This window comes from Bradyrhizobium sp. I1.14.4 (assembly GCF_050435825.1).
Lineage (GTDB): Bacteria > Pseudomonadota > Alphaproteobacteria > Rhizobiales > Xanthobacteraceae > Bradyrhizobium.
Map to the genome: position 1 here is coordinate 1 of NZ_JBNDLA010000024.1, position 106,135 is coordinate 106,135.

At 64.0% G+C, this 106,135-nt stretch carries 82 protein-coding genes, 1 tRNA gene and 2 pseudogenes; 46 read left to right on the plus strand and 39 right to left on the minus strand.

Features of this window, described 5'->3' with window-relative positions:
* Positions 1-192: 192 nt before the first annotated feature.
* Positions 193-1,431 carry an ATP-binding protein gene (locus ABIB78_RS31165; protein WP_429031589.1) on the minus strand — a complete coding sequence of 413 codons (1,239 nt, stop codon included), beginning with the start codon at positions 1,429-1,431 and terminating at the stop codon, positions 193-195.
* Between the two features lie 191 nt (positions 1,432-1,622).
* The gene (locus ABIB78_RS31170) at positions 1,623-2,894 is read right to left on the minus strand and encodes an allantoate amidohydrolase (RefSeq protein WP_429031590.1); all 1,272 of its coding nucleotides are present in this window, start codon (positions 2,892-2,894) and stop codon (positions 1,623-1,625) included.
* Between the two features lie 372 nt (positions 2,895-3,266).
* On the opposite strand from ABIB78_RS31170, the gene ABIB78_RS31175 reads away from it, so the two are divergent.
* From ABIB78_RS31175 to ABIB78_RS31195, 5 genes are read left to right on the plus strand one after another with little or no spacing between them, the layout of a single operon-like run.
* Positions 3,267-4,376 carry a BMP family ABC transporter substrate-binding protein gene (locus ABIB78_RS31175; protein WP_429031592.1) on the plus strand — a complete coding sequence of 370 codons (1,110 nt, stop codon included), beginning with the start codon at positions 3,267-3,269 and terminating at the stop codon, positions 4,374-4,376.
* Entirely contained in the window at positions 4,373-5,482 is a 1,110-nt protein-coding gene (locus ABIB78_RS31180) for an ABC transporter permease (RefSeq protein WP_429031595.1), read from the plus strand. The genes ABIB78_RS31175 and ABIB78_RS31180 overlap by 4 nt, the downstream gene beginning before the upstream one ends.
* A 1-nt stretch (position 5,483) precedes the next feature.
* Complete coding sequence (locus ABIB78_RS31185; protein ID WP_429031598.1) at positions 5,484-6,410, plus strand: ABC transporter permease; 927 nt, start codon at positions 5,484-5,486, stop codon at positions 6,408-6,410.
* A gap of 16 nt (positions 6,411-6,426) precedes the next feature.
* Positions 6,427-7,110, plus strand: coding sequence for a biuret amidohydrolase (gene biuH / locus ABIB78_RS31190; RefSeq protein WP_429031601.1), 684 nt, complete (start codon positions 6,427-6,429; stop codon positions 7,108-7,110).
* A complete protein-coding gene (locus ABIB78_RS31195) occupies positions 7,107-8,639 on the plus strand; it encodes an ABC transporter ATP-binding protein (RefSeq protein ID WP_429031604.1) in 1,533 nt (510 codons plus the stop codon). The genes biuH and ABIB78_RS31195 overlap by 4 nt, the downstream gene beginning before the upstream one ends.
* Positions 8,640-8,850: 211 nt before the next feature.
* Here ABIB78_RS31195 and puuE read toward each other — a convergent pair whose 3' ends face one another.
* Both puuE and ABIB78_RS31205 read right to left on the minus strand, forming a co-directional pair.
* The gene (gene puuE, locus ABIB78_RS31200; protein ID WP_429031607.1) at positions 8,851-9,789 is read right to left on the minus strand and encodes an allantoinase PuuE; all 939 of its coding nucleotides are present in this window, start codon (positions 9,787-9,789) and stop codon (positions 8,851-8,853) included.
* A 1-nt stretch (position 9,790) separates the two neighbouring features.
* Positions 9,791-10,204 carry a DUF3830 family protein gene (locus ABIB78_RS31205; protein ID WP_429031610.1) on the minus strand — a complete coding sequence of 138 codons (414 nt, stop codon included), beginning with the start codon at positions 10,202-10,204 and terminating at the stop codon, positions 9,791-9,793.
* Positions 10,205-10,403: 199 nt separating this feature from the next.
* On the opposite strand from ABIB78_RS31205, the gene ABIB78_RS31210 reads away from it, so the two are divergent.
* Positions 10,404-11,138 (plus strand): SDR family NAD(P)-dependent oxidoreductase, encoded by a 735-nt coding sequence (locus ABIB78_RS31210; protein ID WP_429031613.1) that lies wholly within the window; start codon positions 10,404-10,406, stop codon positions 11,136-11,138.
* A gap of 573 nt (positions 11,139-11,711) precedes the next feature.
* Here ABIB78_RS31210 and ABIB78_RS31215 read toward each other — a convergent pair.
* Positions 11,712-12,623, minus strand: a complete 912-nt coding sequence (locus ABIB78_RS31215; RefSeq protein WP_429031616.1) for a complex I NDUFA9 subunit family protein — start codon at positions 12,621-12,623, stop codon at positions 11,712-11,714.
* A gap of 123 nt (positions 12,624-12,746) precedes the next feature.
* Positions 12,747-13,115, minus strand: a complete 369-nt coding sequence (locus ABIB78_RS31220) for a VOC family protein (protein ID WP_429031619.1) — start codon at positions 13,113-13,115, stop codon at positions 12,747-12,749.
* Between the two features lie 261 nt (positions 13,116-13,376).
* Between ABIB78_RS31220 and bfr the strand changes: the two genes are divergently transcribed.
* From bfr to ABIB78_RS31245, 5 genes are all read left to right on the plus strand, one after another.
* Positions 13,377-13,859, plus strand: coding sequence for a bacterioferritin (bfr, locus tag ABIB78_RS31225; RefSeq protein ID WP_429031622.1), 483 nt, complete (start codon positions 13,377-13,379; stop codon positions 13,857-13,859).
* 77 nt (positions 13,860-13,936) lie between these two features.
* Positions 13,937-14,545 carry a cupin domain-containing protein gene (locus ABIB78_RS31230; RefSeq protein ID WP_429031624.1) on the plus strand — a complete coding sequence of 203 codons (609 nt, stop codon included), beginning with the start codon at positions 13,937-13,939 and terminating at the stop codon, positions 14,543-14,545.
* A 569-nt stretch (positions 14,546-15,114) separates the two neighbouring features.
* Positions 15,115-16,170: a cell division protein FtsZ gene (ftsZ, locus tag ABIB78_RS31235; RefSeq protein ID WP_429031626.1), complete on the plus strand. Its 1,056-nt coding sequence runs from the start codon at positions 15,115-15,117 to the stop codon at positions 16,168-16,170.
* A gap of 235 nt (positions 16,171-16,405) precedes the next feature.
* Positions 16,406-17,407, plus strand: coding sequence for a tryptophan--tRNA ligase (gene trpS / locus ABIB78_RS31240; RefSeq protein ID WP_429031629.1), 1,002 nt, complete (start codon positions 16,406-16,408; stop codon positions 17,405-17,407).
* Positions 17,408-17,487: 80 nt separating this feature from the next.
* Positions 17,488-17,688, plus strand: a complete 201-nt coding sequence (locus tag ABIB78_RS31245; RefSeq protein ID WP_429031631.1) for a hypothetical protein — start codon at positions 17,488-17,490, stop codon at positions 17,686-17,688.
* A 15-nt stretch (positions 17,689-17,703) separates the two neighbouring features.
* Here ABIB78_RS31245 and ABIB78_RS31250 read toward each other — a convergent pair whose 3' ends face one another.
* The 3 genes from ABIB78_RS31250 to ABIB78_RS31260 all read right to left on the minus strand — a co-directional run bounded on the left by ABIB78_RS31250 (position 17,704) and on the right by ABIB78_RS31260 (position 19,951).
* A complete protein-coding gene (locus ABIB78_RS31250) occupies positions 17,704-18,573 on the minus strand; it encodes an aldose 1-epimerase family protein (protein ID WP_429031633.1) in 870 nt (289 codons plus the stop codon).
* Positions 18,574-18,671: 98 nt separating this feature from the next.
* The gene (locus ABIB78_RS31255) at positions 18,672-19,439 is read right to left on the minus strand and encodes an enoyl-CoA hydratase-related protein (protein WP_429031636.1); all 768 of its coding nucleotides are present in this window, start codon (positions 19,437-19,439) and stop codon (positions 18,672-18,674) included.
* A 77-nt stretch (positions 19,440-19,516) separates the two neighbouring features.
* Positions 19,517-19,951, minus strand: a complete 435-nt coding sequence (locus ABIB78_RS31260) for a MarR family winged helix-turn-helix transcriptional regulator (protein WP_429031638.1) — start codon at positions 19,949-19,951, stop codon at positions 19,517-19,519.
* Positions 19,952-20,215: 264 nt separating this feature from the next.
* Between ABIB78_RS31260 and ABIB78_RS31265 the strand changes: the two genes are divergently transcribed.
* From ABIB78_RS31265 to ABIB78_RS31300, 8 genes are all read left to right on the plus strand, one after another.
* On the plus strand, positions 20,216-21,118 hold the full coding sequence (locus ABIB78_RS31265) for a CHAD domain-containing protein (RefSeq protein WP_429031641.1): 903 nt from the start codon (positions 20,216-20,218) through the stop codon (positions 21,116-21,118).
* A 153-nt stretch (positions 21,119-21,271) separates the two neighbouring features.
* Positions 21,272-21,544 carry a helix-turn-helix domain-containing protein gene (locus tag ABIB78_RS31270; protein ID WP_429031644.1) on the plus strand — a complete coding sequence of 91 codons (273 nt, stop codon included), beginning with the start codon at positions 21,272-21,274 and terminating at the stop codon, positions 21,542-21,544.
* On the plus strand, positions 21,541-23,556 hold the full coding sequence (gene hyfB, locus ABIB78_RS31275; protein ID WP_429031646.1) for a hydrogenase 4 subunit B: 2,016 nt from the start codon (positions 21,541-21,543) through the stop codon (positions 23,554-23,556). Before ABIB78_RS31270 ends, hyfB begins: the two co-directional genes overlap by 4 nt.
* The gene (locus tag ABIB78_RS31280; protein ID WP_429031648.1) at positions 23,547-24,503 is read left to right on the plus strand and encodes a respiratory chain complex I subunit 1 family protein; all 957 of its coding nucleotides are present in this window, start codon (positions 23,547-23,549) and stop codon (positions 24,501-24,503) included. The genes hyfB and ABIB78_RS31280 overlap by 10 nt, the downstream gene beginning before the upstream one ends.
* Complete coding sequence (locus ABIB78_RS31285; protein WP_429031650.1) at positions 24,503-25,165, plus strand: hydrogenase-4 component E; 663 nt, start codon at positions 24,503-24,505, stop codon at positions 25,163-25,165. Before ABIB78_RS31280 ends, ABIB78_RS31285 begins: the two co-directional genes overlap by 1 nt.
* The gene (locus ABIB78_RS31290) at positions 25,162-26,610 is read left to right on the plus strand and encodes a hydrogenase 4 subunit F (RefSeq protein ID WP_429031653.1); all 1,449 of its coding nucleotides are present in this window, start codon (positions 25,162-25,164) and stop codon (positions 26,608-26,610) included. The genes ABIB78_RS31285 and ABIB78_RS31290 overlap by 4 nt, the downstream gene beginning before the upstream one ends.
* Before the next feature lie 18 nt (positions 26,611-26,628).
* Complete coding sequence (locus ABIB78_RS31295; protein WP_429031656.1) at positions 26,629-28,140, plus strand: NADH-quinone oxidoreductase subunit C; 1,512 nt, start codon at positions 26,629-26,631, stop codon at positions 28,138-28,140.
* Positions 28,141-28,152: 12 nt separating this feature from the next.
* Positions 28,153-28,686 (plus strand): NADH-quinone oxidoreductase subunit B family protein, encoded by a 534-nt coding sequence (locus tag ABIB78_RS31300; RefSeq protein WP_429031658.1) that lies wholly within the window; start codon positions 28,153-28,155, stop codon positions 28,684-28,686.
* Between the two features lie 134 nt (positions 28,687-28,820).
* On the opposite strand, the gene ABIB78_RS31305 is transcribed toward ABIB78_RS31300, so the two are convergent.
* The gene (locus tag ABIB78_RS31305) at positions 28,821-29,819 is read right to left on the minus strand and encodes a LacI family DNA-binding transcriptional regulator (protein ID WP_429031660.1); all 999 of its coding nucleotides are present in this window, start codon (positions 29,817-29,819) and stop codon (positions 28,821-28,823) included.
* Positions 29,820-29,928: 109 nt separating this feature from the next.
* On the opposite strand from ABIB78_RS31305, the gene ABIB78_RS31310 reads away from it, so the two are divergent.
* The 4 genes from ABIB78_RS31310 to ABIB78_RS31325 all read left to right on the plus strand — a co-directional run bounded on the left by ABIB78_RS31310 (position 29,929) and on the right by ABIB78_RS31325 (position 34,657).
* Positions 29,929-30,801 (plus strand): phytanoyl-CoA dioxygenase family protein, encoded by an 873-nt coding sequence (locus tag ABIB78_RS31310; RefSeq protein ID WP_429031662.1) that lies wholly within the window; start codon positions 29,929-29,931, stop codon positions 30,799-30,801.
* Between the two features lie 78 nt (positions 30,802-30,879).
* On the plus strand, positions 30,880-32,226 hold the full coding sequence (locus tag ABIB78_RS31315; RefSeq protein WP_429031664.1) for an MFS transporter: 1,347 nt from the start codon (positions 30,880-30,882) through the stop codon (positions 32,224-32,226).
* Positions 32,227-32,229: 3 nt separating this feature from the next.
* Complete coding sequence (locus ABIB78_RS31320; RefSeq protein ID WP_429031667.1) at positions 32,230-33,090, plus strand: sugar phosphate isomerase/epimerase family protein; 861 nt, start codon at positions 32,230-32,232, stop codon at positions 33,088-33,090.
* A gap of 112 nt (positions 33,091-33,202) precedes the next feature.
* Positions 33,203-34,657 (plus strand): hypothetical protein, encoded by a 1,455-nt coding sequence (locus tag ABIB78_RS31325; RefSeq protein WP_429031669.1) that lies wholly within the window; start codon positions 33,203-33,205, stop codon positions 34,655-34,657.
* Between the two features lie 15 nt (positions 34,658-34,672).
* Here ABIB78_RS31325 and ABIB78_RS31330 read toward each other — a convergent pair whose 3' ends face one another.
* Positions 34,673-35,524, minus strand: coding sequence for a division plane positioning ATPase MipZ (locus ABIB78_RS31330; protein ID WP_429031671.1), 852 nt, complete (start codon positions 35,522-35,524; stop codon positions 34,673-34,675).
* 223 nt (positions 35,525-35,747) lie between these two features.
* Positions 35,748-36,536 (minus strand): crotonase/enoyl-CoA hydratase family protein, encoded by a 789-nt coding sequence (locus ABIB78_RS31335; protein WP_429031674.1) that lies wholly within the window; start codon positions 36,534-36,536, stop codon positions 35,748-35,750.
* A gap of 104 nt (positions 36,537-36,640) precedes the next feature.
* On the opposite strand from ABIB78_RS31335, the gene ABIB78_RS31340 reads away from it, so the two are divergent.
* The 4 genes from ABIB78_RS31340 (at position 36,641) to ABIB78_RS31355 (ending at position 40,301) form a co-directional block, all read left to right on the plus strand.
* Positions 36,641-37,210, plus strand: coding sequence for a TetR/AcrR family transcriptional regulator (locus ABIB78_RS31340; protein ID WP_429031677.1), 570 nt, complete (start codon positions 36,641-36,643; stop codon positions 37,208-37,210).
* Between the two features lie 37 nt (positions 37,211-37,247).
* Positions 37,248-38,006 (plus strand): SDR family NAD(P)-dependent oxidoreductase, encoded by a 759-nt coding sequence (locus ABIB78_RS31345; RefSeq protein WP_429031679.1) that lies wholly within the window; start codon positions 37,248-37,250, stop codon positions 38,004-38,006.
* A 112-nt stretch (positions 38,007-38,118) separates the two neighbouring features.
* Positions 38,119-39,042: a glutathione S-transferase family protein gene (locus ABIB78_RS31350; protein ID WP_429031682.1), complete on the plus strand. Its 924-nt coding sequence runs from the start codon at positions 38,119-38,121 to the stop codon at positions 39,040-39,042.
* 224 nt (positions 39,043-39,266) lie between these two features.
* Positions 39,267-40,301, plus strand: a complete 1,035-nt coding sequence (locus tag ABIB78_RS31355; RefSeq protein ID WP_429031684.1) for an LLM class flavin-dependent oxidoreductase — start codon at positions 39,267-39,269, stop codon at positions 40,299-40,301.
* A 76-nt stretch (positions 40,302-40,377) separates the two neighbouring features.
* On the opposite strand, the gene ABIB78_RS31360 is transcribed toward ABIB78_RS31355, so the two are convergent.
* Complete coding sequence (locus ABIB78_RS31360; protein ID WP_429031784.1) at positions 40,378-43,482, minus strand: DEAD/DEAH box helicase; 3,105 nt, start codon at positions 43,480-43,482, stop codon at positions 40,378-40,380.
* Positions 43,483-44,152: 670 nt separating this feature from the next.
* On the opposite strand from ABIB78_RS31360, the gene ABIB78_RS31365 reads away from it, so the two are divergent.
* A complete protein-coding gene (locus ABIB78_RS31365) occupies positions 44,153-46,126 on the plus strand; it encodes a substrate-binding domain-containing protein (RefSeq protein WP_429031686.1) in 1,974 nt (657 codons plus the stop codon).
* Positions 46,127-46,227: 101 nt separating this feature from the next.
* Here the strand turns inward: ABIB78_RS31365 and ABIB78_RS31370 are convergent, their stop codons facing one another.
* From ABIB78_RS31370 to ABIB78_RS31380, 3 genes are all read right to left on the minus strand, one after another.
* Positions 46,228-47,130 (minus strand): FkbM family methyltransferase, encoded by a 903-nt coding sequence (locus ABIB78_RS31370; protein WP_429031689.1) that lies wholly within the window; start codon positions 47,128-47,130, stop codon positions 46,228-46,230.
* A 186-nt stretch (positions 47,131-47,316) separates the two neighbouring features.
* Positions 47,317-60,696, minus strand: coding sequence for a filamentous haemagglutinin family protein (locus tag ABIB78_RS31375; protein WP_429031692.1), 13,380 nt, complete (start codon positions 60,694-60,696; stop codon positions 47,317-47,319).
* A gap of 292 nt (positions 60,697-60,988) precedes the next feature.
* Positions 60,989-61,471, minus strand: coding sequence for a hypothetical protein (locus tag ABIB78_RS31380; RefSeq protein WP_429031694.1), 483 nt, complete (start codon positions 61,469-61,471; stop codon positions 60,989-60,991).
* A gap of 362 nt (positions 61,472-61,833) precedes the next feature.
* On the opposite strand from ABIB78_RS31380, the gene ABIB78_RS31385 reads away from it, so the two are divergent.
* The 3 genes from ABIB78_RS31385 to ABIB78_RS31395 are packed head-to-tail and all read left to right on the plus strand — an operon-like array spanning position 61,834 to position 67,143.
* On the plus strand, positions 61,834-63,981 hold the full coding sequence (locus tag ABIB78_RS31385; protein ID WP_429031696.1) for a hypothetical protein: 2,148 nt from the start codon (positions 61,834-61,836) through the stop codon (positions 63,979-63,981).
* Between the two features lie 55 nt (positions 63,982-64,036).
* Positions 64,037-66,388, plus strand: a complete 2,352-nt coding sequence (gene gspD, locus ABIB78_RS31390) for a type II secretion system secretin GspD (protein ID WP_429031698.1) — start codon at positions 64,037-64,039, stop codon at positions 66,386-66,388.
* 20 nt (positions 66,389-66,408) lie between these two features.
* Positions 66,409-67,143, plus strand: a complete 735-nt coding sequence (locus tag ABIB78_RS31395; protein WP_429031701.1) for a hypothetical protein — start codon at positions 66,409-66,411, stop codon at positions 67,141-67,143.
* A gap of 20 nt (positions 67,144-67,163) precedes the next feature.
* On the opposite strand, the gene gspG is transcribed toward ABIB78_RS31395, so the two are convergent.
* The gene (gene gspG, locus ABIB78_RS31400) at positions 67,164-67,655 is read right to left on the minus strand and encodes a type II secretion system major pseudopilin GspG (RefSeq protein ID WP_429031704.1); all 492 of its coding nucleotides are present in this window, start codon (positions 67,653-67,655) and stop codon (positions 67,164-67,166) included.
* A gap of 159 nt (positions 67,656-67,814) precedes the next feature.
* A complete protein-coding gene (locus ABIB78_RS31405) occupies positions 67,815-69,704 on the minus strand; it encodes a substrate-binding domain-containing protein (RefSeq protein WP_429031706.1) in 1,890 nt (629 codons plus the stop codon).
* Positions 69,705-70,060: 356 nt separating this feature from the next.
* Here ABIB78_RS31405 and ABIB78_RS31410 point away from each other — a divergent pair, with 356 nt between their 5' ends.
* The 3 genes from ABIB78_RS31410 to ABIB78_RS31420 all read left to right on the plus strand — a co-directional run bounded on the left by ABIB78_RS31410 (position 70,061) and on the right by ABIB78_RS31420 (position 75,717).
* Positions 70,061-72,256 carry a tetratricopeptide repeat protein gene (locus ABIB78_RS31410; protein ID WP_429031708.1) on the plus strand — a complete coding sequence of 732 codons (2,196 nt, stop codon included), beginning with the start codon at positions 70,061-70,063 and terminating at the stop codon, positions 72,254-72,256.
* An 84-nt stretch (positions 72,257-72,340) separates the two neighbouring features.
* Complete coding sequence (locus ABIB78_RS31415; protein WP_429031711.1) at positions 72,341-74,812, plus strand: tetratricopeptide repeat protein; 2,472 nt, start codon at positions 72,341-72,343, stop codon at positions 74,810-74,812.
* 272 nt (positions 74,813-75,084) lie between these two features.
* On the plus strand, positions 75,085-75,717 hold the full coding sequence (locus ABIB78_RS31420; protein WP_429031713.1) for an RNA polymerase sigma factor: 633 nt from the start codon (positions 75,085-75,087) through the stop codon (positions 75,715-75,717).
* A gap of 108 nt (positions 75,718-75,825) precedes the next feature.
* On the opposite strand, the gene ABIB78_RS31425 is transcribed toward ABIB78_RS31420, so the two are convergent.
* Entirely contained in the window at positions 75,826-76,419 is a 594-nt protein-coding gene (locus ABIB78_RS31425) for a prepilin peptidase (RefSeq protein ID WP_429031714.1), read from the minus strand.
* 68 nt (positions 76,420-76,487) lie between these two features.
* On the opposite strand from ABIB78_RS31425, the gene ABIB78_RS31430 reads away from it, so the two are divergent.
* The 8 genes from ABIB78_RS31430 (at position 76,488) to gspM (ending at position 83,599) form a co-directional block, all read left to right on the plus strand.
* The gene (locus ABIB78_RS31430) at positions 76,488-78,197 is read left to right on the plus strand and encodes a GspE/PulE family protein (protein WP_429031717.1); all 1,710 of its coding nucleotides are present in this window, start codon (positions 76,488-76,490) and stop codon (positions 78,195-78,197) included.
* 7 nt (positions 78,198-78,204) lie between these two features.
* Positions 78,205-79,410, plus strand: coding sequence for a type II secretion system F family protein (locus ABIB78_RS31435; protein ID WP_429031719.1), 1,206 nt, complete (start codon positions 78,205-78,207; stop codon positions 79,408-79,410).
* 72 nt (positions 79,411-79,482) lie between these two features.
* Positions 79,483-79,869 carry a hypothetical protein gene (locus tag ABIB78_RS31440; protein WP_429031722.1) on the plus strand — a complete coding sequence of 129 codons (387 nt, stop codon included), beginning with the start codon at positions 79,483-79,485 and terminating at the stop codon, positions 79,867-79,869.
* Positions 79,841-80,308 (plus strand): prepilin-type N-terminal cleavage/methylation domain-containing protein, encoded by a 468-nt coding sequence (locus tag ABIB78_RS31445; protein ID WP_429031724.1) that lies wholly within the window; start codon positions 79,841-79,843, stop codon positions 80,306-80,308. Before ABIB78_RS31440 ends, ABIB78_RS31445 begins: the two co-directional genes overlap by 29 nt.
* Entirely contained in the window at positions 80,305-81,042 is a 738-nt protein-coding gene (locus ABIB78_RS31450; RefSeq protein ID WP_429031726.1) for a PulJ/GspJ family protein, read from the plus strand. The genes ABIB78_RS31445 and ABIB78_RS31450 overlap by 4 nt, the downstream gene beginning before the upstream one ends.
* Entirely contained in the window at positions 81,039-81,971 is a 933-nt protein-coding gene (locus tag ABIB78_RS31455) for a general secretion pathway protein GspK (RefSeq protein ID WP_429031728.1), read from the plus strand. The genes ABIB78_RS31450 and ABIB78_RS31455 overlap by 4 nt, the downstream gene beginning before the upstream one ends.
* Positions 81,971-83,023 (plus strand): PilN domain-containing protein, encoded by a 1,053-nt coding sequence (locus ABIB78_RS31460; RefSeq protein ID WP_429031730.1) that lies wholly within the window; start codon positions 81,971-81,973, stop codon positions 83,021-83,023. The genes ABIB78_RS31455 and ABIB78_RS31460 overlap by 1 nt, the downstream gene beginning before the upstream one ends.
* A gap of 3 nt (positions 83,024-83,026) precedes the next feature.
* Positions 83,027-83,599 carry a type II secretion system protein GspM gene (gene gspM, locus ABIB78_RS31465; protein WP_429031733.1) on the plus strand — a complete coding sequence of 191 codons (573 nt, stop codon included), beginning with the start codon at positions 83,027-83,029 and terminating at the stop codon, positions 83,597-83,599.
* A 32-nt stretch (positions 83,600-83,631) separates the two neighbouring features.
* On the opposite strand, the gene ABIB78_RS31470 is transcribed toward gspM, so the two are convergent.
* Both ABIB78_RS31470 and ABIB78_RS31475 read right to left on the minus strand, forming a co-directional pair.
* Positions 83,632-84,579 (minus strand): UDP-glucuronic acid decarboxylase family protein, encoded by a 948-nt coding sequence (locus ABIB78_RS31470; RefSeq protein WP_429031735.1) that lies wholly within the window; start codon positions 84,577-84,579, stop codon positions 83,632-83,634.
* A 1-nt stretch (position 84,580) separates the two neighbouring features.
* Positions 84,581-84,973, minus strand: coding sequence for a hypothetical protein (locus ABIB78_RS31475; protein WP_429031738.1), 393 nt, complete (start codon positions 84,971-84,973; stop codon positions 84,581-84,583).
* 166 nt (positions 84,974-85,139) lie between these two features.
* Between ABIB78_RS31475 and ABIB78_RS31480 the strand changes: the two genes are divergently transcribed.
* Positions 85,140-85,502, plus strand: coding sequence for a hypothetical protein (locus tag ABIB78_RS31480; protein ID WP_429031740.1), 363 nt, complete (start codon positions 85,140-85,142; stop codon positions 85,500-85,502).
* 138 nt (positions 85,503-85,640) lie between these two features.
* Here ABIB78_RS31480 and ABIB78_RS31485 read toward each other — a convergent pair whose 3' ends face one another.
* The 14 genes from ABIB78_RS31485 to ABIB78_RS31550 all read right to left on the minus strand — a co-directional run bounded on the left by ABIB78_RS31485 (position 85,641) and on the right by ABIB78_RS31550 (position 99,077).
* Positions 85,641-87,002 (minus strand): alpha-amylase family protein, encoded by a 1,362-nt coding sequence (locus ABIB78_RS31485; protein ID WP_429031743.1) that lies wholly within the window; start codon positions 87,000-87,002, stop codon positions 85,641-85,643.
* 237 nt (positions 87,003-87,239) lie between these two features.
* On the minus strand, positions 87,240-88,223 hold the full coding sequence (dhaK, locus tag ABIB78_RS31490; protein ID WP_429031746.1) for a dihydroxyacetone kinase subunit DhaK: 984 nt from the start codon (positions 88,221-88,223) through the stop codon (positions 87,240-87,242).
* Between the two features lie 35 nt (positions 88,224-88,258).
* Positions 88,259-88,687, minus strand: coding sequence for a hypothetical protein (locus ABIB78_RS31495; protein WP_429031748.1), 429 nt, complete (start codon positions 88,685-88,687; stop codon positions 88,259-88,261).
* Positions 88,674-90,293 carry a phosphoenolpyruvate--protein phosphotransferase gene (gene ptsP, locus ABIB78_RS31500; RefSeq protein ID WP_429031750.1) on the minus strand — a complete coding sequence of 540 codons (1,620 nt, stop codon included), beginning with the start codon at positions 90,291-90,293 and terminating at the stop codon, positions 88,674-88,676. Before ptsP ends, ABIB78_RS31495 begins: the two co-directional genes overlap by 14 nt.
* Before the next feature lies 1 nt (position 90,294).
* The gene (locus tag ABIB78_RS31505) at positions 90,295-90,597 is read right to left on the minus strand and encodes an HPr family phosphocarrier protein (RefSeq protein WP_371821719.1); all 303 of its coding nucleotides are present in this window, start codon (positions 90,595-90,597) and stop codon (positions 90,295-90,297) included.
* Positions 90,598-90,629: 32 nt separating this feature from the next.
* Positions 90,630-91,022, minus strand: coding sequence for a dihydroxyacetone kinase phosphoryl donor subunit DhaM (gene dhaM, locus ABIB78_RS31510; RefSeq protein ID WP_429031753.1), 393 nt, complete (start codon positions 91,020-91,022; stop codon positions 90,630-90,632).
* Entirely contained in the window at positions 91,019-91,642 is a 624-nt protein-coding gene (gene dhaL / locus ABIB78_RS31515; RefSeq protein ID WP_429031755.1) for a dihydroxyacetone kinase subunit DhaL, read from the minus strand. Before dhaL ends, dhaM begins: the two co-directional genes overlap by 4 nt.
* Before the next feature lie 21 nt (positions 91,643-91,663).
* Positions 91,664-92,689 carry an ABC transporter ATP-binding protein gene (locus ABIB78_RS31520; protein ID WP_429031758.1) on the minus strand — a complete coding sequence of 342 codons (1,026 nt, stop codon included), beginning with the start codon at positions 92,687-92,689 and terminating at the stop codon, positions 91,664-91,666.
* Positions 92,682-93,779 carry an ABC transporter ATP-binding protein gene (locus ABIB78_RS31525; RefSeq protein ID WP_429031761.1) on the minus strand — a complete coding sequence of 366 codons (1,098 nt, stop codon included), beginning with the start codon at positions 93,777-93,779 and terminating at the stop codon, positions 92,682-92,684. The genes ABIB78_RS31520 and ABIB78_RS31525 overlap by 8 nt, the downstream gene beginning before the upstream one ends.
* 4 nt (positions 93,780-93,783) lie before the next feature.
* On the minus strand, positions 93,784-93,912 hold the full coding sequence (locus tag ABIB78_RS31530; protein WP_429031764.1) for a hypothetical protein: 129 nt from the start codon (positions 93,910-93,912) through the stop codon (positions 93,784-93,786).
* A gap of 68 nt (positions 93,913-93,980) precedes the next feature.
* Positions 93,981-94,958, minus strand: coding sequence for a carbohydrate ABC transporter permease (locus tag ABIB78_RS31535; protein ID WP_429031767.1), 978 nt, complete (start codon positions 94,956-94,958; stop codon positions 93,981-93,983).
* Positions 94,955-95,929, minus strand: a complete 975-nt coding sequence (locus ABIB78_RS31540; protein ID WP_429031769.1) for a carbohydrate ABC transporter permease — start codon at positions 95,927-95,929, stop codon at positions 94,955-94,957. Before ABIB78_RS31540 ends, ABIB78_RS31535 begins: the two co-directional genes overlap by 4 nt.
* A 65-nt stretch (positions 95,930-95,994) precedes the next feature.
* Positions 95,995-97,353, minus strand: a complete 1,359-nt coding sequence (locus tag ABIB78_RS31545; RefSeq protein WP_429031772.1) for an ABC transporter substrate-binding protein — start codon at positions 97,351-97,353, stop codon at positions 95,995-95,997.
* A gap of 530 nt (positions 97,354-97,883) precedes the next feature.
* Complete coding sequence (locus ABIB78_RS31550) at positions 97,884-99,077, minus strand: peptidase M15 (protein WP_429031786.1); 1,194 nt, start codon at positions 99,075-99,077, stop codon at positions 97,884-97,886.
* Positions 99,078-99,216: 139 nt separating this feature from the next.
* Between ABIB78_RS31550 and ABIB78_RS31555 the strand changes: the two genes are divergently transcribed.
* On the plus strand, positions 99,217-99,351 hold the full coding sequence (locus ABIB78_RS31555; protein WP_429031774.1) for a hypothetical protein: 135 nt from the start codon (positions 99,217-99,219) through the stop codon (positions 99,349-99,351).
* A 707-nt stretch (positions 99,352-100,058) separates the two neighbouring features.
* On the opposite strand, the gene ABIB78_RS31560 is transcribed toward ABIB78_RS31555, so the two are convergent.
* A tRNA-Gln gene (locus ABIB78_RS31560) sits at positions 100,059-100,152 on the minus strand.
* A gap of 152 nt (positions 100,153-100,304) precedes the next feature.
* Here ABIB78_RS31560 and ABIB78_RS31565 point away from each other — a divergent pair.
* Positions 100,305-100,607 (plus strand): annotated as a pseudogene (locus ABIB78_RS31565) (IS5 family transposase); the annotation flags it as partial.
* Positions 100,608-100,907: 300 nt separating this feature from the next.
* Here the strand turns inward: ABIB78_RS31565 and ABIB78_RS31570 are convergent.
* The 3 genes from ABIB78_RS31570 to ABIB78_RS31580 form a co-directional block, all read right to left on the minus strand.
* Positions 100,908-101,801, minus strand: a complete 894-nt coding sequence (locus ABIB78_RS31570; protein WP_429031777.1) for a hypothetical protein — start codon at positions 101,799-101,801, stop codon at positions 100,908-100,910.
* A 12-nt stretch (positions 101,802-101,813) separates the two neighbouring features.
* Complete coding sequence (locus ABIB78_RS31575) at positions 101,814-102,914, minus strand: hypothetical protein (RefSeq protein WP_429031779.1); 1,101 nt, start codon at positions 102,912-102,914, stop codon at positions 101,814-101,816.
* A gap of 196 nt (positions 102,915-103,110) precedes the next feature.
* On the minus strand, positions 103,111-105,036 hold the full coding sequence (locus ABIB78_RS31580) for an esterase/lipase family protein (RefSeq protein WP_429031781.1): 1,926 nt from the start codon (positions 105,034-105,036) through the stop codon (positions 103,111-103,113).
* Positions 105,037-105,621: 585 nt separating this feature from the next.
* Here ABIB78_RS31580 and ABIB78_RS31585 point away from each other — a divergent pair.
* Positions 105,622-106,135: pseudogene (locus tag ABIB78_RS31585) on the plus strand (transposase); the annotation flags it as partial.

Genomic DNA, 106,135 nt, shown 5'->3' on the forward strand with positions numbered 1-106,135 from the left:
CTCTCTCACGGACGGCTCCCTTGTCTGAGATTTGCAACAACCTCATTCTGGCACAACTGATGCCGTAGGGGGCCGTCCACCCCATCAACCACGAATGCCAGTTCTAGCGTGACGCCGGAACGACGAATTCCGTTCACGATTTCCGCCGCAGAGTATGGGTCCCTGCTTTCGCAGGGACGACAATCTTTGCAATCAACCATCGGTCCCGCGTTGCGGCGCCAGCCGCGGCAGCGTGATCCGCACGCTGGTCCCGATGCCCGGGGCGCTGTCGAGATGGAGTTCGCCGCCCAGCCGGTTCGTGACGATGTTGTGAACGATGTGGAGGCCGAGCCCGATGCGGCCAAGGTCGCGGCGCGTGGTGAAGAATGGATCGAACGCCTGCCGCAACACCTCGCGGCTCATCCCGCAGCCATCGTCGGCGAACAGGATTTCCACCTGGTCCGCACCTGACGCACGCAACCGGATCGTGATGGTACCGCCCTTGCCATCCGGAAATGCGTGCGCGACCGAGTTGACGAACAAATTGGTCAGCGCCTGGCCGTAGGGGCCGGGATAGCTGTTCATCGCAAGACCGGACGGACAATCGACCTCAAGCGCCAGATTGTTCTTCGGCAAGGCCGGACGCAGGTTCGAAAGCACCTGCTCGGTCACTTCGCCGAGATCGAACTGGCTCCGGTCGAAATAGCTTCGATCGACGGCCACCTGCTTGAACGACTGCACCAGATCCGCCGCGCGCGTGAGGTTGCCGACAAGCAGCGACGATGCGCTTTCGACGACCTCGATGAAATCGCTCAGGCTGGACCGCTTCAGCTTGCCGCGCGCAGCCTCGGCAGCGAAGTCGGCGCATTTCTGCTCCAGCACTGACGCGACGGTGAGGCTGGTGCCGACCGGACTGTTGATCTCGTGCGCGACGCCGGCCACCAGCCGGCCCAGCGCCGCAAGCTTTTCCGCCTCGATCAAGGAGGCCTGGGTCTCCTGCAGATGGTGCAAGGCCTTCTCGGCTGCGTCGCGGGCGGCGCGGATCTCGCGTTCGTTGCGCTTGCGATCGGTGATCTCTTCGGCCGCAACGTTGACGCCGACGATGCTCCCGTTCGGTTCGCGCTGCGGGTGCCAATGCGTGATCCAGCATCGCTCGTCATTGTGGCCCGGGCGCTGTCCGTAAACCTCCACGCCGGTCACGGGTTCTCCGGTCTCCATGATCGAGCGAACGATGCCTTCGACCGCCGTCGCCAGTGCAGGCACGCAATCGTGCACCGTGCGTCCGAGATGACCCTCGACCGAAATGCCGCAAATCTCGGTGAGCCGCTGGTTGATCTGAAGGTAACGGCAATCGGGAGAGAGATAGGCGAGACCGATCGGTGCAGTGTCATAGATCAGCTGCAGCGCCGGTTGTCTTGGGAACTGAACGTCCTGGACGACGGACGACCTCATGTTCACTACCCCCCGTTGCGCCAAGTCTAGCGCCTCACGGCCGGACCGCAAATAGGCCCAGCTGAGCCGGAAACGATGATCTGATCTGTCCGGATTCGGCACGGGTCGGCAGCGGACCCTGGATTGGGCGCCTGCGGCATGCTGACGCAACGTGGACAGCAAGCGCCAGTCAGCGAAGGCCTGCGGCAGCTTCAGATATTCACTGCACCGTGCGGTCGGAAATTCTCGACGAAGCGCAGCAGCACCCGCGCGCCGGTGTCGGCATCGGCGAGTTCGACATGCTCGGCCGGATTGTGGCTGATCCCGCCGCGGCAGCGGACAAAGATCATGCCGATATCGGCGACGTCGACCATCGCCATGCCGTCATGCCCTGCCCCGCTCGGCAGCTCGAACACGGCATGGCCCTCGCCAGCGACGGCCTCGGCGATCTGGGACTTCAGCCACGGCGCGCAGGGCACGCTGCGGTTCTCGTGGGTGACGTCGATCTGCAAGGCGAGCTCGCGGCGTTTGGCGATCGCCTCGATCTGCCGCACGATGTCGGCGACGGCGCGCTTGCGATGCATGTCGCTCTGCGAGCGGATGTCCATCGTGAAGGACACCTTGCCTGGGATCACGTTGGTGGCGCCGGGCATCGCGCTGATATAGCCGACGGTGCCCACGAGGCCAGCTTCGTCGCTCCGGCAAAACGCCTCGATCGCAACGATGCATTCGGCAGCGCCCGCCAGGGCGTCGCGCCGCAGCGGCATCGGCACGGTGCCGGCATGGCCGGCGACGCCGGTGAGATTGGCGGCAAGCCGGGTCGCGCCTGAAATCGCGGTGACGACGCCGACCGGCAGCGCCTTCTGTTCCAGCACGGGGCCCTGCTCGATGTGCAGCTCGACATAGCCGAGCAGCTCGCGGCGGGCGCGCGCTGCCTTGCCGATATGATCGGGGTCGAGCCCGAAGGCGACCAGCGCATCGCGCATCGACGTTCCGGCGCGATCCCGGGTGTTGAGCACGCTCTCGTCGAACGTGCCGGCCACCGCGCGACTGCCGAGCAAGGTCGAGGCAAAGCGCACGCCCTCCTCGTCCGCGAAGCCGACGATCTCGATCGCGAACGGCAGCCGCCTGCCGCGCCGATTCAGATCGACGACGCAGGCGATCGCGGTGATGACGCCGAGCGGGCCGTCCCAGCTGCCGGCGTCGCGCACGGTGTCGTAGTGCGAGCCAAGCATCAACGCTGGCAGGCCCGGCCGCTCACCCTCGTAGCGGCCGCACACATTGCCGATCGCATCGAGATGCGCGCTCATGCCGGCTTCGCGCATCCAGGACAGGATCAGATCGGCCGCCTTGCGATGCTCGTCGGTGAGGAAGACACGCGCCAGATGCTCCGGCGTCTCGGAGATTGCCGCGAGTTGATCGATCCGCGCCACGATGCCGTCGCCAAGGGAGGACGATTTCGCGGATGGTTTCTTCTCGCTCATGCTGTTTCCCATCGGTCCAACCCGGCACCCGAGCCCGCTTCACTCGTAGCAGGCCCGATCTGATTCACCAGCCAGCAAATCGCGCCTTGTACGCCGCCCACGGCCGGGCTCGCGCCAGCCGTCCGGCGGTTAGCGACTGCTTAACGGCATTGCATACAACACCGATCGATAGCTCATAAAATAGGCGAACGAGTCCCTGCCGGCTTCCGATCCTTTCCGCTCCAGTAATCATTCTCTTTAATATTCAGTAACTTGCGGAACGATGATCGCCAAATGTGCTCTGGCACGAAGCTTGCGACACTCCGTCCAAGCTCCGCCGTCAGGCGGCTGCGACGAGGACAGGCGGGCCGGACCCGCCGGAGGGAGCAGGCGATGGATTTTGGCAGGATTTCAAGAAGGCATTTATTGCAGGGAAGCGCGGCGCTGGCGCTCGGCAGCACGCTCGGCATTCGCGGTGCGGCCGCAGCGGAAACCACGGTCGGCTTCATCTATGTCGGGTCGCGCGACGACTACGGCTACAATCAGGCCCACGCCCAGGGCGCGGCGGCGCTGAAGAAGCTTCCCGGCATCAAGGTGGTCGAGGAAGAGAAGGTGCCGGAGACCGATGCGGTCGAGAAGACCATCGAGTCCATGATCAATCTCGACGGCGCCACGCTGCTGTTTCCGACCTCGTTCGGTTACTACAGTCCGCACGTTCTCAAGATGGCGGCCAAGTTTCCAAAATTGCACTTCGAGCATTGCGGCGGCCTGTGGTCCGACAAGGACCCGAAGAACGCCGGCAGCTATTTCGGCTATATCGACGAGGCGCAGTACATCTCCGGCATCGTCGCCGGTTATTCGACCAAGAGCGGCAAGCTCGGCTTCGTCGCCGCCAAGCCGATCCCACAGGTGCTACGCAACATCAACGCGTTCACGCTCGGCGCCCGCCTCGCCAATCCCAAGGCGACCACGCAGGTGATCTTCACCGGCGACTGGTCGATGCCGGTCAAGGAAGCCGAGGCGACCAACAGCCTGATCGACCAGGGCGTCGACGTGCTGACCTGCCATGTCGACGGACCGAAGACGATGGTCGAGAACGCCGCGCGTCGCGGCGCCATGGTGTGCGGCTATCACGTCAACCAGTCGCCGCTGGCGCCGAAGGCCTATCTCACCGGCGCCGAGTGGAACTGGGAGGCGCTCTATCCGAAATTCATCAAGATGATCACGGCGGGCGAGGCGATCCCGAACTTCTATCGCGGCGGCCTGAAGGAAGAGATCGTCAAGGTCTCGCCCTATGGCGAGCTGGTCTCGGCGGAGGCGCGCAAGCATGCCGACGACGTCAAGGCCAAGTTCATCGCCGGCGAGTTCGCTATCTTCAAGGGCCCAATTACAGACAACAAGGGCAAGACGGTGATTGCCGGCGGCACCGACCGCGGCCAGCAGGATCCCGAGCTCGAGAAGATGGACTATCTCGTCGAGGGCGTGATCGGAGCCACCGCGTGACGACGGAAACGGCGGAATCGGTGGAGGCGGCCGGGGTTGCTCCGGCCGCCGATCCCGGATTCCTCCAGCGCTACGGCGCGAGCATCGAATATATCCTGATCCCGGGCGCGGCGCTGGTCGGCGCGCTCGCGGTGTTCGGAGGCTTCATCGCGCTCTACGGCAAGAATCCGCTCGATCTCTATTTCTACATGTATTACGGCGCGTTCGGCACCTGGTTCTCCTGGCAGAACACGCTGACCCGCGCCGCACCGCTGATCCTGACCGCGCTGTGCACGGCGCTGCCGGCGCAACTCGGCATGGTGATCATCGGCGGCGAAGGCGCGCTCCTGATCGGCGCGTTGGCGGCGACGTCAGCTGCGCTGGCACTGCAGGGCGCGGCACCGATCGTCGTGCAGATCGCGATGGTGATTGGGGGCATGATCGGCGGTGGCCTCTGGATCACGCTGTCAGGCGGCTTGCGGCAATATCGCGGGGTCAACGAGACGATCTCGAGCCTGCTGCTGGTCTATATCGCGCTTGCCATCCTCAATCACCTGGTCGAGGGGCCGATGCGCGATCCGGCAAGCCTCAACAAGCCGTCGACGCGCGAGATCGGCGCCGCCAACATGATCGGCAGCATTCCCGGCACCGATGTGCATTGGGGCCTGGTGTTTGGGCTGGTCGCGGCCGTTGCCGCCTACATCCTGATCTATCACACCACCTTCGGCTTTGCCGCGCGCGTCGCTGGCGGCAACATCCGCGCCGCAAAGATCGTGGGGCTTGGCGTCAGCAAGCTGATCCTGACGGTCTGCTTCCTTGCCGGCAGCAGCGCCGGGCTTGCCGGCATGATCGAGGTTGCGGCCGTGCAGGGCCGCACCAATGCCAACCTCGCCGCGGGCTACGGCTTCACCGGCATCCTCGTCGCGTTCCTGGCGCGGCAGAATCCGCTCGCGATCGTTCCGGTGGCGATCCTGCTCGGCGGCATCTCCGCCTCCGGCGGTCTGTTGCAGCGGCGGCTCGGACTGCCCGACGCCTCGGTACTCGTGCTGCAAGGCATCATCTTCGTGTTCGTGCTGGCCAGCGACGCGCTCTACGGGCGGATCGGCTTCCTCAAGGGAAAGTCCTGACATGGCGGATGCATCGATCGGGTTGTGGACCGTTCCGCTCGCCGTGTTCGGCGGCGCCATCCGTGTCTCGACGCCGTTCCTGTTCGTCAGCCTCGGCGAGTGCATCACCGAGCGGTCCGGCCGCATCAATCTCGGCCTCGAGGGCACGCTGGTGATGGGCGCGATGAGCGCGTACGGCATCTCCTATCTCTCCGGCTCGCCATGGCTTGGCGTGCTCGCGGCCGGGATCACCGGCGCGTTGTTCGGCGCGCTGCATGCCGGCATCTGCTCGCTGCCGCGCGTCAACGACATCGCGGTCGGCATCGCGCTGATGCTGCTCGGCACCGGGCTTGCGTTCTTCCTCGGCAAGCCGCTGATCGAGCCGACCGCGGCAAGGCTGCCGGCGATCGATTTCGGCTGGTGGAGCGACGTGCCGCAGGTACGCGCGGCGCTGCGCATCAACGTGCTGTTCCTGATCGGCGTCGCGATCGCACCGCTGCTCTATTGGGCGTTCAGGACCACGCGCTGGGGCCTGTTGATCCGCACCGCCGGCGAGAGCGCGGACGCCGCGCGCGCGATGGGTCATTCCGTACTGCTGATCCGATTGCGCGCCACCATGGTCGGCGGCTTCCTCGCCGGCATCGGCGGCTCGTTCCTGTCGCTGTTCTATCCCGGCAGCTGGAACGAGGGCCTCTCCTCCGGACAGGGCATCACCGCGGTCGCGCTGGTGATCTTCGCTCGCTGGGACCCGATGCTCTGCCTGTGGGCCTCGCTTGCGTTCGGCGGCGCCGCCGCGCTCGGGCCCGCGCTGCAATCGGTCGGCATCACCTCCGGCTACCACCTGTTCAACGCCGCGCCCTACATCCTGACCTTGGCGATCATGATCATCACCTGCTCGCCGAAGCGCACACTGACCGGCGCGCCCGCCGAATTGTCCATCACCCGATGACGAGCGAGATCATTCCATGACTGAGCGCTTCATCAAGTCCGAGCCCTACGCCTGGCCCTATAATGGCGACCTGCGGCCGCAGAACACCGCGCTCATCATCATCGACATGCAGACCGATTTCTGCGGGGTCGGCGGCTATGTTGACAAGATGGGCTACGATCTTTCGCTGACCCGCGCGCCGATCGAGCCGATCAAGACGCTGCTTGCGGTGATGCGCGCGCAGGGTTTTCACGTCATCCACACCCGCGAAGGCCACCGGCCTGACCTGGCCGACCTGCCCGCCAACAAGCGCTGGCGTTCACGCCAGATCGGCGCCGGCATCGGCGATCCCGGCCCCTGCGGCCGCATCCTGGTGCGCGGCGAGCCCGGCTGGGAGATCATTGCCGATCTCGCGCCGCTGCCAGGCGAACCCATCATCGACAAGCCCGGCAAGGGCTCGTTCTGCGCCACCGATCTCGAGCTGATGCTGCGGCTGCGTGGCATCGAGAACATCGTGCTGACCGGCATTACCACCGATGTCTGCGTTCATACCACGATGCGCGAGGCCAACGACCGCGGCTTCGAATGCCTGCTGGTCGAGGATTGCTGCGGCGCGACCGACAGGAGCAACCACGACCATGCGCTGAAGATGATCAAGATGCAGGGCGGCGTGTTCGGCGCAGTGGCCAAATCCGCCGAGCTGATCGGGGCGCTGTCATGATCATCGGCGAACCGCCTGCACCTTCAGGTGCGTTCGGCGTCGACGCCATCGCCATGACGATGCGGTTCGGCGATTTCACAGCGCTCGACAATGTCGAGCTCAAGGTGAGGCCCGGCTCGTTCCATGCTTTGCTTGGCGAGAACGGCGCGGGCAAGAGCACTCTCGTGAAATGCATCATGGGCTACTACCACGCCACCGAAGGCGACATCCTCGTCGGCGGCCGCCAGCAGGCCATCGCCAACCCCAAGAACGCGCATGCGCTCGGACTCGGCATGGTCTACCAGCATTTCACGCTGGTGCCGGCGATGACGGTTGCCGAGAACCTGGTGCTGGCGCGCGACGACGTGCCGGCTGTCGTCGACTGGCGCAAGGAGAAGAGGGAGCTCGAAGCCTTCCTGGCGCGGATGCCGTTCAAGGTGCCGCTCGACGCAAGAGTTTCCGACATCTCCGCCGGGGAACGGCAGAAGTGCGAGATCCTCAAGCAGCTCTATTTGAAGCGCCGCTTCCTGATCCTGGATGAGCCGACCTCGGTGCTGACGCCGGGCGAAGCCGACGAGGTGCTCGGCATGCTGCGCGCGATGGTGGTCGCGGGCGAACTGACCATCCTGATGATCACCCACAAATTCCGCGAGGTGATGGCCTTCGCCGACGAGGTGACGATCCTGCGCCGCGGCAAGCTTGCCGGCACAGGCCGGGTCGCCGACCTGACGCCCGACGAGATGGCCCGTACCATGATCGGCGCCGAGCAGTTGACCGTGCAGCCGCCGCGCACCGGAGAGACCGGCGCGCCCCGGCTCGAGCTCGACACGCTCACCGCGCTCGACGATGTCGGCGCGATCGCCGTGCACGGCGTGTCGCTGACCGTGAAGAGCGGCGAGATCGTCGGCATAGCCGGCGTCTCCGGCAACGGCCAGCGCCAGCTGGTCGAGGTGCTGGCCGGCCAGCGCGAGGCCGAGGGCGGCGTGATCCGCGTCCAGGGCGAACCCTATGCGGCGAGCCGCGAGGAGATGCGCCGCCACAGGATGTCGCTGCTGCCGGAAGAGCCGCTGAAGAACGCCTGCGTCGGCGGCATGAGCGTCGCCGACAACATCGCGTTCCGTGAATTCGACCGCGCGCCATTCGCGCGCGGCGGCTGGTGGCTGAACCGCTCGGCCTTCCGCGACGACGCCGAGCGCAAGATCAACCGCTACAAGATCAAGACCCGAACGCCGGAGACGCCGATCGCGGCGCTGTCGGGCGGCAACGTGCAGCGCGCGGTGCTGGCGCGCGAGCTCTCGGGCGACGTCGAGGTGCTGATCGCCGCCAATCCGTGCTTCGGGCTCGACTTCGCGGCGGTGGCCCAAATCCACGCCGAGATCATGGCCGCGCGCAACCGCGGCGCCGCCGTGCTGCTGGTCAGCGAGGACCTCGACGAGCTGCTGGAGCTGTCGGATCGGCTGGTCGTGATGTTCCACGGCGCGTTCGTCCACGAGGCCCGCGCCAGCGAGGCCGACCTCACGGAAATCGGCCGGCACATGGCCGGGCATTAGGATCTGAAGAGAACAACAACCTCGACGGAACTGCGCTCCCTCGCCCCGTTCTTACGGGGAGAGGGTTGTGGTGAGGGGCCGCCTCCGCGTACACGGTGATAGCTGCACTCGCGGAGACTCCCCCTCACCCGGAACGCATCTAGCGATGCGTTCCGACCTCTCCCCGCACGCGGGGCGAGGTATAGGAAGCGCCCTCACGCTCCAATGCTCGCTAGCCGATCTCAAACGCCTGCTCGGCGAGATACTTCAGGTTGGCGTGCCAATGCTCGGCGATCGCGAGCCGGGTCGGCACCCAGACGTGCTCGTGCTTCTGGATGTAGTCGAGGAAGCGCATCAGCGCGGCGGCGCGGCCAGGACGGCCGACGACGCGGCAATGCAGGCCGATCGACATCATCTTGGGTCGCGTCGCGCCCTCGGCGTAGAGCACGTCAAAGCTGTCCTTTAGATAGGTGTAGAATTCGTCGCCGCCGCCAAAGCCCTGCGCGTTGATGAAGCGCATGTCGTTGGCATCGAGCGTGTAGGGGATCACGAGATGCGGCTCGGTGCCGGCAGCCTTGATCCAGTACGGCAGGTCGTCGGCATAGGAGTCGCAGAGATAGCGCAGGCCGCCCGCCTCCATCAGAAGCCGCAGCGTGTTGATCGAGGAGCGGCCGGTGTACCAGCCGAGCGGCCGCGCGCCGGTCGCCTCGGTATGCACGGCAATGGTACGCGCGATCTCCTCGCGCTCCTCGTCCTCCGACATGTCCTTGTGCTCGACCCAGCGCAGGCTGTGGCTCGCGATGTCCCAGCCCGCTTCCTGCATCGCGGCCACGACATCCGGATTGCGCTTCAGCGCCATCGCGACGCCGAACACCGTGGCCGGCAGCTTCCGCTCGGTGAAGATCCGCCATAGCCGCCAGAAACCGGCGCGCGAGCCATATTCGAACATCGTTTCAATATTGGCGTGACGCTGGCCGACCCAGGGCTGCGCGCCCAGCACGTCGGACAGAAACGCTTCCGAGGCGCGATCACCGTGCAGGATGTTGTTCTCGCCGCCCTCCTCGAAATTGACCACGAACTGCACGGCGACGCGCGCGGCTTCCGGCCAGTTCGGATCGGGCGGATTGCGGCCGTAGCCGCGGAGATCGCGCGGATAGCGGGCCTCGGTCACATCAGATTTCCTCGAAGCGGATCTTCTGCGCGCCCTTCCACAACACGGTCTTGCCGAAGGTGGTGAGGTTCTCGAACCCCGAGGTCAGCGTGATGAAATGATTGCCGGCGAGCTGGCCCATCTTGCTCGCAAAGTGCACGCCGCCATAGGCGAGCAGAATCTCGGTCTCGCTGATGCCGCCGGGATAGAGGATGATCTGGCCCGGCGCCGGATAGCTTGTGTGGTTCTCGTAGGAGACGCCGAAATCGAGATCGCCGAGCGGCATCCAGACGCCCTCGCCGCTCCAGCGCACGTGGATCGCCTGGCTCTCGAACGGCATCGCCTTGCGGAACGCGGCAACCGTCTTCGGCGCGAGCTGCTCCTCGAAACGGGCGTCAAAGGTGAACTCGCCGGCGCTGACAATCAGTTTGCTCATCGATCTCTCGTGGGTGGGCTGTGGGGAGTGACACCCCAACCATTGCCGCCGGCCCGCGCCGGACGCAAGGCCGATTCCGGCGTGAGATGACGGTTTTTGCCGCAATGGCGTCCACCGCAACGCAGATTTGAGCAGGGTTGCGTTGCGCCCCGGCTCCCCGTTTGCGAACCTGCAAGGGCACGTCGAACAGGGTGACCAGATGACAACAAACACTTTACACGGGCATGTGGCGCTGGTGACCGGCGGATCGCGCGGCATCGGCGCGGCTATCGTCAAGGTGCTGGCGGAGGCCGGCGCCGCCGTCGCAATCAATTATCGTGAGCGGTCGGCTGAAGCGGCAACGCTGGCGAAGGGCATCATTGCCGCCGGCGGCCGGGCCGTCGCGATCGCCGCCGACGTCTCGGAATCCGCCGCCGTCGCCGGGCTGGTCGAGCGCGCAAAATCCGAGCTCGGTCCGGTCGACATCCTCATCAACAACGCCGGGATCGCGATCGTCAAGGGTGTCGACGATCTCACTGAAGAGGATTTCGACCGCACCATTACGGTCAATCTCAAATCGGCGTTTCTCTGCACGCAGGCGGTGCTGCCGATGATGCGCACCCGGAAATGGGGCCGCATCGTCAACATTTCGTCCGGCGCGGCGCGCGGCGCCGGCTCGATCGGGCCGCACTACAACGCATCCAAGGCGGCCATGGAGGGCATGACCCGCGGCTATGCCGCACGCCTCGTCAAGGAAGGCATTACGGTCAACGCCGTCGCACCGTCGCTGATCGAGACCGACATGATGAAGGGACAGAGCGAGTTGGTCAGCCGGATCCCGATCGGCCGCTTCGGCACCGCCGAGGAGGTGGCGCAGGCCGTGATGCTGCTGGTCAACAATCCCTACATGACCGGACAGACCATCGCGATGAGCGGGGGCATGGCGTTCAACTAGGGCGCGGACTCACTAGCGCGCAGCCATAGCTTGATCGATGCGAGTTGAACGAAGGCAAGGTAGTTGGCGGCGACGCCGCGCGGCTTATTCGGCAGCATCGGCTTGATGGCAGACACTCATTGTCGGTGAGTTCGTAGCGCACGATTCGGCCCCTGGACTTGGGGCAGCGCAATCGCATTTGGAATGAACCGATTCTTCCGCGCCGTCATGGCCGGGCTCGTCCCGGCCATCCACGTCTTTTCTTCGCGTGGAAACGAAGACGTGGATGCCCGGGACAAGCCCGGGCATGACGAGTTTGTGGGAACTCCGATCGCCTCAAACTGCCATATGCGATTGCCCCTGGATTTAGGGGGCCAAGAAGCGCTTTGGTCGCGATGCGCCCGAAAGCGGACGCGTTATGCTCACTTTGAGTTTTGTCGTTCGTGACCCCAAGGTCAGTTGACCCCGAACTACCTGCAGCTGCCGACGGCGCACAATCATATTGCCGCCGTCGAGCGGCGGATAAGCCATCGCGTCCTGTAATGGTAGCGCGCGAACCAGCCATCTGAAGCGGATTTAACCGATGAGTCCCCGTCATCCGCACTTTGACAGCATCTTTTGGAGTATTGCCTCAACCGGCTGCGGCGAAATCCCAAGTTCGACAAGGCCGGGCGACGACACGGTATCGATCTGCATCAGCTCCACCTGATTGCGCGTGAGAATCGGGTCCGGGAGTATTTCGGAAGCCCATGCCAGGGCGTGCCAAACGGCGAGCGGGATCGGGACCAGGATGGGCGCAAGGCCAGCCTGATGCGCGACGATTCCGACCAATTCTTCGTAGGAATAAACGCGAGGGCCGCCGCACTCGAAGATCGTCGGTTGCGTCTCGGCTCGCTGGATGATCCGAACAGTCGCCTCCGCCACATCTTCCACACAGACCGGCTGCAGTTTCATCGAGCCGCGGCCGAACATCGGATAGATCGGCAGCCGGCGGAGAAGGTTGAGGATGGTCGTAAGAAACGCATCGTCCGGTCCGAACATGACGGCGGGTCGGATGATATGCGCGCCGGCAAACGTAGCCTTGACCACCAGTTCACCTTCGCCGCGCGCTCGGATGTACCGCGATTGAGACGCGGCATCGGCGCCGATGCCTGACAAGTGAACGAGTCTCTTGACTCCGGCCCGGTGCGCTTGGGCCGCTACCCGCTGGGCGGACTCGACATGAACGGAATGAAACGTCTCACGCCCGTGCTCGACGTAAAGGCTGACGGTGTTGACAGCGGCGTAAGCGCCGGCAAGCGCATTTGCGACAGACCGTTCGTCGTGAATATCGGCCTGGACGAACAGAAGTTGGGAATCACGCGGTCCAAACCGACTGCGCCCGCGATCTGGATGCCTTGACGCGATCCGGACGGGAAACTCGTGATCGCGCAGATGCTGAACGATGCGGCGGCCGAGAAAACCGGTTCCGCCGAATACAGTGACGGTGCGACTGTTCGCTGCCATCCTTTGATCTCTGCTCGAGAGACCGCGCCATAGCCCAAGCCGAAGCTGACGTCAGGGCGATGGCCGTCCGTCGGAACAATACCCTCTCGCAGCGACGGTTGGAATGCACGCCGCTTCGAGCCGCTATCGGCCGGAAGCCGGAAGCAAAGGTCGAGCGAAACTGAGTTCGTGGCCGTCGGGGTCAGCTAGGTGGAAGAAACGCTCACCCCATTCGGCATCGCGGGGCACAGTCGCCGGCTGGTAACCCGCCGCGAGCGCGCGTTCGTAAAGTGCGTCAACATCGGTGACGTAGAAGATGACCCGACCCCACCAGGACCAGCGTCGTTCGGCAGGTTGGTCGATGAGGTTGAGGTAGCTCAGACCTGCTCGAAAGCTAGTGAACGACGACCATTCGCCGCCATGCAGGACCTCAAATCCCAGGGCTCGGTAGAATCGGACAGCTCGTGGCATGTCATGGGTGCCCAGCGTGAGCGCGCTTATGCCCTCGATCATGGCCAAAACTCCCTGTTCTACCTCCCTACGCTTCTTGAAGTCGCGGCGCAGAGATTGACCTCTCATGTGCGTCGAACGGTGAGCAAGTCAACGGCGAGCACCCCTTTTCTTGCTCGCCGCTCACGGCGAGCGGTAGATACCCCAAACTGCTCGAACCGAAAGCGCTGACGCTCTAAACTCTCCATCGCGGCGGCCAAACGTCAAGTCCAAGCGCCGACACAACCAATCGATCCCAGTGGCACCCGCGAAAAGGAGCGGAGCATGAAGGGCGATAAAGACGTTATCGAACACCTCAACAAAGCGCTGCGCCACGAGCTCACCGCGGTGAACCAGTACTGGCTGCACTACCGCCTGCTCGACAATTGGGGCTACAAGATACTGGCCAAGGCGTGGCGCAAGGAATCGATTGAAGAGATGCAACATGCAGACAAGCTCATCGAACGCATCATCTTCCTCGATGGATCTCCCAATATGCAGACGCTGGAATCCCTCCATATCGGGAAGACCGTGAAGGCCGTGCTCGATAGCGACTTGCAAGCCGAATTGTCGGCGTACTCCCTCTACGCTGAAGCCGCGGCCCATTGCCATCAGGTCAAGGACTACGTGACACGGGATCTGTTTGAGCAACTCATGCACGATGAGGAAGAGCATATCGATTTTCTGGAAACCCAGATCGAACTCGTCGCGAGGATCGGCCTCGAGCTATATGCCCAGCGTCATATCGGAGAGCTCGACAAGGACTAAGGTGCGAACGACTGCTTTCGGCCAAATCGGACACCGCGGCGGCGCGGAATTATGTCGGCTTTTGACCCAAACCGGATATGCGGCAGCGCACCAAGCTTGTCGTGAGCTTCTTCCTCTTCGATGGAAGCCGCGATCGATGCGGATGGCCATTGAGCCGTGAGACTGAAGCGTTCGCGCTTGCTACGCAGGAAACACGCCTTACTATCGTCATTGCCAATCCGGGCGCTGGTGACCCGGACGCAAGCGGGGAGGACATCATGCTGACACGTCGAGGTTTTGCTGGTGTTGTGTCGTGTGCGATTTGTGGACTTGCGGGATTTCTGGCGGAGGACGCTTCCGCGCAGGGTACTCAACCGGCCGCATCAGGTGGGGTTACGCGCAAGATCTTGTCGCAGATTGACGGCCCGGTCCCGGGCTACACGACCATAGTAATGGACGTTACCATAGAGCCGGGTGTGGCGGTCGCACGCCACACCCATCCGGGGATCGAGTCGAGTTACGTTATGGAAGGTGGTGGTTTTGAACTTCCGGTGGAGGGTCAGCCGGCGCGGATGATCAAAGCCGGCGACGCATTCCAGATCCCGCCCGAGACGCCGCACGCGGGCGGCAAACCCATGGAGACAAAAACCAGGCTGTTGATCAATTACATCGTGGAGAAAGGCAAACCGCTCGTGAAGCCAGTCTGATGAGGCTGATCGTGCGCGACTAGGATGCGCATGGCTGGCCTCACCAGCCATCACACGGAGTAGCTTCCGAGTTTTCGGGAGTAATGTCTGCTCTTGGCCCAAAGCTGACGTCACCACCAAGGCCCACCATGTCCGCGTTTGACCCGGAGCGGACTTCCTTTGCCGATCGATTGGCGCCGAGTTGACCATACAGATTGGCTCGGCAAGCCCATGAGGCCGCGCACTTTCGCTATGAGGTCAGGTGGTGGGATGCAATCCCCGCCGTTTACGCTCAAGTGGCAGACCGCCGCTCGCCCGTTAGGAATTCGTTAACCATCGCGGCCTAGCCTAACCTCATAGCCTGGTCATCATCAGCCGATTGCCGCTCGGTTCGTTCCAGGAGAACAGCCGGTGTCCGCCAGGACGCTGACACATGCCGCGCCAGGTGCGTGCCTGAAAATCTTGCCAGTGGCCGCTCGTCGCTTGCTAGGCGACTGCGCTTGCCGCGCTCACTTTCGGAGCAAAATCCTGGTGTATAGCTATCCGTGTCGTCTCATTCGCCAGCTCGGTGGAGCAATTGTGAGGCAAAAATGACCGATATTTGCGAGATGAAGGCGCGCATTACCGTGTTTGGGGTCGGCGGTGCCGGTGGCAATGCAGTCAACAACATGATCGCGGCCGGGCTGCAAGGCGTCGACTTCATCGTCGCCAATACCGATGCACAGGCGCTTGCCATGTCGAAGGCCGAGCGTCTCATCCAGATGGGCACGCGGGTGACGGAAGGTCTCGGCGCCGGCTCGCATCCTGAAGTGGGGCGCGCCGCAGCCGAAGAGACGATCGAAGCGATCCGCGATTCTTTGACCGGCGCACACATGGTGTTCGTTACTGCCGGCATGGGCGGCGGTACCGGCACCGGCGCAGCGCCCATTATCGCCAAGACCGCGCGCGAGCTTGGCATTCTCACCATCGGTGTAGTCACCAAGCCATTCCACTTCGAGGGCCAGCGCCGCATGCGCCTTGCCGAGGCCGGCATCGCGGAACTACTGAAGGTGGTAGATACTCTGCTGATCATCCCAAACCAGAATCTATTCCGGGTGGCCAACGAGAAGACCACGTTCTCCAACGCTTTCGTGTTGGCCGATCAGGTGCTTTATTCGGGTGTGGCCTGCATCAGCGACCTCATAGTCAAGGAAGGTCTGATCAACCTCGATTTTGCCGACGTTCTCGCCGTAATGCGGGAGAAGGGCAAGGCCATGATGGGCAGAGGCGAGGCTTCTGGCGCAAACCGCGTGCTCACCGCCGCGGTGGCCGCGATTTCAAATCCATTGATCGAGGACCCCTCGATCAAGCGTGCCAGCGGGCTCATAATTTCCATCACTGGCGGCAAGGACCTGATGTTATTCGAGGTCGACGAAGCTGCTACCCGCATTCGCGACGAGGCCGACCAGGACGCCAACATCATCATTGGCGCATCGTTTGATGAAAGCCTGGAGGGTATCGTCCGCGTCTCGGTAGTGGCGACCGGCATCGATAATCTCGACCCGGCACCCCACGCGCAACCAGCGGAAAGCTCACTTACAGAGCTCGCCGGCAGGCTGCGCAACGACAGCCGTCAGATCGCCGGATCGAGCGCAGTACACCGCTGACCGACGTGCACCGCATCGGCGCGTGGTCTAGCTATGCCGTCTTGACCGGATCACTTGATTGCCTTACGCCTCACGCCATGAACCGCTCGATCCTTATCGCCCATTTCTGGTGGCTCGCCGACTGACAGGCGGGCCGAACGCGTTCATGCATTTTCGGGGCCGCCGCATTGGGCGGCCTTTTTCATGTGATCCAGCCCGCATGCGGTGTCCCCCATTCAACCGAATGGAGATCCCCATGACCAAACCGATCATTCTCACCGGCGACCGCACCACCGGGCCGCTGCATCTCGGCCATTACACCGGTTCGCTCCGGAGCCGTCTGAAATTTCAGGACAGCCATGAGCAGTATCTGCTGCTCGCTGACATGCAGGCACTGACCGACAACACGCATGACATCGGCAAGGTCCGCAGCAATGTCATCGAGGTCGCGCTGGATTATCTCGCGGTCGGGATCGATCCAGGACGAACCTCGATCTGCCTGCAATCGCAGCTTCCCGCGCTCGCTGAACTGTCGATGCTCTATCTCAACCTCGTCACCGTCGCGCGGCTGGAGCGCAATCCCACCATCAAGGACGAGATCCGGGCGCGCGGTTTCGGACGCGACATCCCGGCGGGCTTCCTGTGCTATCCGGTGGCGCAGGCCGCCGATATCACCGCGTTTCGGGCCACGGTCGTGCCGGTCGGCGAGGACCAGGCGCCCCTGATCGAGCAGACCAACGAGATTGTCAGGCGCGTCAACGCGCTCGCCGGCCGCACACTGCTGCCGGAGGCCGTGGCAATCATTCCACGCGCGGGACGGCTGCCCGGGGTCGATGGGCACGCGAAGATGAGCAAGTCCGCGGGCAACGCGATTGCTCTTTCGGCCTCGCCCGATGACATCTCGTCCGCGGTGCGCGCGATGTTCACCGATCCCGATCACCTGCGTGTCGCCGACCCCGGCAAGGTCGAGGGCAATGTCGTCTTCACCTATCTCGATGCGTTCGACGACGATCACCTTGCTGTCGAGGAACTGAAGACACGCTATCGACGCGGCGGTCTCGGCGACGCGACCGTCAAGCGGCGGCTGGAAGATATTCTGCAGGCGTTGATCGCACCGATCCGGACAAGGCGTGCTGAGCTGGCGAACGATCTCGATCACGTCGTTGACGCAATCAGGCGTGGAACCCTGAAGGCACGGGAAATCACCGAGCGCACCAAGCGCAATGTCATGGAGGGACTGGGCTTGTTCCAGCTCTGAACGCCGTCATCAAACCATGGCAGGAACTGTGCTTGCCTGTACACGTTGTCCGCTTGGCGAAACCGGATTTGGAGCTTGTCGTGATCGATCCGAAAACGCTTCTCGAACGCGCCGCGCAGCTCGCCGATCAGGCCAAGGGCGAGGAAGATGCCAGCATCCGCGAGCGGCTGCTGCGCATGGCCGAGCATTATCGCGATCTGGCCGCGCATGAGGCTTGGGCGCACGAAAATCCGCCATCGGTGGGCGCGATCACCAGCGCGCTCGGCCCCCGCGCACATTGATCTGAAAGCAGGTCGTCAGCTCACGCGAATGCGATAGCTGACCGACCGACGTGCGCCTGGGGCGATGCGCATCAGGCCGGGCTTGTCGGCGAACTCGCCGTCGAATTCCGCAGGGCTCGCAAACCCGTGCCACGGCTCGACGCAAAGGAACGGCGCCCCGCCCGGCTTCGACCAGATGCCAAGTTCACGGAAGCCGCGCCACGACACCTCGATCGCGGGCCCTTGCGCGGCAGCAAAGTGAACCGACGCGCTCACGACCTGATCGAGAATGATGGCGTCGTCGTCGAACAATTGCTCCGACAACGCGAGCGCCCTGCCCTTGACGGGACTCGGCTCCGGCTGCGGTCGCATCAGCCCGTCCTTCAGCCGCCGGATCGGCGCCGGCTCATCCTTCTCGAAGGTCAGCGTGTAGGCCCGTTTCGGCAATCCCCGAAGCAGCGGCCAGTTGAGGGCGGGATGGCCGCCGAGCGAGGCCGGCAGCATCTCGTCGCCGGTGTTGATGACGTCGAAGGCAACATCGAGATCGGCGCCGTCAACCGTGTAGCTGACCTCGAGCCTGAACGCGAAGGGGTAGCGTGCCCGGGTTTCCGCGTCGTCGACGAGCGCGAGCTTGCATGATCGCGGCCCCTGATCGACCGAGACAAAGCGGCGGTCCCGTGCAAAACCGTGCTGCGTCATCGGATAGGTCTTGCCATTGTGGCGGAGTGTGTCGTTCTTCAACCGGCCGACGATCGGGAACAGCACCGGCGCATGGCGCGGCCATTGCGGGCCGGCCTGCCACAGCAATTCGGTCCCTTCGGCATTCCTGAGCGACGACAATTCGGCGCCCTGGGTCAGGATGGTCGCGGCGATGCCATCGCCGCGCAACGTGTGACTGTCGCTCATGCCTCGCCTCGCCGGGTTGCGCTGGGCCCTGACACGAGATGTTCGATGAGGGCGAAGCCGTCAACCCCAAAGCAATGGGGCCGTCCACGCGTGGCGGCCTACCCGGTGATCTTGGAGAAATCAGGCTGCCGCCGCTCGGCAAAGGCGGCAAAGGCCTCGCGCGCTTCCGCGCTCATCAGCCGCTCCTGGAAGATTTCGCCCTCGCGCGCCATTTGCGCGGTGATCCTGGCGGGATCTCGCATCAACGCCTTGGTGTGCTGGAGCGAGCCGAACGGCCGCTTCGCCAGCGCCTCCGCCGCGGCGCGCGCCTTGGCGCGGAGATCCGCGAGCGGCACGACCGCGTTGGCGAGGCCGATGGAGACCGCAATCTCCGCCTCGACCGGCTCGCCGAGCGCGAACATCGCATAGGCCCGCGCATAGCCGATACGCTGCGGCAGCAGATAGGTCGACGCCGCCTCCGGCACCAGCGCGAGGTTGACGAACGGCGTGATCAGCCGCGCGGTCGGCGCGAGGTAGACGAGGTCGCAATGCAGCAGCATGGTCGTGCCGATGCCGACCGCATTGCCCTGCACGGCGGCAACCAGCGGCCGCGTCGCCTTGGCAAGGCCGGCGAGGAAGCGCGTCACGTGACGCTCGCCCTGCACGCCACGCGAGACCGCCGCGAAATCTGCGAGATCGTTGCCTGCGGTAAAGCTGTCGCCATCGCCCTGCAACAGCACAGCGCGGATCGCAGAATCACTTTCCGCGCGCTCGAGCGCATCGGCCATCGCGCCATACATCGCGTTGGTGATCGCGTTCTTCTTGTCCGGACGCGCCATCGTCACGGTGAGAACGCCACCATCCAGCGCTACGACCACTTCACTCATGTCTTACTCCTGTTGCTTGCTTCTTGTTCGACGCGTTTTCTTCACGCGAACCGGTACCCACTTCGCTTGAAAACGCTCTAGCCGTCTTTGTCTTTCGGAAATTTCTGTTGCAGGCTGCTCAGCCAGCGCGACACCACGTCGATCTCCGCTTCCGAAAATCCGTCCATCAGGCGGTTGTTGATCACCCTGGTCCGGGTCGCGGCGCGCTTGCCGAGCTCCTGCCCCGCGAGGGTCAGATGCAGCCGCTGGCTGCGCCCGTCCTCGCCGTCGCGTCGGCGCTTCACGAGGCCCGCACGTTCCATCCGGTCGGCGAGCCCGGTCATCGCTGACGGCACGATGTCGAGCGCCTGCGAGACGTCGCCGATCAGCGCGCCGTCATTGCGCCCGAGAAAGAACAGCACGCCCGCCTGGGCCGACGTCAGATCGTGCGCAGCCGTCTCCTGATCGATGGCGCGCTGCAACCGTCGATAGGCCACGGTCAGAAGAAAGATCAGCCGGTGTTCCGCTCTCATGCTGCCGTTATATGTTTCGTACGCGAAATATCAAGATGCTTCGCATGCGAAATATCGAGCGATTTGGCGTTCCGACGGAGCGAACCGCATATTGACTGGAACGAGCCCCCTTTCGACCGGGTTGGTTGCGACATTTTGATCAGGTCGCCAGATCGTTGCACTGCGGCCAAGCAGAAAACCCTTGATCGACATCGATCAAACGGGAAATCTTCCGCCCGGGAGCCGTGGGTTGCATCACGGCTCCGGCGGCGCCACAGGAGTGTCATGACGTCAGCGGCGAGTCCGGACAGGGAGCGTGTTGTCCGCCCGAAGCGGCCGCGCCATCTCAGCGAAGCCATGCGTTGTGAGACCGCGTTTCGCCTGATCCTGTCCGAATGCCTCGAAGAAGTCGCGACCAACCACGAGGCCTTGAGCTCCGGCGATCCCGCCGCGCTTCACCAGACCCGTATTGCACTGACGCGGCTGAAGGCCGCGATCGCCTTCTACGGCCCGATGGTGGCGGACACCGAGTGGACGCGACTGAAATCCGAGCTGAAATGGCTGAGCGCCCATCTCGGCGCAACGCGCGACCTCGACGTCGCGATTGAGAACAGCAAGGGCCTGCCCGAAGAGCGCATGCTTCAGACAGCGCGAACCGACGCGTTCGAGGCGCTCAAGGAGGCGTTGCAGAGCGACCGTTACTGGCAATGGTTCGACGGCATGTGGGACTGGGTCGGCAGCGGGCCCTGGACCGCGCGGCAGGACCGCCGCGCCGCGCAGCGGCGAGCCGTTCCGGTCTCGGTCTTCCACGCGCGCCGGCTGGCGCGGTGGCATGGAAAACTGTGCCAGAAGAGCCGCGGGCTGCAGGGCATGGGCAAGAACAAGCGCCACCGCGTCCGGCTCGCCGGCAAGCGGCTACGTTACGCCATCGAGTTTTCGGAAGGTGGATTGCCGGCCGACGAGTACGCGTCGTGGCAGATCGTCCTGAAGTATCTGCGCAAGGGACAACAGATCCTTGGCGAATTGAACGATGACGAGGTCCGTCGCGCGCTCATCGAACGTGCCGACGATCTGGAGCAGCACTGCAGGAAACGCCAAGCCGGACACGGGAAGAAGCTGGACGAGCGAAAGAAGAAGAGCCGGCTCTTGCGTCGGGCTGCGGAGATCTATCGAAAAATCTCCGGCTGAAGGTGTCTCGAGCGCCTGTATCAGCGCACGGTCTGCCGCATTTGGCTGGCCATACTGATGTTTAAAACATCACTTATTGCCCTTGTAGCATGACTACTTGGTATGCATAAATGACATTCAAATAGACGCGAATCTCAATCGACGGCCAGACCGATGATCACTGCGGCGCAGCTACGAGCTGCCAGGGCTTTGCTCGGCATCGACCAACGGCAGCTTGCCGAACTGTCCGGACTCTCGGTGCCGACCATCCAGCGCATGGAGGCGAGCGACGGCACGATCCGGGGCAATGTCGACTCGCTCGTGAAACTGATCGACGCGCTCGGCGCAGCCGGTGTCGAGGTCATCAACGAGGGCGCCGTCAGTAACGGGGGTGGCCGCGGCGTGCGGCTGAAGGCCGGACCAGGTTCGCCGAAGGTGCAGACGTGATCCCGGCGGTCGCTCAGCAGATATGGTGTGTAGCCGCTCTGCTCGGGACGACCGTCGTCGCGATCGCAACGAGCAGATCGCGCCGTTCGACACCCATTGTCTACTGCGCGACCCTTGCGATTTCATTGATCGCTTTGGCCGGAGCCCTGCTCGCGCTCATTACCCGCGGCAATGCGACGGAGCTGATCCTGCCAGTCGGCTTGCCCTGGCTGGGCTCGCATTTCCGTCTCGATGCGCTCGCCGCATTCTTTCTGGCGGTGGTCAATCTCGGCGGTGCGGCAGCAAGTCTTTACGGCCTCGGCTATGGTGGCCACGAATCCGCGCCACACCGCATCTTGCCCTTCTTTCCGGCGTTCCTGGCCGGCATGAACCTCGTCGTGCTTGCAGACGATGCGTTCACCTACCTGCTGTGCTGGGAATTCATGTCGCTTGCATCGTGGGCGCTCGTCATGGCGCATCACCGTGAGGCAGACAATGCGCGAGCAGGCTACGTCTATCTCGTGATGGCGAGTTTCGGGACGCTGGCTCTGTTGCTTGCTTTCGGCCTGCTGTCGGGGGCCAGCGGCAGCTACGGTTTTGCGGCCATACGCGGTGCCCAGCACACGCCGTCAGAGGCCGCGCTGGTGCTTGCGCTGATGCTGCTCGGCGCCGGATCGAAAGCCGGTCTGGTCCCGCTGCACGTATGGCTGCCGCTCGCCCACCCCGCCGCGCCGAGCCATGTCTCGGCACTGATGAGCGGCGTGATGACGAAGGTTGCGGTCTACGGATTCATTCGGGTCGTATTCGATCTGCTCGGGCCGCCGAGCTGGTCGGCAGGCGTCGCCGTGCTCGTGCTCGGGGGCGTGACCGCCGTCATGGGAATCCTCTATGCGCTGATGGAGAAGGATCTCAAGCGCCTTCTCGCCTACAGCACGATCGAGAACATCGGCGTGATATTCGTCAGTCTCGGCCTGGCGCTCGCCTTTCAGGCGAACGGCCTCGGCCTTGCGGCAGCCCTCGCCTTCACGGCCGCTCTGTTCCACGTTCTCAACCATTCGTTCTTCAAGAGTCTGCTGTTCTTCGGGGCAGGCGCCGTGCTGACGTCAACCGGCGAACGCGACATGGAGAAGCTGGGCGGCCTGATCCACCGCATGCCGTTCACGAGCTTTGCTTTCCTGGTCGGCTGCGTTGCGATCTCAGCGCTTCCGCCATTCAACGGGTTCGTATCGGAATGGCTGGTTTTTCAGGCCATCCTGCAGAGTCCCGATCTGCCGCAATGGGTTCCGAAGATCAGCGTGCCCGCAGTTGGCGCGTTGCTGGCGCTGGCGGCTGCTCTGGCCGCCGCATGTTTCGTCAAAGCGTTCGGCGTCACCTTTCTCGGTCGCGCGCGGAGCCCGGTCGCGGAAGTCGCCGGCGAGGTCGATCGGTATTCGCTCGCGGCGATGTTCGTCCTCGCGGCACTGTGCTTCCTGGCCGGAATTCTGCCCGGGCTGGTGATCGATGCCCTCTCGCCCGTCGCGCGGGCCATTGTCGGCCACCGGATGCCGGTCCAGGCGAATGACCCTTGGTTCTCGATCGTTCCGATCGAAGAGAGCCGCAGCTCCTACAACGGATTGCTCGTCTTTGTCTTCATCACGGCCGCGGCGTCGCTTGCGGTCTATTTCATCCATCGCTTTGCGTCGCGTGCGATCAGGCGCGGCCCCGCCTGGGGATGCGGCTTCACCGATCCGACACCGGCGGCGCAATATTCCGGCGTCAGTTTCGTGCAGCCGATCCGCCGCGTTTTCGGCACCCTGGCTTTCCAGGTCCGCGAGCATGTCGACATGCCGCCGCCGGGCGACCTGCGGCCGGCGCGCCTCAAGGTCGACATCCACGATCCGGTCTGGGAGCGGCTATACGCGCCGGTGGCCGAAGCGGTGTGGTTTTTCGCCGACCGGCTGAACCAGCTCCAGTTCCTGACCATCCGCCGCTATCTCAGTCTGGTCTTCGCAACCCTCGTCACATTGCTGCTGGCGCTCGCGATATGGTCGTGATCTCGGACATCCTCGTTCAGTTGGGCCAGATGGCGCTTGTGCTGGTGCTCGCGCCGCTGCTGACCGGCGTCGTTCGCAAGATCAAGGCCCGACTGTTGCGCCGCAGAGGACCGTCGATCTTCCAACCCTACCGCGACCTGTTGCGGCTGCTCCGCAAGGAGGTCATCCTCGCCGAAAACGCGTCCTGGCTGTTTCGCGTCACGCCCTACGTGACGTTCGCCGCCATCTGGGTCGCCGCGGCGCTGGTCCCGACGTTTGCGACCGGCCTGCAATTCAGCTGGAGTGCCGACCTGATCGCGATCGTCGCACTGCTCGGCAGCGCCCGCTTCTTCCTCGCCCTCGCAGGCATGGATGTCGGCACCAGCTTCGGCGGCATCGGCTCCAGCCGCGAGGTGATGATCGCCGCGCTGGCAGAGCCGGCCATGCTGTTGATGGTGTTCTGCGTCGCGCTTATCGCCGGCTCGACCCAGCTGTCGACGGTCGCGACCTTCATGGCGTCGTCCGAGGTAGGACTCCGCGTGTCGCTCGGCATGGCGATGATCGCACTCATCATGGTGGCGCTCGCCGAAAATGCGCGCATCCCGGTCGACAATCCGGCGACGCATCTGGAGCTCACCATGGTGCACGAAGCGATGATCCTGGAGTATTCCGGACGCCATCTTGCCATGATCGAGTTCGGTGCCTTTCTCAAGCTCCTGCTCTACGCCTCCCTGATCATCTGCGTGTTTTTCCCGTGGCAGATCACCATCGTCGGCGCGGGCCCGCTGTCGTACCTGGCGAGCGTCGGCACCTACATTCTCAAGCTCGGCATTGCGAGCTTCCTCCTCGCCATGTTCGAGACCGCCACGGCGAAGATGCGGGTCTTTCGCGTTCCCGAATTTCTCGGCGCCGCGCTCATGCTTGGCCTGCTCGGTACCCTTCTGCGCTTCGTGTCACAGAGCTTCTGATGAATAATCTCGCCTTTGACATTGCCCATCTGCTGGCCGGCGGCCTCGTCTTGATCAGCTTCATGATGCTGTACCAGGACCGTCTCTATGCATTGCTGAATATCTTCACGCTGCACGCGCTGGTGCTCGCGTTTTCGGTCGCATGGCAAGCATTCGTCCAGAATGCACCGCATCTCTATGTGACGGCAGTCATCGCGCTGATCTTCAAGGCGATCATCATCCCGGTGGCGCTGCATCGCATGATCAAGCAGCTCGGCATTCATCGCGATATCGAAACCACAGTGGGCATCGGCTCGACCATGCTCGCGGGGATGGGGCTCGTCGCCCTCTCCATGGTGCTGATGCTCCGGGTGACCGGCGCGGCCGATCCGCTGGCGCGAGAAGACCTCGCTTTCGCGCTGTCGGTCGTGTTGCTGGGATTGCTGGTCATGGTGACGCGGCGCAACGCCGTCAGCCAGGTCGTCGGCTTCATGTCGCTGGAAAATGGACTGGTGCTGGCCGCGACGGGCGCCAAGGGCATGCCGCTCGTTGTGGAGATCAGCGTGGCCTTCTCGATCCTGATCGCGTTCATCGTCATCGGCGTATTCCTGTTCCGCATTCGGGAACGGTTCGACACCGTCGACGTCGGCGCCCTGGATGAATTCAGGGGAGAGCGGCGATGACGGCGGCGTCAGATGCCATCGCCTGGGTTCTCTTGATACCGATCTGCGCCGCAGCGGTGCTTGCGGCGCTGCCCGGGTACCGGCTGGCCGCGAGGCTCAACATTGTTGCGAGCCTCAGCACCTTCGTGGCCGCACTTTCGCTTTTCGTCATCCAGCGTCCGCAACCCGGACCGTACCTGCTGGTGGACGACCTCAACATCGTCTTCATCGTGCTGAACACCTTCGTGGGATTCACCACGAGCGTGTTCAGCGCGAGCTACATTGCCCACGAAATCGAGACCGGACGACTGACGCCGGGCTACCTGCGATTTTACCATGCCATGTATCAGGTCATGATGTTCGGCATGAACCTCGCATTCGTGTCGAACAACGTCGGCCTGATGTGGGTTGCGGTGGAGATTGCCACGCTCACCACCGTCCTGATGGTCGGCATCTACCGAACGCACGCGGCGCTCGAGGCAGCGTGGAAGTATTTCATCCTCGGCAGCGTCGGCATTGCGCTGGCGCTGTTCGGCACGATCCTGGTGTACATGGCCGCACGGCCGGTTATCGGCGAGGGTCAGGATGCCATGGTCTGGACCGTATTGATCAGCCGCGCTGCGGCGTTCGACCCGGCGCTGCTCAACGTCGCCTTTATTTTCCTGCTGCTCGGGTATGGGACCAAGGTCGGCCTGGCGCCGCTGCACGCCTGGCTTCCGGACGCACATGCCGAAGGCCCCACTCCGATCTCCGCCGTGCTCTCCGGCCTGCTGCTCAACGTTGCGCTTTACGCGGTGCTGCGCTTCAAGATCCTGCTTGCCGCGAATCCCGATGCGATCTCGCCGGGCCCGCTGATGGTGACGATGGGACTGACCTCGCTCCTGTTCGCGGCCTTCATGCTCTACCGACGACGCGACATCAAGCGGCTGTTCGCCTATTCCTCGATCGAGCACATGGGAATCATCGTGTTCGCGTTCGGGATGGGCGGTCCGCTCGCCAATTTCGCCGGCCTGCTGCACATGGTGATGCACAGCCTCACCAAGTCGGGGATCTTTTATGCGGTCGGCCACATTGCGCAAGTGAAGGGCACCCAGCGGATCGCCAACATCCGCGGCCTGACCGAAACGCATCCGGCACTCGGCTGGAGCCTTGTGATCGGTGTGGTCGCGATCGCCGGTCTGCCGCCACTCGGCATCTTCATGAGCGAGTTTCTGATCGTCAGCTCCACCTTTGCGCGCCAGCCGGTGCTCGCCATCCCGCTGGTCTTCGGCCTGCTCCTCGCCTTCGGCGCACTGATCTTGCGCCTGACGAGCATCGCGTTCGGCGAGCCACGCGGCAATATGGCACCGGCGAAGGCGTCCTACCTGCCCATGTTCGCGCATTTCGCGCTGGTCCTGACGGCAGGCATCTATCTTCCGGGACCGCTCGTCGTCTGGTTCCAGCACGTCGCCAACCTTTTGGGCTAGCGCGAGGGAGAACGGGATATGCCATCATTGATCGATTTGATCCAGGCGGGTCACATGGTTGAACGGCATTATCCGTGGCCGCGCGCCATCGTCGACAGCGATGCCTGGAGTTCCGCTGCTTGCGCCCTGGCGGACGGCCGCTGGAGCCTGCTCGGCCTGTGGGGCGAGCCGTTCCGCGTCCATATGGCCATTGTCGACGACCGCACATCGGATATCGGAGTAATCAGCCTGGATTGCCCCGATCGCAGCTTCCCCTCGGTCGCGGCGCATCACCGTCCGGCGCTTCGACCGGAACGTACGATCCACGACCTGTTCGGGCTGAAGGCCACGGGAACGCCGGATCAACGCGCGTGGCTCGATCACGGTCGTTGGCAAATGCGCTTCCCGCTGGGCGAACGTCTCGATGCATCATCGGATGCAGCGCCTTATCAATTCCTCCCGGCCGAGGGCGACAGCCTGCATCAGATCGCAGTCGGCCCGGTGCATGCCGGCATCATCGAGCCCGGACATTTCCGCTTTACCGCGAGCGGCGAGACCGTGGTCCGGCTGGAGCAGCGGCTCGGCTATACGCACAAGGGCATCGAAGGATTGCTGGCAGGAAGCACCGTTGAACAGGCCGCGCGCCTCGCCGGCCGGGTATCGGGCGACAGCACGGTGGCTTACGGGCTGGCGTTCTCGCAAGCCGTCGAAGCCGCGATGCAGATCACCGTACCGCCTCGCGCGCTCCGGCTGCGTGCGCTGATGGCCGAGCTCGAACGTCTCGCCAATCATCTCGGCGACATCGGTGCCATCTGCAACGATGCGTCGTTCGCGCTGCTGCACGCACATTGCGGCGTGCTGCGCGAGCGCGTGCTGCGCGCCGCCGAGGCTGCATTCGGCCACCGCCTCATGCGAGACATCGTCGTTCCAGGCGGCTTGGCACGCGACTTCGCCGACGATGGGCCGGCGGCAATCCGCGCCGCACTCGACGATATTCGCAGACATTTTCCCGCGCTGGTCGATCTCTACGACAACACTGCCTCACTGCAAGACCGAACAGTCGGTACCGGTACCGTCAGTCCCGCGCTCGCCCGGCAATTCGCGGCCGGCGGCTATGTCGGACGTGCGAGCGGCCGTGCCTACGACGCCCGTCGCAGCCCTGGCTATCCCCCTTATGGTGTTCTGCGCTTCGACGTGCCTGTTCTCAGCGACGGCGATGTCAACGCCCGCGTCTGGATTCGGATCCGCGAGGTCGAGCAAAGCCTTTCGCTGGCGGATCAGATCATCGACGCGCTCGAGGCCGGCCCGGTCGCAGTGTCGCGACAAAGTGTGCCGGAGCCTTCCGAAGGCATGGCGATCGTCGAAGGTTTCCGCGGTGACATCCTGGCATGGCTTCGCCTGAGCGGCGACCGGATCGAGCGATGCCATCTGCGCGATCCGTCGTGGTTTCAATGGCCCCTGCTCGAGGCAGCCATCGAAGGCAACATCGTGGCGGACTTCCCGCTCTGCAACAAATCATTCAACTGCTCCTATTCGGGGCAAGACCTCTGAGGACTGGAGGCGATGCGCAAACTTCTGTTTCAGAGCCTGCTTCGCCGGCCATTGACCGAACAGGCGCCACGTCCGGACGACGCTGCGCTTGCGGAACTCGCAAGCGTGGTCGGCCACACCGCAAGACGACGCCTCGGCCGCAGCCTCTCGATCCGCGAGGTCGATGCAGGCTCGTGTAACGGATGCGAGCTGGAAATTCACACGCTGAGCAACGCTTATTACGACGTCGAGCGGTTCGGAATCCGGTTCGTCGCCTCACCGCGTCACGCCGATGTTCTGCTCGTCACAGGTCCCGTCACCAAGAACATGCGCGAAGCGCTGGAGCGCACGTACCGGGCGACCCCAGATCCCAAATGGGTTGTCGCCGTGGGCGATTGCGCCAGGGACGGCGGATGCTTTGCGGGCAGCTACGCGGTGGTTGGTGGCGTGTCTGCGGTCGTGCCGGTCGATCTCCATATTCCGGGCTGCCCGCCTGCCCCGATGGTCATTCTGCGAGGCCTTCTCGCCTTGCTCCAGGATGTGGACTCCGGGATCGCGGCACGATGAGTGAGAATTAGCCGCCAGCGGCGTATCAACAAGGATCGCTGGAGCATGATCCGGAAAGTGTGAAGCGGTTTTCCGAAAAGACCACGCTCAAAGGGCGAAAGCGCGATGACGATTCGGCCTGATCTCATCGCGCTTTAGCCACTGTCACGCAGCACCAGCTCGAAACCGAGATCGACGCGGCGCTCGCCGCCGCGCTCCAGCGTCAGCGTAGCCGCGGTCTGTCCGATTGCGTTGCCATGCACGCTGATCGTGCTCAATGTCGGCGAGATCAGCTGGCCCATTTCGAGATCGCCGAGGCCGATCACGGCGACCGGCTGCGCCGATGCAGGCCCGGCGCGCAGCAGCCCGGCCTTGCGCAGCCCAGACATGAAGCCGATCGCATGGGCATCGTTGGCGGCGAACACCGCATCGACACCAGGCAGACGTGCATGCGCCGCGACGCTGCCGGAGTCCTTGCGGTCGAGGATCAGCCGGCGCGGCTCGGCAAGGCCGCTTGCCAGTGCCTCGTCCCTGAAGCCGAGCCAGCGGCGCGTCCCGCGCGGATCGTCGCCGCCGATGAAGGCAAGCTGCTTGCGTCCTTGCGCAACCAGATGCGTCGCGACAGCGACGCCGGCCTTGTAGTTGTCGAAGCCCGCGACCGCGTCGATCGGATTTGCCGGCAGATCCCAGGTCTCGACGATCGGGATGCGCGCATTGCGCAGCAGGCGGCTGCCCTCTTCGGTCGCCGGCGAGCCGACCATGATGATCGCCTCGGGGCGCCGTGACAGCAGCGCCGCCAGCACGCGGTCTTCGCGCGCCGCATCATAGCGCGACTGCGCCAGGATCACGGAGAAGCCGAGCGGCTCAAGCTTGTCGGACAGGCCCTGCACCGTATCGGCGAAGATCGAGTTGGCGATGGTCGGCACCAGCACGCCGACCGAATTAGTGCGCGCACTCGCCAGCGCGCCCGCCACCAGGTTCGGGACATAGCCGAGATCGCGCATCGCCTGCTCGACCCGCGCCCGGGTTTCCGGGGCGACCAGGTCGGGCATCCGTACCACCCGGCTCACCGTGATCGAGGAGACACCGGCGCGCTTGGCCACCTCCGAGAGGGTGGGCGCGGCACCAGCCGGACCGGTCCCGGGATCAGTCACGTCGGAGTTCATGGGTCGGAGCCTGCCCGATTCCGGGTTGCCAAGCCATGATGTTAGCGCTAGCATCCGTCTATGTTAGCGCTAACATCGAACAAAAAGGAGAAACGGCATGATTTCGGACGAGCAGACCCAGGCCTACAAGCGCGACGGGGTGATCGTGGTGCCCGAGGTGCTCAACCAGGAGACCCTGGCGCGGGTGCGCGCGGTGCTCACAGAGCTGGTGGCCGGCGCCGCTGAGGTGACCGAGCACAATGATGTCTACGACCTCGAGCCGGGCCATACACCGGAGACCCCGCGCGTGCGCCGCATCAAGGCACCGCACAAGGTGCATCCGATATTCGACGAGATCGTCCGCAGCCCCGCCATGATCTCGATCCTGACCAGGTTGATCGGCCCCGGGCTTCGCCTGCACGGCTCCAAGCTCAACATGAAGTCGGCCCAATACGGCTCGCCGGTCGAGTGGCATCAAGACTGGGCGTTCTATCCGCACACCAATGACGACATTCTCGCGATCGGCGTTCTGCTCGACGATTGCGATATCGAGAACGGCCCGATGCTGGTGACGCCGGGATCGCACACCGGCACCACGATGTGGGACCATCATGGTGAGGACGGCCACTTTGCAGGCCTGATTGATCCGGACCAAATCCAGGACGACATCAAGCGCGCGGTGCCCTGCATGGGCAAGGCCGGCAGCATGTCGTTCCATCACGTGCGCGCGCTGCACGGCTCGGCGACCAACACATCGAACCGGCCGCGCAACCTCCTGCTCTACGAGGTGGCCGCGAGCGACGCCTGGCCGCTGATGGGCGTGAAGGACTTCGACGAGTTCAACAGCCGCCTGCTGGCGGGTCCGCCGGTGGTCGCACCGCGGCTGACCGACGTGCCGGTGCGGATGCCGCTGCCGCCGGCCAAACGGCAGGGATCGATCTACGAGACCCAGTCGGCCTCGAAGAAATCCTACTTCACGCGCGCCGCCTGAGACCGACGACAATGCCCGCGGCCAAGCCGCGGGCATTGCTGCTTCAATACATAAAGAACCAAAATAACGGGGAAACGAATGACCGAGATGGCAAGAGATGGCGCTCGCCAATCGCGCCTGCGTGTGATCCTGGCCGCAAGCGTCGGCTCCGCGCTCGAATGGTACGACTTCTTCCTCTACGGCACCGCGGCCGCGCTGGTGTTCGGCGAGCTGTTCTTTCCGAAGAGCGACCCGGTGGTCGGCACGCTGTTGTCGTTCCTGACCTTCGGCGTCGGCTTCGTGGTGCGGCCGTTCGGCGGCCTGCTGTTCGGTATCCTCGGCGATCGCTATGGCCGCAAGCCGGTGCTCGTCGCCACGCTCCTGATGATCGGCATCGGCACCACCGCGATCGGCTTCCTGCCGACCTATGCGCAGGTTGGCGTCTGGGCGCCGCTGCTTCTGGTCGCCATGCGGATGATCCAGGGTCTCGGCGCCGGCGCCGAGTACGGCGGCGCGGTGATCTACCTCGTCGAGAACGCGCCGCCGAACCGTCGCGGCTTCTGGGGCGGCTTCGCGCCGCTCGGCGTTTCGGTCGGCAATCTGCTCGCCGCCGGCGCCTTCGCGCTGGTGACGATGCTGCCGCGTGAGGATCTGATGAGCTGGGGGTGGCGGCTGCCCTTCCTGGCGAGCTTCCTGCTGATCGTCGTCGGCATCTTCGTCCGCATGCGCATCACCGAGACGCCGGTCTACACCGAGGCGGTGGTCGCGCGTGGCAAGGTCGAGAGCAATCCCGCCATGGAGGCGTTGCGCCGGCACCCGCGCAACTTCTTCGTGGTGCTCGGCGCCCGCATGGCCGAGAACGGGCTCGGCTATTTCTTCCCGGTGTTTGGCCTGAGCTACGTGATCACCACGCTCGGCGTGCCGAAAGCGGAGGCGCTCAGCGCCCTGATGCTGGCGTTCACGATCGAGCTGTTTGCGATCCTTGGCTTTGCGGCGTTGTCGGACCGGATCGGACGGCGGCCGGTCTACATGTTCGGCGCGCTGGCCGGTGTGGCGCTCGCCTTCCCATTCTTCTGGATGGTCGGCACCAAGGAGTGGATCATGATCGCGCTCGCCTTCATCCTGGCACGCGCCGTGGTGACGGCGGCGATGTTCGGGCCACAGGCGGCGTATTTCGCCGAACTGTTCCCGCCGCAACGCCGCTTCGCAGGTTTCGCCTTCGCGCGTGAGCTCGGCTCGCTGCTATCGGGTGGTCCGGCACCGTTTGTTGCCACCGCACTGGTGGCGGCTTACGGCACCTGGTGGCCGGTCGCCTGCTACGCGATGTTCCTGTCGGCCTGCACGGCGGTTGCGATCTGGATCGGGCCCGAGACCTATCAGGAGAACATCGCCGCGGACGCGAGCGAACAGGCCGAGCTGCCCGCGGCGATCCCGGCACGGGCTTGATCGGTGGCGCAGCAGCTGCGCGTCCTGCAGTCGCTCTGGGCGATGGAGCGGCGGCTCGCGGATGAGGGCGAATGGCCGCTGCAAACCCAGCTCGCGATGATCCGCGATGCCGGGTTTGACGGCGCCGGCGTGCGCTTCATCGATCCCGCCTTCGCGCGCGAAGTCACGAGCTCCCTTCGCGCGCATGGCATGATCTGGCAGGCGCAATGCTACCCGAGGAACGTCGACGACCTGAAGCCGGTGCTTGAGCTGGTGGCGCAGCTCGGCGCCGATCACGTCAACCTGCAGCCGGACATTCGGCCGCGCCGGCTCGCCGATTGTGTTCTTCTGCTCGAAGGCTGGCGGCGGCTGGCCGCGGAGGCCGGCGTCGCCGTGCATGTCGAGACCCATCGCGACCGCATGACGACCGACCTGTTCTTCACGCTCGATCTGCTCGATCGCCTTCCCGATTTGCGGCTGACCGCCGATCTCTCGCATTATCTGGTCGGCCGCGAATTCGCCTGGCCGGTCGACGACGTCAATCACGGGATGATCCATCGCATCCTCGACAATGCCTGGGGCATCCACGGCCGCATCGCGAGCCGCGAGCAGGTGCAGATCTCGCTCGGCTTTCCGCAGCACCAGGGCTGGGTGTCGCTGTTCGCGGACTGGTGGGACTACGGCATCCGCTCGTGGCGGAAGCGCGCCGGGCCTGACGCGACCCTGACCTTCCTGTGCGAGCTTGGTCCCCCGCCCTATGCCATCACCGGACCCGACGGCAGGGAATTATCCGACCGCTGGCAGGACGCGCTGGTCATGAAGGACACGATCCGTGCGCTGTGGGATCGCATCGCGAACGAGCCGCGAGGCGCGTTCCCACGTTGATTCAAACAAGGCCCGGCAGCATCCTGAACCACCGCAACTCGGAACGCCGCGAGGACCCGTGCGTGACTCCTGGGCATATCCGCTTCGCCGCATCACATGCGTCGTTTGGGCCATGGCCGCCTTCGCCTGCACGCAGGCGACCGCGGCGGAACTGACGCTTGATGTCGCGACCATGCCGCGCGTCGCAACGATCGACCCGCGCTTTCAGTCCTACAACATCGAGATGGTCGAGGTGACCGGCGGACGGTTCTGGAAACCTTATGCAGCCACCGATGCACGGGCGCGTACCAAAGTGGAGCGGTTCGCGGCCCGCACGCCGATCGATCTGCACGATGACAGGCTACGCAAGCTCGCAGCAACCCTCTCACCTGCGTATCTGCGCGTCAGCGGGACCTGGGCCAACAGCACGTTTTTTGCGGATTCCGAGACACCACCGGTGGCACCGCCCGCCGGCTTCAACGGCGTCCTGACACGGCAGCAATGGCGGGACGTGATCGACTTTTCGCACGCCGTCGGCGCTCCCATTGTCACGTCCTTTGCGATCAGCGCCGGCACGCGCAACGCTTCGAGACAATGGAGTCCCGAACAGGCCCGGCAACTTCTCGCTTTCACGCGATCGACGGGCGGCCGGATCGCCGCAGCCGAATTCATGAACGAACCCGATCTGCCGGCCATCGGTGGCGCCCCAGAGCACTACGACGCCGCAGCTTACGGCCGAGATTTCGCAACGTTCCGCGCCTTCATGAAGGACAACGCACCCGACGTGACGATCCTCGGGCCAGGCACGATCGGCACCAGCGCGGAGGCTCGAGCGCGCTTCGCGGTTTCGGCAGCAGGCATCGACGCGGTCTCCTACCATCATTATGGGGCCCTCTCGGCGCGATGCTCCGGCGATCGCACGGCAAAGCAGGCATTGTCAGACCAATGGCTGGCGCGAAGCGGCAGGACAATCGCCTTCTATCAGGCACAGCGCGACCGGCTTGCGCCGGGCAAGCCGATCTGGCTGACGGAGACCGCGGAGTCCGCATGCGGCGGCAACCGCTGGGCTGCAACCTTCATCGATACATTCCGCTACCTCGACCAACTCGGGCGGCTGGCCAAGGCCGGCGTTCAGGTGGTGATGCACAACACGCTTGCCGCAAGCGACTATGGGCTGCTCGACGAGCGAACCCATCTGCCGCGGCCGAACTACTGGGCAGCACTGCTGTGGCGACAGTTGATGGGAACAACTGTGCTCGATGCCGGCGTCCCCGAGCACCCCGGTTTCCATGTCTATGCGCATTGCGCCCGCGACATGCCTGATGGAATAGCCCTGCTCGTCATCAACAATGATCGGCGGACACAGCGCAAACTGACACTGTCAGCAGCCTCGCAGCGCTACACATTGGCGAGCGCAACGCCTGCCGACGGTACCGTTCGGCTCAATGGCATCACGCTTGCGTTTGGGGCTTCCGACCAGATTCCCGCTCTGAACGGTGACGCAGCTGCAGCCGGAGCGATCGTCCTCGCACCTGCAACCGTCACGTTCCTGACCGTTGCCAACGCGGGCAACACCAATTGCCGATAGCGATCCGACGTCGCCTCATGCCGCGTCGCGGCTGGCGTCGGAGGATTCCGGTGGCTGCGCCACCAGATGGCCGAGCATGATCGCGGTCATCAGCCGCTCCATCTCGAGCCGTGCGGTGACGTGCGACATGGTCGGCCGGCCACCACGAGCGATCTGATTGACATCGTCGACCGCCGTCAATCCGCGCGGGTAGAATTCGCGGAAGATCACGCGCTCGGCCAGGCCGTCGACCAGGCGGAAGTTCAGGGTCTTCGACAGCTCGCTGAGCGCCTCGCCGACCAGACGCTTGTTGCGTGAACCGAGCGTAGAGAGACGGTTGCGCAGCACCACCCACTCGAATGCCGGCTGATCGTGCGCGCTGCGCTGGCGCCGTGCCTCCTCCACCATCTTTGAATAGTGGCTGATGCCGGTCACCTTGAAATCGTTCGGATCGACGGTGCCGAGCACGTCGAAGTCGAGGAAGCTGTCGTTCAGCGGTGAAATCAGCGTATTCGCCAGCGAATGTGTGAACGTCGTCAGATAGGTGTCGTGTCCGGGACAGTCGATGACGACGAAATCATGCGACCGGCCGAGCCGCTCGACGATCTCGGCAAGCGCGCTGCGCCCGAGCGTCTCGACCTCGCTGCTCCTGCCGCTCACCGTTTCGAAGCACATATGCGCCGGCACTCCGAGATCCAGCGAAGTTTCCCGCGCCCAGTCCCGCCGGTTATCGACGTAGTGTGTCAGCGACTTCTGCTTGTTGTCGAGATCGATGGTAGCGACACGCTGACCCGCCTTGATCAGCGCGATGGCGACGTGCATGGCAATTGTCGACTTGCCCGAGCCGCCCTTGTTATTTCCGACAACAATTACTCGTGCGTTTGTCATGGGAATCCATACCGGACGCTTGAGTGGAAGCAGGACGAAATAGAATTAATGAATGGATTCGAATCTCCCTGATTCGGAGAATCTCGACAAGAGTCGTCGCACGATCGCCGTGATCGAAATTAATGCGGCTGCGACAACATTGTCACAACCGCATTCCGAGCACGTATCGTGAACGCAACGAGCGCTGCTGGGACTGGCGTCCCGGGGACTAGCGCCCCGGGGACTAGCGCCCCTGGAACACCGCGGCGCGGCGCTCAACGAACGACCTGATGCCCTCGGCCGCATCGGCCGTGTTGAGTACGCGTTCGCGGATCTGCGGGATGATCGCAATCGCCGCCTGTTCGCCGGCTTCGATGAACTTGCGGCCCGCCTCTTTCGTTACCTGGATTCCAAGCGGCGCATTGCGCGCGATGATCTCTGCAAGCGCCATCGCGCGTTCGATCTGCTGACCGGCCGGCACGACCTCCTGCACGAGACCGATCCGGTGGGCCTCTGCCGCGGAGAATTCGTCGCACAGCAACAGGTGATACATCGCATCCCCCCACCCGGCGCGGCTGATGTAGCGGAAATGCGCGCCCGCCAGCGGCGCGATGCCGCGCTTCGCTTCCATCTGACAGAAGCGGCTGTCGTCGGCAGCAATGACGATATCGCCGGCCAGCATCATCTCGATGCCGACGGTGAACACGATGCCCTGCACCGCCGTGACGATCGGCTTGCGGCATCGCTTCGACAATCCGAACGGATCGACATTGCCCTCCGGCAGCGGCTTGCGCGACGCCGTCGGACCGAAGAATTTCGGCATGTCGAGACCCGCGGTGAAACTGCCGCCGGCGGCACAGAGCACGCCGACCCAGAGACCGTCGTCATTGTCGAGCAGCGTCAGCGCGTCGGACAGCTCAGCCATCATCTCCGGACTGAAGGCGTTCTTCTTTGCGGGATTGTCGATGATGATCTTCAGGATGTGATCATGCCGCTCGTGGCGGACCCGCCCTTCGCTTGCGCTGCCGGACATCTGTTCCTCCCTGCTTTGTGACTGAAAACCTTGTGGATGATAGTTGTCATCCACCTGCATGATGGTCATAATGCAGATGGAGAGTCAAACAGGGGCACCGCGAGATGGGCCATTCCCAGGCCGACAAGGCCAGGAGCCGTGAGCGCATTCTGAACGAGGCGGCGACGCAGATCCGCGACAGGGGGCTCGACGCGCTCAGCATCGGCGGCCTGATGCAGCAGGTGAAACTGACCCATGGCGGCTTCTATGGGCACTTCGCGTCGCGTTCCGACCTGATCGCCGCGGCGCTGGAACAGGCGCTGACCTTAGGCGAGGCGTCGGCGCGCGCATCGCGTGATCCGGACAAGCCGGTCAGCGTCAACTCTCTGGTGCGAAGCTATCTCAGCCGCAGCCATCGCGACTCGCCGAAGGCGGGCTGCGCGATCGGTGCGCTGATCTCGGATGTCGCCCGCGCCGACGAGCAGTGCCGCGCGGTGATGGAGCCGCACATCGAGTCCTTCATCGCCAAGGTCGCCGAGACATTCGGCGACGATGACGATAGCAGCGCAATCGTCGCGGTCAGTGCGATGGTCGGCGCACTCGCGATCTCGCGCGTCCTCACCGACCCGAGGCGGTCCGACGCCATTCTGCGCACGGTGCGCGACAGCATCGTCTCGATGGCGTCCGGCGAATGATTTCGCCCGCGCCGCGGGCACCTTGATGGAGCGAGCCATGAACGACCGATCCGCCCTCGAGCCCAGCGCTGTGCAGGGAAGCGTGCTGATCGCAGGCGTCGGCGCATCCAACGGCCTCGGCGCCGCGATCGCACGGCGCTTTGCGGCCGGCGGCTATCCCGTCGCGATCGCAGGGCGCAACGCCGAGAAGCTCGCCGCAACCGCGGCCGAACTCGCCGCGAGCGGCGCCAAGGTCACCCATGTCGTGGGGGATGCCTCGACTGCCGCAGACGTCGCCCGCTTCGTTGAGGCCGCGGGGAAGCTCGCGCCGCTCGCGATGGCGGTGCACAACGCAGGCTCCAACCGGCCCGCGCCCTTTCTCAAGGTCAGTGAGCAGCGCTTCGAGGAGCACTGGCGCGAACACGCGCTCGGCGGCTTCCAGCTCGCGCAGGCCGCGATTCCCGCTTTGCTTGCGCGCGGCGGCGGCACGCTGGTGTTCACCGGCGCCAGCGGCTCGCTGCGCGGCAAGGCCAACTATTCACCATTTGCCGCCGCCAAGGCCGCGTTGCGCGCGCTGTCGCAGAGCGTGGCGCGCGAATTCGGACCACAGGGCATCCATGTCGGCCATGTCGTGGTCGACGGCGGCATCGAGGGTGATCGCCTGCTGAGCGTGCGTCCGCAGTTGAAGGACGACCGCGGGCCGGATGGGCTGCTCAACATCGCGGCCATCGCGGACGCCTATTGGGTGCTGCATCACCAGCATCGCAGCGCCTGGACGCTGGAGCTCGACCTGCGGCCATGGGCGGAGTCGTTCTGACGGCACGGCGCCATCGTCGTTCTCCAGAGGAAATGGGTTGCGATCCGCCGAAATCTTGTCAGGCTGTGCGACAGGGTCCGAGGAGATCGCACCCCTATCACGGGAGGAGGCCATGTCGCAGCCCACGCCGATCCTGCATCATTTCGATCAATCGCCGTTCTCCGAGAAAATCCGCGTCATCTTCGGATTCAAGAGGCTCGCCTGGAACTCGGTACGGATTTCCCGGATCATGCCGAGGCCGGATTTGATGCCGATGACCGGTGGCTATCGCCGTACACCGACGATGCAGATCGGCGCGGACATCTATTGTGACACCCAGATCATCATCCGCGAGCTGGAGCGGCGCTATCCGACGCCAACGCTGTTTCCCGCAGGCAATGCCGGGATGCCCTGGGCGCTCGGCATGTGGACCGACCGGCCGTTCTTCCAGAACACGGTCACCTTCGCGTTCGGCTTCATCGGCGACAAGGTCCCGCAGGATTTCATCGAGGATCGCGAGAAGTTGCGCGGCGCCAAGTTCGACGTCGCCGCCATGACCGCGGCGCTGCCGCAGATGCGCGACCAGTTCCGCGCCAATGTCGACTGGATCGAGGCGCAACTCGGTGACGGCCGACTGTGGCTGTTCGGCGAGTTCAGCCTCGCCGACGTCAGCGCCTACATGAACGTATGGTACGCACGTCAGAGCGTCGTCACAATCGACGAGATCATGAAGCGCTTGCCGCGCGTTGCGGCCTGGGAAGAGCGCATCCGCGCCATTGGCCACGGCGCGCGCACGGAGATGTCGTCAGCCGACGCGCTCGAGATCGCGGCGAAGGCGCGGCCGGAGTCGGCTGTTTTCGACGACCCTGCCGATCCGAACGGTCGCAAGCCCGGCGACATCGTCAGCGTGATGCCGGATGACTACGGCAAGATCCCGGTCCGCGGCGAGATCGTCTCGCTGTCGGCACAGCACATCGCGATCCGCCGGTCCGACGAACGCGCCGGCGAGGTTGTGGTGCATTTCCCGCGAGCCGGCTTCCTGGTCACTCCGGGCTGATCGCCGCGGCCTCGACCGCGGGCCGGATACAAGCGACCTGGAAACGCTGCGTTTCGCAGCGTGACCTTGTCGGGCCGCGAACAGGCAATACGTCCGCTATATCTCCAACCGAAGGCTCCACAGCGCAGGCTTGCGGACAGATCCGCAGCAACAGGACTTGTTGGCCTGCGTGCGATGGGTGGCCCGTGGCGGATGTTCCGCCACGCTGACAAGTGGATTGACCGATGACTACCCCCCTTGAATTCGGGCTCGACACGTTTGGCGACGTCACTAAGGACGCCGCCGGCGCGCCGTTGCCCCATGCCCAGGTGATCCGCAACGTCGTCGACGAGGCGGTGCTGGCCGATCAGCTCGGGATCGATTTCATCGGCCTCGGCGAGCACCACCGGGCCGACTTTGCAATCTCCTCGCCCGAGACCGTGCTGGCGGCCATCGCCGCGCGCACCCAAAACATCCGCCTCGGCTCGGCGGTGACGGTGCTGAGCTCGGACGATCCGATCCGCGTCTTCCAGCGCTTCGCGACCGTCGACGCGGTCTCGAACGGCCGCGCCGAGGTGATCCTCGGCCGCGGCTCCTTCACCGAATCTTTCCCGCTGTTCGGCTTCGACCTGCGGCAATACAATGAGCTGTTCGAGGAGAAGCTCGACCTGTTCATCGAGCTCTTGAAGCAGGAGCCGGTGACCTGGCAGGGCAAGCTGCGGCCGCCGCTCAAGAGTCAGTCGGTCTATCCGCCGATCGAGCACGGCCGGCTGAAGACCTGGATCGGCGTCGGCGGGAGCCCCGAATCGGTGGTGCGCGCGGCGCATTATGACCTGCCGCTGATGCTCGCCATTATCGGCGGCGATCCCAAGCGGTTTGCGCCCTATGTCGATTTGCACCAGCGCGCCTACCAGCAGTTCGGTCGCGAACCGAAGCCGGTCGGCGTGCATTCGCCGGGCTATGTGGCCGAGACCGACGCGCAGGCCCGCGAGGAGCTGTGGCCGGACTACAAGGTCATGCGCGACCGAATCGGCAAGGAGCGCGGCTGGCCGCCAATGGGCCGCGACGAGTTCGTGGCTGAGGCCGAGCACGGCTCGCTCTATGTCGGCGCCCCGGAAACCGTCGCCCGCAAGATCGCGGCGACCGTGAAGGCGCTCGGCGCTGCACGCTTCCAATTGAAATACTCGGCCGGCCCGCTGCCGCACGAGAAGCTGATGAAGAGCATCGAGCTCTACGGCCGCAAGGTGGTGCCGATGGTGCGCGACATGCTCGCCGTGTGACGAGCCAGGGCCGGCATCACGACGCTCTGGTACGAGCCAGGAATATCCGTGTCGCTGGAAGACGCGGACGTTGCACTTACTCGTCCAAAATATCCAGGAGATCGTCGATCCGCTCGAAAGGCGGCTCGTGCGTCTTGTCTGAATAAAATACGCGATCGCCGTCGCGCTGTAGCGATCGCGCCCTCGATTTCGGCAGCCTCCCGGGGAGAAACGTCGCCGCGACGGCCTCCGGCCCGACGTCGAGCCTCACGATTCCACGCCGCTTGCAATCGATCCTGAGCCTTGCCGCAGCGAAGAAATCCCGACCGGCGGGTGGCAGCCTGCCGAAGCGGCGAGAGGTCTCTTCCTCCAGATCTTCCAGATCGTCTTCGCTCCGGCACCTGGCGACGCGGCCATAGATTTCAAGGCGCATCGATTCTGATTGCACATAGCTCCTGGGCAACAGATCCGCGAGCGGAAGGTTGAGATCTGGCACCCACAGATCGGCGGCCCGATCATTGGTCTTCTCCGAGGCTCGTTTGAGAAGATGGTTGTAAAGCACCGGTCCGAACACCTGCACATGACCGGATTGCCGCTCGGAAAGCAGATCCCCAGCGCCCCTGAGGTCCAGATCGCGGTCGCTGATGGCGAAACCGGCGCCCGGCTTGCTGAACTCCTCCAGAACCGCCAAGCGCTTCCCGGATTGCGCCGAGCTGGATTCGGTCAGCATGTAGGCGAAGGCGCGCGTTCCGCCGCGTCCCACCCGCCCCCTGAGCTGGTGGAGTTGTGCCAGACCAAACTTTTCCGGCCAGCAGACCACGATGGTGTTCGCCCGGGGAATGTCGAGGCCGCTCTCGACGATGTTGGTCGCCAGGAGAACATCCGCCTCGCCTTCGACGAAACTCATCATTCGGTCGTCGAGTTCGTCGGCAGGTAGCTTGCCGTGCAGGCAAACGATGCGGAGCTCCGGGGCGACCGACTGCACGCGCGCCAACATCGGATCCAGATCCTGGATTCGCGGACAGATCAAAAAGCTTTGCCCGTGGCGTCGCTGCTCGCGCAGCAATGCAGCGGCAATGGCGGCGTCCGAAAGTGGCGCGATCTTGGTGACGACCGGCAGCCGATGAACAGGCGGGGATGCGATCACGCTGATATCCCTGAACCCAGCGAGACCTGCCGCAAGCGTGCGCGGGATCGGCGTGGCGCTCATCCAGAGCGTATGGACACCCTTCGCCAAGCCAGAGAGCTTCGCCTTCTCCACCGCCCCGAAATGCTGCTCTTCGTCGACAACGACGAGACTCAACTTGGCGAATTTCACGTCCTTCGATGCGATCGCCTGCGTGCCGACCACGACCTTCAGTTTGCCGCTTCGCAGGCCCTCCTTCGTCGCCCTCATTTCCTGAGCCGACGTAGCGCGCGACAAGCTTCCCACTTCGATGCCGAGCGGCGCGAACCGTTTGCGGAATGTTGCGACGTGCTGCCTTGCCAGAACGGTCGTCGGCACAACGATGGCAACCTGCTTGCCCGACAGCGTAACGGCGGCCGCCGCGCGCAAGGCAACCTCGGTCTTGCCAAATCCGACGTCGCCGCAGACAACCCGATCCATCGGATGACCCGACGCAAGATCATCCAACACGTCCCGAATTGCCTTCGCCTGATCGACTGTCGTGAAATACGGAAAGCGCGCGACGAACCGCTCATATGCGGGACCGGGAGCGACCAGCCTGGGAGCGCGCCGGCGACGCCGTTGCGCGATGTGTTTGGCAAGCGCCTTGGCGGCAAGCTGAATTTCCTGCTCCGCCTTGGTGCGGCGCGCCCACCACGTACTGCCATCCGCTCTGTCCAATGTCAGTCTGCCGAGCTCCGCCGCATAGGGCCAGATCAGAGCTAGGTCGGCCGGCGGAACGAGGACGGCATCATCCCCCGCAAATGCCAGCCTGATCATCTCGCGAGATGATCCCTTCCCCATGTCGAGGGTCTGCAAGCCATCGAGCACAGCGAGACCCCGCTGCAGGTGAACAACGACCGCGCCGCGCTCCGGCACATCGGGATGATCAAAAACCGCACTCCAGGCCCTGGCCATGGGCTGCGGATGATGGGCCCTGCTGCCGAGCACGTCGGTCGCCGTCACCACGACAAGCGGCTTGCGGCCGGAACCGATAAAGCCGGTGTCGAAGTCAGCCAACAATGCCCCTTCGCCACCCCGTCCGTTCGCCGCCTCGTTCCAATCGGCAAGGCGCTCGGCCTTGATCCCGCTCATTCGCTCGATCGCGCGCAGGTCGTCCTCCACCGCCGCCACAAAAAGCAGTCGCGATCCGGCGCGCTGTGCGTCGGCGACAAATGCGCGGAGAGCCTTGCGCGACGAGGCGACCTTCGAGAAATCAGGCGTGGGCGTGAACGCGGCTTTTCGAGGCAGCGCGCTGATACGTTTGGCCAGCCGCTTCCAGTCACCGGGCCCGAGGTATTCGCGCTCCGTCTCCCTGCGGCCGGCCGCCTCCTTGATCGTGCCCAGCCAGCTGTCGGCGTGGCCCGACACGCCGGCGTCCGCGATCCAGTGGGCGCGATCGCAATAATCCTGCAGCGCCGCGCGCTGCGCCCGCTTGCCTCCCAACGCGATGCGCTCGGACATCGGATCGATGAGCAGTTCCTGGGTATCGAACACGACGTCGTGTTCGTTGGGATCTACTCCGGCGATCCTGCGGATCACGCCACCGGAATGCTCGATTCTGTACGGCCCGAGGGCACCGGCGGGAAACACTTCGAACGTCATTCCGTGGAACAGAACGCTCCCGGGAAAATCCGCCTCTTCGTCGAGATCGTATCCCAGAGCTTCCAGACGATCCTTGAGATCTTGCTCGGAATGACCCGCACCCACTTTCAGGCTGATGCTGAGGCGCGCCCAGCTGGCGGGCAACGGCAACCGCTCCATGATCGCCTCCGCCGTCGACACCAAAAAGACAGGCTTCTTGCTCTTCGCGAGACGCCTCAACACCGAACTCCGCCTGCCGGCGATTTCTCGTGACGGCTCCAGTCCGTCAAACGGCAAGGTGTTCAGTCTCGGGAACACCAGCACCTCGAGCGAAGGGTCCAGCGAATGGAGCACACTGCCCAGGCGCTCTGCCCTGTTCTCGCTGTCCGCGAGGAAAACGATGCCGTCGCGCCCGGACTTCCTCCATTGCTCGAGGAGATACAGCGCCAGCATGCCGAGCGGCGAGGAAGATGAGATCCCGGAACGCGCCAATCCCTTGCTGTTCTTCTTCGCGCCAGCAGCAGCGCGGGCCTTCTTGGTCTTCGCCACGTCAAATCCATCGCTATTTCGTGAGTACGATCGCCCCGGTGACAAGCATCTCAGGTCGATCGCGGCCCGTTGACGCCCCCCGACGCGCGCGGCCAACGATCTCCTTACAGTCTCGCAACCGCGTTGAATAGCGGCGGGTTCGGGATCAATTTGCGGCATCGGGGGATGTCTCGCTCCGTGCCGCCATCCTCTTTGTAACCTAACCATCACGTCGGATCGCTCCAGCAGAGCCGGATCCCCAGATCGTGGCGCTGGCGCATCGCCTCGATGAGGCGCCGGGGCGGTCTCATCCGAGACCTGGTCCGCCCGAAAAATCACCACAAGCCAGCTGCGCGTCGCGCTCATTCGGATTGTCTAAGGGGTGTGAGCCACATCGGCGCGGATGCCGACAACGGCGCGCAAGGCCGTGTGCCTTGCGCGGCGAACAGCTTCGATTGTCTTGAGACGTTCCTGCAAGGTCTTCTTCATCGCCGTCCCATTCACAGCCATCGAACAAGACGTTCTGAACATCACGAGGCCGTCAGGCGGTCGCGCGGCGCTGCTGTGTCACGCAACAAAAACAGGGAAGGTTATCATGAAGACGAAATCGTTCGCCGAACGCGTGCTGGGCACGACCTCGCTGGTCGTGTTGTCGGCCGCCGCCATGATCGGAGCCCAGCAGCCGGCTGCGGCCCAAACCGGCATCTACGGCGGCGGCAGCACGCTGTCGTCGCTGGCGCTGCGCCAGATCTTCGACTGCTATGCGGGCACGACGCTGGCCAATGACGGCCAGGCATTCTCGCCGAGCTTCTCGACCGCAACGCCGAGCCCGAACCTGCTGCCGACCAGCTGCACCATGTTTTCGACCTCGGTCGAGGGCCTGTTCGCCGCCGTCGGCTCCGGCAACGGCCAGCGCGCCTACATCGCCGACGATGCGCGGCAACTGTTCCGCGGCAGCCCGGACTCCGCGCCGGCCGTGGTGCGGAAGCCCTCGGCCAAGCCGCCGTTCCGCGACACCGCCAATGCGGCCTTCAAGAGCTATCCCTATCCGCGGCTCGACTTCGCCGCCAGCGACGCGCCGCTCGCCAGTTCGATTTCAGGCCTGACCACTATCTCGTTCAGCAATTTCCAACCGTCGACCAATTGGCAGAACACGCTGCTGATCGCCGCCTTGAGCAAATCGGCCACGAGCTTCAGCACCTCGGTCGTCGGCGCGCCGATCCAGGTCCCGGCCATGGAGGTCCCGGTTGCGATTGCGGTCAACACCGCGAATTCCGCCTCGGGCGTGACCTGGACCAACCAGTCGGCGCTATCGCCGAACAGCAAGGCGGGCGGAGCGATCCAGCTCTCTGCCGCACAGCTCTGCGCGATCTTCTCGGCGACCGTGACGGACTGGCACGACACCTCGACGCTGATCCCCGCGCTCGACGCCAACGGTGTGCAGCAATTCCACCACTTCTACGACGACAACACCAACGGCTCGCTGACCCCGGTCGCCTATACCAGCGGCCGGCTGCCGATCAAGGTGGTCTACCGTGCGGATGATGCCGGCGCGAGCTTCATCCTCACCAACTACCTCGCCAACCTCTGCCCGCTGCTCGACCCGACCGGCACCTACAACTACAAAAAGATATTCACCGGCGTCGGTGTCGGCGGCAGCACCTCGGCGAACCTGCCGTCGGGCAAATTCGTCCGCCTGCTCGACAACATCAAGGCAGTGAAGAGCTCCGACCAGAGTGACCCCTACGACGTCGATGACGACGAGGAACGCCCCGATCCGCACTGGATCAGCGCGTCGGGCAGCAACCACGAAGCTCTGAAGATCGGCACGGATCCCCGCTTCGCCGGCCGGATCGGCTATCTCAGCGCTGACTTCACGCAGCCCTATGCGCAGACCGTGACCGAGGAGATCGCCGGGACCACGATCTCCGCCGCGGCTCCGCTCTCGGCCAGCATCCAGAACGAACGCCAGCGCCTGCTCGGCGTCTATCATCCTGGCCAGGTCGGCAGCAACGGCAAGGCGCAAAACTTCGTCCCGCCGACGCCGAACAATGCCCAGCAGGCGTTCGCCAACCTGACCGCCCCGGACGTCAGCAGCAGCTATGATGCCTGGAACCTGTATGCCCAGGTCTATCCCGCCGGCACCGTCCTTGGCGGCGTGACCTATGACGGCCTGTCCGTCATCGGCATCCCGCTGCAGTCGCAGACCGACTATCCGATCACCGGCGCCAGCTTCCTCAATGTCTATAGCTGCTACAGCGACACGACCGGAACGCGGGTGCCGGCCGTGAAGAACTGGCTCGCCTGGTTCTACGGCGGATCGAACACCGGACTGCCCGACTATGATCCGGCGACATCGAACGCCGACAACCCCGGCTACGATCCGAACGTCGCCCGGGTCATCCGCAACAACGGCTTCCACGAGCTCGACGGCGTGTGGGCTACCAACGTCCTGAATGCGTACCTGACCTCCAGCGTGGCCGGCGGTTCGTCGACCGCGATCGCGGCCTACAGCACGTCGGGCACGCAGATCGACGGCTGCACCAGCGTCACCGGCGGCGCGAAATAACGGCAACATGGGATCGTGATCCGGGACGATCCGGGTCACGATCTCACAAAAGACGTCAGCAGCCGGGCTCTCGATCGGGGCCCGGCTGTTTTGTTGACGTTTCAGCCGGCTTTGGCGGCGGCGCGCTGCGCCGCGGCGAGCTCGAAATAGCGGCTTCCCGCATGTGCGACGATCGCATCGCGGTTGAGCAGGTGCTCGATGCAGATTGCCGCGAGATCGTAGGAGCCGTAGCAGTGATGGGCGATCAGCGCGAGATGCTTGAGCTGCTCGGAGCTCATCGCGTCGGCTTTGGTGAAATCGCGGACATAGACCGCGTCGGCCTCAAGCAGCTGGTTGAACGCCTCAAAGGGATCGGCGCCGCGCATCGGCCAGATCATGCGCTTGTTGATCGAAATCAAGGCGTGGGGAATGAAGCCCTGGCTGCGCAGCTCGAGGTCGATCTCGCCGAACACCGGCTGCTTCTTGTACAACGGGAGAAACGAGACTTCGGTCTGTATCACGACCGCCTCCGCCAGCCGCCGTCGTCCGCTCTGGAAAATCGCAAGCTCCGAGCCCTGCACGTCGATCTTGAGATAATCCATCGCGTCGATCTCGCCGATGTCGTCGAGCCTGTGGGTCGCGATCCTGCTGTCGGCGATGATACGGCCCCACTCGTTGAATCCCTGAAAGTGCTTCAGCATCACCGGGTCGGGCTCCAGCAGGCTGGTCATCCCCGACGCCGCACAGACGCGAAGGCGGGCCTGCTCGCCGCCGCCGACGACATAGGGCAGATAGGTTTCGAGCTCGCTCTTGCGGGCGTTCAGCTCGGCCAGCGCGCTGGGCTGCGGCTCGAAGCCGAACAGCCGGCACAGGCGCTTCTGCAGAAGCGGCGCATAGGGCGGCACGTCGATCGGATTCGCGCCGATATCGACCACGACGGTGAGACGTCCGGGTACAAGCAGGGCCTTTAGGGCGTCGCTATCGGCAGATGACGCTGACGGCGCTGACGCGATTGACGACGTCATGGGACCTAACAGAGGGCACGAAGTGCGTCTCTGTTCCTCTGAACGGCGAGCTGAAGGGTATTGCGTAGCCCGGATGAGCGCAGCGACATCCGGGATCCGATGCGCATGCGACCCCGGGTATCGCTTCGCTCACCCGGGCTACGGAGATGACTGCCAATAGGCGCGAACATGACCACGGCAAAAAAACTACTGCTGATCCCCGCGGCGACGGCGCTCGTCGTCACTGCTGTTCGGCTTCTGGCTATCGCCACCGCCACTGCTGCCCGGCGCCGCGTCATCGCCCCCGCTGCCGCCATAGCCCAGCACCTCGACGATCACGATCGAAGGTTGGTCATTGGGCTTGTTCGGCGCGGGTTGGCCGGCCTGCTGCGTGGCAGCGGTTGCGTTGTTGGTGACCGCGGCAAGCGTGGTGCTCGGCGTTGGCGTGAAGGCGAGGCCCGTCACGGTGCCGGTGGCCTGGACGTTGAACGCGTTGAGCACGACCAGCGCGACCAGCGTCACATCGTTGCCGCGAACGCCCGCCGCGCCAAGATCGATGGTGCCACGAGGCGCCACCAGGGTGACGTTGCTCTTGGTCGGATCCTGCCCGGGCAGCGTGACCAGCGCGGCGATGCCGGCGCCGGTGACCAACCCTTGCGGATTGATGTAGCAGTAGCCGCCGACGGTGCAGATCTCGCTGAGCGCGGGGCTCGAGACATAGGTCTTCGGTCCCGCGCCCGCGCTGATGTCGCCGTTGGCGGTGAACAGGCCGATGTCACCACCCTGCTGGGTCATGATGCGGCTCTGATTGACCAGGATAGAATCGTCAGCAAAGGCGCGGATCGTCCCGCCGCCAAGTGTCAGGATGCCCTCCTGGCTCGGCGTCAGCGTATCCAGCGAGTTGTGGCCGACGGTGATGCCGCCGCCCGGCCCGAGGATGTTGACGTCGCCGCTCATCTGGGTCTCGAGCACGGAGGCGGAGACGTTGAGCTTTCCGGTCGCGATCTTCGGCGCGGCCCTGCCGTCGACGCTCAGGCTGTTGTCGGTATAGCCGTAGCCGGCCGGGAACAGCGTGGAAATCGCCGTATAGGCGCGGGCGTACTGCCCGAAATAGGGACTCGCCGAATTCTTGTAGTCCTTGCCCACCTGGATCAGGAAATCGAGCAAGGCGCGGTTGACGAGAAGTTGCTGCCGCGCCGGCGACAGGCCCTGGAAGGTGGCCCAGGCCTGATCGCGCGACTGGCCGAGGACAGCGGCGATATCGGTGAGGAAGTCGATGCCGCCGGTGCCGGCACGCGCCGGATCGACATAGTCGGCGATCGCCGCGGCATAGTTGATGCCGGGCTTCACACCGAACAGCAGATCGAGCTCGGCTCCCTGGGACGGCAGGTAGGGCTTGAGGGGATTGGACACAGTGAACGCACCGCCGAGTGCGCTACCGTTGCCGATCGTGGCGATGCCACGGGTCGTGGTGTTCGGCGGAGAATCCGATGCCGAGAACGGACCCAAATCGTGCCCGGCCTGCAGCACGAAGGTGCCGGGGCCATAGAGAAGATAGGAGCCGCCGACCAGATCGTTGCCGGCGGCGATGCTGGTGATGTCGGCCGCGTTGTTGTTCTGGCCAATGAAATTGAAGCTAAGGTTGGCCATCGGCGTGCCGTTGCTGGTCGTCGAAACGTCTCCGCTTGGCGCGATCCCCGCGTAGATGTTGTTGCCCGCTTCGATCCGCACCGGCTTGATCAGCGTCACGGTGGTGGCAAGGCTTCCGCCTCCATCGATATTAACAGCATAGATATCCTTGCCGGCCGCGATGATCGCCGGATCGGGATCGTCCGCATGCAGCGCCCGGGTCAGGGTCGCCCACGATAGCCCGAGCGGGTTGATGGAGTTGCTGACTAACGTGGTTGAGTCGATAGCGGTCGAGCCGATGTATCGCGCGATGCTGGGATCAAGATCGGGCATCGCAAGACCCGCCCCGAGCTTGATGGAGCCGGCCGCGACGAGGTTGACGGTGCCGGTGGTGCTCGGCAGCAAGGTGCTGACGTCGGTTGTGCTGAGCGCCACGTCCCCGCTGAGTGCCGCTAGGTCAAACGTAGCTGGGAGCAGCAGCCCAACGGTCGAGGCGTCCGCAAATCCGCCGAGCTTTTGGGTGCCGCTGGTAAAGCTGCCATTGTGCGTAAAAAGCCCGCTGATCGGTGCCGGTGAGCCGGCCGCCGAAATAGTCGGGCCCGTGACGTCGCCGGTCATGCTGGTCAGCGAAATGCCGCTGCCCGGGCCATAGCTGGTGAAATAATTACTCCACGAGAAGTTACCTGAGTTTTTCGGATCAGCAGACACGCCTGGCAGATATCGTTGCACGTTCGATTGTACCCCGGCGTTGAGCGGCAACGAGGCAGGATCGTAGACGCTGCCGAGCGTCACCGAATCGCGAGCGACCAGACTGATGAAGCCGTCCTGCACCGCCAGCAGCAAAGGCAGCGCGTAGGTGCCGGTGATGGAGCTCCCGTCGTTCGTGACGCCAAGCGTCGGCAGGCCCTGGTTCAGCGGATTGCTGGTGGTGGCCTGGGCAGAGCCGCCCACCCGGATCAGGCCGGCACCGCGGCCGACCAGGAAATCGCTGCTCAGGAGGTCGCCGCCGGCGGTCACGCGGAGATTGCCGCCGCCGTAATAGGTTATCCTGGGCGGATTGGCTGCGGTGAAGCCGCCGCTGACCACCAGCGTCTCCGGCAGCGACGCGCCGACATCGATGATGTCGGCCCCCGCCGACAGGCTGATGTTGCCGCCGCCGAGCGCGCCGAAGCCCTGGAAGAAGGTGGCGTAGTTGATCCAGGCCGCGGTCTGACAGGCGACCGAGCCCGCGGCCGCGCAAGCCGCGAACGGCGTCGACGTGCCGTTCGAGAGGCCGTAATGGATGTACCAGTCGCTCCACATCTGACCGGTGGAGGCACCGGCAACGCCGGTTTGCGTTCCGTCGGCGTCGATCGGCATCTCGATGCCGATGATCGACCCGCCGGCGGTCACGGTGACCGCGCCACCGCCGGTGGCCCAGGCCGGCGCGCTGACGACCCCGTTCGGCTGGACATTGTAAAGCGCAGGCACCGTCGGCGCATTGAAATCGGCCGGCGTGGCCGTGGCGGCGCCGGCGGTATAGACCGCTCCGGGAGCCACCTGGTCACGCAGTTCGACGTTGCCGGCTGCTGTGATCGTGATCGAGCCGGTGCCGGTGCGCACGAGGGTCGGGATGTCGATCGTCGTCGACGCTCCGGGCTGTGCCAGCTTGTTCACATAGGACGTGTGGCCATCGATGGTGACGCTGCCCGTGACCGTCGGCGACTGTGACGGCAACGAAATCACGGCGTTGGGATCGACCGGCGGCGTGTTCGCGGTAAAGGCCGCGCCGGCGACGATGTCGTAGGAGAAGCTGCCCTTGCCGCTCACGGCGGCGGACATCAGTTGCGCGGCCGAAGTCGAGTTGTAGACGATGCTGAAGGTGCCCCCGACCGCGTCGTAGACCGCCGGGTTGTTGGCGATCTGGTCGGCGGGAGGGACCGCGCTTGTCGACGCGAGGTAGGTGCTCCGCACGGTGCTGTAGGCCGGCGGCGGCGCCGGCGGCGTCACCGCGACGGCGGCGAGAACACCATTGGCGTAGTCAAGTCCAGTCGCATAGTCGATGCTCCCCTGGAGAAGAAGCTCCCGGGGGAGATATGAGCCTAGTTTAGACTTGCCGCTGCTCACCAGGTTCGTGTTGATGACGCTGAGGAAATAGGCCGTCCACTTTGTGGCATAGTCTGACGTCAGGGCAACCACGTTGCCATTGCCTGAATTGAGGAAGAGGCTGCCGATACCCGTCCCCAGATTGAAGTACTCCGTCGATAGGGTCGGCGCCGCCGGAATCGCGTTGATTGACGGATTCGGCCGCTGGCTGTTGCCCCCAGCGAGCGGTATGGTGCTGGTGTAGGCGACGAAGTCGGCGTAGGACAACACGATGCCGCCGTGCGCCGAAACGCCCGTCGACGGATTGATCCCGTTGACATTGACCCCGATCAGTTCCGTCTCGTAGGCGCGGAACATCCTCAGATACTGGGAATAGTACAGATTGTACTGATCGGCCACCGCAGGATCGTCTGCCGTAATGACCGCCGGCGCTGCCAGCTTGAACTGTAACCTAAGCGCGTTGTAGGCGGCACTCGACATCCCGAAGAATGCCGCGCTGGGTGAGGCTATGGGCGCTGAGGGGCCCGACCATGAGCCATTGGTCTTGACCAGGTAGTCAGCGATCCCGCTCGAATCATAAACCAGATTGTTGCCGTCCGGGAACATGCCGAGGTACGACTGATAGAGGCTCGAACTGACCTCGCTCGCGTAGAGCGAGGCCGCGTCCGTGGCGCGCGGGGGCGTGTAGTTGACAAAGAATCCGTCGCTCACAGTCGCGTTGATGTTGACGTTGTTCTTCGCTTGCAGGAGCAGCGAACCCGGCTCACCGCCGCTCGTGGTGCGGTACACCAGTGAAACGTGCCCGGACGCATCGACACTGCCGGCGCCCAGATTCCAGTTGCTGGCGACCGTGATGTTGCCGTTGTTGACATCGAGGCTCGGATTGATCAGATCGATCTCGGGCCGTACGTGCATGCCGCCGAAGCTCGCTCCGCCTGCCGCAGGTGTCACGGCGACGTTCCGGACGAAGCTTGCCAGCGTATCCTGATAGAACCCGATGTGATCGTCATTCGGCGTCGTGACGATGAAGACGCTGCCGGTCGCCAGCGGCGTCTGCGGGGTCGGCGCCGCGATCGGGTTGCCGTTCTGATCGGTCGTATTGCCTTTCTGATCGGTGCCTGGCAGCGGATTGCCGGCCGCGTCGAACCATCCGGCCGGATCGATGATGCCGTCGAAATGCTTCGTGCCGGTCGAGCTGTCGGTGGTGCTCCACACCGCGTAGGGGTTGAGCACGACACCCTTGCCGATCGGATTGCCGCCGGCATCGACCACGCCGGCGACGCTGCCGCGGAAATCGACGTTGACGGTGTTGTTGGTGAGGATGGGCGCGCGGATAATGACCGAGCCGCCGGCATTGTTGATGTTCGGTCCACCCGGGCCGCCGCTGACGTCGAACGTCGCGCCTGCCGCGACACTGATCGTGCCTGACGTTGTGATGTTCTGGTAGCCGTAGGTGGAATTGACGGAGCCATCTGCGGCCGGCGTTCCCGTGGTGCCCAGCGTGATGGTGCCGCCGGTCTGCACCAGACTGGCAGCCGCGTAGGCGGGATCGGACGGATCGCCAGCCGCGTAGGATGCGTTGAGGACCGCACCACCGCCGATGGAGACGCCACCGGCGGTGACGCCGTTGCCGGTGACACCGGCGCCATAAAGCGAGATCTGACCGCCGCTCGGCCCGCTCGCATCGATGGTGCCGTTGACGATCACGCTGCCATTATTGGCAACCAGCAGAACCTTGCCGGAGTTGAGCGTCTGGCCGGCCTCGATGCGGATGTCGCCATTGCCGAGACGCATCGAGAAGCTGCCCGTGAACACGCCAAGCGGCAAGCCGGCAGCTCCACCGAGGTTTGCTGCCTGCAGCGTGAAATTGCCGCCGAGATCCTTGAACGCGGCGCTGCCGTCAAGGGTGCCGTCGAGCGTCGCGGCGTTCGCAGCCAGGATCGACAGCGAGCCGGCAAAGCCGTGGCCTGCCCCGGCAACATTGACGGTGGCGCCCTGCCCGATGATCACGTTGCCGGCCGTTGACGCGAGTTGTACATCGCCGCCCGGCGCGTCCTGAACCACGTCGACGATCGTGATGCGCGAACCGGACGCGTCGATCGACGCTCCGCTGCCGAGCACCACGTCGCCGGCGGTCGCGGTCAGGCTGACCTTGCCCGACAGCGCCTGGATCGTCGCAGTGTCCGTGATGGACGCGCCCGTGATGGCGAGAGCTCCGCCGATATTCGAAGCGACGCTGGCCGGCTTGGTGCCCGCGGCGGTGAGCAGGCTCACAGTGCCCAGCGTGCTCAGCGATTGAGTGGCACCATTATTGACCGTGATCGCCGGAGCGGACAGCACCATGTTCGCAGCGCCACCGCCGCCACCCGAGATCGTCACGACGGGAATACTTGAATAGCCGGTACCGGCGTTGGTCAGCGTCACGCCGGTGACGGCGCCGCCGGACACGGTGGCCGTGGCGGTCGTGCCGGATCCACTGATGCTGATGGTCGGGCTAGCCACGTATCCATCACCCGGATTGGTCAGGTTGATTCCGGTCACGTTGACGACAGCCTGCGTCTTCGTGCCAGCGCCCCCAGCATTGGCGAAGGAGAACGTCGGCATGCTGGTATAACCGGATCCCGGATTGGTGACGGTCACGCCGACCACGCCGAGCGACGCGGTGAAATCCGCGCTGCCGTCGCCCGTCGCGCTATCGACCGAGACGAAGTCGATATAGCCGGGGAAACCGGCCCCCGACGCGGTCATCTTGACGCCGGTGATTGCGCCGTTGGAATTGACGATGGCCGTGCCGGTCGCAATCACCGGGTTTCCGTTGTTGTCGGTTCCGAACACCGTGACCGGATCGCCGTTGCTGTAACCCGAACCGCCGCTGACGACGGCAAGGCTGACCACGCCAAGCGACGCAACGGCCTCCGCGCCGGATCCACCCCCGTCCGAGACAATCACGTCCGGGATTCCGGTATAGCCACTGCCGGGATTCGCGATCGTTATTCCGCCGATATTGAACGTCAGAGCCGCAGCCGCGACCGACGCAGAATCCAGCGTGCCGTTGCCGCTGAACGCAACAGCCTTGCCGGCGTTGAAGTAGACCTGGCTGAAGCCGCCGAGGTGCTTGGTGCCGACATCCTCGGTGATAACCTGTGAAGCATTGAGAATGAGCGTGCCGCCGGCGCCGGTGATGCCGGTGCCGGTCGCGCCACTGGTGTTGGCGAGATCGATATTGGTGGCGTTGACGGTGGTGTTGCCGCCCTGGCCGTACAGCCCGGCGCTGTCGAAGGTCAGCGTGCCGATCGGATGCGCGGCGTCACCGATCTGCAAGCCGTTGGCGTCGTAGAGATTGGTCACGGTCGCGCTGCGCAGCCGGACCGAGACCGCGTCGTTGAAATTCGCGAGGACCGCGGAGTTCAGCACGATGCCGCTGCTGCCGCCGCCAATGTTGATGACCGATCCGGCGATGTCGTAGTTCCGGGCGTTCAGGATCGCGTCGGAGGCGAGCGTGCCACTGCCGCTGGTGTCGAGCGTCAGCGCGTTGCCGCCGTCGATGACCGCGCCGGCACCGACCGAGAAGGCGCCGAGCGGCGTCGAGCTGGTCGGCGGCGGACCATTGCCGGTATATTGGCCCGGCACATAGAGGCGGCTGACCTTCGCCGTGTTGCCATTCGAGACACGCAGCAGCGCGCCGTCGCCGCTGGCGAAGACATAGCTGCCATCGGGCTGTTGGACCGGCAGCGCGCCGATCGTGATGTCGCGGTCGGTGCCATCAGGCACGCTGCCGACTGCCCTGACGACACTGCCGTCACCAATGACAAGACCTCTGCCGGTGACAAGCCCCCCGTCACCGGCAAGCGAGACAAGAAGCAGTTCCGGCCCGGTCAACGGATGCGCCGCGTCGGTCAGGACCTCGAGATTGAGCGCGCCGGCGGTGATGTTCTGTGCGCCGTTGACGACCTGAGCGGTGCCGCCGATCAGCACCGAGGACGCCCCAAGGCGGCTGATCTGGTCTGCATCGAGCACGAGGTAGTTCGTCTCGTCCGTGCAGCCGGCGGCGCTTCCTCCAACGCAATCGCCGGCTGGCACCGCCTTGTCAGAAGCGAGGATCAGGATGTTCCTGCCGCTGATCTGCACCTGACCACCGCCGCCGACGAGACCCGGCGCGAGATCGCTGGTACCCGGCGAAAACCGGTTGGTGCCGGCAAGATTGAGCGAATTGATCGCGCCAAGCACCAGCACGCCGCCGTCGATCGGCAGCGGCGGCGGAGCGTTGCCTGCGGCAAGCGCCTGGTTGCGGAAGTAGGTCGTGCCCGAGGTAATGTCGATGCGGGAATATTGCGACCAGACCGACTGCGACTGCAACTGGAACACCGCCGATTGCGACGAGCGCGCGCCGGTCAGTGTGTTGCCGAGTGTGGCGAGGACGTATTGCGAGCCGTCCGGGCTGGAGGTGTTCGCGGCCGTATTCGGATTGACGTTGTTTGCCACCTGCACAACGCGGTAGGCGCCGGGCAGCGTTGCGTACATTCCGGGCAAGAGCGTGTAGGTGCCGGCTGGGATGCCGCTGCCGGCACCGATGGTCACCGACTGGCCCGGCGCGATCCCGTTCGCGAACGGCTGCGCGGTTCCCGCAGGGACCGCGGTCGAACTGATGCCGGCCGGCACCACCAGGCCGGAATAGTAGGGCCCGAAGGCGAAGGTGGGGTCGTAGGCTGCAACGCCGGCAGAGTAGGTCGGGACCAGGGCATAGACCTGGCGGCCGTCAGCGTATGTCGGTGTGAAGGTGCCGCTGGCGGGGTTCTGCTGGTAGGTCGTGAGCACATTGCGGTTGCCACCGCTGCCCGCCACGAATTCGGTCGCATAGATGTCGCCGCCGCCGTTGAGATCGAGCACAGCGCCGGACTGGGTCGCCACATTCGTGCCGAACAGGCTGATCGACTTGCTCGGCGGCGCGGCGAGTACCGGCACGACCTTTGCAGCGTTGGAGCCGCCGAGCGCGCCCTGGTACCAGGTGGCGCCGTCAACGGTATAGCCGTCAGGAATAACGAGGCCCGCGGCAGACACCGAGGTCAAGCTGCCCGCGGCCAACGTCACGCTCTCGGTCGACGTAACGGCTTGCTGGGTAAGGTCGAAGGTAGTCGCCTTCTTGATCGCATTGCCGATCTGAGCAGGAATATCGCTGGCCGTCCGCACGCCCAGAATGATATTGCCGAGCGGCGCCCACAGCGTGCCGCCCTGCACGATGGTCTGCGCACTGAGCACGATACTTCCGCCGGCCGAGAGCGGCGCTGTCGGCACGCCATTCTGCGCGATGGTGATGGTGCTGAAGGATGGCGCGCCGGTCGACATCAAGAGGAAAGCCGTATCGCTGACCGGATAAATTTCCGCGGCGCGCAATGTGAGATTACCTGGAACGAGCAGCGCCCCGCCGAAGATCGACTCTCCTCCGCCAATGCTACCGTCGATGAAGCCATAGTAGTTCGGCAGCAGGCGGATAGCGCCGGTGCTGGTGAAGTTCGCGTTGCCGACATTGTCGAGCCCAATTCCGCGCTCGAGGTCGATCCATTGCGCATTCACGTTCAATACGCCGCCGCCGGCAGCCGGCACGATCGCCCCGTTGCCCCCGTCGCCGCCGACCACACGAACGTAGCCCGCGTTCAGATTGACGACGGACGCGTCGGCAAGCACAAAGTGCCCGGTTCGGGTATACAGTGTCAGCGCGCCGGGGATCGCCACATTGACCGAACCGTCGAACGCAATGGTTTGAGCATTCAGTGTCACGGAATCGAAACTGCTGTTGCTCAGCGTATCGGCGCCAATAAACGCGCCTGGGGCCGCCGACATGCCGGGAGCCGGCAGGTTCGTTGCGACCATGCCGGGCTGCTCCACGACGATGGTGTCCGGCGTCGGCGGGGCTCCGACCGCGTTTCGATTGATGACACCGACCGTCAGGCTGCCGCCGGCCGCAAGCGGCGCGCCGCCGGCCGCATTGACGTTGCCGGCAAAATAGATGGTCGTGCCGGACAATTGCAGACTACCGCCATTGCTCCAGGCCGCCTGCCCGACAAAGCCCCGCGCGGAAGCGCCCTGGGGTACCTGGATCAGGTTGCTCTCCGCCATCGCGGCAGCGCCTTGCAGATTGAACAGTGCCCCCGGCTCCGCCACCACGGTCGTGGCCAAGAGCGAGATCGTGCCGCCGTCGCGCACCGTGCCTGTCGAATAGGTGATCACCTGCGGATTGGGCACGAATACGCCGCTCACATCGAGCACGGCGGTCGCGCCGATACGCACCTCCGTACCTGTTGCGGTGATGCTGCCTGCGGGCGCGACAATGCTGCCGAGAATATTGGTCGCGACAGCATTCACCGTGACCGTGGCCAGCGGATCGGTGACGATGGCAGCGCCACGATCAACCAGAACATTCGTGCCACCCAGCGACAGGCTGACCGGCTTGCGCAAGCCATCGGGCAGCAGTCCCAAGGACGCGAAGTCGCGCACCCGCGCGCCGGTCGGAATCTTCACCTCGCGGCCCGAGGGCACGGCGGTCGGCTGTTGCTGCAATAGCAGCTGCGTACCGGCCGTGATCGCGACGCCACCATACGCGTCGGTCAGGGCGTACTGAGAGAAGCCGCCGCTGGTGAAGAATGAGGGCGGCAGAACGAGTTGGCCGGCCTTCGCGTCCGACACGCTGAAACCCACGACCGGCATTCCAGTGGAGGTTGCGATGGCGCTGGCCGCCGCGCTGGACAGATACGATGTGACCTCAGCGGTCGCACCGTCGACCGCAATGGCCGACGCCTGCAGCGTCAACGTCCCGCCGCCATCGAAGCCACCCGCGTAGATGGTGCCGCCGAGCAGCACATTGGCCTGATCGGGATAGTTGATCGTGCCGTCAGGATTGGTGCCGTGTGGAACGACGTTAAAGGGGTTTTGCCCTTCTCCGCGAGCAGGATAATTAATAAGACCATAGGTAACCAGCGAAACGCTGCCGCCCTTGCCGATCGGGAGGCCGTCGGATCCGGTTTTGAGCTTGCCCAAGGTGTCGACATAGCCGCCGCCGGATACGTCGATTACGCTGCCAGGCGCAACCACGATGCTCTGGGTGACGTCGATAAAGACACCCTCACCTCCGTCCGGCCCGTTGCTGGCAGCATACGTTTTGATATCCACGCTGCCGCCATTGACATAGGCGCGTCCTTCGAGCTGATCGGACAATAGGCCGGTGTCGTTGACCCAGCGACCACGTACGTCGAGCACCGCATGAGGTCCGATAACCAAGGCCGGGACAGGTGGAAGTTGTGGCTTGTTGGCAAGATAGGTGAAGCCGGTGAGGCTGATCTGGCCCGCGGGCGCGCTGAGCGTGCCGTCGATGGTGGCGACGCCGTCCAGCGCAATGCTGCCGCCGGGACGCACCGACAAGGTGGCATTCGTCGCTATGTCGAGCCGTTGCGCGCCCTTGATCGAGATGGCGCCGAACGACGAATTGGACAGTACATCGGTGAAGATCGGGAACACGCCGTTGACGAGCGCGGGCGACCAGTTCGAAGCATTGGCAAGGTTCAAGCTGCCGAGACCATAGGGATCCGGTCCGACGTCGGCCTGCGGCGCGAGCACCACATTGTTCTGGTTGACGCTGCCAGCCCCCGCCGTGAATGTGATGCTCAGCGACGCGCCCTTCGGCATCTGGTCGGCCGGTGCGAGATTCGACGATCCCGCCAGCGCACGCTGGCGGCTGCCCGCCACCACATTGCCGATGATGTCGTTGACGATCGGATTGATGGCCGCGACGGTGACCGAGCCGGCATTGGCGCCGGTGATGTAGCTCGCCTCATAGTGCGTATTGCTGCTGCCGCCCCATGGACTGAGATAGACTTCGGTCAGTTTCGTATCGACGACGCCATTGACCTTGTGCAGGATGGTGAAGCCGCTGACGCCGACATAGGCGATGCTGGGATCGGCGCGGCCGATGTCGTAGATGCGCCCGTCGGCACCCAGCAGGCGGGTGGTGCTGATCATGCCGCCGGCGTACTGCACGTAGCCGGCCGACACGTTGATGGTCGCGCCCGGCTGCTGAACGACATTCTTTCCCGACGTCGTGAAGTTGCCGCCGACGGTGAGGATCTGGTCGATGCTCTGCGGGATCAGGCCGACATAACCGGCCGCGTTGAGCAGCGGCGAGCCGACCCATTGCACGCCGTCGGCGCGGGTGCCGCTGAGGCGCGCATCGATGGTGACGGTCTTGCCGATCAGGCTTTGAGCGAGCGGGCTGTCGGCCACCTCGGCCGCGGTGACAAGGATGCTGATCTGGTTGATCGACATCGGCAGCGTCACGCCGGCGATGCCGGAGAGATCGATGGTGCTGCCCTGCTCGAGCAGGACCGTGCCGAGAACACTGTCGGCGCCGATCGTCAGCGCGGCGCCCGGCGCTTTGACCAGGGCACCGGCGCCGCCCGCGCCGCTGCCCTGCACGTCGACGCTGCCCACCGCCGTGATATTGATCTGCGGCTGCAGCACGGTCTGGAAGTACGGCGCGTTGCTGGCGCCATTCGCTGACGTCGGTGTATTGAGCGTCGCCGTCGGCAGCGTTCCGCTGGTCTCATCCGGCAGGATCGCCGTGAGGCTCGCCGACCCCAGCACGATATTGCCGTCGGCGCCGGACGCGCAGCCGCCTTGCACGCAGGTCGTATTCAGGCTGATTGAGCCGGTGCGCGTGGTGGCAGTGGTGGCGACGATGCCGCCGAGCTGGTTGATCGATCCGCCCGCCAGCGTGACCGCGCCCGAGCTGGACGAAAGCAAGCCGGAGGCTTCGTTGGTGACCAGCCCGCCGCCGGCCAGGACCCGCATCGCCGTCCGGGTGCCGACGGCAGTGGACAGTGGCGTGACCAAGGTGACGTTACTGTCCGCGGCCAGGATGATTTGGCCGTTCCTGGTGGTGATCGCACCGGCGTTGCTGACGCCGCCATCGGCAAGCAGCGCGACATAGCCGCCATCGCCGTTCGCGCTCAGCTTGCCCGTTGTATCGATGATAGCGCCGGGCTGAACCGTGACCTTTCCACCGTTCCCCTGGTTGAAGATCGCGGCTCCCGACGCATTTGCTGTGGTGATGTTCGCGGCTGTCGGGACGTCGCTGAGCAGCGAGAACAGTCCGCTCTGCACGAATCCCTGATAGTTGCTGCCGCTCAGCTTGGACGGAAGGTCCAGCGTCGAGGCGATCAGGGTGTGGACATTGATCTGGCTGGTGCCGCCGAAGATGATGCCGTTCTGGTTGATCAGATAGACCGCGCCGTCGGCCTTGATCGATCCCAGAATCTGGCTTGGCACCCCGGTCGACGCAATCTTGTTGAGCGCCGCCCAGTTCGCGTTGCCCTGCTGATTGAAATTGACGGTCGTGTCCCTGCCGACATTGAACGATTGCCAGTTCAGCACCGCCTGGGGCTGAGTCTGGTCGATATTGACCGTGGCCTGGCCGCCGCTGCTGGTTTGCGTCGGCGTGTTGGCGCCGACCCAGTTGGTGACGGGATTGGCAACGCCGGATGCGGCAAGGCCGCTGCTCGGCACCAGGCCGCCGACGTTGAGACCGTTCGGCACCGCACTCGGCGTGCTCGCTGCAAGCCCGCGCGCGACGCTCTGGGCCGCCTGCAATGCCTGGATCGCCTGCGCGGCGCGCGTCATCGACGCTTGCGTGTTCTGCGCGGCCTGCTGCGCCTGCTGTGCGGCGGCCTGCGCCGCGCTGACCGCCGCCTGCGTGGCCGCGGTGCTCACGCCGCCCCACGTGCCGAACGGGCGCGCCGCCGCAGGTGAGCCCATTGCGATTGCGATCGAACTTGCACCTGCGAGCAACAGGCCACGGCGCGAGGTCGAGCGGGAGAGCGAATGCATGCGGGCCTTCCAATGCAGCATGTGATGCGAAACAATCATCACGCAACAACGCACCGGCCAGCCTGCAACCAGTTGGCCTGATGCCGACAACTCAATGAAAAGCGCACAACCCAACCGGCGCGGCCGCCCCCGGGCGGACACGCCCGACAGTTCGGGACGCCTCTCCTGGTCCTAAGACAGTTTGAGAAGGGCTAACGCGAAGCGATTTCGCAAAAAAGTTTTAACCTCGCGATGGAACTCAACCTCGGCGTGAACCTGCAAATTCACCCGACCGACCAAAAACAGCGCCGAGTCAATTGCTTGGCGATGCTGCCTTGGTCTGCCGGATCGGCCGCTCGACGGGCTTCGGGGGCTTCACCGCGCCTGTGAACAAGGCGAAATCCACCGAGCGCTCCCCCTGCGTGAGAACGAGCCGGCGCGGCTCGATCCGCTCGACCTTCCAGCCGCTGACGTCGTCACCCGTACGCACGCGCACCACCTTGTCGCCTTTGCCCGCGGCGCGGATGGCGGCTTGGCCGTCGCCGTTCTCGCTGACGATCCCGAGCACCACCACGCTCGGCGGCGGTGGCGGTGGCGGCGGCGGTTCCTGCCGCGCCACTGGCGCGACCGGTTTGGCCGGCGGCCGCCGCACCGGCGAGAACAGCGGCTTGTCCTTGGTTGCGCTCAGCTGTTCCAGCGGCTGGAGTTCCACCGGATTGTTGACGATGACCTCGTTACCCGCCGGCGCATCCGCAGTGCGAGCAAGCTGCGGACAAAGACAAAGCACAACGACCATCAACATTTGCAATGCGATCGACATATGTCTGCTGTCCATTTGTCCGCGTGCACCAACGTCGACGGATCGTCATCACCGCGTGCGACAATCAAACTGCGCCAGGAGCGTGCGTGTTGCAAGCCTCCTCGGCACTCGGCACGCAAAGTGCCACGCATCGCAAACTGTATGCGTCAACTCTGTGAAGGTGAATCACAGCTGGGCATTGTCGCTATGCGCGTCGCGCCAGAGCCGCTGTTACGACCGCGTCATCCAAGCCGCACACACTCCCGGCGTGCAGTAGACGGCTTCTTGCCGACGCTGCGGCTTCCAATCGACACCAAGACCGTCGAGACGAAACACATCGGTATCAAAGACGTGGCGTCATGCGTTCGAGTCGCATCCGTGCCGGCCTCACGCCGCTGCTGCTCGGCGCCCTGTTCCTGGCGCTGGATTGTATTTTGACGTGCAGTACCGGATCCGGGCAGGCGCTCGCCGGGTGTGAGCTACGCTCGCACGACGGTGCGATCAAGCGCGTGGTCCAGATCGAGCTCGACAACGTTCACCTGCGCCGCGACAACCCGAACGTACCCTCGGACCTCGAGCAGATGCCGCATTTGCGCGACTTCCTCACGCGCGACGGCCTCATCGCTGGCAACCATCAGACCTCGCCGCTGGCACAGACGGCGCCCGACGCCCTCACCATCCTGACCGGTTTGCATGGCGACCGCATGGGCGTACCGATCGGCAACAGCAGCGCTGCGTTCCGCAGCGACGGCAGCGTCGGCCTTGCCACCGCCTTCGCCTACTGGACCGCGAGCAGCGGCGACGGCAAGCCGCTGATGCTGGCTGACACTGGCAGGACCGTGCCCGCGCCCTGGGTACCGTTCACCGCCGCCGGTTGCGACGTCGGCGCGTTCGCAACGACCGGCCTGACGCTGCAGCAGATCGGCCCCGAGATCGTGGCCACACTCGGCGCCTCCGACGCGCTCGCCGCGGTCAGCGATCCGCGCAAGGCACGCACCGATATCCTTGGCGTCGCCATCCATTGCGCCCGCGGCAGCGCGTTGTGCAGCAACGCCCACGCGCGTTCCGATCAGTTGCCCGATGAACCCGGCGGCTACGTCGGCTTCAGCGCGCTGTTTGGCAATCGTCATGTGCAGCCGGTGATCTCGCCGGACGGCCCGGTAAGGGACCTGGACGGCGATATTATCGACGACGACGCCGGCCATCCAGGCTTTCCCGGGGCATCGGAGACGACGGCCGCGCAATCGCTCGGCTATGCCGCGGCGATGCTGGAAGCCGGCGTACAAGTAGTCTATGCCGGGATCGGTGACGCACACAGGCCGTCCGCGGCGCGCCGGCGCGCCCTCGGCCCCGGCGAACGCGACCATGTCGCAAGGCTCGCCGCGGACGACGCCGCCTTCAAGGCCTTTCTCGACCGGCTCGCCGCAAGCGGGATCACCGCGCGCAATACGCTGTTCATCGTCGTGCCAACGGGCAACGACCGCTTTGCCGGCGGGCCGCCCAGCCCCGCCGGGTGCGATGGCCTTGCGGTGCCTTGCAGCTACGGGCCGATCGGCGCGATCGGCATCGCCATCGATCGACTGCTCGCCACCGAGCGGCGCAATGTCACCGCATTCGACGTCCAGGCCGGCAACGCACCGCCGTTCTACATCCGCGGCAATCCGCTCCCCGGCGATCCGCTCACGCGCACGCTCGCGCAGGACGTCGGCAAGCTCAGCGTCATCAACCCGGTGACCGGCAAGAGCGATCGCCTGACGTCGATGGTCGCCGATCGTGCGCAGATGCAGCTGATGCACATGGTCACGGCGAGCCCCGCGCGCACACCGCATATCATCATGTTCGCCGATCCCGATTACGTCATCCGGACCGCCGTCAGCCGCGCCGACTGTGCGCAGCCGCCGGCCTGCGTTGCGGTCAATCCGGACACGCCGTGGGTGCGCGGCGACATCGCGCAGATTCTGGGCGGCAGCTGGTTCGGCATGGCTGGCCCTGGCGTCGCGCACATCGGTGAGACGACAGACATTGCATCGCACCAAGCGGATCTGCGGCCCACTTTACTGGCACTGCTGGGCCTGACCGACCGCTATGTCCACGACGGCACCGTGCTTGTGGACGCACTCGAGGCGGGAGCGCTGCCAACGGAGCTCGCAAACGATCGCGAGACCTACATGGCGCTGGCGCGCGCCAGCAAGACCATCAATGATCCGCTCGGGCAGCTCGGACGCAACAGCCTTGCCTTTGCGACCCAGGCCATCAAGGGCGGCGATACCGGCTATCAGCGCTATCTCGGCGCGATCGGCGCAATCACCGCCAGGCGCGACGCACTGACACGCGAGATCAACGCGCAGCTCGATGACGCAGCTTTTTCGCATCAGCCGATCAATCCGTCTTACGCCCGTGCACTGATCGGTCGCACCGAGGCACTGGTCAACGAGGTCGAGGAGCTCGCCGGCAACAGCCTGGCTCCCGCCGATCGTCCATGGAAGGCGGCAAGCGATGCCCATTGACAATAGGACTGCCGCTGGCACCGCCATCCAGCACAGCGGACAAGGGAGAACCATCGTGCAATGTCTTCAACGGTTCGGTCTCCCGCGCGTGATATCGATTGCCGCGGCAGCCGGCACATGGCTTGCGTTCGCCGGCCTGCTCGGCGGCTGCATGATGGACAAGGGCATTGACTTGCCTGGTCGCGATCAGGTCACGGACCCGATCCGCGATGCCGACTTGCGCGCGCGCTGGACCGGCCCGGTCGGCGGGACATCCGGCGCAACGACGTCCGCGCGGACGCAGCCCATGGTGTTTCCGGGCGCCGATCAGGATCTCGCGCCGCCGCTCACGCAGCGAGACGCCGCTGCGGCGGCAACGACGCACATGGCAAGCGCGGTTGACGGCGACGTCATCGCCGAAGGCGGCGGTATCGAACTGAACTTCGACAATGCCGATATTCCAACGGTGGTGAAATCGGTGATCGGTGATAGCCTCGGATTGAACTACGTCGTCGACCCGCGTGTACAGGGCGTGATCACGCTGGCCTCCGCGCAGCGGATTCCACGCAAGGACGTGTTGCCGATCTTCGAGAGCGTGCTGCGAATGTCGAATGCGGCGCTGCTGCGCGAAGACAATTTGATCCGCATCGTGCCGCTGCCGGAAGCCGCGGGCGCCGGTATCTCGGTCATCGGCGCGGGACAGCCGGGCTACGGCGTCTCGATCGTACCGTTGCGCTTTGTATCCGCTGCGGCGATCGGCAAGACGGCGGAAAGCTTCCTTTCGCGGCCCGGTGCTGTGCGGGTCGATCAGGCGCGCAACGTGCTGCTGATCCAGGGTACCGCTTCCGAGCGCCAGGCTGCGCTCGGCGTCATCGGCACGCTCGACGTGGAATGGCTGCGCAACCAGTCGGTCGGGCTCTATCCGCTGAAGTCGACCGCGCCCGAGACCATGATCCGCGAACTCGAAAAAGTGTTCGACACTGCCGATGGCGGACAAGGACAGGGCGTGATCAAGTTTCAGCCGGTGTCGCGCATGAACGCGGTGCTGGCGGTGAGCAAGAACAGCAAGGTGCTGGACCGCGCTACCCAATGGGTGCGGCGGCTGGACCGGTCCGACCCGACCGGCACGACGGTGCGAGTCTACAGCCTGCGCTTCGGCAACGCGCGCAGCATTGCCCGCATCCTCAACGAGATGTTCGTTGGCCGCACCTCGCAATCAGCCGGTGACAGCCAGACCAGCCCGACCGCGCCGGGGCAGAGCGGAACGACATCGCGTATCGACTCGCTCGGTGCCGGCGCGCTCAGCAGCAGCAACAATTCGACGACGACCAACCAGGGCGGCACCGACACTTCGGGCAACGCCAATCGCGGCGGCGCGGCCCAGGTTGGATTCTCCGATCGCAAGGACGACGACCAGGATATGGCAGGGCCCGGCGGCGGGACGGGGCTGGGCTCCCTTCCGCGCGGCATATTTCAGAATGTCCGCGTCACCGCCGACAAGTCGACCAATGCGATCATGGTCTACTCCAACCAGGAGGATTATCTCGTGATCGAGCGGGCGATCGAGTCGCTCGATCGTCCGCGGCTGCAGGTCGCGGTCGATGCCATGGTCGCCGAGGTCACGCTCACGGACCAGCTGCAGTATGGCGTGCAGGCCTATCTGACCAGCGCCAACGCCGGCGCCGGTCCCGACAAGGGGTCGGTCGGCCTGTTCGGGGCCGCGCAGTCGGCCGCGCAAACTGCACTGCTCGCCCGCGTATTGCCCGGCTTCAACCTGCTGCTCGGTGCCGAGGCCAACCCGAAGCTGGTCCTCAATGCGCTTTCCACCTTGACCGCGGTCAAGGTGTTGTCGGCTCCGTCACTCGTGGTCGCCGACAACGAGCCGGCGATCCTCGAGGTCGGCGACCAGGTACCGATCTCGACCGGCAGCACCGTCACCGGTCTGAATGTGGTGAGCAGCATCAGCCGGCAGAACACCGGAATCATCCTCAAGGTGCTGCCACATGTGCATCCAAACGGATCGATCGAGCTCGAGATCGAGCAGGAAGTCTCCAATGTGGTCAATCCGGGCGGCTCGAGCGCCCAGAACCTGACGCCCACCATCTCGCAGCGGCGGATCCATTCGACGGTCGGCACCAGCAGCGGCCAGACCGTGCTGCTTGGCGGCCTGATCAAGGAAGACGACGAGCGCTCGGTGGCCGGACTGCCCGGCCTCAACCAGATCAAGTATCTCGGCGACCTGCTCAGCCAGAAGAGCGACACCAAGCTCCGCTCGGAGATCATCGTCTTCGTCACGACGAAGCTGGTGCGTAACGGTCACGACGCCCAGGTCGTTGCCGAGGAATTCCGCGAGCGCCTCGACAGCATGCGGCGCGCACCGACGACCTTCGATGCGCAGGCGGCAGCGCCGGCTGTCGCTCGCAAATGAGACGAAGGCCGAGGCCGCCGATGGCGATGGTCTCATCCATACTGAGGGTCCTGGGAGCAGCGATCTTCAGTACGGCTGCGACCGCTGCCGAGTTGGGCAGCGTGACACTGAAGGGCGACGTCACCATTGTCGCACTCAGCGGCGACGTAGCGGGGGGTGACACCGAGGCCGCGGAAGCACTGATCAAGGCCGCCAATGACGACAACCGTCTGATCTCGGCCATACGGCTCGATTCACCGGGCGGCAGCCTCGCCGAGGCGGTGAAGCTCGCCGGCCTGATCCGCAGGGCGAAGCTGCCGACCATCGTCGCGGCCGGATCGCGCTGTGCATCGGCCTGCTTCATCGTGTTCGCGGCGGGAAACGAGAAATTCGCGAGCTATGAGGCCGCGATCGGCGTCCACGGCGTGTCTGACAAATTCGGCCACGAAACCGCGCAGACCGAAGAGGCGACCATCGCCATGGCCCGCGTCGCAAGCGGGTTCGGCGTGCCGCCTCACATCATCGGACAGATGGTGACGACGCACGCCCACGAGATCGCGTGGCTGACGCCCGACGATCTGCGTGCCATGGGCGCCATCATGACCGATCGACCGGGACGCCACGTCCCGCCGCCAGCATCGCCTGACGATCGATGGCTTGCCGGGCTCGATACTCAATTGGAAGACAGAACGACGAATTCGCAACCGGCCGGTCAACACTCACCTGAGGCCGCAGGCAAACCCGGCCGACACGCATTGCCTGGGCAAAGAAGATAAGCCGCGTCCTCGCAGCAGCATCACTCGTTGCTGGCGGCGCTCGTCAGCTTGTCCAAGGAGATGTCGCCGGCGGTCCCGCTGCCGCCCTCCTGACCATCCGAGCCGTAGGAGAGGATATCATAGGCATCGTGTTCGCCAGGCGCCCGATAGATGTAGGGATGGCTCCATGGGTCATTGGGAACCATGCCGCCCTTGAGGTAAGGACCATTCCAATTGGCCGCGCCCGACGTCCGCTGCACCAGCGCCGTAAGCCCCTCCGCCGTCGACGGGTAACGGCCGGTATCGAGCTGAAAGAGATCGAGCGCGCTCGCGAAGCTCCGCATCTGGATCTTGGCCGCCTTGACCTTCGATTCACTCAGATAGCTCAGCACGCGCGGGCCGACCAATCCCATGATCAAGCCGATGATGGCGATGACGACCAGCATCTCGACGAGCGTAAATCCCCGCTCGCCCTGTCGCGTGCTGTCTCGGTCGATACGCCCGGAGGTGAGGATGGAGTTCTGCTTCGACATCGCTGTTGGTCCAATGAGCGACAGGGCCGAGAGCCGTCGCGGATCCTTGTCGACGCTCTGTGAATAGTCCCGGGCGCCTCGATTGAGGCGCCCGGCCGTGTCATGTGCTTGACGCGATCTTGCTACGACGCAGTTGGGATTGCGCCGTCCGCGACTGCATTACTTGGCGCCACCGCTGGCGCCGTTGGCGACATTCAAGCAGCCGTTCACCTGGGCGGCGGCCGCAGCAGTGATGTCGGTCGTTGCGTTATTCCAGTACTGCTTCTGGATGTTGGTCGCGTAGGCTGGCGTCAGGTGGTGGAACCCAGCGTTCTGAATGACCGCTGCGACGTCCGGATCACCATCGGCCCCAGCACCGGCGTAGTACCAGGTCAGGAAGCGGACGAGATTCGTGACGCGACCGGTGTCGGCCTGGACATTGTAGCAGCTATACAGGTCGAGGAAGGTGGTGCCGCTGAGCGGATAGGCGTTCGACCTGTTCGTGAGCGGCAGCACCGGCAGGCCGGTCATCGTGACGCCACCTTGGGTGACTGTACCGAAGACGTTGGCGTAGATGTTGTAGTCGTTCCAGGTCCAGGTCGTGGCCGGCGTCCTGAGCCTTGTGTCGAGCCATGCGGCGTTGGCGCCGTCCGGCGTCGGTGCGATGAATTCCAGCGTGGTCGGCGTCGCATTGTTCGGAACGTAGGTGCCGGCTACGCGCAGCTGCTCGTTCTGAAGGGCGGCCGAACGAGGAGCCGCGATCGTCCCAACCTGGGTAGTGTAAGGCTGGGTGAAGTCGGCGCTGACGTAGCCGATGCGGCCTTTGTTTGCGGCATCGGTGCTGATCGCGGATGCGACGCCGCCGCTGCCCGTTGCGCTGATCCAGGCGTTTGTCGCTGTCGTGTTGTTCCAGCCTCCCGTGCCGCGGACGGCGGCGATACGGGTGATCAGGTTGGCGAAGGTGGTGCTCGGCAGGGTCGTGGTATTGAAGATCGACTGGTAGCCGAACGCGCCGGTCGAATCGAGCAGCGGGCAAACGGCCTTCAGATAGTTGGTCAGGATGAAGCTCGTGCCGCTGCCATCGCCGCGGTACACGATCTTGATCGGGAGAGATGTGCTCGAGTAAGCCTGCAGCGTGCCGCTGCTGTTGGCATTCGTGTAGTCGAAGGCGGCGAGCACTTGCGTGCCGGCGTTGTTGAGGTACGGGATCTTGTTGGCAGTGACATCGTTCCAGTCGGTCACCAGGCCGGTGAAGATCGCGCACATCTGCGCCGTGCTGAGCTGGATGGCCGCGCCCTGGTTGGCCTGGGTGCCCGGAGTGGCACCGGTGCCGGCGACCGCCGAGTTCACCGTCATGGTGCTGGTGTTGACACCGATTGCGACGTTGACCTCGAAGGCCGGGATCTGGATCGGGTTGCCGTAGACCGTGGTGTTGTAGGCGACCGACGCCGTAAAGGTGCTGTTCACCGTGACCGTGGCCAGCGCGCCGCCGGTGGTGGTCCAGCTCTGGGTCGGGTTGAAGCTGACAGACGAGGTCGTGAGGCTCGCCAAGGCGCCCGCCAGCGGCGAGTCCGACAGACCGATGTCGACGCGCGGATAGGGATAGCTGCCGAACTTGGTCGCCGGGGTACCCGGATTGGCCAGATCGATCATCGCGGGCTGGTTCGCCGGCAGCGGCGGCGCGCCCGAGGTGCCCGGCGTCACCGTGCCGTTGTACCACTGCTGCGGATTGTTGCTGATGAAGCCGCGGACGCCATTGCCGCTGCCGACACCGGCATACATGCCCTGCATCGGCACGCTCACCAGCGTGCAGGTGGTCGGCAACTTGCCCGGTCCCGAGGTGGGGCTGAAAGCGAAGCCGTCGGGATAGGTGGTGCCGAAGCCGACGGTTGCGCCCATGTAGCAGTCGAAAATCTGGCGGAAGGCTTCCGAGGCGAGCGTGCTGCCGCCCGCGTAGATGCCGGCAGTGGCCGTCGAGACCTGCGCGTTCGCGGGCGTGATGGTCGAGGACGCAAGCAGGGCAAGCACCGAAGCGGTGCCGAGCATGTATTTGGACGATTGCATTTTCATTGCGCTGTTCCTGTGGGGTTGATCACCACCGGCACATCGTCATCGCGTCGTCATGAGAGCGCAAAGTAACCTTCAATCGATCTGAAGTTTATTTTGCTATCCAATCCCGATTGGCGGAGCCAATCCAAGTTTAGACGAGTATCTCTTCCGTCGACGTCATGTCTCCGTCGCCGATGATTGACTTCACGTCTGATAGACAATTCGACGGTCGACTTCGCGCAGGGATTATTTTCGATCAGATCCGAAAAACATCTTGGCAATACCTCGACAGATGCTCTATGGACTGCTCGCTGTCTGATCGCAAAATAACTGTTGAGCAATCTTCGCGTGCCTTCATTTCAAGTGAGGCCTCCCACATGGAAGACAACTCGAGCGGGCCACTTGCGATTCGTGTGGGGCATGGCGGCCATGCAATTTTGGCGCGCCCGCTGGCCCGCGGCAGCTATCCATCAACCGACCTGAAGCGGGCTCAGGCTCTGCATCAGGAGGGCGTGACGCACGCGCGGCAGGATCGCTGGCGCCAGGCGCTACGCGCATTCAACGAAGCCGCGCGGCTCGCGCCAGACCAGTCCGGCTTCAATTATTGCAAGGGCGTTGCGCTGTGCCGGTTCGATCGCTTCGACGACGCGCGCGAGGCGTTCGTCGCGGAGCTCAGGGTGACACCGACCCATGCGCCGGCGCTGGCCGAGATCGGCACCTGCCTTGCCCGTACCGGACGCACCCGCGACGGTATTCCCTATCTTCAGGATGGACTGCGTCTGCTGCCGAACATGCCACTGGCGCAATTTAGCCTTGGCTTGGCGCTCCTGACCGAGAACCGGCGCAGCGAGGCGCTCGCGGCGCTGGACAAGGCGATCGAGCTCGATGCCGGATATGGCGAAGCCTATCGCACCCGCGGCCTTGCTTATGTGATGGACGGTCAGTTCGACAAGGCGGTCGACGATCTCCGCGCCGCCTCGACCATCGACAGCGACAATTACAAGGCGATCATCGAGCTCGGCATGAATTTCGGCATCGCCGCGCGCGACCAGCAGGCGGCGCGGTTGTTCGAGATCGCAGCCGACAGCGCGCCGACCGTCGCGCTGCCGCAATATCTCTATGGCCACTTCCTGATCAATCATCGTGCCTTCGAGCGCGGGCTCGTGTATGTCGACCGCGCGCTCGCCATCGATCCACTGCAGGCCGAGCATCATGTCGGCCGCGGCTTCGGATTGCTCGGACAGGGCCGCATCGAGGAGGCCGTCGCGGCCTATCGGCGCGCAGGCGAGCTCGATCCCGGTAGCGCAGGCATCGCCGGAACCCTGCTGTTCGCGCTTCAGCACAAACCGGGCGTCACGCGCGACGAATTGCTGCGCGAGCACAAGCGATGGGCGATGCTCTATCGGCCGAGCGCGCCGCTCAGCCGTCTGCAATTCACCAACCCGCCGGATCCGATGCGCAAGCCGCGGCTTGGCCTGGTGTCGGCGGACCTGCACCGGCATGCCGTCTCGTTCCTCGTCCTGCGCGCCTTCGAGGCGCTCGCTGCGCTCGGCTACGAGATGTTCTGCTACAAGACCGACAGCAAGCGGCAGGACGACGATTTCAGCGAACGCTACAAGGAAATCTCGCTCTCCTGGCGCGACGTGTCCGGGATGGACGACGCGGCGCTGGCACGGCAGATCGGCGAGGATCGTATCGACGTCCTGTTCGATCTCGCCGGCCACACCGCCGGCAACCGTCTCTCGCTGTTCGCTACGCGCGCGGCGCCGATCCAGCTCAGCTGGGCCGGCTATGTCGGCACGGTCGGGCTCGATACTTACGACGGGCTGATCGCCGATCCGGTGGAGATTCCGCCGGAGCATGATGCGAGCTATGTCGAGCGACCGATCCGCCTGCCCGACTGCTATGTCTGCTATCACCCGCCGGCGAAAGCTCCCGAGGTGCCCAGGCTGCCAAGCCTGGGCGGTGGCCGCTTCACGTTCGGCTGCTTCAACCGCCCGGCGAAGATCAACAGCGAACTCGGCAAGGCCTGGGCGCGCATCCTCGAGCAAGTGCCGGATTCGCGCATCCTGATGGTCTACGGCGGTCTCGGCGAGACCAGCACACGCGACGCCGTCTACAACGTGCTCGGCCAGGGCGGCGTCCCGCGCGAGCGCGTCGAGCTGGTCGGCGAAACCGAGCAGGACAGGCTGCTTGTCGCCTATGGCGAGGTCGATCTCGCGCTCGATCCGTTCCCCTATTCTGCCGGCGTCACGACGCTCGAGGCGATGTGGATGGGCGTTCCCACCGTCACGTTCGTCGGCGATACCTTCGCCGGCCGTCACTCGGCGACCCACCTCACTGCTGCCGGATTGAGCAGCTTTTGCGCGCACAGTATCGACGACTACGTCGCCATGGCAGTCGGCTGGACGCACCGGCGCGATGAGCTCGCCGAGTTGCGCCGCTGCCTGCGCGACCGTGTTGCCGCCTCGCCGCTCTGCGACGCAGCTCGCTTCGCCGGCAATCTCTCGCGCGAATTGATGCAGCTCTGGGCGGAGTGGTGCGAGGCTCGCACGACGAATGCGGCGGCTTGACCGCGATCACGGGCGGATCTGCCGAAAACGTATTCGGCCGCGACGTCGCAAACGACAGGCAGGCCGACAGTAAAGGAGGCATCGATGCCGAAAGCAGGGATCAGCGAAACGCAGGCGATGCGTGCCGGACTCGCGATGCTGAATCAGGCTTCATCCGAGCGACGCGCGGAATTCATCCAGACCGTCATGAACCGCGCCGTCGCGCTGTTTCGTGACGGTCAGCTCGACAGTGCCGATGTCCTGCTCGAAACCATGCAGGACGAACCTCTGGTGCGGTCGCACGTCCTGCACGTCCGCGGCGTGATCGCGCTGCAGCGGGAGGAGGATGAGCGGGCGCTGGAATTGATCGAGGAAGCGATCAGGCTCAATCCCGCTGACGGTGAGGCCCATGGCAATCTCGGGGTCCTCCTGCTCAAGGGCCGCCAGTATCCGCAGGCGCTCGCCGCCTACACGGCTGCGCTGACGCTGCGGCCGGACAATGCACCCGCACAGCTGGGCCTTGCCCGCGCGCTGGCGATGCTCGAGCTGAGCGATTTTGCCGACGACGTATTTCGCGACCTGATTGCAAGCGCACCCGACTATATCGATGCAATCGTCGATTTCGGCTGGCTGCTCAGCGACACCAACCGGCACGATGCCGGCGTCGCGTTGCTGCGTGATGCGCTGGCGCGCTACCCCATGCGCGCGGAGCTGCGCACCGTGCTTGCCGTCTGCCTGTTCGGCGTCGGCGACTGGTCGGCTGCCTGGGCGGAGTACGAGGGGCGGCTGTCGGATCCGCGTGTCAACAAGCATCTGGTCTCGACCGACCGACCGCGTTGGCACGGTGAGAATCTTGCCGGCAGAACCATCCTGCTGCAATCCGAGCAAGGCTTTGGCGACACCCTCCAGTTCGTCCGCTATGCGTCGATGGTGAAAGCGCGGGGTGGTCGCGTGATCCTGCGGACGCCGCAAGTCCTGCTGTCCTTGATGCAAACTGTTGGCGGCATCGATGATGTCATTAGTGACGAGACCACAATGCCGGCATTCGACGTGCATGTGCCACTGCTGTCATTGCCGCTGATCTTCGATACGCAGGTCGACACGGTTCCGGCGGCAATTCCCTATGTCGCCCCCGATCCGGATCTGGTCTCGCGATGGCGCGAGCGCCTTCGTAAGCGCCTTGGCGACAATCCCGGTCGCGGCATTTCCGTCGGCCTGGTATGGCAGGGCAACCCCGGCCATCTCAACGATCAGCGCCGCTCGATCCGGCTCGATCTGCTGCGCCCCCTGCTCGGCTGTCCGGGCGTGCGATTTGTGAGCCTGCAGATCGGCCGTGGACGTGAGCAACTCGCCGACTTCGACGATCGTATCCTCGATGCCGGCGCGCAAATTGACGCGACATCGTTTGCCGACGCGGCGGCAATCATCGGCAATCTCGATCTCGTCATCTCGATCGACAGCGCCATCGCGCATCTGGCCGGTGCGATCGGCAAGCCGGTCTGGATCCTGCTCGCCAATGGCAGCGACTGGCGCTGGCTGCGCGATCGCAACGATACACCGTGGTATCCGCGAGCCCGGCTGTTCCGGCAGGCAAAACCGGGCGATTGGGCTGAGGTGATCCGGCGGCTCAACTCCGAGCTGAGGTCCCTCGCCGGGGCCGGGTCCGGCTTGTCGGCCGAGCGGACCGCGGACCCGGTCGTGACCTCCACGCTCAAGATGACCGTCCCGCCCCCCGGGAACGACACATTGATCTGCGACGCGTTGTTCGTCGAGGCGTGCCGCCAGCATCATGCAGGCAAACTAGATCGTGCCACGAAACTGTTCGAGCACGTCCTTTCCCTCGATCACGGACACGTCAACGCATTGTGCAACCTCGGTGCGGTCGAGCTCGGCCTCGGCCATTTTGAGCGCGCGTACGCGTTGTTGCAGACCGCGGTGACAGCGGCGCCTGATCTGGCGCCGGCGCGCATTGCGTTCGCCGACGCGCTGATGGCTACTCAAAGGGCAGAGCAAGCGGTTACTCAGTACCGCAAGGCAATCGAGCTTGCCCCGACGAACGTCGATGCTCACGCGGCGTACGCAAATGCACTGCGAAAGCTGGGCAATGGCGAGCAGGCGAGCGGCCTGCATACCGACATGCTGAGGCGCCAGATTCATCAGCATTACCGCAAGGCGCTGGAACTCGCGCCCACCAGTGACGCACTGCATGCACAATATGCGCTCGCACTATGCGAGCTTGGCGACCTCGACAACGCCATGCTGCACTTCCTGGCAGCAACGAAGATCAATCAGCAGCAGTCTTCGGAATTCTACGAAGCGCTTGGGTGCGCATGCGCCGCCCGCGGCAATTCGCAGGGCGCCGAAATCAGCCTGAAACACGCGGTTGCGCTCGATCCGCACCGCGTGACCGCCCATTGCGCACTTGCGGACCTCAATCTTGCGCTCGAACGCCCCGACGAAGCAGCGGCGAGTTTCCGTACAGCGCTGGCGATTGATGCAGCGAATGCAGCAGCTTTGCTTGGAATTGAACGGGCGCAGACGATACGGCGCAACACAGTCTTCAGCGGACTATCGTGACATGCATGCCGTTGCCGGCGATCAGATGCATCCTTGCGCCTGGCTTGGCGTCTTCGAGACACCTGGCAGTCGCGTACTCATCACTGCGACGAGCACAACACGCTCGTCACGTGTTCCCTACGCAAGTCAATTCTGCATCATCAATTGCGGTAAGGCGTGCCGCGAAATGAGCACTCGTTGTAGTTTCATTTCCATGTCACCAAGCACAGATAGAAGTGTCGTGACCGAAATGAAACGTGCAGATTGCCGCGGTTGGGGATGGGGCCCCTGCAATGAGCGACACCAATCGAACGGCGTTGCTCGCGCTCCTCGTCACAAGCTACGACGATCTCAAACAACGTTTGACACGACGAACCGGATCGGCCGATCTCGCCGACGAGGCCTTGCAGGATACCTTTCTGCGTCTGAGCAAGGCGGACGGCATCGGACCCGTCCGCGATCTGCCTGCATATCTGTTCCGCGTGGCGATGAGCGCCATCAGCAACCGGCGCGTTGCCGAGCGGCGGCGTCGCACGGTACCGCAAGCCGATGCGCTGTTCGATCTGCCGGACGAAACTCCCGGCCCAGACCGGATCATCGAGGCGCGATCCGAGATCAATGCGCTCCGGCGCGCCATCCAGGAGCTGCCGACCCGTCGCCGGGAGATCTTCATGGCGATATGTGTTGAAGAAATCCCGTTGCAGCAGGTGGCCCAGCGGTTCGGCGTCAGCGTCCGTACCGTCCAGGTCGAGATCAAGCAGGCGCTGGTGCATTGCGCGGTCTGCATCGATCGGAACGCGCAGATGTCGAGGGTTGCGTTCCGGCGTCGCAGTCCATTCAGCGAGCGGGACGGCGCTGCGCTCCTTCCGACAGGCGATGGCGATACGGTGCTCGACCGACGATTGCCGTTAGGCGGCAGCAGGTGACGTACGATGGCAAGACATGCTTATACCGTCCGACGTGCCGAGCCGGCCAAACCGCGCCTGACGCCTAAGCTGCTACACCACCCAGGTCAGCGCCCCCCGGCACGAAAATTATGCTGCCAACAGCCGAACGGCATAGTCGACCAGCCAAAGCGCTGGACAGAGGAACGCGCCGAACGGAAGTTTCGCTGTGCGCTGAATAGACCGGTCGCACGGCCACGTCAGCAGCGCAGCGATCAGGGCAACGCAGCTCGCCAACGTGAAGCACAGCGGTACGGTGTCGAGCGGGAGCCAGGCGCCGACGGCAGCCGCAAGCTTGACGTCGCCGAAACCAAGGCCTTCGCGTTGCCGCAGCCAATGGTACGCCCGCCGCATGAGCCAAATCGCTGCTGCAACCAGAATCGAGCCGCCCAGTGCGCCAGTCAGAGCGGTCCAGCCGCCGATCGGATCGAGCGCGACCGCGGCGACCAGCCCGGCGAGCAGAGCTCCTCCGGTGACGGCGTCGGGAAGCACGAAGCTGCGCGCATCGACATCGGCGCCGGCAACCATCAGCGTGCCGAGAACCGTCGAGGCGACCGCGTGCGGCCACGGCAGCGTTGTTGCAGACACCAGAGCGACAGCCGCGAAGCCGCAAGCCAGCACCACGCCGTTCGGAGCGAAACGGTTCGGGTTGCTGTCGTCATCGGCGTCGCGGTCGATCGTCATCGTCGGCTCATGTCGCTTCTTGCCGCACGCGGACCAGCTGTGCAGGCCAGGTCAATCGGAGCTGTGCAATGCTAACGCATGAAAGCAATGCGCCTGCGACACTTGGCGTACCGCCGATCGACTTCATGGCGTATCTCGCCGACAAGGGCGCGTTGCGCGACAGCCAGAAGGACGAGGCGGCTGGTCGCGCCCGCAACGGCTCGGCTGGCCACATCGACTGGAGCGCCCTCACCAAGCTGACACCGTCGGCACTGGCCGACGAACTGGCCAGCTTTTACCAATGCGATCGGGTTCGCCGCGATGATCTGGTAGACGGGCGCTTTGCCGGCAACGAGATGTCGACCCGGTTCCTCAAGGAGGAGCGCCTGTTTCCCTATGAGAGCGCAGCCGGCATACTGCGTCTCGCGCTGGCCTTCCCGATTGATGATGAGACGTTGCGATCAATCGAACTCATGCTGCGCCGGCGGGTCGCTCTTGCGGCGGCTACGGCCGATGATCTGGACGCCGCATTGTCGTTGCGGCTCGAGCCGGATCAGCCAAATGATGCCCCGCAGGCTGGAACCAGCGCCGGCGAGGACGATCTCGATAATCTGCGTGATCTCGCGCGTGGCGCACCGGTGGTGCGGGCGCTTGACGACCTGCTGCGCCTGGCCGTCGAGCAGCGAGCAACCGACCTGCATATCGAGCCGGCCGGCAACGTGCTGCAGGTTCGGCTGCGCGTCGACGGCATGCTCAAGAACGTGCCGGCACCACCAATGGCCATGGCCAAGGGCATCCTGTCGCGCCTCAAGATCATGGCCGGGCTTAACATCACCGAGCGCCGCCTGGCGCAAGACGGACGCGCGCACATCCTCGTCGGCGGCAACGAGATCGATCTGCGCGTCGCCACCATGCCGACGATGCACGGCGAATGCGCCGTCATTCGACTGTTGCGCAAGGGAGCTGGCCTGGTCTCGCTCGACCAGATCGGTCTCAGCGCCCATCACGAGGCGGTTCTGCGCAAGGCGTTGCTTGCGCCTTACGGAATGGTCATCGTCACCGGCCCGACCGGATCCGGCAAGACGACGACGCTTGCCGCATCGCTCGCGGTGATCAACGAGCCCACCCGCAAGATCCTGACCATCGAGGATCCGGTCGAGTACCAAATCCCAGGCATCAGCCAGACCCAGGTGCACCCGGGCATCGGGCTCACCTTTGCATCGGCGCTGCGCTCGTTCATGCGGCTCGACCCTGACGTCATCATGGTCGGCGAGATGCGCGATTCGGAGACCGCCCATATCGGCGTCCACGCCGCGCTGACCGGCCATCTGGTGCTGACGACGCTACACACCAACACCGCCGCGGGCGCCGTGACGCGCTTGATCGATATGGGAATCGAGAGCTTCCTGCTGGCGTCGTGCGCGCGGGTGATCGTGGCCCAGCGATTAGTCCGGATCCTGTGCGACCACTGCAAGGAACGTTACACGCTGTCGGCGCCGGATATCGCGGCGGACGAGCGCTATGCGGCACTCGGCATCGAGGCGGGCGAAGTGGTCTGCCGGCCCAAGGGCTGCGACTGGTGCGACAACACCGGATTCCGCGGACGCAAGGGCGTGTTCGAGATCATGGAAATCGGTTCGGCGCTGCGACGGTCGATCGGCCCGAAGACCGATGCCTCTGACCTCGAAGCCGTCGCCCGGCGCGAGGGCATGACGTCCATGACCGAGGACGGCGTCGCGAAACTGCGTGCCGGGCAGACCACGCTCGACGAAATCTTCCGCCTGACCATGAGCCTGTAGGAAGGTCATGCCGCACTACCGCTACCGCGCGTTGACCAAGGCCGGCGAGATCATTCTCGGCGACGTCGACGCGCCCTCGCGCGAGGAGGTGCTGCGCCGTATCGAGTATCTCGGCCACCTGCCGGTCGAAGCCGAGATCGCTGGCCGCACCGCGCTGCGCTCCGGTGTTTCAAGCGGAAGCCTGCCACGGCAACGCGAACTGACCACCTTCCTTCGCCTGCTCGCTTTGCTGCTTCGCTCAGGGCTGACGCTGGAAGCTGCGCTCCAGACGCTGGAGGAAGACACCAACAAGGCAGTGGCCCGCTTCGCCGGCGGGCTGCGCTCGGCAGTCTCGGGCGGTGACGGCTTCGCCGAGGCGCTGGATCGCTACAACCAGATCATCGAACCGATCTACATCGCGATGGTTCGCGCCGGCGAAGCGTCCGGCAAACTGGAAGTGGTGCTGCGGGCGATTGTCGAGGACCGGACGCGGCGCGAATATTTGTCGCAGCGGATCACGTCAGCGGTTCGCTACCCGATGTTCCTGGTCGGCTCGGCGCTGGTCATCCTTTTTTTCTTCCTGCTCTATGTCGTGCCGCAGTTCGAGTCGGTGTTCACGGAGCTTCGCGGACGTCTCAATTCCGGGGCGGCCTTTGCGCTCACGATGTCGACGTGGCTGCGCGCCCATCTCGACACGTTCCTTGGCGGTTGCGGTGCGGTGCTGTTGCTCGGTTGGCTGATCCTGCGCCAACCAACCGCGCGGGCATCGCTGATGTCGGTACTCGCGACCATTCCCGGCGTGTCCGGCCCGATGCAGGATCGCCGCACCGCCCGTTTCATCGGCACGCTGGGGCTGCTGGTCGAGAACGGGGTCGCGTTGCCGACCGCGCTGAAGATCCTGCGCGATATCATGACCGAGCCTCGCTACGCGGCAGCGGTTGAGCAGGTGCACGAGCAGGTGCGGAATGGCCGCCGGTTCATCGAGGCGCTGTCCGCGAGCGACCTAGTGCCGCCGCTTGCGGTCCGTATGCTTCGGGTCGGCGACGAGACCGGAGATCTGTCGGCGATCGCACGGCACGCCGCCGATCTCTATGAGCAGCGGCTCGCGATTGGCCTCGACCGCCTGATGGGTGCGATCGGCCCCATCACCATTATTGCCGTCAGCATAGGCATCGGGACGCTGGTGGTGTCGATCATGAGTGCGCTGCTCAGTATCACCGAGCTGGCGATGTAGGGGCGACCGATGGCGCGAATGACAATCACTGGTTCGTCTGCGGGCTCTACCCTGATCGAGATGATGGCGGTGATGTTGATCATCGCGATGTTGGCGTCGCTGGTGGTGACGAAGGTTCCCGGAACGGGGCGCAGCAACTTGAAGGCTTTGGCGCTGCAGACCGCCGCGCTGCTGCGACGCGAACGGCTTGCGGCGATTCTCACCGGGCAGAGCCGCCGGGTGTCGCTCGACGGAAATGCGCGGACGATCGTCGGGCAAGCCGGAACGATCGCGATCCCCAGCGACGTCCTGGTCGATGTGATCGGTGTGGACGAGCTCTGGTCGGGACGCCGGGCGGTCGTAAGGTTCGAGCCGGATGGCGCTTCAACCGGCGCGGTGTTGAAATTCTCGTGGGAGAATGTGCGCTATGAGGTGGACGTCAACTGGTATAATGGGCGCGTTGCGGTCGATCTGCCCTGAACCGCGCGATGCGCGTGCCGGGTTCACCCTGATCGAGGCGCTGGTGGCATTGGCGTTGCTTTTGGCGTTCGTGTCCGTCCTCGGCCCGCATTTGTTTTACGCGCGCCGCATCGCCGACAGGATCGACGGCCGCGTTGCGGCGCAGGTCTTGCTGCGCTCGATTCTCGATTCGCCGGTCGACCGTTCCATTCTCGCAAACGGAACGCGCGACGGCGAGACCGCCGGTCTGCGCTGGTCGGTTACGTCCGAGCCCATGTTCGTCGATGCCATGGTTGTGCGGCGGGACGTGCCGGCCGCGGCTGCGTCGAACAAGAAGGAAGAGCCCGGCGCCAAGCGTCGGAGCTGGATCGCCTATCATCTTGTTGCAACGGTGTCGTGGGCGCCTGGACAGACGGTGAGCGCGGATACGCTGAGGCTCGGATTGGCAGCCGACGAATGAGCGCCACCCTTCGATTGATCGCCCGTACGGCGCCCGGCTTCACGCTGATCGAGGTGCTTGCGGCTCTCGCCATCGGGTCCGCGGTGATTGCCGCAACCGCGGTGCTGATCAACAACGTCGCGCTGAACTTCGATCGCAGGACGGGTTCGGTGGGAAAGACGGATCAGTTGCTACTCGCGGTCGACCGCCTCGCGGCGGATATTGGATCCGTCCGGCAAGTGACGCAGCGGGACGGCGCAGATGCCACGGCCGCCTTCAATGGCGATGCCAACCAAGTGACGTTTGTGACCGGAAGCAGTGCAGGTGGCGGCCAGGGCGAGGAGGTCGTCAGCCTGCAGGTCGAGGAGACCGATGGTATCGACCGTCTGGTCCGGCGCCGGGCCCGATGGCACGGACAACGCACACCATTCGCAAGCGTCGCGCTGCAGGATCCCGTCCGCGTGATCGAAGGTCAGATCGACATGAATTTTACGTTCGGAAGCCCTGGTCCGGACGGGACTATGTCCTGGAGCGCGACATGGATCGGACAATCGCTGCTGCCGCGGCTGGTGCGGTTGACTATCCGCGACCGCGCAAGCGGCGCCGATCTCCTGCCTGGCGTTCAGTTCGCGCTGCGGGCCGATGCGCCGATCGGCTGTGCCCAGCCCGGAGCCAACGCCGATTGCGTGACCGGCAAGTCCGCATCGCCGAAGGAGACGCCGGCGAAAGATCCGCCGGCCGGAGCACGCCGATGAGCAGCCGGCACACCCAACGCGGCATGGTCCTGCTCGCCGTGCTGTGGGCGATCGCGCTGTGCGCCGCCCTCGCCATGGCAACGTCGACGACGTTTCGCAGCCTCGCGGGCATCGTCCGGATCGACCGGGATCGCGCGCAAGCCGATGGACTCCTGACCGCGGGGCTCGAGGCTGCCGCCGGTATTGTCGCGGCGCTGCGAGATGCTCCGCTCACGGAGCGCAGCATCACGCTGACGTTTGCGACCGGGTCGGTTCAGCTTACCGTCAGCGACGAGAGCGGCCGCATCGACATCGGAAGGGCCCCGGTCGAGTTGTTGGCCTCCCTGCTCCGCTACGTCGGGGCCGACGATGACGATGCCGGCATCCTGGCGCAAAGGATTGTCGCGCTTCGCGACGCCGCAGGACAAGCGCGACCGAACGATGCGCAGACGCGGCCGAACGATGCGACGAAACCGTCGGCGGCGGTCAAGCCGGATCAACCAGCCGCTCCCGCACCGTTCACGGACATCGGGCAGATCGCTGATATTCCCGGCATGCAGCCGCAATGGATGGCTGCGATGGCGCCCTTGATTACCGTCTACAGCGGCGAGACCGTCAATCCGCTCACCGCACCGGTTGCGGTGCTGCGGGCCTTGCCGTCCTTCGATGCCGAGCGGATTAACGCCTTTCTCGACATGCGCAGCTCTCCGTTTGTCGATCCTGACCGCCTCACCTTCCTGCTTGGACCAGCGCAAAAATACCTGAAGGTCCAGCAGACGCATGTGGTCGCGGTGGACCTCGTCGCCGGCACGACCGACGGATACACCGCAGCGGCCAAAGCATTCATCGTGCTGCTCCCCGAGGACAAGCAGCCGTATCGGGTTCTGGCCTGGACCCCGCTATCGCGGTTCGCCAGGACCGGCGTCGTTGCATTGCCGGAGGCGCGCTGATGACCATCGACGTGATCATGCGACGCTGGATCGACGTCCTCGCCCGCCTGTGGCTCGGCCGGCAGGAGCGGCGCCGTGCCCGACAATGGGTGCGGATTAGCAGAGCCTCCAGCGAATGGGTACTGGAGGACGCGAAGAATTCGGCAAGCTCCACGTTCGCGGCGGGGTCTGCGGGCGCGCTCCCGGACGAGATCGTTAGCGCCGCGCAGAAATCTTTCGTCATTCTGGAGCTTCAAGCCGGTGATGTCGTCGCGCGGTCGATGACCGTTCCCGCGCAGGCGCGCGATCTGCTGGCCGGCATCGTGCGCAATCAGATCGAGCGGCTGTTTCCGTGGCGGGCGAACCAGGTCGCCTATGGCTTCAATGCAGCGGCCAGCGAAGATGCAAGCATCCTCAATGTGCAAGTCCTCGCCACCTCGCGCGCGACGCTCGACGACGTGTGCAGCGAGTTCAGCGCGCGGGGCCTCCGGGTCGATCGTGTCGTTGCCGGCCGGGGCCGCGATGACGCGACACCGGCAGTCACGTTGTGGTCGCGGCTCACCGACGCGACCGACACCAATCTCTCGCGGACACGCCGAATGATCAGCGGCCTGATCGTCGCAGCGGTCTGCTCGACGCTGGTGGTGAACGTCTGGGCTTTCGTGACTGCTGCATCCGCGGATGGCGAGAGCGATGAGGTCGGACCTCGCCTTGCGACGCTGCAGCGTCAGATCAGGGGAAGCTCGTCGAAAGAGGCGATCGCCTCGCTCGCGCCGGCTGAACGGGCGCGTGCCCTGAAGGAAACATCTCCGGTTGCGGTGGTCGTCGTCGAAGCATTGTCGCGCACCCTACCCGATAGGTCCTATCTTACGGAACTGAATATGGACGGTTCGACGCTGCGCATCGTCGGCCTCGCTGGCGACGCACCGTCGTTGATCGCACCGCTCGAACGTTCCGGACATTTCAAGGATGTGCATTTCTTTGCCCCGACAACACGTAATGCCGACGGCGGGCGCTTCGTGTTCCATATCGAGGCGCGCGTCGAACCGCATCTCAGGATCGATGGAGAGTAAATCGTGCTGAAGGCGAAGCTCAATTTCAAATTCGACGTCAACCGTGAGCAAGTCCTCGCGGTCGGCGGCCTCTGCGCGCTGCTGCTGATCTGCGCGGTCGCGATCGCGGGCGCGCTGCAGACGCGGGCCAATGCCCTGCAGCGTCTCGCCGAACAGCGCGACCAGCTGGCTGCACTCGAGGCGCATTCGCGGCCGGCTGCGAATAAGCGCACGCCGAGCCAACGCCTTGCGGCACCGGCGGCCGCGTTCCTGGATGCGTCGACCAGCGGCCTCGCCACGGCGCAGCTCCAGGCTTATCTCTCCGAACTGGTGACGAGTCAGCACGCGGTCCTGGTCTCGTCCGGGATTCCCGCCGATCGCGACGACAAGAGCGACGCAATCAGGCTTCAGATCTCGCTGAATGCCACGCTCGCTGCATTGCAGACGCTGCTCTATCGGCTCGAAAGCGGCGCGCCCTATGTATTCGTCGACGCACTGCTGGTGCAGCCGGGAGGATCCACTGAGCGAACTGCGGGTGATCCGGTCTTGAAGGTCAATCTGACGGTGCACGCCTTCTGGCGCCGCAGGACGGCTTGATCGATCGCAACTGCGCAAGGCGGCCAACGATGCTATTCGGCAGCTTCTCTCAACTGGCCGCGGAAGTATTCGATCGTTCGCTCGAGGCCATTGCTGAGATCAACGGTCGGCTCCCAGCCGAGCACTGCACGCGCCAGCGAAATGTCCGGCTGCCTTTGCCGGGGATCGTCGGACGGCAGCGGCTCGAACACCAGCTTGCTTCGTGATCCGGTCATTACAATGACCTGCTCGGCCAGCTGACGGATGGTGAACTCGCGCGGATTGCCGATATTGATCGGCCCCGTGAAATCGTTTGGCGTGTCCATGGTCCGGATCATGGCCTCGATCAGATCGTCGACGTAGCAAAAGCTGCGGGTCTGGCGGCCATCTCCGTAGATGGTGATGTCATTGCCTCCGAGCGCCTGGACGATGAAGTTCGACACCACGCGGCCGTCGTTCGGATGCATGCGGGGACCATAGGTATTGAATATTCGCACGACCTTGATCCGCAGGCCGTGCTGGCGCCAATAGTCGAAGAACAGCGTCTCGGCGCAGCGCTTGCCTTCGTCATAGCATGAGCGCAGTCCGATCGGGTTGACGTGTCCCCAATAGGATTCCACCTGCGGATGGATTTCCGGATCGCCGTAAACTTCCGAGGTCGAGGCCTGGAGGATCTTTGCCTTCACGCGCTTGGCGAGTCCAAGCATGTTGATGGCGCCGTGGACGCTGGTCTTGGTCGTCTGCACCGGATCGAACTGGTAATGGATCGGCGAAGCCGGGCACGCCAGATTGTAGATCTGGTCCACCTCGACATAGAGCGGAAACGTCACATCGTGGCGCATGACCTCGAATCGAGGATTGCCGATGAGACGCGCGATATTGCCCCTGCTGCCGGTGAAGTAGTTGTCGACGCAGAGCACGTCGTGGCCCTGCTCGACCAGCCGCTCACACAGATGCGAGCCAAGAAATCCGGCTCCGCCGGTCACCAGCACCTTTGCCACGTCACTCTCTCTTGATGTCCGAGCGTGAAGCCTGCGGCCAAACCCACGGATGTCGACGGGCGGGAACGTAGCCCGCGACATGCGAGCAATCGCCGCTCTGCGAGCCGAACACCGTCCACTGCGTGACCTTCCAGACTTCGTTGCTGCGAAGCGACGCGCCGGCAAGGACACAGCTATTCCAGGGAGCAACCACGAATTGAATGTCGTAGCAGCCCGGCGAAATGCTCGAAACCGTGTGATACCGCGAGGGCGGCAACGCCCCCGCAAATTGATCCGGCCCCCAAACCCCCGCGCCGCACGGCGAAATGTAGAGGTGCTGCAGCGGCGTGTTCGAAGCGTTGACGATCGTGAATTCAGCTGCGCCAGCAGCAGCAGACGAGAGTATCGCCGCCATCGCCGTCACAACGAGTTGTCGATTACATAGGCGATGCATGGAAGCGAACGCACTGCGGACATTTCATTGCAGCTGCCGCGTGGCAGGCAATAGACGATAGCATCACGGCATTGCAGTTTTGTGGCGTTTCCCGTTGTAATTGTCTTGTCCGCGTTGCGTTACGTGAATGGCTGCGCAATGCCGAGCGTTCGCAGCGGGCCACCTGGCCGGGCTTGCGTTTTGCGTTACGCGCGAAGCGCTGACGTCACGTCGCGCTATCTGCGAGCTGTTGGTGAACTGCGACGATTCACGTTGGGCTAACCTGCAGAAGTTTTTCGCGCTTGGATCTGATTTCAGTTCAGCATCCAGCGATCTCGAATTTGAGGACCTCGTCGTCATGGCGCGGATACCCCGCAGACACGCCCGCGATGTCGATCTGGTCTCCGCCGACCTCCGCGCCGCACACGATCGCCAGCGCGTCGCCGAGCGACCGCGCCCACACTTTTTCCGCACGGCGAAGCCGGCCGGGAAAGATCCGTTCCCTTTTTGAGTTCAATGGCTTGTTTGCAGGCCGGAGCGGGAGGGATCGAACCTCCGAATGGCGGAATCAAGATCCGCTTATTTGTCCGACGATTTCGAGGCGCATTTGGAAACATTCACCCAAAACCCTTCCCTCCCACGGCAAAGGTCACGCGCTCGAACCGTCTGACTGCTTCGCAAGAACTCCCCAGCCATGGGGCGGCAACGTAATCTCTGTCATCCCTCGCTTTTGGCGGACCGCGAGGTCTCCAGCCAACCTATCGACCGCAGCAGGGATCGCGCACGCGATCGGCGCGTCGGTCACATTGAGCGCAACCCACAGCCGGTTTTCTTCGTGGAATGCTTCGATCACGAGCTCGGCGTTGCGAAGCTCGGTTACTCGAGTGCGGGCCCTATGGAGCCACGGATGCCGCAGCCGCAATCCGATCAGTTCCTGATGAATCCGGAACGTCGGCCAGCCGAAAGGTACCAGATCCCTTGATGTTGCGGGAAATGCCGGACGGATCGCGTCGTCTCCTCCGGCACGACGTTCCTTGACTCCTCGAAACGCCTGTTCGTCGCCGGCATAGATTGATGGCAGGCCGCCGCAAGTCATAAGGATGACCAGCGCATGGGCAAGATGCCGTTCATCGCGAAGCTGGCTCGCGATCCGCGTGACATCGTGATTACCAATAAAGGTCTGCGGCACGAAACTGTCGAGCATCGCATTGTGTCGCTCCAGTGCCCAGGCCAGTTCAAAGAAATTGCGATCGTTCAACGCACTCCAGATCGCCTTCCATAGTTCATACTGCGTAACCGCGTCGACACCGGTCTCGCGAACGAAGGCGGAATAGTCGCCGTGGATTACCTCGCCGAAAATATAGGCATCCGGATGCCGGGCACGAACCGCAGGCAAGACATCGGCCCAGAACCGTCTTGGGACGGCGTAGGCCGCATCAAGCCGCCAGCCGTCGGCACCACGCTCGAGCCAATGGCTCATCACGCGCATCACATACTCGGCGACAGCCGGTTCGTCATGATTGAGAGCAACGAGCTGGCGATGGCCCTCGAAGGTCGCATAATCGGGCGATTCATCCGAAGCGCCGTTCGTTGGCCGGGTCAGGCGAAACCACGAGGCTTCAGGCGAATGCGGGCCATCTGCAATCGCGCGCCGAAATAGCGGATACTCGCGGCCGACATGATTGAACACGCCGTCGAGCACGATACGCAGCCCGCGATCACGGGCCGCCTTGACAAGCGCATCGAAATCGCTCTCGTCGCCGAGCCGCCTGTCGATCTGGAAGTGATCGATCGTGTCGTAGCCATGCGTGGACGAGGCGAAGATCGGTCCGAGCAGGATCCCGGAGGCGCCTAAATTCACGACATAATCCAACCAGGCGACAAGATGGCCAAGGCGATGCGTGACAGCCGCACACGCCTCGCGTTCGGCCCCGACAAAGCCGAGCGGATAGAACTGCCACCAGACCGCCCGCTCGATCCAGTTTCGTGACCGCTGATCTTCACTGTTCAAGTCGATCGCCGCCTTTCACGAACAGCAAACCATTGGCGCCGGCAGCGAGCAAGACCGCGACCGGAATAAGACCTATGTCCTCCTCCGTCAGCGTCTCGCAATCCAAGCAAAAGAAGTGCCGCGTCTGAGCGAGACGGCAAGTTTGAGGAAGGCAAGACCGAGAGAATCCCGGATCAGGAGTGAGCCGTCACCAAGCCGATCCCGGACCGGGACCGACCCTGCGATCACCTCCCGCAATCACCATTTCAACGCTGCCGTACGCACGGGATGATCCCAAAGCGCGGTCGTCTCGGCGTCGAGCAGGCTCAGCGTGAGCGAACACCCGGCCATATCCAGCGATGTGACGAAACTGCCAACCAGCGAACGAGCGATGCGCAGGCCACGTTTCTCGAGCATCCGGCGTGCCGCGTTGTACATCAAATAGAGCTCGATCGTGGGCGTGCCGCCGAAGCCGTTGACGAGCAGCAGGGCTTCGGTCCCGGCACGTGCGTCGAAATCGCCCGCGATGGCCGCGATCATCTCGTGGGCGATCGCATCGGCGCGCTCGAGCTTGACGCGGCGGCGTCCCGGCTCGCCGTGGATGCCGACGCCCATTTCCATCTCGTCCTCTCCGAGCCTAAAGGTGGGCGTGCCGGCGGCGGGAACGGTGCAACTCGTCAGTGCTACGCCCATCGAGCGTGTCCGCGCATTGACGCGTGTACCGAGCGCGACACAGGCCTCAAGATCGGCGCCCTTCTCGGCGGCCGCGCCGACGATCTTCTCGACGATCAATGTGCCGGCGACGCCGCGGCGCCCGATGCTGTAGGTCGACTTCTCGACCGCGACATCGTCGTCGGTCACGATGGTTGCGGTGCGGCCCTCGGCGATCTCGGCCGCCATCTCGAAATTCATACGGTCGCCCGCATAGTTTTTCACAATGAACAGCACGCCGGCCTCGCCGGAAACCGCCTGGGCCGCCTCGACGATCTGATCCGGCGTCGGCGAGGTGAAAACCTGGCCCGGACAGGCAGCGTCGAGCATGCCGTGGCCGACGAAGCCCGCATGCAGCGGCTCGTGCCCGCTGCCGCCGCCCGACACGAGCGCAACCTTCTTCGGGTTCAGCACACGCCGCCGCACGAATTTCCGCTCGGAGCCGAGCGCGACGATATCCGCATGCGCGGCTGCGAACCCGTCTAGGCTCTCCGCGAGCACGTCGTCGACTGAATTGATGAACTTTTTCATTGTCTCCTCCCCGCTTACTCGATTTGGCTTCGCGGCTATTTCTCTCGCATGATCGCACTCAAGCGCCGCGCGAATTCCTGGAGCAGCGCATCGAGCTCGGCATTGCGCTTGGCGCTGCCGAGATCAGGCAAGTGCAGCGTCAGCGTCCGCTCATGCGCCCCTTCGGTCAGGCGACCGATCCGACGCGGATGCGCGCGCGCATAAGCACGAAGAAAGGCGGCCTTCGCCTGCGGAGGGAAGTGGCAGACATCGAAGATCGTGTTGAGATGCTGTACCGGGATCGGCACCGGATAAGCGGGATTGCTGATTTGGCTCACGAAGCTGCGATTCTTGCCCATGGCATGCGCAAGACGAAGCCGCATCCCTGACGGACGGCTTTCCAGCACCTCCTTGAAGATGCGCTTGTAAACCGCAACAGCGCCGGCCTCGGCTGGCTCATCGGTTGCCGTGTCAGCCAAGGCCACCTCCGCCGCTCAGCCGGTCGATCGACTGCTTGATCTGCGCGAGCGTGGATGCGTTCACGGAAAGCTCGCGCAGGCCGCAGTTCAGCAACGCCGGAATGCAGCGCGGGTCGCTCGCCATGTCACCGCACAGGCTGACGCTGATTCCGGCGCGACGTCCGTGCTCCGCGGTTCGCGCGATCAGTTCGAGCACAGCCGGATGCAGCGGATCGAGCAAGGCCGCCAGAGCTCCATTGGAACGATCACAGGCAAGGACGTATTGTGCGAGGTCGTTCGAGCCGATCGAGAAGAAGGCGGTCTTGAACGTCGCAATCGCGAGGGCCGCAGCAGGGACTTCGACCATGATTCCCAGTTCGGGAAGCATCGCGTTAACGCCTTCGGCCTGCAAGCGCTGCACAATGTCGGCGAACAGCTTCCGTCCCGCCTCGAGCTCGTCCGCCGACGTCACCATCGGGAACATGACCTTGAGATTGCCGCGCACCGCGGCGCGGGCCAGCGCGCGGAGCTGGACAGCAAAAATCTCGGGCCGGGCGAGGCAAAGCCGCAAGCCGCGCACGCCGAGGAACGGATTGGCTTCGCTGTCGAACGTAAAGCCGGGCACCGGTTTGTCGCCGCCGGCATCGAACGTGCGGATCGTGACGGGCCGCTGTCCGGCCCAGCGCAACACCGCGTCATAGGCCTGGAATTGGGTCTCCTCATCCGGCAGGTCGCTCCGCCCGGCGAGCAGGAATTCCGTCCGCATCAGGCCGATGCCGTCGGCATACTGCGCATCCGCATGATCGAGGTCGTCGACGCGCTGGATATTGATCAAGAGCTTGATGTGTTCGCCGCGCCACGAGGCCGTCGGCCGCCGCAGGATTGCGCGAGCGGATGCCCTGCTCTTGCGATGGCTCTCGCGCCGCTTCTCGAAGATGCGCACCTGCTCGGCACTGGGATCTAGCTCCAGTGTCGCGCCTTCACCGTCGAGCAGCGCCGTGGCGCCGACAGCCGGAATGGCGCCGAGTTGCACGACCATCGGGATGCCGCGCGCACGCGCCAGCATCGCGACGTGGCTCGTCGGACTGCCGTGCAGCAGCGCCAGGCCGCCGCCGCCGGACCAGTCGATCTCGAGGAAGCGCGACGGCGGCAAGTCGTCGGCACAGATGACGCCTCCGCTCGGGATCTTCAGCGGCTCGCCCTCGTCGCCGCGCAGAATGTGGACCACGCGGTCGCGCAGGTCCGCAAGGTCCGACGAGCGGGCCTGCAGATACTCATCCGCCGCCGACTTGTACTCCGCGATCTGCTCGTCGAGCGTCGAGCGCCATGCGACGTCGGCCGGACGCCCCTCGCCGATCGACGCGAAGATCGCCTCGATCAGATCCTCATCCTCCAGCAATGCGACCTGGAACTCGAGGATTTGCGCGGCTTCACCGCCGGCGCTGGCGGCAAGATCGGCGATCTGCCCGCTTGCGAGATCGATCGCCTTGCGCAAAGCGAGCGCCTCCTCGACCAGCGTGCCGGCCACCCGCTCGCCGCCCGCGCCCGCATCGACGCGGACCAGCGGACCGTGGGCAAAGCCGATCGAGGCGGTCCTGCCGCGGTAAGCCAGTCCTGTAGCGCCGCCCTGCATGCTAGCCCGCTCCATCTGGAAAATCGCTGGCAACCAGATCGACCAGCGCGGCGACGGCGGCCTCGGCGTCGCTGCCGGATGCCTTGATCTCGATCGTGCTGCCGTGTGCGGCGCGCATCGCCATGATCTTGGCCACACTCTTGGCATTGATCCACTCCGGCGCACCCGCGACCCGCACCGAGATCTGGGCCTGGAACTTCTTGGCGAGCTTGGTCAGCTTGACCGCCGGGCGCGCGTGCATGCCTACCGCGTGCACCAGCCGCACATTGCCGGTGAAGATCTGTCCGTCCGCCTTATCAAGCATGCTCATCATCCATTCATCGCATCGCCGACATCTCAGTCGGCAGAGAGTTCCTCGGCCACGGCCTTGACCTGGGCCAGCGAGCTACCGCCCGCCGCTTCGGTCGCCGCCATCACGGCGCCCTCGACGATCGGCGCGTTGCATACGACAACGAGATCTCGTCGCGCAGGCTCCAGCATCTCAACGGCCATTTCGCTGTTGGTCTCGGCTCCGCCGAGATCAACGAGCACCGCGACTCCCTTCGGAGACCAGGCGTCATTGATGGCGTCGATGATCAGCGGCACGCTGGTACCCAATCCGCCATCGGGATTGCCGCCACAGAAAGCCACCTTGACTTCGCTGCCGACCATCTGCCGCACCATGTCGGCGGTTCCCTTGGCGATGTCGCTGGAATGCGAGACGATCACAATCCCCACGGTCTCAGTCATGCCCGTGCCTCCAGGCCCGCGCACACCGCCTGCACCAGCACGCAGCTCGACCGCGCGCCGGGATCGACGTGCCCGACGCTGCGCGCGCCGAGGAACGACGCGCGCCCCTTGGTGGCCTGCATCGGCGCTGTCCGTTCGACCGCCTCGGTCGCGGTGGTGCGCACCCGCGCGATCAGATCCGGCTTGCCGGCCGCCGTCTTCAACGTCTCCAGCACCGGAACCAGCACGTCCAGCATCGTCTTCTCGCCGACCTGCGAGCGGCCGCGCGCGCTCACCGCGTTCACGGCACTGCCGAAGACTTCGGCGAGATCGTCGGGCAGGCGCTTGTCGTGCGACAGCGCCTCGCCCGCGGCAAGAAAGAAGCTGCCATAGAGCGGGCCGGAGGCGCCACCGACCGTCATCACCAGGGTCTTGCCGATCATCTTCAGCGCTTCATCGAGCGGCTGCGCCGAGATCGCATCGAGCTTGCCGAGTACGGCTTCGCAACCGCGCTTCATGTTGGTCCCGTGGTCGCCATCGCCAATCGCCTGATCCAGGCTGGTCAGCTCCGGCGCGCTGGCGATGACCTGCTCCGCGGCCGCCTTGACCAACGACCTGAATGTTTCGGGTTGCACCGACATCTGTTCGATCCTCTCGCCCCTCTAATGAACCGCCGCGGGAATGCGCTGCCCCGCACGGTCGAAACACAACGGACGCACCAGATGCAGTTCGACCTCCTGGCCGGCCTGCAGCGGCTGATGCGGGTCCGCCAGCGTCACCAGTGTCTCGCCCTTATAGTCCAGATGAACATGATTCTGCTCGCCGAGGTGCTCGACCCGATGCACGCGGCCGACCATCTGCCCGCCATTGCGCGCGCCGAGTTGAAGATGCTCGGTGCGAATGCCGACCGTCTCCGTTCCGGGCGGCACCGCTACATCGGAGAGCAGACGAGCCGGCAGGAAGTTGATCTGAGGCGTCCCGAGCCGCGAGGCGACGTAGCTACTGGATGGGCTTTCGTAGATCTCTCGGGGCGTGCCGAGCTGAAGCAACTGACCGTCCCTGATCACGCCAATTCGCGAGGCCATCGTCATCGCCTCGACCTGATCGTGGGTGACATAGAGGATAGTCGCGCCCAGTTCGATCTGGATCCGCTTGAGTTCGAGCCGAAGCTCCGCGCGGAGTTTTGCGTCCAGCGAGGACAGCGGCTCGTCCATCAAATAGATCGAAGGATCGCGGACCAGGGCACGGCCGATGGCCACGCGCTGCATCTCTCCACCGGACAGCCGGGTGGCCCGGTTGTTCAGCTTGCTTGCGATATGCAGCAGCTCCGCCGTCTGTTCGACGCGCCTGCGGATGATCGGCTCCGCCACCCGCCGCGCGGGAGAGCGCAGCGGAAACGCCAGATTGTCGTAGACCGTGAGATGCGGATACAACGAATATTGTTGGAACACGAAAGCGATATCCCGCGAGCCCGGCGGATCGTGCGTCACGTCGCGCCCGTCGATCATGACGGAGCCTGTATCAGGGTTCTCCAGTCCGGTGATCAGCCGCAGCGTCGTAGTCTTGCCGGCGCCGCTTGGTCCGAGCAGGACCAGGAACTCGCCGTCGTTCACCGTCAGTGAGAGGTCGCGGACAGCCTCCACCGCGCCGAAGCGCTTGTTGACGTTGCGCAGGGTGACGTCAGCCATGGCGCGGGCCTCTCTCGCTCGCGGTCCTGATCGCGAGGCCGCTGCCGATGTCGAACAGCGCCAGCCGCTCGGCGTTGAATTCGAGACCGATCGTTTCGCCGATCCGTACCGATGCACTGGAAGGCAGCCGCGCCGCGACCCGCCCATAGGCTGTGTCGACGGTGACGATCTGGGTGGTGCCGAGATATTCCGCGCCGAACACCTCGCCGCGAACGGCGCCCTCGTCGGCGAAGCGGATATGCTCCGGACGGACGCCGAGCGCCAGCGGCGTGCTGGCTCGGTCCTCACAGATCTCCGGCACCGCAAGCCTGGTGTCGTGGAAGCTGACCGCGCGATCGCCGGATCGCAAGCCGCCCTCGAAGCGCAGGAAGTTCATCGGCGGCGAGCCGATGAAGTCGGCAACGAACATGCTCGCTGGCCGGTCGTAGACCTCCTGCGGCGTGCCGATCTGCTCGACACGCCCCTTGTTCATAACGGCGATCTGGTCGGCCATCGACATCGCTTCAAGCTGGTCATGCGTGACATAGACCGTGGTCGCCTTGATGCGATCGTGCAGGTCGCGCAGCTCGCCGCACATCAGATGACGAAACTCGGCGTCGAGCGCGCCCAGAGGCTCGTCCATCAGGAACGCCTTCGGCCGCCGCACCATGGCACGCCCGAGCGCGACGCGCTGCCGGTCGCCGCCCGAGAGTTTGGAGGTCTTGCTCGACAGCAGATGCTCGATCCGCAACATTCGTGCGGTCTCCTGCACCCGCTCGCGGATCTCGCGCCGGCCCATGCCCTGGCACTTCAGGGGGAAGCCGATGTTCTCTCCGACGTTCATGTGTGGATAGAGCGCGAACAGCTGGAACACGAAAGCGATATCGCGCGCGGCAGCACGGTGGAAAGCGACGTCCTCGCCATCGAGCAGGATCTTGCCTTCGGTCGGCAGCTCGAGGCCAGCAATCATGCGCAAGGTGGTGGTCTTGCCGCAGCCGGAGGGCCCGAGCATCGCGAAAAACGTACCGTCGTCGATCGTGAAGGTCGAACCTTCCACCGCGGTGAACTGATCGAAAGACTTGCGCAGGTTCTCGATGCGGATCTGTGCCATGGCCCTATTCCGGAAAATGGCTGACGATGACAAAGCCGGCCGTGCCGGCAAGGATCGTTACGAAGGAGCAGCTGTAAAGATCGATCGACCAGGGCTGCACCAGCATGATGATGCCGCCTCCGATCAGGGTCATCGCGATGGCCTCCCACGGCCCGCGACGAAACCAGCGAGCTACGCCACCCTTGGCAACCACAGAGCCACTCATTTGCGCACCGCTCCGAAGGTGATGCCGCGCAGCAGATGCTTGCGCAACAGCACGGTGAACATGACGATCGGAACGACGAACAGCGTGGTCGCGGCGGCAACCGCCGGCCAATCCTGCCCGCCTTCGCCGATGATGAAGGGAATGAAGGGCGGCATGGTCTGCGCCTCGCCGCTGGTCAGCAGCACCGCGAAGGCGTACTCGTTCCAGGAAAAGATCAGGCAGAAGATCGCGGTCGCAGCAATACCGGTGACGGCCTGCGGCAACACCACCTTGCGCAGCGCCTGCAGCCGCGTATAGCCATCGACGAGGGCGGCCTCCTCGTACTCGCGCGGAATCTCGTCGATGAAACCCTTGAGCAGCCAGACCGCGAGCGACACATTCACTGCGGTATAGAGCAGGATCATGCCGAGCCTGGTGTCGGTCAGATTGAGCTGCCGGTACATCAGATAGATCGGGATCGCCACCGCGACCGGCGGCATCATGCGCGTGGAGAGGATAAAGAACAGCAGATCGTCAGCCAGGGGAATGCGGAAGCGCGAGAACGCGTAGGCCGCGAGCGTGCCGAGGAAGACCGCAAGGAAGGTCGAGCCGAAGCCGATGATCAGCGAGTTGACGAAGCGCGGCACGACCTTCGACGGCCCGGCGATGACCATGTCTCGCTTGCGCACCAGCTTGTCGTACCAGGTCTCGGGCGGCGGCAGCTTGGCGATGAAGTCCGGCGTCTGGCGGGTGCGCACGGTAAACAGGTTCACATAGCCTTCGAGGGTCGGCTCGAACAGCACCTTGGGCGGATAGGCGATGGCGTCGCTCTGCGACTTGAACGCGGTGGCGACGATCCACAGCAGCGGCAGGATCGTGATCACGGCATAAAGGATGACGAGGCCCCCGGCGAACGCCTTGGCGCGCGGCGAGGCTTCGACGATGGAATGCGCAGTGGACTTGGTCAGGACAGATTTGGTGGCGGCAGCGGTCATCGTTGCTTCACCTTGTTGAGCGTCTTGACGTAGATGTTGGCGGCACCGAACACGGTCACGAACAGGATGATGGCGAGCGCCGAGGAATAACCGGTGCGCCACTTCTCGAACGCCGCGCGCTTCAGCGAGATCGACACCAGCTCGGTGGTCGAGCCCGGCCCGCCCGAGGTCAGGAGATTGACCATGTCGAACATCTTGAAGTTCTCGATCGCGCGGAACAACACCGCGAGCATCAGGAACGGTATCGTCATCGGCAGCGTGATCGAACAGAACTGCCGCCATGCCGAGGCACGATCGACTTCCGCCGCTTCATAGATGTAATCGGGGATCGAGCGCAGCCCGGCGAGGCAGATCAGCATGACGTACGGCGCCCACATCCAGGTATCGACCAGCACGATGGTCCACGGCGCAAGCGACACCTGCCCGGTCATGCTGAACGAGCTCGGCGGCACGCCGGTGAACAGGCTGATCAGATAGTTGAACGGCCCGATCTGGGGCTGCAGCAGCAGCGTCCAGAAATTGCCGACCACCGCCGGCGACAGCATCATCGGCAGCAGGATGATCGTGGTCCAGAAGCTGTGGCCGCGAAACTGACGGTTGATCAAAAGCGCCAGGCCAAATCCGACGACCACCTGCAAAGCCACCGAGCAGATCACGAACTGCGCTGTGGTCTGCAGCCGGAACCAGACGTCCTCGTCGGTGAGGATGTCCCTGAAATTGTCGAGGCCAACGAACCGCAACGGCAGATAGGACATGCTGAGGTTGAGGTTGCTGAAGGACAGCCGGATCATCCAGATCAGCGGAAAGATATTGATCGCGAGCAGCAGCGCGATCGTCGGCGCGACGAACAGCCAGGCAATGGTCCGGTCCGACAGGCCGCGGACCCGCCGGGCGGCGCGGGATTTAACAGGCGTGTTCACGCCTGGGATCGTAGCATGATCGGGTTGCAGGATCGTCGTCATCGTGTCCATCAGCTGGGCTGGTTCGGCCTCCCCGAGGCGGCCCTCGGGGAAGCCAGTTCAGGTGTTGGCGCCGGCTATTGCGAGGCGACTTCCTTGCCCTGCTCCTTGAAGACCTTGGTCCAGTCCTTGACCAGGAGATCGAGCGCCTGCTGTGCCGTGCCCTTGTCGGCTACGACGTAGTCATGCACCCGCTTCTGCATGTCGAGCAGCAGCTGCGCGTAGGACGGCTCGGCCCAGAAGTCCTTGACGATGCCCATCGACTCCAGAAATTGCGGGGCGAACGCCGCGCTCTTGGGAAAGTCGGGCGCGTCGACCACCGCCTTGAGCGCCGAATAGCCGCCGATCTGCCACCATTTCTGCTGCACGGCCGGTTGCGCGAACCATTTGATGTAGGCGAGCGCGTCGTCCTTGTGGTCGGAGGTCGCGACGACCGAGATGCCCTGTCCGCCAAGCTGGGTGAAGTGTCCGTTCGGACCGGCCGGATTGACGAAGAAGCCGATCTTGTCGCCGCCGACATTCGGATCCTTGTAGAGACCGGGGAAGAAGGCGAACCAGTTCATCTGCATCGCGACCTGGCCGGACTTGAAGGCATCGAGCCCTTCCTGCATGTAGGCGTTGGTCATGCCCGGCGCCGTGCAGCACTTGTAGAGCTCCTTGTAGAACGCGAGACCTTTTGCCGCGTCGGCGGAATTGACGATGCCCTGCATCTGGTACGACTTCTTCGGATTGTCGTAGGCGAAACCGTAATTGTAGAGCACGTTGGTGACACCCATCGTGATGCCTTCCGAGCCGCGCTCGGTGAAGATGTAGGCGCCATAGACCTTCTTGCCGTCGATCTCGCGGCCCTGGAAGAACTCGGCGATCTGCTTCAGATCGTCATAAGTCTTCGGCGGCGCCAGATCGCGGCCGTATTTGGCCTTGAACGCGGATTGAATCTCGGGCCGCGAGAACCAGTCCTTGCGGTAGGTCCAGCCCACCGCATCGGCCATTGCCGGCAGCGCCCAGTAGTTCGGCGTGCTCTTCGGCCACTGCGAGTAACCGACGACGGTTGCCGGGACGAAGTCGTCCATCGAGATGTGCTCTTTGTCGAAGAAGTCGTTGAGCTTGACGTACCACTTGTTCTCGGCGGCCCCCCCGATCCACTGGCTGTCGCCGATAATCAGATCGCAGAGCTTGCCGTGGGAGTTGAGCTCGTTGAGGAAGCGATCGGCATAGCTCGTCCACGGGACAAACTCGTATTTCATCTCAATGCCGGATTGCTTGGTGAAGTCCTTGCCGAGTTCGACCAGCGCATTGGCCGGATCCCAGGCCGCCCAGCACAGGGTGAGCTGCTTGCCCTGTGCTGCGGCTTCGCTTGCACCGAAAGTCCCCAGTAGCGCAGCTCCCAGAACCGCGGCTGCCGCTGAGCTGCCTACCAACTTGAATCGTCGCATATCCGTTTCCTCCCTCGTTGAAACAACCGACCCGCTCAGCGCGCGCCTTGCCGGAGCGACGCCAAGACCTGAAATCGAGTTTGAGGAGCGATGGGTGAGGAACGAGACGGACCGTTTCCGGACAACGGTTCGGAAAGGGTTGGGCTCCTCCCACACATCGGCTCGATGCGTGATGTTTAGTTTTTTATAATACTAAACGTATTACTGAACGCACGAGACCGTCAAGCCGATTTTGTGAGGCCGCCAAAAGATTCGCAATCACCGGAAATCTCGCTGCACAGCAGCAGACCTCACATCCTCTTCAGCCGGGGTGCGGAAAGCCTTAGCTCGACGCACTGTTTAGCAATCTACGTTTACTGAACGTTCCATGGCAATGGCGAACGAGAGCAGTGTCCCGCACAATTCGTCCGAATTTGATTGCGAAGGCTGGCCGCGAAAGAACCGAGGTGGGCGGCTGGACCGAACAGTCGTCAGGCGCGAACGGCTGCGTGGCAAATTGCAGGCTCGCGTTTCGATTCAGCCAAGCGCAGTTAGATCGAACTCGTCTTCGACGATCTTGCGGTTCTTGGTCGTTTCGCCATGCTGTGATCGTCCCGCACAGCGAGCCGGTTGCGCTTCTTGATATCCGATCCCGCGCGCTGAACTTTCGTCTCGCGGTGGTGAGCGGCATATTCCTTGCCGTCGATCGGTGCCACATGCGGCGGATCTCTATCGAGATACGGTCGCGCGATTCCGAAGTCCTTACCGTGTGCGTCGATCCACTTCCAGAGGCTGTCGGAGGAAATCCATCGCTGCTCCCGTGTCGCGCCTTCGACGCTCACGACATCCGCGGCGAGCCCGTGGCCATAGCCGCCGCGGAAGCTCCCGCCATGGAACGACCTGTCAATCGCAGCCTTCAGGCCGCTCGCAATCGATTGACGGTAGTCATCGCGGAACGCGCTGGTTATGCCAGGCGACAGCCCGGCCTCTTCCGCCGCACGAAGCGTATGAAAGAGCTTCAGCTTGAAGCTCCGATCCATGCCTCCGATCACGTAGTCCATCATCGGCATACCGGCTTTTTCAGCCGCCTTCGGATCTTTCCACGCGAAGTCCTCATCGACGAGTTTGGTAAAGCTTTTGGTGACGGTCACCGTTTTGCCCTTCTTCTTGACCGTCACTTTCCTCCGCTCATCCACCTTGATGGAATCTTCCTTGGGCGTCCGTTGGTAAAGCGCCCACAGGTAGCGGTCGATGCAGATGTCTGCGACCAGACACTCGTCGATAATTTCGACGGGACTCTCGGCCTCCTTGGCGTCGCCCGGCACCGGATCAGCCGTGCTCGCTGTCGCCACCTGCACCGGCGGCTCTTCGGGCGGCATCATCTGCGACGAAGCGGGCAACGCAGCCTCGACGATCGATTTTGGTTCATCCGAGGCCGCCGTCGTGTCGGCGGCCGTCGCCGGCACCGATTCGGCGGCCGTCACCACATCGGCGTTAGCGGCAACGGCTGCGGGAGCCTGTGGTACGTCCGGGAGTTCGGCGTCAGCGGTGAGTGACGGTGCGCCGTGCGCCTCGATTGGCAGGGCGCCGGCCCTCTCGATACCGGCCGAACCGAGGACAGCAAACGACGCGAGGCCCCAAATCGCGAGAACGACCATCCCGCACAACGCCGCCCCCACCGCCGGAAATCGCCGCGCATTCATGATGCCCTTGCCTCCAAAGGCTCCACCTGAGCCCTGCTGCACAGCCAAGCATGCGATCGCGCTGATTTTTTCGGATCAAGATGTGCATGCGCAATGGTGGAAACTGCAGGTCATCAGCTTTTCCAAAGAGTGTTGCCCGAATGCAACGAGCCCTTCCTACGCCTTGCAACCGCAGCGGTGAATGGCCGGCAGCCATCATCTCGATTTCCCGCAGCAGTTCGATTGCATCATGGATGTGACCTCGGAATCCGAAGCCTTTCGCTCTTTCGCTGTGGTGCAAGGACTGCACCTTTTGGAACTTCACGGTGATGCCTGAATAGAGCGACGACTCCTTGCAGCTGAGATTCGTCGTCGGCGCAACACTGGCCGGATGAACGTTGGGGGCGAGCCGGAGTATGATGCTCTGAGGCGGAGTCCTCGCATCGTCGATGACTTCATTGATCCGCGTGAAATCTGCCTCGCAATTCCATGACAGGCTTCTCCAGTTACATCCCAAATAGAACGTCGGGAATGCCGGCAAGCGGCGCACGAGGCAGTGTTTTCTGTCGAGAAAACGTTTCCGTTGGGCTACTGAAGTCAACGGACCGTTTCCAAGGTGTGGTCCTACCCAGGCCTGGAAAAAGTCGCGCAGCAGAAGATCGACGGCGTGTCGGAGCTGTTTTCGCTTGATGCTTGCCGACATGGCGGCATGACCGGACTGGAGGAAGCCGATCCCGACGCGGGTGAGCAGAGCGCGGCGAGCAGTGTTATGCGACAGAACGCGTCGTAACTCAACCCGTGGCCTTTCCCGGAGATTGGGAAGGCCAGCGATCCTTCCGTTCCCCGCTGCCCGGCCATGACCAGCTCGCGCAAGCGTACTGAGCATGATCGTCGCTCAGGGCGCGAGCGACTAGCACTTGATCGGCCGGTGACAGGAAACGAAATGAGCACAGATTTCCAAACGCCGGGGCAAATCTGTTTCCAAATGCTCCCAATTTCGGCTCAAACTGAACAATTACTACAATGAATTCAAATAGTTAATTATGGCTGGGGCGGGAGGGATCGAACCTCCGAATGGCGGAATCAAAATCCGCGAGGATTTCGAGCAGTATCAACATCAGTTCTGAATTACGGACCAGTTCTGCGTCTAATCCGATCAATAGGTTACAGGGCAATTCAGAACGTCTTGGGACAGACAATGCGACCAGATCTGACAACTAGGTGGTGTGGACTCTAGGGATTCCCATTTCGGAGCAAATCAGATTCAAGGCTGCTTTTGGAGAGGCAGTCTTGGGTGTGATGGAGCGGTTGGTTTTGAGCGACGCGGCGTGGGAGCGGATAGCGCCGCTGATCATAGGCCGGCCTGACCAGAAAGGCTCGACCGGGCGCGACAACCGGATGTTCGTGGAAGGCGTGCTGTGGATCGTGCGTACCGGTGCTCCCTGGCGCGATCTTCCGGAAGCATTCGGGGATTGGAACAGCGTGTTCCGGCGCTTCAGCCGATGGAGCATGAAGGGTGTTTGGTGGCGGATCTTCGAGGCGATGTCCGATGATCCGGACTTTGAATATCTGATCGTCGATTCCACCACACTGATGGAAAGCCCGGAGAATACCGATGTGGATCACGCTGCGATATTACCCGTCTTCCTATGCCTCCTTTTTGGCGGTGCAGCGCTTCAATGACTCGACCGCCATGGTTGAGCGCGGCGCCCAAGAGCTGGACGCCACGAGTGCCGGGACCGGCCCCAGCGAGGCGGCGGCGACGGCAAGCCAGCCTGAGGCCGGAATTTCCGTCGCCGTACGGCGAGGTTCGCGATGCGCCGCCGATACTCCATCCCGTGACAGATGAACCGGCCCAACCCCTCACTCGTCCGCGAGTCGCTCGCCGATCGATCATGGAGAAGGCCACGGGGAACCCGGCGGGTAGAGATTCCAGGGCCACTTGAACGGACTTACGGGCCCTCGCTTCTTGCTCACCGCCAAGGCCGTCAGAAATTGCCCGGCATGGTAGAGCACCGCGGCATGGTCCTCCATGTCCGGGGATGGTGGCTGCGCTGCATTGCCATCCGAAGCCATCATCTTCCGGTATTCGCTGCGGTGCTGGGTGCGGACCTCGACCGTGCGGAAGTCCCGCTCCTTGGCGCGCGAGACGAATATTTCACGGACCGACAGGCCATCGTTGATGATCTGGTAGCCGTTCTGCAGGATTTCGAACGGCTGCGACACCTTGTTGAGATGATCGAACCGGACCGATCGCGGCTGCCGCCAAGCTTCAAAAAATGAAGGGTACACGAAGTTGCTGACGGCAATATTGTCGATCTCGTATTCCTCGCCTTCGACGGCATCGCACATCTCATAAGCGTAGAACCTGCCGTCGCTTCCCTGCGCCCAGAGCGTGGCGCCGGGATCGATCAGCATTTCGAGAAGTTCATGGGATGCGGTCGTGCTGACCTTCTGGCCGGCCGCCAGCGTGGATTTGACGAAGACCTTGGAGATCGGCTGACCATCTTTCGTGAGGTCGTGATAGCCGAGCGCATTGGCGGCATCCGCATCGTCCAGGAAGACGATCTGCCATTCGCCGGCTTTCGGCTCGGCGGTGACATACAGTTCGGCATGATAGCCCCAGACGGGTACGAAATGCTCCTCCAATTGCCTCGTGAGCGCCGCAACGAGCTTGTCGAGCGGTACACCCAGCGGGGTTGTGGCCTTGTTCACGAACGCGATCGTTGGAAATCGACCCTTGCTGATCGCAGCCCCCTTGGCGGCCGTCTTGGGCGTTTGCGGCATATCTCTTCTCCACTATCGAGACAGAATGAATTGAACTTCCCTGCTCTGCAGCTGATCGACCGCAGAAACAGCAATCTCTTGACCCCGGGTCCGGATCTGGGCCGTCACGGTCGTTCCGACAACGGTCTTGGATTTCGCAATTCGCTTGCCTCCTGCGGTCACGAGCACGGGAGATGCAAACTGGAAATTATGCAGCGCGGCCGAGCTCACCACGCCTGCCGGCTCCAGCGCCAGGGCGACATACACCTTGTGGGTATCGGTGCGCTGCACTGAACCTTTCACCATAGCGTCCGCGAACTGGAAGCGGCTGCCGACCGGCGCGAACGTGACCTTTGGCGAGCCCGAGAAGTCGACGGTGGTCGTGAATGTCAGCTTGTCGGTGAAGGTTGGCGCCGTCGCGGCGACGTTACCGGCTTTTGAACCGTCGGTTGCCGTGACGTTCGTGAAGGAGTTGAGCTCGAAGAATGTCTTGAGTGTCTCGTAGACGCCGATATTGCCCGCGGCGGGATAGAGATAGTTTGGACCGACCAGCTGCTCGGCTCCGCAATAAGGGACGCCATATTGCGGCTTGCTCAGGCTCATCAACAGGTCGCCGAGCGTATCGGTCAGAGTGAACACCCGCTCGTTCTGCCGCTCGCGATTGGCGTCGGCCGAGATCCCGAGCGTGAAGTTGTTGGCCCATGGCCCAACCAGGTTCACGGTGGTGCCGATATTGTTCTGCACATCGCCGGTGAGATCAAAGCTGTAGGCGACCGCGGTCGTGTAGATCATCGTGAGATAGTTGCGTACCTCCTCATAGTACGGGCCTGCGAACAAACCCGGCCGGAACGTACTGATGTCTTGGGAGCCGCCTTCGTCATAGAGCGCCAGCAGCTGCTTGGCTCTGAGATCGCCAGCCGCGTAAGGACTGTCGTTGCCGAATTGCCGCAAGAAGCCGATCACATGGGCTTTGGCGGCTGCGCGAGTTTCGCAGCGGATCTGCCGGGCGATCTGATAGGTGGTGGCGCCCGTCACGTCTTCCGGCACCGGATGGATCGCACACCCCATCAAGCCCAGCACTACACCAAGCGAGGCAAAGCTCCGCCCGGCGCTCAAAATGCGCCCGCTCGTCATGAAATTACTCCCTCAAATGGGAGCGAACATAGCAAGCAGCGCACGTTCTGGCTGTATCCGGAACGCAACAACTTAATGTTTTGTTAACCGATCCTCTAACGGCATCCGAGCAACGGCTCGCGCGGCGCGATCGGCGGCGGCGAACGCCGGAAACCCTCAGGACGCAACAAGAGCCGCATGAAGCGCGGTCGGCCGATCATTGCAGCGTAAAGCCTCCGGGGGCAGCCGGGAACGGCAGCTGGACATTGAGCGCCTTCTTGTTTCCGCTTTCGATGGCCAGGCGACGAAACTGCGTTGCCGCGGATCGATCGCCAAGGCGCGCGGAGGCGATTGCCGCCGTGAAAGCAGCCTGCGACTTTACGGTACGCATCTTGGCGGATGCAGGATCGGAGTTTGGCACGGCATCTGCCCAGATGAGCGCGCTTTTCGACAGTTCGAAGGATTGATACCAGTCTTGGGTGTCGAGCTTGATCTCCGCAGCACTATTGATCGCCTGTGCCCGCTGGGCCGACGTGACGCCCGAGAGGGTCGAATAGATCAACAGCGCGCTCGAGCGGTCGGTAGGCAGGACCGATTTATCGTCGGCGAAACGCAGGATGTCTTTGCCGGGTGAGAGCGCGAGATCGGCCACCACCTGATCGGCGACCTTTGCGATCACGGCGGTCTGTTGTGTGGGCATCGTGGGATCGGCGTGCGGCAGATAACGCAGTTGGGTGAACAGTTTGGTGATGGTCTGCGCTCCTCCTTCTAGTTCGGTCGCCTTCAGCGTGAGGTTGGAATAGATCTCGTTGTGCAGCTGCGCCAGGAATGTCGAGAACTCGACTGCGGACATCAGCGCGGCGTGGTGCTGCCGATCGGAAGGTTGTCCGGCCTTGAGGTGATAAAAATCGGCGGCAATCCAGTTCGGAACGGTGCCATCGCCGGGACACATGCCCGGAACGTAATCGCCCTGGTAATCCGGCGCCTTGAAGACGATCTTGCAAACCGTCTTTTGGTCCAGACCGGAAAAATGCACGACCTTGCCTTCGAAGGCGTGATCCACGTCATAGGCCGCGACGTCGCACAGAAACGCCCGCGCTTCGTTCAGAAGCGACGGCAATTCATTGGCGATGAACGCGCTGCGCTCCTGAGCGGACAGCTGCGCCGGCCAACCGAGCAGATTCCAGGATTGGGGTTCGAAGATATCGATGTTCGCCTGGACGTTATTCGGCGTTCGAAATTCCAGGTCGGTCTCCCAACCGGGCCGGGAGAAACACGCGGTCGTATTGACGACCGGCAGCAGCTGATAGGCGCTCGGATAGCGGATGCCGTATTTGTTGAGATTGCGCGAGATGGTGTTCATGTCGAGCGCCACGAGCGCGTTCCACAACGGACCGTCATTGGCGGGATCGACGTAGAGCGTTTCACCTCGCGAGAAGGACAGCACGGCTTTGGGGGCGCCATAATTCGGGGTGCCGGCAAAAACGAGCTTCTGGATAGGCATCCAGGCTTCGAAGACCTCGCCATCGGCCGGGCAATGCTCGCTGGCATAGATGTGTTCGAGCCAATATTTGAGCACGAGGCCGCCCATGCTGTGGGCGAGGAACACAACAGGCCGTCCTTTGACGATGCTCCGAACGTCGTCCCGGCATAGCCAGCGCGACAAATCGTTTGCGCTACGAATGTTCGATTGCCGCCAATCATAGGAGAACCGCAGCACATTCGCGGGACCCATGATCATGCTGAGTTCAGCATAAGCTTTGCCGTAAATGTCGATATTCTTGAGAGGCGCGTAAAGCGTATCCAGCACATTGGTGGTAACCGTCTCACCGTCCGTATATTTGAAGGCCGGGTTGTCCTGAACAAAGTCACTTGCGGAGAACTTTCCCCAGAACATGACGTCACGTCCGGCGACGGTTCGTGAGAGAGCGGAGCCGAGAATGCCCGGGATAAAAATGAAGACCGGCATTGCCTTTTTTACCGCCGTCCCGACGATCGCCTGCTCCGCGGGCTTCAGGCTCTCCCTGGCGTCGGTTAGCGCCGAGATGGTGGGCGGATTGATCCGAAATGCCATGCTGGCGGCCTGGGCGGACATGAGGGGGAGCAGCATCACGAGGAGCGATACGACAACGATGCGGAGCACCCAACCAGTCCGGCAAGCCATTTCTGTCCCCCTGCAGCTGTCACCGAGCAAGTGCCCTGTGAGAAAAGGCTCGCGCTCGCTCCGACGGCGCGCAATCTACATTGAAATCGACCAAATGTAATTGCGCCATGCAACTGAGCCAATGGCAAGCGAGCGCAAAGCTCCGCCGCACGTATTGAACAGGAGCGCTTTTTCCAACAACCCCGTCGCGTCCGAACGGCTTCGCTTTCAGCCAAGGTAGGGAGGCGCTGGGAGAGCGCCTTCCCTTTGACTCGAACCGGAATCTGAGCCTCTGCTGGTTCGTCGGCCTTGGGCTCGCGCGTGCGGCCCGCAATGGAAGGACGTCGAGCTGGATGGTCATGCCGGCACCTTTAGTGTGCGGGAAGACGGCTCCAATCTTGCTCCAAATGGCGACTTTACCCTCGCGTTCTTTGACGCTGTAGGCAATCAGTGTCGGTTGCTAGCCCGTCTTATTCGCGAGAGGGTGCCTGAGAGGCTGGCGAGCGTGGTGTAAAGCGCTGATGCGGCGTAGGATTCGGTTGCGAAGCCAACCCCATCACCTCAACCGCGAACGCCACGCCCGCCATGACCAATGATACGATTCTGCCCTTCTCGTTTCCAGCCGTTCACGCCAAGAAAGTCACAGCTGCCTTCGATGGTGGGCGCCTAACCTCGAATACCGACTGACTTACACTTTGGTTGACGCATGGATGGATAGCTACCCGCGCGAGCCGGCATCCGTCACGCTCGACATCGATGATACCTGCGATGTCGTCCACGGCCATCAGCAGCTCTCGCTGTTCAACGCCCATTATGACGAACGCTGCTTCCTGCCGATCCACGTCTACGACACGGAGACGAGCCGGCCCGTGGCGGTCGTGCTGCGGCCCGGCAAGACGCCGGGCGGCGTCGAGGTGCGTGCCCATCTTCGACGCCTGGTACGGCATATCCGCACGCGGTGGCACAAGACGCGAATTACGTTCCGTGGCGATGGGCACTATGCCCGGCCGGAGGCCATGACGTGGTGCGAGAACAACGGCATCGACTACATCTTCGGTCTGTCCGGTACCAAGCCTCTCGCCAGAAAAGTTGACGAGGT

Bases quoted from the DNA above. Each gene is read 5' to 3' on its own strand.
- ABIB78_RS31165 (WP_429031589.1), bottom strand. From the start codon at position 1,431: ATGAGGTCGTCCGTCGTCCAGGACGTTCAGTTCCCAAGACAACCGGCG.
- ABIB78_RS31170 (WP_429031590.1), bottom strand. From the start codon at position 2,894: ATGAGCGAGAAGAAACCATCCGCGAAATCGTCCTCCCTTGGCGACGGC.
- ABIB78_RS31175 (WP_429031592.1), top strand. From the start codon at position 3,267: ATGGATTTTGGCAGGATTTCAAGAAGGCATTTATTGCAGGGAAGCGCG.
- ABIB78_RS31185 (WP_429031598.1), top strand. From the start codon at position 5,484: ATGGCGGATGCATCGATCGGGTTGTGGACCGTTCCGCTCGCCGTGTTC.
- biuH (WP_429031601.1), top strand. From the start codon at position 6,427: ATGACTGAGCGCTTCATCAAGTCCGAGCCCTACGCCTGGCCCTATAAT.
- ABIB78_RS31195 (WP_429031604.1), top strand. From the start codon at position 7,107: ATGATCATCGGCGAACCGCCTGCACCTTCAGGTGCGTTCGGCGTCGAC.
- ABIB78_RS31205 (WP_429031610.1), bottom strand. From the start codon at position 10,204: ATGAGCAAACTGATTGTCAGCGCCGGCGAGTTCACCTTTGACGCCCGT.
- ABIB78_RS31210 (WP_429031613.1), top strand. From the start codon at position 10,404: ATGACAACAAACACTTTACACGGGCATGTGGCGCTGGTGACCGGCGGA.
- ABIB78_RS31215 (WP_429031616.1), bottom strand. From the start codon at position 12,623: ATGGCAGCGAACAGTCGCACCGTCACTGTATTCGGCGGAACCGGTTTT.
- ABIB78_RS31220 (WP_429031619.1), bottom strand. From the start codon at position 13,115: ATGATCGAGGGCATAAGCGCGCTCACGCTGGGCACCCATGACATGCCA.
- bfr (WP_429031622.1), top strand. From the start codon at position 13,377: ATGAAGGGCGATAAAGACGTTATCGAACACCTCAACAAAGCGCTGCGC.
- ABIB78_RS31230 (WP_429031624.1), top strand. From the start codon at position 13,937: ATGCGGCAGCGCACCAAGCTTGTCGTGAGCTTCTTCCTCTTCGATGGA.
- ftsZ (WP_429031626.1), top strand. From the start codon at position 15,115: ATGACCGATATTTGCGAGATGAAGGCGCGCATTACCGTGTTTGGGGTC.
- trpS (WP_429031629.1), top strand. From the start codon at position 16,406: ATGACCAAACCGATCATTCTCACCGGCGACCGCACCACCGGGCCGCTG.
- ABIB78_RS31250 (WP_429031633.1), bottom strand. From the start codon at position 18,573: ATGAGCGACAGTCACACGTTGCGCGGCGATGGCATCGCCGCGACCATC.
- ABIB78_RS31255 (WP_429031636.1), bottom strand. From the start codon at position 19,439: ATGAGTGAAGTGGTCGTAGCGCTGGATGGTGGCGTTCTCACCGTGACG.
- ABIB78_RS31260 (WP_429031638.1), bottom strand. From the start codon at position 19,951: ATGAGAGCGGAACACCGGCTGATCTTTCTTCTGACCGTGGCCTATCGA.
- ABIB78_RS31265 (WP_429031641.1), top strand. From the start codon at position 20,216: ATGACGTCAGCGGCGAGTCCGGACAGGGAGCGTGTTGTCCGCCCGAAG.
- ABIB78_RS31270 (WP_429031644.1), top strand. From the start codon at position 21,272: ATGATCACTGCGGCGCAGCTACGAGCTGCCAGGGCTTTGCTCGGCATC.
- ABIB78_RS31280 (WP_429031648.1), top strand. From the start codon at position 23,547: ATGGTCGTGATCTCGGACATCCTCGTTCAGTTGGGCCAGATGGCGCTT.
- ABIB78_RS31285 (WP_429031650.1), top strand. From the start codon at position 24,503: ATGAATAATCTCGCCTTTGACATTGCCCATCTGCTGGCCGGCGGCCTC.
- ABIB78_RS31290 (WP_429031653.1), top strand. From the start codon at position 25,162: ATGACGGCGGCGTCAGATGCCATCGCCTGGGTTCTCTTGATACCGATC.
- ABIB78_RS31295 (WP_429031656.1), top strand. From the start codon at position 26,629: ATGCCATCATTGATCGATTTGATCCAGGCGGGTCACATGGTTGAACGG.
- ABIB78_RS31300 (WP_429031658.1), top strand. From the start codon at position 28,153: ATGCGCAAACTTCTGTTTCAGAGCCTGCTTCGCCGGCCATTGACCGAA.
- ABIB78_RS31310 (WP_429031662.1), top strand. From the start codon at position 29,929: ATGATTTCGGACGAGCAGACCCAGGCCTACAAGCGCGACGGGGTGATC.
- ABIB78_RS31315 (WP_429031664.1), top strand. From the start codon at position 30,880: ATGACCGAGATGGCAAGAGATGGCGCTCGCCAATCGCGCCTGCGTGTG.
- ABIB78_RS31325 (WP_429031669.1), top strand. From the start codon at position 33,203: ATGGCCGCCTTCGCCTGCACGCAGGCGACCGCGGCGGAACTGACGCTT.
- ABIB78_RS31330 (WP_429031671.1), bottom strand. From the start codon at position 35,524: ATGACAAACGCACGAGTAATTGTTGTCGGAAATAACAAGGGCGGCTCG.
- ABIB78_RS31335 (WP_429031674.1), bottom strand. From the start codon at position 36,536: ATGTCCGGCAGCGCAAGCGAAGGGCGGGTCCGCCACGAGCGGCATGAT.
- ABIB78_RS31340 (WP_429031677.1), top strand. From the start codon at position 36,641: ATGGGCCATTCCCAGGCCGACAAGGCCAGGAGCCGTGAGCGCATTCTG.
- ABIB78_RS31345 (WP_429031679.1), top strand. From the start codon at position 37,248: ATGAACGACCGATCCGCCCTCGAGCCCAGCGCTGTGCAGGGAAGCGTG.
- ABIB78_RS31350 (WP_429031682.1), top strand. From the start codon at position 38,119: ATGTCGCAGCCCACGCCGATCCTGCATCATTTCGATCAATCGCCGTTC.
- ABIB78_RS31355 (WP_429031684.1), top strand. From the start codon at position 39,267: ATGACTACCCCCCTTGAATTCGGGCTCGACACGTTTGGCGACGTCACT.
- ABIB78_RS31360 (WP_429031784.1), bottom strand. From the start codon at position 43,482: ATGCTGGCGCTGTATCTCCTCGAGCAATGGAGGAAGTCCGGGCGCGAC.
- ABIB78_RS31365 (WP_429031686.1), top strand. From the start codon at position 44,153: ATGAAGACGAAATCGTTCGCCGAACGCGTGCTGGGCACGACCTCGCTG.
- ABIB78_RS31370 (WP_429031689.1), bottom strand. From the start codon at position 47,130: ATGACGTCGTCAATCGCGTCAGCGCCGTCAGCGTCATCTGCCGATAGC.
- ABIB78_RS31375 (WP_429031692.1), bottom strand. From the start codon at position 60,696: ATGCATTCGCTCTCCCGCTCGACCTCGCGCCGTGGCCTGTTGCTCGCA.
- ABIB78_RS31380 (WP_429031694.1), bottom strand. From the start codon at position 61,471: ATGGTCGTTGTGCTTTGTCTTTGTCCGCAGCTTGCTCGCACTGCGGAT.
- ABIB78_RS31385 (WP_429031696.1), top strand. From the start codon at position 61,834: ATGCGTTCGAGTCGCATCCGTGCCGGCCTCACGCCGCTGCTGCTCGGC.
- ABIB78_RS31395 (WP_429031701.1), top strand. From the start codon at position 66,409: ATGGCGATGGTCTCATCCATACTGAGGGTCCTGGGAGCAGCGATCTTC.
- gspG (WP_429031704.1), bottom strand. From the start codon at position 67,655: ATGTCGAAGCAGAACTCCATCCTCACCTCCGGGCGTATCGACCGAGAC.
- ABIB78_RS31405 (WP_429031706.1), bottom strand. From the start codon at position 69,704: ATGAAAATGCAATCGTCCAAATACATGCTCGGCACCGCTTCGGTGCTT.
- ABIB78_RS31410 (WP_429031708.1), top strand. From the start codon at position 70,061: ATGGAAGACAACTCGAGCGGGCCACTTGCGATTCGTGTGGGGCATGGC.
- ABIB78_RS31415 (WP_429031711.1), top strand. From the start codon at position 72,341: ATGCCGAAAGCAGGGATCAGCGAAACGCAGGCGATGCGTGCCGGACTC.
- ABIB78_RS31420 (WP_429031713.1), top strand. From the start codon at position 75,085: ATGAGCGACACCAATCGAACGGCGTTGCTCGCGCTCCTCGTCACAAGC.
- ABIB78_RS31425 (WP_429031714.1), bottom strand. From the start codon at position 76,419: ATGACGATCGACCGCGACGCCGATGACGACAGCAACCCGAACCGTTTC.
- ABIB78_RS31430 (WP_429031717.1), top strand. From the start codon at position 76,488: ATGCTAACGCATGAAAGCAATGCGCCTGCGACACTTGGCGTACCGCCG.
- ABIB78_RS31435 (WP_429031719.1), top strand. From the start codon at position 78,205: ATGCCGCACTACCGCTACCGCGCGTTGACCAAGGCCGGCGAGATCATT.
- ABIB78_RS31440 (WP_429031722.1), top strand. From the start codon at position 79,483: ATGTTGATCATCGCGATGTTGGCGTCGCTGGTGGTGACGAAGGTTCCC.
- ABIB78_RS31445 (WP_429031724.1), top strand. From the start codon at position 79,841: ATGGGCGCGTTGCGGTCGATCTGCCCTGAACCGCGCGATGCGCGTGCC.
- ABIB78_RS31450 (WP_429031726.1), top strand. From the start codon at position 80,305: ATGAGCGCCACCCTTCGATTGATCGCCCGTACGGCGCCCGGCTTCACG.
- ABIB78_RS31455 (WP_429031728.1), top strand. From the start codon at position 81,039: ATGAGCAGCCGGCACACCCAACGCGGCATGGTCCTGCTCGCCGTGCTG.
- ABIB78_RS31460 (WP_429031730.1), top strand. From the start codon at position 81,971: ATGACCATCGACGTGATCATGCGACGCTGGATCGACGTCCTCGCCCGC.
- ABIB78_RS31475 (WP_429031738.1), bottom strand. From the start codon at position 84,973: ATGGCGGCGATACTCTCGTCTGCTGCTGCTGGCGCAGCTGAATTCACG.
- ABIB78_RS31480 (WP_429031740.1), top strand. From the start codon at position 85,140: ATGGCTGCGCAATGCCGAGCGTTCGCAGCGGGCCACCTGGCCGGGCTT.
- dhaK (WP_429031746.1), bottom strand. From the start codon at position 88,223: ATGAAAAAGTTCATCAATTCAGTCGACGACGTGCTCGCGGAGAGCCTA.
- ptsP (WP_429031750.1), bottom strand. From the start codon at position 90,293: ATGCAGGGCGGCGCTACAGGACTGGCTTACCGCGGCAGGACCGCCTCG.
- ABIB78_RS31505 (WP_371821719.1), bottom strand. From the start codon at position 90,597: ATGCTTGATAAGGCGGACGGACAGATCTTCACCGGCAATGTGCGGCTG.
- dhaM (WP_429031753.1), bottom strand. From the start codon at position 91,022: ATGACTGAGACCGTGGGGATTGTGATCGTCTCGCATTCCAGCGACATC.
- dhaL (WP_429031755.1), bottom strand. From the start codon at position 91,642: ATGTCGGTGCAACCCGAAACATTCAGGTCGTTGGTCAAGGCGGCCGCG.
- ABIB78_RS31520 (WP_429031758.1), bottom strand. From the start codon at position 92,689: ATGGCTGACGTCACCCTGCGCAACGTCAACAAGCGCTTCGGCGCGGTG.
- ABIB78_RS31525 (WP_429031761.1), bottom strand. From the start codon at position 93,779: ATGGCACAGATCCGCATCGAGAACCTGCGCAAGTCTTTCGATCAGTTC.
- ABIB78_RS31530 (WP_429031764.1), bottom strand. From the start codon at position 93,912: ATGACCCTGATCGGAGGCGGCATCATCATGCTGGTGCAGCCCTGGTCG.
- ABIB78_RS31535 (WP_429031767.1), bottom strand. From the start codon at position 94,958: ATGACCGCTGCCGCCACCAAATCTGTCCTGACCAAGTCCACTGCGCAT.
- ABIB78_RS31540 (WP_429031769.1), bottom strand. From the start codon at position 95,929: ATGGACACGATGACGACGATCCTGCAACCCGATCATGCTACGATCCCA.
- ABIB78_RS31545 (WP_429031772.1), bottom strand. From the start codon at position 97,353: ATGCGACGATTCAAGTTGGTAGGCAGCTCAGCGGCAGCCGCGGTTCTG.
- ABIB78_RS31555 (WP_429031774.1), top strand. From the start codon at position 99,217: ATGGCCGGCAGCCATCATCTCGATTTCCCGCAGCAGTTCGATTGCATC.
- ABIB78_RS31570 (WP_429031777.1), bottom strand. From the start codon at position 101,801: ATGCCGCAAACGCCCAAGACGGCCGCCAAGGGGGCTGCGATCAGCAAG.
- ABIB78_RS31575 (WP_429031779.1), bottom strand. From the start codon at position 102,914: ATGACGAGCGGGCGCATTTTGAGCGCCGGGCGGAGCTTTGCCTCGCTT.